Origin of the sequence: Bogoriella caseilytica, from assembly GCF_003752405.1 — a bacterium.
Taxonomy (GTDB): Bacteria; Actinomycetota; Actinomycetes; order Actinomycetales; family Actinomycetaceae; genus Allobogoriella; species Allobogoriella caseilytica.
In genome coordinates this window covers 798648-913990 of the sequence record NZ_RKHK01000001.1, presented here as the reverse complement: position 1 = coordinate 913990, position 115343 = coordinate 798648, and the positions used below count along the sequence as shown (strand labels likewise).

The 115343-nt window shown below is 68.5% G+C and carries 91 protein-coding genes (2 of these 91 cut by a window edge); 47 read left to right on the top strand and 44 right to left on the bottom strand.

All coding sequences use genetic code 11. The annotated features are described in order from the left end of the window. On the top strand, nucleotides 1-608 hold the end of the coding sequence (locus EDD31_RS04090; protein WP_123303027.1) for an FAD-binding and (Fe-S)-binding domain-containing protein. The gene continues 2323 nt to the left of window position 1, outside the view; the window shows 608 of its 2931 coding nt (coding positions 2324-2931); its start codon lies off the left edge, out of view; the stop codon is at nucleotides 606-608. Here the strand turns inward: EDD31_RS04090 and EDD31_RS04085 are convergent. The 3 genes from EDD31_RS04085 to EDD31_RS04075 form a co-directional block, all read right to left on the bottom strand. Further along, complete coding sequence (locus tag EDD31_RS04085) at nucleotides 605-1726, bottom strand: alpha/beta hydrolase (protein WP_123303026.1); 1122 nt, start codon at nucleotides 1724-1726, stop codon at nucleotides 605-607. The genes EDD31_RS04090 and EDD31_RS04085 overlap by 4 nt on opposite strands. A gap of 208 nt (nucleotides 1727-1934) precedes the next feature. After that, nucleotides 1935-3161 (bottom strand): homoserine O-acetyltransferase MetX, encoded by a 1227-nt coding sequence (metX, locus tag EDD31_RS04080; protein WP_425453686.1) that lies wholly within the window; start codon nucleotides 3159-3161, stop codon nucleotides 1935-1937. Nucleotide 3162: 1 nt separating this feature from the next. Then, the gene (locus EDD31_RS04075) at nucleotides 3163-4494 is read right to left on the bottom strand and encodes a bifunctional o-acetylhomoserine/o-acetylserine sulfhydrylase (RefSeq protein WP_123303024.1); all 1332 of its coding nucleotides are present in this window, start codon (nucleotides 4492-4494) and stop codon (nucleotides 3163-3165) included. Between the two features lie 371 nt (nucleotides 4495-4865). Between EDD31_RS04075 and EDD31_RS15065 the strand changes: the two genes are divergently transcribed. Further along, entirely contained in the window at nucleotides 4866-6389 is a 1524-nt protein-coding gene (locus EDD31_RS15065; RefSeq protein WP_123303023.1) for a C40 family peptidase, read from the top strand. A gap of 221 nt (nucleotides 6390-6610) precedes the next feature. Here the strand turns inward: EDD31_RS15065 and EDD31_RS04065 are convergent, their stop codons facing one another. Then, nucleotides 6611-7099 (bottom strand): inorganic diphosphatase, encoded by a 489-nt coding sequence (locus tag EDD31_RS04065; protein WP_123303022.1) that lies wholly within the window; start codon nucleotides 7097-7099, stop codon nucleotides 6611-6613. Between the two features lie 168 nt (nucleotides 7100-7267). On the opposite strand from EDD31_RS04065, the gene dacB reads away from it, so the two are divergent. The 12 genes from dacB (at nucleotide 7268) to EDD31_RS04005 (ending at nucleotide 19937) form a co-directional block, all read left to right on the top strand. Continuing rightward, complete coding sequence (gene dacB, locus EDD31_RS04060) at nucleotides 7268-8758, top strand: D-alanyl-D-alanine carboxypeptidase/D-alanyl-D-alanine endopeptidase (RefSeq protein WP_123303021.1); 1491 nt, start codon at nucleotides 7268-7270, stop codon at nucleotides 8756-8758. Nucleotides 8759-8824: 66 nt separating this feature from the next. Then, entirely contained in the window at nucleotides 8825-9913 is a 1089-nt protein-coding gene (locus EDD31_RS04055; protein WP_123303020.1) for a zinc-dependent metalloprotease, read from the top strand. A 35-nt stretch (nucleotides 9914-9948) separates the two neighbouring features. Then, a complete protein-coding gene (gene tilS / locus EDD31_RS04050; RefSeq protein ID WP_123303019.1) occupies nucleotides 9949-11004 on the top strand; it encodes a tRNA lysidine(34) synthetase TilS in 1056 nt (351 codons plus the stop codon). Nucleotides 11005-11070: 66 nt separating this feature from the next. Next, a complete protein-coding gene (hpt, locus tag EDD31_RS04045; RefSeq protein ID WP_123303018.1) occupies nucleotides 11071-11622 on the top strand; it encodes a hypoxanthine phosphoribosyltransferase in 552 nt (183 codons plus the stop codon). Nucleotides 11623-11657: 35 nt separating this feature from the next. Then, the gene (gene ftsH, locus EDD31_RS04040) at nucleotides 11658-13751 is read left to right on the top strand and encodes an ATP-dependent zinc metalloprotease FtsH (protein WP_123303017.1); all 2094 of its coding nucleotides are present in this window, start codon (nucleotides 11658-11660) and stop codon (nucleotides 13749-13751) included. Next, a complete protein-coding gene (gene folE / locus EDD31_RS04035; RefSeq protein WP_123303016.1) occupies nucleotides 13751-14359 on the top strand; it encodes a GTP cyclohydrolase I FolE in 609 nt (202 codons plus the stop codon). Before ftsH ends, folE begins: the two co-directional genes overlap by 1 nt. A gap of 4 nt (nucleotides 14360-14363) precedes the next feature. After that, complete coding sequence (gene folP, locus EDD31_RS04030; RefSeq protein WP_211336051.1) at nucleotides 14364-15170, top strand: dihydropteroate synthase; 807 nt, start codon at nucleotides 14364-14366, stop codon at nucleotides 15168-15170. After that, entirely contained in the window at nucleotides 15167-16090 is a 924-nt protein-coding gene (gene folK / locus EDD31_RS04025; RefSeq protein ID WP_123303015.1) for a 2-amino-4-hydroxy-6-hydroxymethyldihydropteridine diphosphokinase, read from the top strand. The genes folP and folK overlap by 4 nt, the downstream gene beginning before the upstream one ends. After that, nucleotides 16087-16563: a DUF3180 domain-containing protein gene (locus EDD31_RS04020; RefSeq protein WP_170163175.1), complete on the top strand. Its 477-nt coding sequence runs from the start codon at nucleotides 16087-16089 to the stop codon at nucleotides 16561-16563. The genes folK and EDD31_RS04020 overlap by 4 nt, the downstream gene beginning before the upstream one ends. A gap of 88 nt (nucleotides 16564-16651) precedes the next feature. Further along, on the top strand, nucleotides 16652-17386 hold the full coding sequence (locus tag EDD31_RS15100) for a PH domain-containing protein (protein WP_342768015.1): 735 nt from the start codon (nucleotides 16652-16654) through the stop codon (nucleotides 17384-17386). Further along, the gene (locus EDD31_RS04010; protein WP_123303013.1) at nucleotides 17383-19230 is read left to right on the top strand and encodes a PH domain-containing protein; all 1848 of its coding nucleotides are present in this window, start codon (nucleotides 17383-17385) and stop codon (nucleotides 19228-19230) included. Before EDD31_RS15100 ends, EDD31_RS04010 begins: the two co-directional genes overlap by 4 nt. Further along, a complete protein-coding gene (locus EDD31_RS04005) occupies nucleotides 19227-19937 on the top strand; it encodes a Rossmann-like and DUF2520 domain-containing protein (protein WP_123303012.1) in 711 nt (236 codons plus the stop codon). Before EDD31_RS04010 ends, EDD31_RS04005 begins: the two co-directional genes overlap by 4 nt. A 61-nt stretch (nucleotides 19938-19998) precedes the next feature. Here EDD31_RS04005 and EDD31_RS14960 read toward each other — a convergent pair whose 3' ends face one another. Further along, a complete protein-coding gene (locus EDD31_RS14960; protein ID WP_123303011.1) occupies nucleotides 19999-20406 on the bottom strand; it encodes a TM2 domain-containing protein in 408 nt (135 codons plus the stop codon). Nucleotides 20407-20515: 109 nt separating this feature from the next. Here EDD31_RS14960 and lysS point away from each other — a divergent pair, with 109 nt between their 5' ends. Next, entirely contained in the window at nucleotides 20516-22069 is a 1554-nt protein-coding gene (gene lysS, locus EDD31_RS03995; RefSeq protein WP_211336050.1) for a lysine--tRNA ligase, read from the top strand. A 7-nt stretch (nucleotides 22070-22076) separates the two neighbouring features. On the opposite strand, the gene EDD31_RS03990 is transcribed toward lysS, so the two are convergent. Beyond that, the gene (locus EDD31_RS03990) at nucleotides 22077-23270 is read right to left on the bottom strand and encodes a Fic family protein (RefSeq protein WP_123303009.1); all 1194 of its coding nucleotides are present in this window, start codon (nucleotides 23268-23270) and stop codon (nucleotides 22077-22079) included. 152 nt (nucleotides 23271-23422) lie between these two features. Then, nucleotides 23423-24433 (bottom strand): DUF4349 domain-containing protein, encoded by a 1011-nt coding sequence (locus tag EDD31_RS03985; protein ID WP_123303008.1) that lies wholly within the window; start codon nucleotides 24431-24433, stop codon nucleotides 23423-23425. Between the two features lie 149 nt (nucleotides 24434-24582). Here EDD31_RS03985 and EDD31_RS03980 point away from each other — a divergent pair, with 149 nt between their 5' ends. After that, nucleotides 24583-26319, top strand: a complete 1737-nt coding sequence (locus tag EDD31_RS03980) for an acyltransferase (RefSeq protein WP_123303007.1) — start codon at nucleotides 24583-24585, stop codon at nucleotides 26317-26319. A gap of 43 nt (nucleotides 26320-26362) precedes the next feature. Here EDD31_RS03980 and EDD31_RS03975 read toward each other — a convergent pair whose 3' ends face one another. From EDD31_RS03975 to EDD31_RS03940, 8 genes are all read right to left on the bottom strand, one after another. Beyond that, nucleotides 26363-27142, bottom strand: coding sequence for a class II aldolase/adducin family protein (locus EDD31_RS03975; protein ID WP_123303006.1), 780 nt, complete (start codon nucleotides 27140-27142; stop codon nucleotides 26363-26365). After that, a complete protein-coding gene (locus EDD31_RS03970) occupies nucleotides 27139-28593 on the bottom strand; it encodes a rhamnulokinase (protein WP_123303005.1) in 1455 nt (484 codons plus the stop codon). The genes EDD31_RS03975 and EDD31_RS03970 overlap by 4 nt, the downstream gene beginning before the upstream one ends. A 2-nt stretch (nucleotides 28594-28595) precedes the next feature. Beyond that, nucleotides 28596-29339, bottom strand: a complete 744-nt coding sequence (locus tag EDD31_RS03965; protein ID WP_123303004.1) for a glutamine amidotransferase — start codon at nucleotides 29337-29339, stop codon at nucleotides 28596-28598. After that, complete coding sequence (locus EDD31_RS03960) at nucleotides 29339-29902, bottom strand: RpiB/LacA/LacB family sugar-phosphate isomerase (RefSeq protein WP_123303003.1); 564 nt, start codon at nucleotides 29900-29902, stop codon at nucleotides 29339-29341. The genes EDD31_RS03965 and EDD31_RS03960 overlap by 1 nt, the downstream gene beginning before the upstream one ends. Then, on the bottom strand, nucleotides 29902-30954 hold the full coding sequence (locus EDD31_RS03955) for an ABC transporter permease (RefSeq protein ID WP_123303002.1): 1053 nt from the start codon (nucleotides 30952-30954) through the stop codon (nucleotides 29902-29904). The genes EDD31_RS03960 and EDD31_RS03955 overlap by 1 nt, the downstream gene beginning before the upstream one ends. Nucleotides 30955-30997: 43 nt before the next feature. Next, complete coding sequence (locus EDD31_RS03950) at nucleotides 30998-32008, bottom strand: ABC transporter permease (RefSeq protein WP_123303001.1); 1011 nt, start codon at nucleotides 32006-32008, stop codon at nucleotides 30998-31000. Further along, nucleotides 32008-33504, bottom strand: coding sequence for a sugar ABC transporter ATP-binding protein (locus EDD31_RS03945; protein ID WP_123303000.1), 1497 nt, complete (start codon nucleotides 33502-33504; stop codon nucleotides 32008-32010). The genes EDD31_RS03950 and EDD31_RS03945 overlap by 1 nt, the downstream gene beginning before the upstream one ends. A gap of 94 nt (nucleotides 33505-33598) precedes the next feature. Then, on the bottom strand, nucleotides 33599-34708 hold the full coding sequence (locus tag EDD31_RS03940) for an autoinducer 2 ABC transporter substrate-binding protein (RefSeq protein ID WP_123302999.1): 1110 nt from the start codon (nucleotides 34706-34708) through the stop codon (nucleotides 33599-33601). Nucleotides 34709-34902: 194 nt separating this feature from the next. Between EDD31_RS03940 and EDD31_RS03935 the strand changes: the two genes are divergently transcribed. Together EDD31_RS03935 and EDD31_RS03930 are read left to right on the top strand one after the other, a co-directional pair. Then, nucleotides 34903-35937, top strand: a complete 1035-nt coding sequence (locus EDD31_RS03935) for a LacI family DNA-binding transcriptional regulator (RefSeq protein ID WP_170163174.1) — start codon at nucleotides 34903-34905, stop codon at nucleotides 35935-35937. Nucleotides 35938-36038: 101 nt separating this feature from the next. Continuing rightward, nucleotides 36039-36863: a ribokinase gene (locus EDD31_RS03930; RefSeq protein ID WP_211336049.1), complete on the top strand. Its 825-nt coding sequence runs from the start codon at nucleotides 36039-36041 to the stop codon at nucleotides 36861-36863. Nucleotides 36864-36986: 123 nt separating this feature from the next. On the opposite strand, the gene EDD31_RS03925 is transcribed toward EDD31_RS03930, so the two are convergent. The 3 genes from EDD31_RS03925 to EDD31_RS03915 form a co-directional block, all read right to left on the bottom strand. Further along, a complete protein-coding gene (locus EDD31_RS03925) occupies nucleotides 36987-37841 on the bottom strand; it encodes an SMP-30/gluconolactonase/LRE family protein (protein WP_123302996.1) in 855 nt (284 codons plus the stop codon). A 275-nt stretch (nucleotides 37842-38116) separates the two neighbouring features. Further along, complete coding sequence (locus EDD31_RS03920; RefSeq protein ID WP_123305114.1) at nucleotides 38117-38785, bottom strand: GntR family transcriptional regulator; 669 nt, start codon at nucleotides 38783-38785, stop codon at nucleotides 38117-38119. Between the two features lie 89 nt (nucleotides 38786-38874). After that, a complete protein-coding gene (locus tag EDD31_RS03915; protein ID WP_123302995.1) occupies nucleotides 38875-39690 on the bottom strand; it encodes a hydroxypyruvate isomerase family protein in 816 nt (271 codons plus the stop codon). A 68-nt stretch (nucleotides 39691-39758) separates the two neighbouring features. On the opposite strand from EDD31_RS03915, the gene EDD31_RS03910 reads away from it, so the two are divergent. The 7 genes from EDD31_RS03910 (at nucleotide 39759) to EDD31_RS03880 (ending at nucleotide 49054) form a co-directional block, all read left to right on the top strand. After that, on the top strand, nucleotides 39759-41894 hold the full coding sequence (locus tag EDD31_RS03910) for an alpha-amylase family protein (protein ID WP_211336048.1): 2136 nt from the start codon (nucleotides 39759-39761) through the stop codon (nucleotides 41892-41894). 72 nt (nucleotides 41895-41966) lie between these two features. Next, nucleotides 41967-42833: an NAD(P)-dependent oxidoreductase gene (locus tag EDD31_RS15115; protein ID WP_123302994.1), complete on the top strand. Its 867-nt coding sequence runs from the start codon at nucleotides 41967-41969 to the stop codon at nucleotides 42831-42833. Continuing rightward, nucleotides 42830-44824: an alpha-amylase family protein gene (locus tag EDD31_RS03900; RefSeq protein WP_123302993.1), complete on the top strand. Its 1995-nt coding sequence runs from the start codon at nucleotides 42830-42832 to the stop codon at nucleotides 44822-44824. Before EDD31_RS15115 ends, EDD31_RS03900 begins: the two co-directional genes overlap by 4 nt. A 92-nt stretch (nucleotides 44825-44916) precedes the next feature. Continuing rightward, complete coding sequence (locus tag EDD31_RS03895) at nucleotides 44917-46209, top strand: ABC transporter substrate-binding protein (RefSeq protein ID WP_123302992.1); 1293 nt, start codon at nucleotides 44917-44919, stop codon at nucleotides 46207-46209. Nucleotides 46210-46270: 61 nt separating this feature from the next. Then, on the top strand, nucleotides 46271-47179 hold the full coding sequence (locus EDD31_RS03890; protein ID WP_123305110.1) for a carbohydrate ABC transporter permease: 909 nt from the start codon (nucleotides 46271-46273) through the stop codon (nucleotides 47177-47179). Between the two features lies 1 nt (nucleotide 47180). After that, a complete protein-coding gene (locus tag EDD31_RS03885) occupies nucleotides 47181-48095 on the top strand; it encodes a carbohydrate ABC transporter permease (protein ID WP_123302991.1) in 915 nt (304 codons plus the stop codon). Continuing rightward, nucleotides 48092-49054, top strand: coding sequence for a D-2-hydroxyacid dehydrogenase (locus tag EDD31_RS03880; RefSeq protein ID WP_211336047.1), 963 nt, complete (start codon nucleotides 48092-48094; stop codon nucleotides 49052-49054). Before EDD31_RS03885 ends, EDD31_RS03880 begins: the two co-directional genes overlap by 4 nt. A gap of 115 nt (nucleotides 49055-49169) precedes the next feature. Here EDD31_RS03880 and glpK read toward each other — a convergent pair whose 3' ends face one another. The 3 genes from glpK to EDD31_RS03865 form a co-directional block, all read right to left on the bottom strand. After that, a complete protein-coding gene (glpK, locus tag EDD31_RS03875; RefSeq protein ID WP_123302990.1) occupies nucleotides 49170-50690 on the bottom strand; it encodes a glycerol kinase GlpK in 1521 nt (506 codons plus the stop codon). A gap of 46 nt (nucleotides 50691-50736) precedes the next feature. Next, on the bottom strand, nucleotides 50737-51474 hold the full coding sequence (locus tag EDD31_RS03870; protein ID WP_123305106.1) for an MIP/aquaporin family protein: 738 nt from the start codon (nucleotides 51472-51474) through the stop codon (nucleotides 50737-50739). A 70-nt stretch (nucleotides 51475-51544) separates the two neighbouring features. Next, on the bottom strand, nucleotides 51545-53242 hold the full coding sequence (locus EDD31_RS03865; protein ID WP_123305104.1) for a glycerol-3-phosphate dehydrogenase/oxidase: 1698 nt from the start codon (nucleotides 53240-53242) through the stop codon (nucleotides 51545-51547). A gap of 171 nt (nucleotides 53243-53413) precedes the next feature. On the opposite strand from EDD31_RS03865, the gene EDD31_RS03860 reads away from it, so the two are divergent. Together EDD31_RS03860 and EDD31_RS03855 are read left to right on the top strand one after the other, a co-directional pair. Next, a complete protein-coding gene (locus EDD31_RS03860; RefSeq protein ID WP_123302989.1) occupies nucleotides 53414-54454 on the top strand; it encodes a sugar-binding transcriptional regulator in 1041 nt (346 codons plus the stop codon). Nucleotides 54455-54497: 43 nt separating this feature from the next. Continuing rightward, a complete protein-coding gene (locus tag EDD31_RS03855; protein WP_123302988.1) occupies nucleotides 54498-55016 on the top strand; it encodes an amino-acid N-acetyltransferase in 519 nt (172 codons plus the stop codon). On the opposite strand, the gene EDD31_RS03850 is transcribed toward EDD31_RS03855, so the two are convergent. The 5 genes from EDD31_RS03850 to EDD31_RS03830 all read right to left on the bottom strand — a co-directional run bounded on the left by EDD31_RS03850 (nucleotide 55013) and on the right by EDD31_RS03830 (nucleotide 61977). After that, on the bottom strand, nucleotides 55013-55462 hold the full coding sequence (locus EDD31_RS03850) for a hypothetical protein (RefSeq protein WP_123302987.1): 450 nt from the start codon (nucleotides 55460-55462) through the stop codon (nucleotides 55013-55015). The genes EDD31_RS03855 and EDD31_RS03850 overlap by 4 nt on opposite strands. A 126-nt stretch (nucleotides 55463-55588) precedes the next feature. Next, on the bottom strand, nucleotides 55589-56521 hold the full coding sequence (locus EDD31_RS03845; protein WP_245990879.1) for an HhH-GPD family protein: 933 nt from the start codon (nucleotides 56519-56521) through the stop codon (nucleotides 55589-55591). A gap of 170 nt (nucleotides 56522-56691) precedes the next feature. Continuing rightward, nucleotides 56692-59139, bottom strand: a complete 2448-nt coding sequence (locus tag EDD31_RS03840) for a glycoside hydrolase family 95 protein (protein ID WP_123302985.1) — start codon at nucleotides 59137-59139, stop codon at nucleotides 56692-56694. Further along, nucleotides 59136-61220 carry a beta-galactosidase gene (locus EDD31_RS03835; protein ID WP_123302984.1) on the bottom strand — a complete coding sequence of 695 codons (2085 nt, stop codon included), beginning with the start codon at nucleotides 61218-61220 and terminating at the stop codon, nucleotides 59136-59138. Before EDD31_RS03835 ends, EDD31_RS03840 begins: the two co-directional genes overlap by 4 nt. A gap of 34 nt (nucleotides 61221-61254) precedes the next feature. Continuing rightward, entirely contained in the window at nucleotides 61255-61977 is a 723-nt protein-coding gene (locus EDD31_RS03830) for a FadR/GntR family transcriptional regulator (RefSeq protein ID WP_123302983.1), read from the bottom strand. A gap of 55 nt (nucleotides 61978-62032) precedes the next feature. Here EDD31_RS03830 and EDD31_RS03825 point away from each other — a divergent pair, with 55 nt between their 5' ends. From EDD31_RS03825 to EDD31_RS03815, 3 genes are read left to right on the top strand one after another with little or no spacing between them, the layout of a single operon-like run. After that, nucleotides 62033-62842: a sugar phosphate isomerase/epimerase family protein gene (locus EDD31_RS03825; RefSeq protein ID WP_123302982.1), complete on the top strand. Its 810-nt coding sequence runs from the start codon at nucleotides 62033-62035 to the stop codon at nucleotides 62840-62842. Next, complete coding sequence (locus tag EDD31_RS03820) at nucleotides 62839-63696, top strand: phosphogluconate dehydrogenase C-terminal domain-containing protein (RefSeq protein WP_123302981.1); 858 nt, start codon at nucleotides 62839-62841, stop codon at nucleotides 63694-63696. Before EDD31_RS03825 ends, EDD31_RS03820 begins: the two co-directional genes overlap by 4 nt. Next, nucleotides 63693-65183: an apiosidase-like domain-containing protein gene (locus tag EDD31_RS03815; protein WP_123302980.1), complete on the top strand. Its 1491-nt coding sequence runs from the start codon at nucleotides 63693-63695 to the stop codon at nucleotides 65181-65183. Before EDD31_RS03820 ends, EDD31_RS03815 begins: the two co-directional genes overlap by 4 nt. On the opposite strand, the gene EDD31_RS03810 is transcribed toward EDD31_RS03815, so the two are convergent. From EDD31_RS03810 to EDD31_RS03800, 3 genes are read right to left on the bottom strand one after another with little or no spacing between them, the layout of a single operon-like run. Next, entirely contained in the window at nucleotides 65167-66435 is a 1269-nt protein-coding gene (locus EDD31_RS03810) for a four-carbon acid sugar kinase family protein (protein ID WP_123302979.1), read from the bottom strand. The two genes, EDD31_RS03815 and EDD31_RS03810, sit on opposite strands and share 17 nt — an antisense overlap. After that, nucleotides 66428-67684: a RuBisCO large subunit C-terminal-like domain-containing protein gene (locus tag EDD31_RS03805; RefSeq protein WP_123305102.1), complete on the bottom strand. Its 1257-nt coding sequence runs from the start codon at nucleotides 67682-67684 to the stop codon at nucleotides 66428-66430. The genes EDD31_RS03810 and EDD31_RS03805 overlap by 8 nt, the downstream gene beginning before the upstream one ends. Before the next feature lie 5 nt (nucleotides 67685-67689). Further along, the gene (locus tag EDD31_RS03800) at nucleotides 67690-69675 is read right to left on the bottom strand and encodes a glycoside hydrolase family 127 protein (protein WP_123302978.1); all 1986 of its coding nucleotides are present in this window, start codon (nucleotides 69673-69675) and stop codon (nucleotides 67690-67692) included. Between the two features lie 176 nt (nucleotides 69676-69851). Between EDD31_RS03800 and EDD31_RS03795 the strand changes: the two genes are divergently transcribed. Continuing rightward, nucleotides 69852-70874: a LacI family DNA-binding transcriptional regulator gene (locus EDD31_RS03795; RefSeq protein WP_245990877.1), complete on the top strand. Its 1023-nt coding sequence runs from the start codon at nucleotides 69852-69854 to the stop codon at nucleotides 70872-70874. 25 nt (nucleotides 70875-70899) lie between these two features. Beyond that, nucleotides 70900-71745: an NAD-dependent epimerase/dehydratase family protein gene (locus EDD31_RS03790; protein WP_123302976.1), complete on the top strand. Its 846-nt coding sequence runs from the start codon at nucleotides 70900-70902 to the stop codon at nucleotides 71743-71745. 7 nt (nucleotides 71746-71752) lie between these two features. On the opposite strand, the gene EDD31_RS03785 is transcribed toward EDD31_RS03790, so the two are convergent. Continuing rightward, entirely contained in the window at nucleotides 71753-72634 is an 882-nt protein-coding gene (locus EDD31_RS03785) for an SMP-30/gluconolactonase/LRE family protein (RefSeq protein WP_245990874.1), read from the bottom strand. Between the two features lie 52 nt (nucleotides 72635-72686). On the opposite strand from EDD31_RS03785, the gene EDD31_RS03780 reads away from it, so the two are divergent. Then, a complete protein-coding gene (locus tag EDD31_RS03780; RefSeq protein ID WP_123302975.1) occupies nucleotides 72687-73676 on the top strand; it encodes a sugar-binding transcriptional regulator in 990 nt (329 codons plus the stop codon). On the opposite strand, the gene EDD31_RS03775 is transcribed toward EDD31_RS03780, so the two are convergent. From EDD31_RS03775 to EDD31_RS03750, 6 genes are all read right to left on the bottom strand, one after another. Continuing rightward, entirely contained in the window at nucleotides 73673-74329 is a 657-nt protein-coding gene (locus EDD31_RS03775; RefSeq protein ID WP_123302974.1) for an aspartate/glutamate racemase family protein, read from the bottom strand. The genes EDD31_RS03780 and EDD31_RS03775 overlap by 4 nt on opposite strands. 46 nt (nucleotides 74330-74375) lie before the next feature. Beyond that, the gene (locus EDD31_RS03770; RefSeq protein WP_245990871.1) at nucleotides 74376-77318 is read right to left on the bottom strand and encodes a glycoside hydrolase family 2 TIM barrel-domain containing protein; all 2943 of its coding nucleotides are present in this window, start codon (nucleotides 77316-77318) and stop codon (nucleotides 74376-74378) included. 60 nt (nucleotides 77319-77378) lie between these two features. Then, entirely contained in the window at nucleotides 77379-78335 is a 957-nt protein-coding gene (locus EDD31_RS03765; RefSeq protein ID WP_245990869.1) for an aldo/keto reductase, read from the bottom strand. Beyond that, nucleotides 78335-79243, bottom strand: coding sequence for a carbohydrate ABC transporter permease (locus EDD31_RS03760; protein WP_123302972.1), 909 nt, complete (start codon nucleotides 79241-79243; stop codon nucleotides 78335-78337). Before EDD31_RS03760 ends, EDD31_RS03765 begins: the two co-directional genes overlap by 1 nt. A 2-nt stretch (nucleotides 79244-79245) precedes the next feature. After that, entirely contained in the window at nucleotides 79246-80127 is an 882-nt protein-coding gene (locus EDD31_RS03755; protein ID WP_123302971.1) for a carbohydrate ABC transporter permease, read from the bottom strand. 94 nt (nucleotides 80128-80221) lie between these two features. Further along, complete coding sequence (locus EDD31_RS03750) at nucleotides 80222-81592, bottom strand: ABC transporter substrate-binding protein (RefSeq protein ID WP_170163173.1); 1371 nt, start codon at nucleotides 81590-81592, stop codon at nucleotides 80222-80224. A gap of 552 nt (nucleotides 81593-82144) precedes the next feature. Between EDD31_RS03750 and EDD31_RS03745 the strand changes: the two genes are divergently transcribed. Next, nucleotides 82145-84796 carry a glycoside hydrolase family 78 protein gene (locus tag EDD31_RS03745; protein ID WP_123305096.1) on the top strand — a complete coding sequence of 884 codons (2652 nt, stop codon included), beginning with the start codon at nucleotides 82145-82147 and terminating at the stop codon, nucleotides 84794-84796. 79 nt (nucleotides 84797-84875) lie between these two features. Beyond that, nucleotides 84876-85538 (top strand): hypothetical protein, encoded by a 663-nt coding sequence (locus EDD31_RS03740; RefSeq protein ID WP_123302969.1) that lies wholly within the window; start codon nucleotides 84876-84878, stop codon nucleotides 85536-85538. A 50-nt stretch (nucleotides 85539-85588) separates the two neighbouring features. Here the strand turns inward: EDD31_RS03740 and EDD31_RS03735 are convergent, their stop codons facing one another. After that, entirely contained in the window at nucleotides 85589-86599 is a 1011-nt protein-coding gene (locus EDD31_RS03735) for a zinc-binding alcohol dehydrogenase family protein (protein WP_123302968.1), read from the bottom strand. A gap of 106 nt (nucleotides 86600-86705) precedes the next feature. Here EDD31_RS03735 and EDD31_RS03730 point away from each other — a divergent pair, with 106 nt between their 5' ends. Then, nucleotides 86706-87467, top strand: coding sequence for an aminoglycoside phosphotransferase family protein (locus EDD31_RS03730; RefSeq protein WP_123302967.1), 762 nt, complete (start codon nucleotides 86706-86708; stop codon nucleotides 87465-87467). 34 nt (nucleotides 87468-87501) lie between these two features. On the opposite strand, the gene radA is transcribed toward EDD31_RS03730, so the two are convergent. Continuing rightward, nucleotides 87502-88962: a DNA repair protein RadA gene (radA, locus tag EDD31_RS03725; protein WP_123302966.1), complete on the bottom strand. Its 1461-nt coding sequence runs from the start codon at nucleotides 88960-88962 to the stop codon at nucleotides 87502-87504. Nucleotides 88963-89285: 323 nt separating this feature from the next. Between radA and chvE the strand changes: the two genes are divergently transcribed. The 3 genes from chvE (at nucleotide 89286) to mmsB (ending at nucleotide 93288) form a co-directional block, all read left to right on the top strand. Continuing rightward, nucleotides 89286-90497, top strand: coding sequence for a multiple monosaccharide ABC transporter substrate-binding protein (chvE, locus tag EDD31_RS03720; protein ID WP_123302965.1), 1212 nt, complete (start codon nucleotides 89286-89288; stop codon nucleotides 90495-90497). Nucleotides 90498-90568: 71 nt separating this feature from the next. Further along, entirely contained in the window at nucleotides 90569-92107 is a 1539-nt protein-coding gene (mmsA, locus tag EDD31_RS03715; protein WP_123302964.1) for a multiple monosaccharide ABC transporter ATP-binding protein, read from the top strand. Further along, nucleotides 92107-93288 (top strand): multiple monosaccharide ABC transporter permease, encoded by a 1182-nt coding sequence (gene mmsB, locus EDD31_RS03710; RefSeq protein ID WP_123302963.1) that lies wholly within the window; start codon nucleotides 92107-92109, stop codon nucleotides 93286-93288. Before mmsA ends, mmsB begins: the two co-directional genes overlap by 1 nt. 47 nt (nucleotides 93289-93335) lie before the next feature. Here the strand turns inward: mmsB and EDD31_RS03705 are convergent, their stop codons facing one another. Then, entirely contained in the window at nucleotides 93336-94463 is a 1128-nt protein-coding gene (locus tag EDD31_RS03705; RefSeq protein WP_123302962.1) for an ROK family transcriptional regulator, read from the bottom strand. Nucleotides 94464-94585: 122 nt separating this feature from the next. Here EDD31_RS03705 and xylA point away from each other — a divergent pair, with 122 nt between their 5' ends. Then, complete coding sequence (xylA, locus tag EDD31_RS03700; RefSeq protein WP_123302961.1) at nucleotides 94586-95767, top strand: xylose isomerase; 1182 nt, start codon at nucleotides 94586-94588, stop codon at nucleotides 95765-95767. A 161-nt stretch (nucleotides 95768-95928) separates the two neighbouring features. Next, complete coding sequence (gene xylB, locus EDD31_RS03695; protein WP_123302960.1) at nucleotides 95929-97380, top strand: xylulokinase; 1452 nt, start codon at nucleotides 95929-95931, stop codon at nucleotides 97378-97380. 425 nt (nucleotides 97381-97805) lie between these two features. Here the strand turns inward: xylB and EDD31_RS14955 are convergent, their stop codons facing one another. From EDD31_RS14955 to EDD31_RS03680, 5 genes are all read right to left on the bottom strand, one after another. Continuing rightward, nucleotides 97806-98279, bottom strand: a complete 474-nt coding sequence (locus EDD31_RS14955; protein ID WP_245990866.1) for a hypothetical protein — start codon at nucleotides 98277-98279, stop codon at nucleotides 97806-97808. Next, the gene (locus EDD31_RS14950) at nucleotides 98276-98722 is read right to left on the bottom strand and encodes an HIT family protein (protein WP_245990863.1); all 447 of its coding nucleotides are present in this window, start codon (nucleotides 98720-98722) and stop codon (nucleotides 98276-98278) included. Before EDD31_RS14950 ends, EDD31_RS14955 begins: the two co-directional genes overlap by 4 nt. After that, nucleotides 98713-99198, bottom strand: coding sequence for a TIR domain-containing protein (locus tag EDD31_RS03685; RefSeq protein ID WP_123302959.1), 486 nt, complete (start codon nucleotides 99196-99198; stop codon nucleotides 98713-98715). The genes EDD31_RS14950 and EDD31_RS03685 overlap by 10 nt, the downstream gene beginning before the upstream one ends. Nucleotides 99199-99609: 411 nt before the next feature. Continuing rightward, nucleotides 99610-100272, bottom strand: a complete 663-nt coding sequence (locus EDD31_RS14615; RefSeq protein ID WP_148058858.1) for a DUF6338 family protein — start codon at nucleotides 100270-100272, stop codon at nucleotides 99610-99612. A 397-nt stretch (nucleotides 100273-100669) separates the two neighbouring features. Further along, nucleotides 100670-103783 carry a DEAD/DEAH box helicase gene (locus tag EDD31_RS03680; protein ID WP_123302958.1) on the bottom strand — a complete coding sequence of 1038 codons (3114 nt, stop codon included), beginning with the start codon at nucleotides 103781-103783 and terminating at the stop codon, nucleotides 100670-100672. A gap of 315 nt (nucleotides 103784-104098) precedes the next feature. Here EDD31_RS03680 and EDD31_RS03675 point away from each other — a divergent pair, with 315 nt between their 5' ends. From EDD31_RS03675 to EDD31_RS03650, 6 genes are all read left to right on the top strand, one after another. Further along, a complete protein-coding gene (locus tag EDD31_RS03675) occupies nucleotides 104099-104770 on the top strand; it encodes a DUF6308 family protein (RefSeq protein WP_245990860.1) in 672 nt (223 codons plus the stop codon). Nucleotides 104771-104984: 214 nt separating this feature from the next. Then, entirely contained in the window at nucleotides 104985-106223 is a 1239-nt protein-coding gene (locus EDD31_RS03670) for a DUF6361 family protein (RefSeq protein ID WP_123302956.1), read from the top strand. Then, complete coding sequence (locus EDD31_RS03665; protein ID WP_123302955.1) at nucleotides 106223-108079, top strand: phospholipase D-like domain-containing protein; 1857 nt, start codon at nucleotides 106223-106225, stop codon at nucleotides 108077-108079. The genes EDD31_RS03670 and EDD31_RS03665 overlap by 1 nt, the downstream gene beginning before the upstream one ends. Beyond that, nucleotides 108076-111300, top strand: coding sequence for a helicase-related protein (locus EDD31_RS03660; protein ID WP_123302954.1), 3225 nt, complete (start codon nucleotides 108076-108078; stop codon nucleotides 111298-111300). Before EDD31_RS03665 ends, EDD31_RS03660 begins: the two co-directional genes overlap by 4 nt. Next, complete coding sequence (locus EDD31_RS03655) at nucleotides 111297-112079, top strand: endonuclease/exonuclease/phosphatase family protein (RefSeq protein WP_123302953.1); 783 nt, start codon at nucleotides 111297-111299, stop codon at nucleotides 112077-112079. Before EDD31_RS03660 ends, EDD31_RS03655 begins: the two co-directional genes overlap by 4 nt. 490 nt (nucleotides 112080-112569) lie before the next feature. Further along, nucleotides 112570-115343, top strand: partial view of a DUF4011 domain-containing protein gene (locus EDD31_RS03650; RefSeq protein ID WP_170163172.1) — the 5' end (the start) only. It continues 3808 nt past the right edge of the window; the window shows 2774 of its 6582 coding nt (coding positions 1-2774); its start codon is at nucleotides 112570-112572; the stop codon falls past the right edge of the window.

Genomic DNA, 115343 nt, shown 5'->3' with positions numbered 1-115343 from the left:
ACCAGCCGGTCTGCTGCGGGCTGACCTGGACGACGACCGGCCAACTCGATGGTGCCCGCGCACGGCTGCGGACCCTGCTCGATGTGCTCGGGCCCCTCGCCGCCGAGGGCGTGCCGATCATCGGCGTCGAGCCCTCGTGTACTGCGGCTCTACGCTCCGACCTCGTGGAGCTCCTGCCCGACGATCCGCGTTCGCGTGAGGTGGCGGGATCGGTCCGCACCCTCGCCGAGCTCCTCACCGCGCCGGCGCCGCAGGGGCCCAGGGAGGACTGGCAGCCGCCGTCGCTCGAGGGCGTGGAGGTCGTGGCTCAGCCGCACTGTCATCACCATGCCGTGATGGGCTGGGACGCCGACGAAGCGCTGTTGACCCGTGCGGGTGCGAGCGTGCAGCGACTGGCCGGCTGCTGCGGTCTGGCCGGGAACTTCGGCATGGAGGCCGGCCACTACGAGACCTCGGTGGCCGTGGCCGAGAACAGCCTCCTCCCGGCGCTGGCGGGGGCTGGGCTGGAGTCGGTGTACCTGGCCGACGGCTTCTCCTGCCGCACCCAGGCCGAGCAACTGGCCGGGCGCCGCGGCGTGACCCTGGCCGAACTGCTGCTGCGCGACTAGCGCACGTAGGTGCGCACCCAACGAGCGAGTTCGGCGTGCGCGCGGTCGCGCACCGGTTTGGCGGAGAGCATCACATCGTGCACGGCGCCATCGAGGCGCAGCAGCGTCAGGTGCGGGCCGAGCTGGAGGGCGCGGCGGCGCATCTGCTCGACGTCCAGCACCACATCGCTCTCACGCATCTCGGGCGACCACTTAGGAGTCAGCACGGTACGGCCCGAGGTCATCACCAGCACCGGGCAGGTGATCTCCAGGCCATCGGCAACCTGGGCATGGCCGTCCAAGACGGCGCGGAGCCAGCCGGCCCGCACGATGGCGCGCTCCAGCCGCCAGGCCGGATCGGGGTTCCACCCGACGATGAAGGGATCGTCGTCAGGGCCTTCCGGGCGTGGGCCCTGCTCTTCATCCCAGCCGGTGAGGGTGCGCTGATAATGCGAGCCGCCACCCACCGGAAGCGCCGTCTTGGGCTGGGCCTTGGCCAACCCGCTGGTGACCGGTTGGGCCAGGCCGCGCATGATCGCTGAGCCCTGGAGCTCCAGCCACGGAGAGTTCAGTATCAGCCCGGCCAGGGCCCCGGGGTGGCGGTGCGCCCAGAGCGCGGCCGTGAGCCCACCTGTGGAATGGCCGCCCAGGACCAGGGGGATGTTCCGGCCATGCTCGCTGCGGATGAGGCGCAGTGCGGCGTGGAGATCCTCGTCGTAGGTGTGCAGCGACTCCATGTAGCCGCGCGTCTGGTGGGCGCGCAGGGATCGGCCGTACTTGCGCAGATCGAGCGCGTAGAAGGCCCCGCCGAGCTGGGAGAAGCGCCGGGCGATATCGGCCTGGTAGAAGTAGTCGTTCCAACCGTGCAGGTAGAGCACGGCGAAGGAGCCGGGTGAGCTCGGGGTGTCCCGGAAGGCCTGAGGGTCATCGGCCGGCCGGTGACGGACCACGGTGGCGTCGACGGGGCCCTCATCGTCGGCGAGCAGAGGCAGGGTCTGGGCCTCGAAGCCCGCGCCGAGCACATCGGGCGACCAGCGCCCGGCCGGAACCGGCTCCGGCAGCGGGATGTCGGCAGCCTCGGGGCTGGTGGTGGTTGGTGCCGAGGGCGCAGAAGGAGCCGAGGGTGCCGAAGGCGTCATCTCTCCATGATGCTACGAATGCCCGGCCCTCGCCCCCTCCGCCGGCCGCCAGCCGCACCGCCCTCTCCGCGATTGTGCGCGCCCGCGCTCTCCGCGATTGTGCGCGCCAAACGTCGGAATAGATGCACGCCGGGGCGCCCAGAGCGACATCTAGTGAGCACAATCGCGCCGGGGTGGCGGGCCCCCGGTGCTGGCTCTGCGGGAGCGGCTAGCGCTGAGGGGAGACCGCGCGGAGGAATCGGCCGAGCAGTGCCTCCACCTGCTGGCACTCGATGAGGAACCCGTCATGACCGTAGGGCGAGCGCACGGTCCCCACCGGTCCGGCGCCAGGGATCGCGCGTGCGATGCGCTCAGACTCCTCCGGGTAGAACAGCCGGTCGGAGTCCACCGCGAGCACGAGCGCCTCGGCGGTGATCTGCGCGAGCGCGGCCTCCACCCCGCCGCGATCACGGCCGACGTCGTGAGTGATCATCGCGCGGGTCAGCGCCACGTACGAGCCGGCGTCGAAGCGCTCAGCCAGCTTCGCCGCATGGTGATCGAGGTAGGACTGCACCGCCAGGCGCCCGCCGTGCAGCGGCTCCTCGCCGCCCTGAGGGAAGCGGCCGAAGCGCGCATCCAGCTCCGCGGGGGAGCGGTAGGTGGTGTGCGCGATCGACCGGGCGAGGCCGAGCCCGCGGTGTGGCCCCTCTCCCGGCGCTGCCTGGTAGTAGTCACCACCCCGCCAGCCCGGGTCCAGCTCGATGGCGGCCAGCTGCGTGTGCGCCCAGGCCACCTGTTCCGCGGTGGTCTGGGCGCCGGTGGCGATGGGCGCGATGGCGCGCACGCGCTCCGGGGCGGTCACCGCCCACTCGAGCACGCGGTTGCCGCCCACCGAGGCGCCGATCACCGCCGCCCACTGACCGATGCCGAGCAGGTCGGTGAGCTCCAGCTCAGCAGCCACCTGGTCGCGCACGGTCAGGTGCGGGAACCGTGAGCCCCACGGCGTGCCGTTCGGCGCAGGGGAGGCCGGACCGGTCGTCCCCTGGCATCCACCCAGCACGTTCGGCGCCACCACGAAGTACCGGTTGGTGTCGATAGCCTTGCCCGGGCCGACCAGCTGCTCCCACCATCCCGGCGCATCCTCGGGCCCGTGCGACGCCACATGGGACTCACCGGTCAGGGCATGCAGGATCAGTACCGCATTGTCGCCCGCGGCGTTCAGCCGGCCCCAGGACTCGTAGGCGATCGTCACCGCGGGCAGTCGCCCACCCACCTCCAATGCCAGGGATCCGATCTCGGCGAAGCTGCGGTGGCCGGGGTCATCCCCGGGCCGCCAGGCGCCGGTGGCGGGAAGGGAGTCGACGTCGATCACCCGACGGCGCGGCCGGCCTGGCTGGCTCGGCTGCTGGCCGGGAAGCGCCCCACTGTGCTGGTGGTGGGCGCGGCGGTCGTTCACCTCAGGCCGCCTCGGAGCTTTTGGTCGCACCGCCGGTGGCGGTAGCCGCCGCGTCCAGACCGACCCGCAGGTCATCGAGGATGTCGTCGATGTGCTCGATACCCACCGCCAGGCGCACCAGGCCCGGGCTGACCCCAGCTGCGGCCAGACCCTCGGCGTCGAGCTGGGAGTGCGTGGTGGAAGCGGGGTGGATCACGAGCGATCGCACATCGCCGATGTTGGCGACCAGGGAGTGCAGCTTGAGGGCATCCACGAAGGCGATCCCCGCGTCGTAGCCGCCGGCCAGCTCGAAGGCGAGCACGGCTCCAGCGCCACGGGGCACGTACTTCTGGGCCAGTTGATGCCAGGGGGAGGAGGCGAGCCCGGCGTAGGCCACGGAGGTGACCTGCTCCTGGGCCTCTAGGAACTCGGCCACCTGCTGGGCATTGGACACATGCCGCTCGAGTCGCAGGGAGAGCGTCTCCAAGCCCTGGGCGATCAGGAAGGCGTTGAAGGGGGCGACGGCCGGGCCGAGGTCGCGCAGGAGCTGAACGCGTGCCTTGAGGATGAAGGCCGGAGCGCCGAGATCCTTGAAGACCAGCCCGTGATAGCTCGGGTCCGGGGTGTTGTAGTTGGGGAAGCGCTCCGGGTTTGCGGACCAGTCGAAGCGGCCGCCGTCGACGATCACGCCCGCGATCGCGGTGCCGTGCCCGCCGAGGTACTTGGTGGCCGAGTAGACCACGATGTCCGCGCCGTGCTCGAGCGGTCGCAGCAGGTAGGGGGTGGCCACGGTGTTGTCCACCAGGAGCGGCACCCCGGCCTCATGGGCGACGCCGGAGACTGCGGCGATGTCGAGCACCGAACCGGCGGGGTTGGCGATGGTCTCCGCGAAGAACAGCTTGGTGTTGGGCCGGACGGCGTCGCGCCAGGCCTGCGCGTCGTTCGGGTCCGCGATGAAGGTGGTCTCGATGCCGTACTTGCTCAAGGTGTGCTGCAGCAGGTTGTAGGTGCCGCCGTACAGGTGGGAACTCGCCACGAGGTGATCGCCCGCCTCGGCGATGTTCAGGATCGCCAAGGTCTCTGCGGCTTGGCCGGAGGACACGAGCAGCGCGCCGACGCCGCCGTCGAGGTCCGCGATGCGGTTCTCCACGGATTCCTGGGTGGGGTTGGTGATCCGGGTGTAGATCGGCCCGAGTTCGGCCAGGGCAAAGCGGTCGGCCGCCTGCTTGGTGTTCTCGAAGACGAAGGACGTTGTCTGGTAGATCGGCAGGGCGCGTGCGCCGGTCGCCGCGTCGGGCTCCTGCCCGGCATGAATCTGTCGGGTCTCGAATGCCCAGTTCTGCTGTTCGCTCACGATGTCTGCTCCATAGTCCGGCGGTGGGGTGGAGCGGGGCGCCGATCTCGGCTGCCACGTGTCCGCTCCTGAAGGGGGGTCGAAGAACGCCGGCGCGCTAGCTGCCCGGGCCGCACCGGGTGCGGCGGCAGGGGCGTGCCGGTCAGCTGGGCATTCGACGGCGGAACATGCCTCGGACGGTACGCGGGCAGCATCGGGGGCACCAGAGGCCGGATGGGAAATCTCGAAATGTGGAACTCTGGGGCCGATGGGACGGATGTGAACAACGGGAATAAGGTGACCAGTGTTCCCATAGGGGTAATCGTCCGCTAGTGTGACGACGTCACGAGACTGATTCGTGACTCCGTATCCCTTTCTTCCGGAGGCCCCCGGTGCGAGTCCCCTCCTATCGCGCCCCCCGTACCGCCCCCGCGGTGCGCGGCATCGCTGCCACCTGCGCGCTCGCCATTGCCGGCGCCCTCAGCCTGCTGACCCTGCCTCAGGCCACTGCTGCGCCGAGTGAGGACGAGATCGAGCAGTCACGCGAGGCGGAACAGAGCACGGCCTCGGCCATCGCTGCGCTCGAACTTGAATTGGCCGGCGTGACCTCCCGCGCCGAGCAGGCCGAGAACTCCGCTCAAGCGGCCTATGCGGAGTACGCGGATGCCCAGGTGGCACTCGAGGCGGCCATCGAACATGCCGAGGACCTGCAAGAGCGCGCCGACGCCGCCGGTGCCGAGGTGGAGATCGCGCGCGCCGAACTGGGCCGCGTGGGCGCGGCGATGTACCGCGAGGGTTCAGCGTCGCTGGCCACTCTGGCTCCGTACATGTCGGTGGAGTCCTTCGGCGAAGCGGCGTCGCGGCAGTACGCGCTGGAGCAACTGGGCTCGCGCACCGCCGGCCAACTCCAGCACTTCGAAGCCTTGGAGCAGGTGCACTCGACCTTGCAAGCCCGCGCGGACGTCGCCGTCGCCGAGCAGGAGGAGGCCACGGAGGTCTTGGCCGCAGCGGCCGAAGAGGCCGAGAGTGCCGCGTGGTCAACGGAGAACCAGCTTCAGGAGTCTCTGGCGCAGCGCGAGGAACTGATCACTGAGCTCGCTGCGCACCGGAACACCACGGTGGATCTGGAGCGTGAACGTCAGGACCGCTTGGACGAGGATCGCCGCGAGCGTGAGACGCGTGCGGAACAGGCCGAGGCTGATCGCCAGCCGGACACCCAGGCGCCCGCAGCCGGTGACTCCCAGCCCAGCAACGGGAGCGGATCGAGCCAGCCTTCCGCGCCGAGCCCGGGCACCTCGCCGAGCCCGACGCCGTCCAGCCCGAGCCCGTCGCCATCGAACCCGAGCCCGAGCCCGTCGAACCCGTCACCGAGTCCGAGCCCGTCGCCCAGCCCGAGCCCGTCGAACCCGTCACCGAGCCCGAGCCCGTCGAACCCCTCGCCCAGCCCGAGCCCGTCGCCGACGCCTCCTCCGGCACCCAGCCCGTCGCCGAGCCCGACGCCCACACCGCCCCCCGCGCCGGCTCCGCCGCCCACACCGGCCCCGCCGACCGCGCCGCCGGACCATGGCCGTGGTGCCCAGATCGTGGCGACTGCCTATCAGTACACGGGCATTCCCTACGTGTGGGGCAGCATGAACCCGAACGTCGGCTTCGACTGCTCAAGCTTTGTGAAGTACATGTATGACTCCGTGGGGATCCACGGAGTCCCGCAGTCCTCCGCCGCTCAGCGCTACGCCGGCATCCAGGTTCCCGCACACCAGGCACGCCCCGGCGACATCGTCTGGGCACCCGGCCACACCGCCATCTACATCGGCAACGGTCAGGTCATCGGTGCATGGAACCCGAACAGGCCCTCCGGCACGGGCCCGATCAGCTGGTTCACCAGCACTCCGATCTTCATCCGCCCCGGCGTCTGAGGTCGACCCCAGGGCCTCCCCCGAGTCGGGGCGACCCTGGGGTCTCTAGTCGTGGTGTCACCCGAGTCGGGGCCACCCTCCCTGGGCGATCGTGATCACCTATCGTCGCTTCGGGCGCCGATGATCGGTGCCGAAGCGACGTTTACTGAGCACAATCGCCGCGGCGTCGGTTCGGCCGCGGCGTCGGCATCGGGCCCACACCCGGCCGTAGCCGAGCTAGCTCAGTGGCCGTTGTCCTTCAGGCGCTGATAGGAGCGGCGGATCTCCTCCTCGGCGGCCTCGCGGCCCACCCAGTGCGCTCCCTCGACGGACTTGCCCGGTTCCAGGTCCTTGTACACCTCGAAGAAGTGCTGGATCTCCAGGCGGTGGAACTCCGAGACGTCCTCGATGTCGGTGCGCCACGAAGCGCGCTGGTCGGCTGAGGGTACGCACAGCACCTTGTCGTCGCCACCGGCTTCGTCGCGCATGCGGAACATGCCGAGCGCACGGCACTTGATCAGGCAGCCGGGAAAGGTCGGCTCCTCGAGGAGCACCAGGGCGTCCAGGGGGTCGCCGTCCTCACCGAGTGTCTCCTCGATGAAGCCGTAGTCGTCCGGATAGCGGGTCGAGGTGAAGAGCATCCGGTCCAGTCGGATCCGCCCGGTCTCATGATCGACCTCGTACTTGTTCCGGTTCCCCTTGGGGATTTCGATCGTGACGTCGAACTCCACGTCTTCCCTTCCTTGTCCCGTACCCACCGGGCCCTGCTGGCACGCCCACGAGCTCCGATGCCGTGGGGCTCATCCGGCTAGGGTACGGGTTCAGACGGGTGGACACCCCAGGAGTCGACACGTCACCGACGGTGCGCATGCCCGCAGCCTGATTCCCAGGAGGAGCACGTGAGCGAACCTCAGCGTGAGGACGCGGCACTCCCTGAGCCCGCTACCACCTCCTCGCCACCACCGGCCACGGCTCGTCGTCGCCGCGTTCGGCGGGCCCGGTTCGTCGCCGTGACGGCAGTGCTCGCGCTGGTGGCCGGTTACGGCACGCTCGATGCTCACGACCTCGTGCCGGGCTTCGTGACCCTGGAGCCGGAGCCGCCAGCCGCGCAACCTTTCCCCGGTCTTCGCCCTCCCGCAGATCCGGTCGCCCCGGACATCGCCACCGTGGTGGACGCACAGGTCGACCAGGCGCCGATCCCGGAGCCTGCGGTGTTCGAGGCACTGCTGGCGGACTTCGAGGATGACTGGCGGCGTACCGGCGGCTTCTCAGCGTTGTTCGTCGATGCGCTGAGCGGGGAGGAGGTCGCCGCCTACAACCCCGGCATCGCCCGCACCCCCGCGTCTTCGTTGAAGGTGGTCACGGCAGCCGCCGCACTGGCCACCTTCGAGGCCGGCCGGACGCTGCGGACCGAGACCGTCCTCTCTGGCAGCACGGTCACTCTGGTCGGCGGTGGGGATGCCATGCTCGCCGAGGGCGCGGGCAATCCAGACTCCGTCTCCGGCCGGGCGGGCCTGGCCGATCTCGCCGAGCAGACCGCTACGGCGCTGCAGGAGCGCGACATCTCCGAGGTTGCCCTCTCTGTGGACGACACCCTCTTTACGGGCCCGACCCATCACCCTGACTGGCATCCGCTGGACTACGAGTTCGTGATGGGTGTCCAACCACTGGCGGTGAACTCCGGCCGCACCTCCAATGGCCATCGCGAGGACCCCGCCGCCCACGCCGCAGGCGTCTTCGCAGAGGCGCTCCGCGAGCACGACATTGCCGTCTCTGGGCCCACACGGGCCTCCGCGCCGCCGGAGGCAGAGGTGCTGGCCTCCGTGGAGTCCGCGCCCATCGGCGCGGTGGTACGCCACATGCTGCGCGACTCGGACAACTCGGTGGCCGAGGTGCTGCTGCGTCTGGTAGCCATCGAGCGTGAGCACACCCCCGACTTCGAGGGCGGGGCGACCGCGGCCGCTGAGGCGGTGGCCGGCCTCGGTGTCGACACCGGATCGCTGACCATGGCGGACGGCTCCGGCATGAGCCCGGAATCCGAGGCCCCGCCGCTGCTGCTGGTCGGGCTGCTGGAGCTCTCAGGCGAACAGCCGCAGCTCGCCGGGCTGGTCTCCGCGCTGCCGGTCGCGCATCTGCACGGCACACTCTCCGGCCGATTCCCGGAAGCGGGTGCGGGCGCGATCCGGGCCAAGACCGGCACGCTCATCCGGACCGTCTCCCTCACCGGCCTGGTGACCACGGCCGATGGGCGCCCGCTCTTCTTCTCGGTGATCCTTGGTGATCTCGAACCCGGTACCGCCGGACAGGGGCGTCTCGCGCTGGATGACTTCCTGGCCGGAGTGGCTGCCTGCGGTTGTTCCGGAAACGATGACGCCACGGACGAGAGCTGACCGGGCCGGGAGGAGCACACGCCCGTCGTCGGGCGCAGCCCTGGGGTCTCGGGCTACCGTGGCGGCATGACAGAACTGAATGTGGGAGCGGCGGCCGGCGAGAGTACCCCGGTCGACTGGGACGCTGCCGTCCGGCGAGCCGCCATGCTCGCCCCGCCCGGGCCGTCCGGCACGCCCGCGGATCTGCGTGCCCTGGTGGAAGTGCTGCGCCGCTCCGCTGCGGAGGCGCCTGCCCACATCGCGGAGATCACCGGGCTGCACGAGGCCGCCGCACAAGCCGAGGAGGTGCCGGTCTTCGTCGTCGACCGGCCCCGGTGGTCCGAGGCTAACGCCACCATGTTCGCCTCCCTGATCGGTGATCTGATGCCGGTGCCCTCCATGCCTGCCGGCGCACGCCTGGCCGGGGAGGAGATGGGAGTCATCCTCGCGATCCTGTCCACCAAGGTGCTCGGCCAGTACGACCCCTTCGCCCAACGCCTGCTGCTCGTCGCCCCGAACGTGCGCAAGGTCGAACGCGAACTCGAGCTTGACGTCATGGACTTCCGCCTGTGGGTCTGCCTGCACGAGCAGACCCACGCGGTGCAGTTCGCCGCCGCCCCCTGGTTGGCGGACCACCTGCGTGAGCGCATGCGCTCACTGATCTCAACCATGGCTCAGGCGGGCAGTTCCACTCTGGAGCAGGCGTTCCGCTCCGCGGTCGACCAGGTCACCTCCCTGGTGCGCAGCGCAGAGGCCACGGACGACGCCGACAACCCGGTGCGCGGTGCCGGCGGCGGGCCGTTGATCGAGAGCTTCCTGACCGAGGACCAGCGCGACGATCTCGCCGGCATCGTGGCCGTGATGAGCCTGCTCGAAGGGCACGCCGACGTCGTGATGGACGCCGTCGACCCCGCCCGCCTCCCGTCGGTGCGGCACATCCGCAAGGCTTTCGACCGGCGTCGCGACACCCCCACGGGCCTGGACCACATCCTGCGCAGAGTGCTCGGAATGGACGCCAAGCTCGCCCAGTACCGTGACGGCGCTGCCTTTGTGCGTGCCGTGGTGGACCAGGTGGGCCATGACGGCCTCGCCGCAGTGTGGAGCGGCCCCGAGCAGTTGCCCACCGCCGGTGAGATCGCCGACCCGGCGAGCTGGGTGCAACGTGTGCATGGCTGACCCGGCCCTGGCCCACTGACCCGGGAGCGCTGATCGTGGCTGGCCCGGCACCTGCCGTGGCGCGCGCTCGCCGCGAGCTCCGCGGAGCGCTCACGGATCTCGCCCCGGGAGCCCTCGTGCTGGTGGCCTGTTCCGGTGGAGCCGATTCCCTCGCGCTCGCCGCGACAGCGTCCTTCGTGGCGCGGCGCGATGGTTGGCAGGCCGGTGCCGTCATCGTCGACCACGGCCTGCGACCGGGCTCAGCGCAGGTGGCCGAACGCGCTGCGCAGCAGTGCCGGGAACTCGGCCTGGATCCGGTCATGGTGCGCCGCGCGAGCCCGGGCGAACCTCGGCTCGACGCCGGTTCAGGCCCGGAAGGCGCGGCGCGGCAGCTGCGCTATGCGCTGTTGTCGGCCGCTGCCGCCGAGCATGGCGCCGAGTCCGTGCTGCTGGGACATACCCTCGACGACCAGGCCGAGACGGTGCTGCTGCGCCTGGCCCGGGGCTCCGGCGCGCGCTCCCTGGCCGGGATTCCCCTCAGACGTGGGCACTACCGCCGCCCCTTCCTGGAACTCCGGCGCGGCGAAACCGAGGACATCTGCCGGGCGCTGGGCCTCACTCCCGACCGGGATGAGACCAATGAGCCCGACGGCCCCTGGCGAGCCGCCGATGGCAGCCCGCTGCGACGCGCAGCCGTGCGGGCCACGGCACTGCCGGCCCTGACCCAGGCGCTGGGCCCCGGGGTTCCCGAGGCACTGGCCCGCACCGCCAGGCAGCTCGCCCGCGACGCGGACCTCCTGGACCACCTCGCCGCCGAGTTGTTCGATGCGGCGCAGCGCCCCGACGAGCGTGGCATCGGTCTCGACGTCGAGACCCTGACCGCCGCGCACCCGGCCCTGCGCACGCGTGCCCTGCACGCGGCCGCGCTGCAGGCCGGCGCCAGCTCCAGTGCCCTCGCCGCGGTGCACGTGGACGAACTCGAGGGCCTCCTCATGCGTTATCACGGGCAGGGGCCGATTCCGCTTCCGGGCGGGATCACCGCACGACGGATCCGCACCGACCGCGGCTGTGGCAGGCTGATCCTCTGCCGTTCCGAGCACGAGACCACCTAGCGCCGCGCTCCGGGGCCGCAGCACCCGGAACCCGCACCGACCGCCATGACAACGAGCTGGAGAGACGTGGACGCACAGGACATGGGCACCGACCTCGAGAAGGTGCTGATCAGCGAGAGCGAGATCCAGGACAAGCTGGCCGAACTCGCTGCCGAGATCGACCGCGACTACGCCGGCAAGGAGTTGCTCCTGATCGGCGTGCTCAAGGGCGCGGTCATGGTCATGGCTGATCTCTCCCGCAAGCTGCACACCGATGCCTCCATGGACTGGATGGCGGTCTCCTCCTACGGCTCGGGCACCAAGTCCTCCGGTGTGGTCCGCATCCTGAAGGACCTCGATGCCGATCTGACCGGCAAGCACGTCCTGATCGTCGAGGACATCATCGACTCCGGCCTCACCCTGTCCTGGCTGGTGGACAACCTGCGCTCGCGCGGCCCTGCCTCGGTGAACGTAGCCACTCTGCTGCGCAAGCCGGAGGCCGCGAAGGTCCAGGTGGACGTGCGTTACGTGGGCTTCGACATCCCCAAGGCCTTCGTGGTGGGCTACGGACTGGATTACGCCGAGCGCTACCGCCACCTGCCCTTCGTGGCCACTCTCGCCCCGCACGTGTACGCGTAAACCCGGGAACTGCGGAAACACATAGGCTAACGGCGATGAACGCGATGAAGAAGCTGCTGCGCGGCCCCCTGATCTGGATCCTCGTGGTCCTCCTGCTGGTCACGGTGGGTTGGTCCCTGCTCGGGCGCGCCGGGACGGAACGCATCGACACCTCCGAGGGTCTGGAGCTGCTCGAGTCCGGCACGGTGGAGCAGGTCGTGATCACCAACGGCCAGCAGCGGGTGCGCATGAAGCTCTCCGAGCCGTATGTGATCACCGAGGACGACGTCGAGATCGACCGCGGCACCGACGTCGAGTTCTACTACGTCTACCACCAGGGCGATGAGGTGGTCAGCGCCATCGTCGCGGCCGAGCCCGAGGAGGGTTACGACTCGGAGGTGCCGACCCAGTCCTTCCTGGCGTCCTTCCTCCCGATGATCATCATCTTCATCATCTTCATCGCGCTGTTCTGGTTCCTGCTCTCGCGGATGCAGGGCGGTGGCGGGATGGCCCGCTTCGCCAAGTCCAAGGCGAAGATGGTCTCCAAGGAGACGCCGCAGGTCTCCTTCGCCGACGTCGCCGGGGAGGACGAGGCCGTCGAGGAGCTCTACGAGATCAAGGAGTTCCTGGCCGAACCGGAGAAGTTCCAGGCTCTCGGCGCGAAGATCCCCAAGGGTGTGCTGCTCTTCGGCCCGCCCGGAACCGGCAAGACCCTGCTGGCCCGCGCCGTGGCCGGTGAGGCCGGCGCCCCCTTCTTCTCCATCTCCGGTTCGGAGTTCGTGGAGATGTTCGTGGGTGTGGGTGCCTCGCGGGTGCGCGACCTGTTCGAGCAGGCGAAGAACAACGCCCCGGCCATCATCTTCGTCGACGAGATCGACGCCGTCGGCCGCCACCGCGGCACCGGTATGGGCGGTGGCCATGACGAGCGCGAGCAGACCCTGAACCAGCTCCTGGTGGAGATGGATGGCTTCGACGCCACCGCGAACGTCATCCTCATCGCGGCGACGAACCGGCCCGACGTCCTCGATCCCGCGCTCCTGCGCCCGGGCCGTTTCGACCGCCAGGTGGCCGTCGAAGCACCGGACCAGCGCGGGCGCGCCGCGATCCTGCAGGTGCACGCCAAGGGCAAGCCCATGGCCCCGAACGTGGACCTGAACCTGGTGGCCAAGCGCACCCCGGGCTTCACCGGAGCCGACCTCGCCAACGTGCTCAATGAGGCCGCGATCCTCACCGCGCGCTCCAACGCCCAGCTCATCGATGACCGCGCCCTGGACGAGGCCATCGACCGCTCCATGGCGGGGCCCCAGAAGCGCACCCGGGTGATGAACGAGAAGGAACTGAAGGTCACCGCTTACCACGAGGGCGGCCACGCGCTCGCCGCCGCGGCCCTGCGCTACACCGACCCGGTCACCAAGGTCACGATCCTGCCGCGTGGGCGCGCCCTGGGCTACACGATGGTGATGCCGGCCGAGGACCGCTACTCCACCTCGCGGAACCAGCTGCTCGATCAGCTCGCCTACGCCATGGGCGGGCGCGTGGCCGAGGAGATGGTCTTCCACGACCCCACCACCGGCGCCTCGAACGACATCGAGAAGGCCACCGCGATCGCCCGCAAGATGGTCACCGAGTACGGCATGACCGCCACCGTCGGCTCGGTCAAGCTCGGCCAGTCCAGTGACCAGCCCTTCCTGGGCCGCGACATGGGTCACCAGCGCGACTACTCCGAGTCCATGGCCGCCGCCGTGGACAGTGAGGTGCGCGCGTTGTTGGAGGCCGCCCACCAGGAGGCCTGGGAGATCCTGAACCAGTACCGCGATGTGCTCGATCACCTGGTGCTGGAGCTCCTGGAGCACGAGACACTGAACGAGAAGGAGATCGCGCGGATCTTCGAGCCGGTGGTCAAGCGTGATCCGCGCCCGGTCTGGCTCTCCGCGCCCGAGCGCCCGGTCTCGGATCGTCCCCCGGTGATCGGCCCGGCCGAGCGGGAGCGCGGCGACACGGAGCAGGCACCCCCGGAGGATCAGATCGCGGTCGCGGGGGAGACCTCAGTGGGCCCCGGCGCGGGCCATGGCGCTTCCGCGGTCGGTGACGGCGACGGGGGCGCTGGGGACGACGAGCGTTTCCGGCCCACGGAGCCCGGAGCCTCCTGATGAGTGGCACACCGGGAACCGTTGATGCCGGAGCGCCGCAGCCGGGACGCTATGACGCGGAGGGGGTGCGCCGTGCCGTGCGAGATCTGCTCACTGCGATCGGGGAGGATCCCGACCGTCAGGGGCTGTCCGGCACGCCGGACCGGGTGGCTCGCTCCTACGCGGAGATGTTCGCCGGCATGGCGGAGGATCCGGCCGACCATCTGGAGGCGGTCTTCGACCTCGGCCACGAGGAGATGATCCTCGCCCGGGACATCCCGCTCTATTCGATGTGCGAGCATCACCTGCTGCCCTTCCACGGAGTGGCGCACGTGGGCTACCTCCCCGATGCCACGGGGCGGGTGACCGGGTTGAGCAAACTCGCCCGCCTGGTGGAGGGCTATGCCCGCCGCCCGCAGGTGCAGGAGCGACTGACCACCCAGGTGGCAGACGCGCTGGTGGATCGCCTCGGCGCCCGCGGTGTCATCGTCATCATCGAGGCCGAGCACCTGTGCATGTCGATGCGGGGTGTGCGCAAGCCCGGGGCGGCCACCGTCACCTCGGCCGTGCGGGGGCAGCTGCGCAACGCCGCCACCCGCGCCGAGGCCATGAGCCTGCTCAAGGGATAGCGCGATGCCCCGCACGCTGGTGATGGGGGTACTGAATGTGACCCCCGACTCCTTCTCCGACGGCGGTCGTTGGGCGGACACCGCATCGGCCGTGGCCCGGGGCCAGGAGATGCTCGCTCAGGGCGCCGACATCATCGACGTCGGGGGTGAATCCACCCGCCCGGGCGCGGCGACCGTCCCGGTCGCCGAGGAAATCCAGCGTGTCGTGCCCGTGGTCGAGGCGCTGTCCAATGCCGCACCGTCGGCGGAGATCTCGGTGGACACCACGCGCGCCGCGGTGGCCCAGGCCGCCCTCGACGCCGGCGCGCGGATCGTCAACGACGTCTCCGGGGGGCAGGCGGATCCGCAGATCTTCGGTGTGATCGCCCGCAGCGGCGCCCGGTATGTGCTGCAGCACCGCCGCGGCACCCCGGAGACCATGAACGACCTGGCGGTCTACCAGGATGTCGTCGCCGAGGTGCGCGCTGAGCTGGCCGGAATGCTGCAGGCCGCGCTCGCGGCCGGAGTGTCACCTGAGGTGATCATCGTCGATCCGGGGCTGGGGTTCGCCAAGCAGGCGGAGCACAACTGGCGCATCCTGGCCCACCTCGAGGAGTTCACGAGCCTCGGGTACCCGCTCCTGATCGGTGCCTCCCGGAAGCGATTCCTCGACGACGTCAGCTCCGGCGCCCAGCCGGGTGACCGCGACAACTCCACGGCGGCGGTCACCGCGCTGGCCGCTGCCGCCGGCGTCTGGGGGGTGCGGGTGCACAGTGTTCCTGCCAGCCTCGATGCCGTCCGCGTAGCAGCCACCTGGAGGGAGCACCGATGAGCCACCGCATCACCCTGACCGGACTGCGCGCGGAAGGTCACCACGGGGTGCTGGCGAGCGAACGGGAGAGCGGCCAGATCTTCATCGCCGACGTCGTGCTCGACCTCGTTCCCGGGGCCGCCGCCACCGACGAGCTGTCCAGCACGGTCAACTACGCCGAGGTCGCCGAGGCGGTGGTCGGCATCTTGGCCGGCGAGCCCGTGGATCTCATCGAAACCGTGGCCGAACGTGTGGCCACAGCCGTGTTGCAGTGGCCGGTGGTCCAGGCCACCGAGGTGGTGGTGCACAAGCCCCGTGCGCCGATCGCGGTGGAGTTCACGGACGTCTCGGTGGCTATCCGGCGCGAGCGGGCCTCCCAAGAGCTCGGCCGGGCCGAGCGGCCTCGCTCGGGGTACTCCCCGGCGCCGGAGCCGGTACCGATCGTGCTCTCCCTCGGAGCGAATCTCGGCGACGCCCGAGCGACGCTCCGTGACGTGGTGCGCGAACTGCGCCATGAACTGGGTGTGCACCTCAGCGGCGTCTCTCCGCTGGCCCGCACCAAGGCGGTGCTGAGCGAGGACCAGGAAGCTCAGCCGGACTACCTCAACGCCGTGGTGACCGGTACCACCACGCTCGGTCCGCGTACGCTCCTGGCGTGCCTGCAGCAGATCGAGCACGCCCACGGACGCCGCCGTGCCGAGCACTGGGGCGCGCGCACGCTCGACATCGACGTCGTCGCGATGGGGGACATCGAGCAGGGCGATCCGACGTTGACACTGCCGCATCCGCGGGCCCACGCGCGGGCCTTCGTCCTGGCCCCGTGGGCGCGGCTGGATCCGGAGGCTGTGCTGCCAGGGCCGCACGGTGGCCCGGTGGCGGAGCTGGCCGCATCCGCGCCCGACCACGCCGATCTGGAATGGCTTGCCGAGGAGTGGGCGTGAGCCGCACCCGGTGGCAGACCCTGGTCCTGATCGCGGTGCTCGCGGGCGTGATCACCTTCTTCGTCCTGGCGAACCTGCAGGCCCGGGGCGGCCACGGCGTGCCGGTCTCGCCGGTCTCGGCGGCGCCCTTCATCGTGCTCGGCATCGTCTTGCTGTGGCTGGGCCGGGCCGTGCGACGGCTCATTGCCCGCGAGGAGAGCTTCCTGACCCCGATCGGCGCGTCGAGAGTGGTGGTCCTGGCCAAGTCCGCGGCGCTGGTGGGCTCGGGCTGCGTGGGCTATTACGCCGGCCAGGCGCTGCTCACGCTGGACAACCTGAGTGCACCGGCACCCCGTCAGCAGTTGATCGCCGCAGCGGCAGCCCTGGTGGGTGCGGCGGTCATGTCCGGCGTGGCGATGCTCGTGGAGCGCTGGTGTGAGGTCAGCCCCGAGGACGACGAGCCCGGCCCCGGGGCGTCCGCGCCCACCTCCTGACGGACCTGGCACTCCCGCGACGATCGGGAAGGCGCGCGCACCGTAGGCCGAGAGGTGTGGTGTCCGGTCCGTCTGTCACAATGCGCAGGTGAGCGAATCAGGACAGCCTCCGAGCGGCCCGGCCTTTCCCGCGGGCCCCCACGGGCCCGCGCAGCAGCCCGCACCCGCGCAGCAGGGCCAGCACCTAGCCGGGCCCCCGCAGGGTGGTCCGCCACAGGGTGGGCCGCCGCAGGGACCGCCGCCGTTGCCGAGTGCGCCACACCAGCAGCCGCCGACCGGGCCGCTGCAGCGGCCGGGTGGCACCCCGCCGTCGCCGCACGCCAGCGAATCCGACCAGGGCCACAGTTCGGCCTTCGCGCCGCCTGGCGTTGCTTTCGCCCCCGTGTCGACGTCGCTGACCTCGGTGCGCCTGATCTCCACCGCCGTCTGGCTCGGCATCCCCTTCCTCGGTGCCCTCATCCCTGCCATCATCTTCGGCGGCTGGGTGTGGATCGCGCCGGCTGTGCTGCTGATCTTCATCGTTTGGGCGTTCCTCCTCATCCCGAGGCAGGTGCGTGCGATCGGCTATGCCGAGTCCGACGAGGATCTGTTGGTGCGCAAGGGCATCCTGTTCAAGTCGCTCTCGATCGTCCCGTATGGCCGGATGCAGTTCGTCGATGTGAACGCTGGCCCGCTGGATCGCGCCTTCGGAGTCGCCCAGGTCAAGTTGCACACCGCTTCTGCCGCCACCGACGCCACCATTCCGGGACTGCCCCCGGAGGAGGCCGCCCGACTACGTGACCGGCTCACCGAACGTGGCGAGGCACGGTTGGCGGGCCTGTGAGCACCCCCCACCCGGAGCCCCAGTGGCGCCGCGTCCACAAGATCACCCCCGTGGTCGAGGCCTGGAAGGGTCTCGCCGTCTTCGCGGTCCTCGTGCTCTGGCAGCTGGGCCAGGGCGGCATCCAGCTGATCCGGGAGTTCGCTGACGGCTCGCTCGTGTGGGTCATCCTCGTGCCCATCGTCGTGCTCTTCGTCATCGTCGCGCTCTCGCTGGGGCTTTCCTACCTGGCGTGGACCAAGCGCCGGTTTGCCGTGACGGCAGAATCCGTCGACCTGCACCAGGGCATCCTCTTCAAGCAGCAGCGTCACGCACGGCTCGTGCGCATCCAGGCCGTGGACATCGTCCAGCCGCTGATCGGCCGGATCTTCGGTATGGCCCAGGTCAAGGTCGAGTCCGCGGGTGGCCAGGAGTCGAACGTCGTCATCAGCTACCTGAAGGAGTCCGAAGCGCAGGAGCTGCGCAACGAGATCCTGGCGCGCGCTGCCGGCGTGGTCGACGACGAACCCGCCGCGGGTGCGAGTGACGCGCCAGATGGTTCCGGTCCGGAGGGCGGCGGCGGCGCTCCCGCGGGGGCACCGCAGGGCCAAGCCAAGCCGGCCGCTGGACGGTTCGCGCAGGCCGCCCCCGAACGCGAACTGCTACGGGTCCCGCCAGGGCGTCTCGTGGGTTCGCTGCTGCTTTCGCCCTCGCTGATCGTGGTCAGCATCGTCATCGTCGCCTTCGTCATCTTCTTCGTCATCCTCTCCGTCAAGGGCTCCGACTTCGGCGGAGTGGGCGCCATGTTCAGCTGGGGCTGGGCGGTTATCGGCTGGGCGATCTACCTGTGGGGCCGCTTCGCCGGGGAGTTCGGATTCCGGGCCGCGATCTCGCCCGATGGCATCCGGATCCATTCCGGCCTGCTGGAGACCCGCTCGCAGACCATCCCACCCGGTCGCGTGCAGGCTGTGGAACTCAGCCAGGGGCTGCTTTGGCGGCTCAAGGGATGGTGGCGGGTCAAGGTCAATATCGCCGGGTACGGCCTGGGCGAGGCGGGCCAGCAGAACTCGGCCCGCGAGACGATTCTGCTCTCGGTGGGCTCACGCGGAGAGGCTCTGACCGCCCTGTGGCTCGTGCTCCCCGATCTCGGGGAGGAGGAGATCGAGGCCCTGCTCGATGCCTCGCTCGAAGGCGACGGCGATGCCGGGGGTTACTGGCACACGCCGCGGCGCGCGATCTGGCTCGATCCCTTCACCTGGCGGCGCAATGGACTGCGCATCACCGGCACCGCGATGCTGATCCGCTCGGGGCGCTTCGTGCGCTCGCTGGTGGTGGTGCCGCACGAGCGCACCCAGTCCCTGCAGCTCACCCAGGGTCCGCTCGAGCGACGGTTCCGTATCGCCAACATCGTGCCGCAGTCCGTCCAGGGCCCCGTGACGCCGATGGCGCGCCACCTCGACGAGATCCTCGCCCGCGAGGTGATCATGGAGCAGGCCGAGCGCGCGCGCACGGCCCGTCACGCCGAGGGCCCGGAGGAGTGGATGAAGCGCGTGGGCGTGCCCGGCGCCGATGAGTTCTCCTCCGACAAGGCGGCAGAGCAGCTGGGACTACCGGCTGAGGCGGATGAGGTCCCGCGGCCCGGTGGAGAGATCCCGGTGCCGGCCGCCGGGAGCCCAGAGGCGGTGCATGCTGCGGCGGAGCCGAGCGCTGCCTCAGGTCCGCCGGCTGCCTCCGGCCCGCTGGCTTCAGGTCCGCCGGCTGCTTCAGGTCCGCCGGCTGCTTCAGGTCCGCCGCCGGGCTCGGCGCCCGACCGGCCCGTTGACCGGGCGGGGGATCAGCGCTTCCGCCCGCCTGCTCCGCCCCAATGACGCTCGGCCCAGACCCGTTCGTGCCCGAGCAACGGGCAGGCCGTCTCGGCATCGGTGTGGTGGGCGCCGGGCGCGTTGGTGCCGTGCTGGGCAGTGCCCTGCGTGCGGTGGGGCATGCCGTCGTAGGAGTCTCGGCCGTCTCGGAGGAGAGCCGGGAGCGCGCCGAGCTGATGCTGCCCGGCGTGCCCGTGCTGGACGTCGAGGAGGTCGTTGAACGTGCCGAGCTCGTCCTGCTCGCCGTGCCTGAGGACGAACTCCCCGGCTTGGTCAACGGCTTGGCCGGTCTCGGCCGCTGGCAGGCCGGCCAGCTCGTGGTGCACACCGCCGGTCCGCAGGGCGTGGCGGTCCTGGCGCCGGCTGCGGCCGCAGGCGCCATCCCCCTGGCCATCCATCCGGCCATGACGTTCACCGGAACCTCGATGGACCTCACGAGGCTGACCGGCGCTCCGTTCGCCGTCACCGCGGCGAGTCCGGTGCTCCCCATCGCTCAGGCGCTGGTGGTGGAGCTCGGAGGCGAACCAGTCGTGGTCGCCGAGGCCGACCGGCCCTCCTACGCCGAAGCAGTGCAGCGGGCGACCGACGCCGTGGCGGCAGCCGCCAGCCAGGCCATGGACGCGCTGGAGTCCCTGGGTATCGCCGACCCTGGGCCGCATCTGACCCCGCTGCTGACCACCGCCTTGGACCGCACGCTCCGCCGCAGTCAGTAGCTGACGGCAGGACGCCGTGAAGGGGCCTCAGGGCTCAGACCTGAGCCCTGAGGCTGTGGGACTACTGTTCCCAGTTGATCTGCTTGAGACCCTCGGTGGCCTTGGCTGCGATCAGGATGACGTCGATCAGCCACCACACCCCGAAGGTGAGCCAGCTGAGCAGTAGCTTGGCCACCCCCAGGCCGACGTGGCCCAGATAGAAACGGTCGACGCCGAACCCGCCCAGCAGGATGGAGAGCACGACGGCCACGATGTGGTTCTTCGGCGGCCCGTACCCCGGATGGAACCCGTATCCCGGGGAGCTATAGGCACCCTGGGCCGAGTAGCCGGGGTACTGGTTGTACGCGGGCTGCGGCCCGTAGCCAGGTGCAGGGCTGTACCCGGGCTGCTGGCCGTAGCCGGGCTGCGGCCCGCTCGCCTGGACGCCTGGCTGGTCGGGACCGGGCTGCCCCGGGGTGGGGATGGTCATCGTGGTGGCCCTTCGGCTGAGAGCGTCGAGATCGCGAACATCATCAGATTACTCGCCCCGCATCGAACTCAGATCCTCGGCATCAGAGGTGTCCGAGTACCCTGGGCCGGTGACCGAGCAGACTTCCGCCGCCGCGCCAGCCCCCGAGCACGAGGACGTTCCCGAGCAGGTTCGAGTCCGCGCGGAGAAGCGCGCGCGGCTGCTGGCGGCGGGCATCGACCCCTACCCGGTCACCCTTCCGCTGACCACCACCATCGCGGCGGTCCGCGCCGACTTCGCGCACCTGGAAGCCGGTGAGGAGACCGAGACGGTCGTCGGCGTCAGCGGCCGGGTGATGTACCTGCGCAATACTGGCAAGCTCTGCTTCGTCACCCTCCAGGACGGCGACGGCCAACGCTTGCAGGCCATGCTCTCCAAGGCCGAGGTGGGGGAGGAGGCGCTCGGTGCCTTCAAGACCGACGTCGACCTCGGGGACCATCTCTTCGTCCACGGCCGAGTGATCTCCTCGCGCCGCGGTGAGCTCTCCGTCTTCGCCGGTCCGGACGCCGAGGGGCGCTCCTACCGTCTCGCGGCCAAGGCGCTGCGCCCGTTGCCCAAGACCTACGAGAACGCAGCAGGCGAGCAGGTGGCGCTCTCCGAGGAGGGGCAGGTGCGCCGCCGCCACCTGGACCTCATCATGCGGCCGGCCGCGCGCGAGATGATCCGCACCCGGGCCGCCGTGGTGAAGTCGCTGCGTGCCAACCTCGATGCCCGCGACTTCCTCGAGCTCGAGACCCCGATGCTGCAGATCCAACCCGGCGGCGCCTCGGCACGCCCGTTCACCACGCACATGAACGCCTACGACGTCGAGCTCTACCTCCGCATCGCGCCGGAGCTCTTCCTCAAGCGCGCCGTGGTGGGGGGAGTGGAGCGGGTCTTCGAGATCAACCGGAACTTCCGCAACGAGGGCGCCGACTCCTCGCACAGCCCGGAGTTCGCCATGCTCGAGGCCTACGAGGCCTACGGCAACTACGACACCATGGCGGAGCTGACCCGCAACCTGGTGCAGCAGGCCGCGCAGGATGCTTTCGGCTCCACGACGGTGACGCTGGCCGACGGCAGCGAGTACGACCTCGGCGGGCAGTGGCGCTCCATCAGCCTCTACCCGGCTGTGTCCGAGGCCCTCGGAGAAGAGGTCACCCCGGCCACCTCCCGTGGGGACCTGGTGCGCCACGCCGAGCGTCTCGAGCTGGACGTCGCCCCGCACTACACGCCGGGGAAGCTCGTGGAGGAACTCTTCGAGCACCTGGTGGGCGATGACCTCTACGAACCCACCTTCGTGCGGGACTTCCCGGTGGACACCTCACCGCTGACCCGCGCGCACCGCACGCAGGAGGGCGTGGTGGAGAAGTGGGACCTCTACGTGCGCGGCTTCGAACTGGCCACCGCGTACTCGGAGCTGGTGGACCCGGTGGTCCAGCGCGAGCGCTTCGAGGCGCAGGCGCTGGTCGCGGCGGCGGGGGACCCCGAGGCCATGGTGCTCGATGAGGACTTCCTCGAGGCCATGGAACAGGGCATGCCCCCCTCGGGCGGTATGGGTATGGGCATCGACCGCCTGCTCATGGCCGTGACCGGCCGCGGCATCCGCGAGACCATCCCCTTCCCGCTGGTCAAGCAGCGCTGAGGCGGGTTCACCGCCGTTCACGGCGCCCGGCCCGTTCGGCGAAGCGATCGATGGCTTCGAGGATCTCGTCGCTGCGCCAGAACGGCCCGAGCCGATGCTCCTCCTTCGAGCGCAGGATGCCGGCCTCCACGAGAGCCCTCAAGGGCGGATAGGCATTGGTGCGTTCGATACCGAGGGTGTCCGCGATCGACGCCGCGGTGATGACGGGCTGGGAGACCAGCTCATCGAGGATTCGCCATGCGTTGCTGTTCCGCCGGGCGCTGAGCCTGTCGTTCCAGGACTCGCGGATCGCGTCGATGTCCTCGATGAGCATTCGCGCGTTGGCGACGGCGCGGAGGGACCCACGCGCGAAGGCCAGCACGATCTGCTCGGGCGCGCCGTCACGGTATGCGGTCAGAGCGCGGTGATATCCCTCGATGTCAGCGAGTAGCCCAGCGGAGACCGGAACAGCCACCGAACGCGTGACGCCGAGGTGGCGAAGCAGCGACTGCGCCAGGGCACGGCCGGTCCGCCCGTTGCCATCGGTGAAGGGGTGGATCGTCTCGAACTGGGCATGCGCGATCGCCACCAGTGGCAAGGGTGAGACGTCGGTGCGCTGGGCGAAGGCGACGAGGTCATCGATCAGCGCGGGGACCCTCTCATGCCAGGGCGCCACGAACTCCGCCCCTGCCGGGGAGTCGCTCCGCGTGCCGATCCACACTGCTTCGTCGCGCCACTGCCCGGGAGCGTGACGCGGCTGTTGGCTCATCAGGACCTCGTGCATAGCGAGAATCGACGAGGCGTCCACCGCCTCGGAGAGGTCGATCGCCGCCTGCATTGCTCGGGTGTTGGCGGCGATCAGTTCGGCGTTCCGGCTCCGCTTGAGGCCGAGCTCGGCGCTGAAGATCGCCCGGGCAGAAGCGGTGAGGTTCTCGATCTGGGACGACGAGGCCGCTTCTGATCGCAGCAGTACCGGAGCAAAGGACCGGATGTGCGAGCCGTTCTCGGCGTCAAATCTCGTGAGCTCCTGTGTGGCCTCCTCCGCCGCCCGGACGACGCTTGCGGGCAGCGTGACTCGCTCCTTGGCGATCAGTGGTGGGACGGCGGAGTCGTAGTCGATCGGGGCCCGGCCAAGCCCAGCGCGCACGCCCCACGCGGTGCTCGCAGACGGCACGAAAGCACGGCGCTCATAGGTGGTCTCGGGCCACTGGCTTTGCTCCATAGCTCATCACCACCGCCTCGATTTGTATGAGTTATGAGAGTTTCTCATACAAGCGAGCGTGGAGGTGTATGACCTCCGGGTGATCATGGGTGCGCCACGGCCAAGGTCATCGCCGCTGGGGTCGCTGGTGATTGGGATGTGCGTGTCCTGGTTCAGTCTGGGGTGTGGTGCTGTTCGGCGGGGCCTGGCGCGGCGCCATCCCTGGTGGGCCCTTCGTCGGGGGCGCCGCCGGGCGGCACTGGTCCTGTGGGTGCGGCAACCGGCGCTGCAGGTGCCCCACCCGGCGCCGCGTACCCCGCCGGCCCGACCGCAAGCTCGGCCCGCCGCCTACGAGAACGCCGGCGCAGCAGTGCGACGAGCAGCAGCACCGGCACACCGAGGGCCACCACGAAGGGCAGCAGCGCTCCGACGGCCACAAGCGCGCCATTGACGAAGCCGATCAGCGCGGCCCAACCGCTCTGCAAGCCACCGAGGAAGCCGTCGGCCTGGACCTCGGCGGAGGGCTCGCTGGTCACGTGGACCGACAGGGTCGACAGGGAGACCTGATCCCCGAGCCGGTTCCGCTCGGCCTGCAGACGTTCGAGCTGTGCCTGGCGCTCGGAGAGCGTGGTCTCGATGGTGATCAGGTCCGAGGTGTTGTCTGCCTCGGTCATGATGTCCAGCAACCGGTCCACCGAGGTCTGCGCGGCGGTGATTCGCGCATCGAGATCGCGGGCGGTGCCGGTGACATCCACGGCGCTCTGCGTGAAGTAGACGAGTTCGCCCAGGTCGTCCAGGCCGTCGGTGAGGTCGCCGAAGTCCTCGGCGGGAGCTCGCACGGTGATGCTGGCGCTATCCACCCTGCCATCGTCGTCGGCCCACTGGTCGCGTGCCTCGACGTGGCCACCGAGCGCTTCGGCCTGGCGGGCGATGTCGTCGATCGTGATCGCCGGGTCGTCGGCGATGAGTTCGGCTTCCGCGGTCGTGATGACCATCCGGTCCTCACTCGGTGACTCGCCGGGCCCTCCGCCGGCGTCATCGCCGCTGTCGGCCTCGGCCTCGTCGAGCTCAGGAGCAGGGGCGGCATCATCAGCGATGCCACCGCTGTAGTCGGATCCCGAGGAACAGGAAGCGAGCGCGAAAACCGCGAGGACGGCAATGAGAACACGCATGGTCAGTTTCATAACCCACCTATGTTCGCCGGGGGCAGGGTGTTGCGGCGCTCCACAATCTCCCGCAATTTCCCTGGCCGGGCGCTGGGAGAGGCCTGGGAGTGCTCGGTCGCCCGTGCAAGAATTGCCCGTCGATGCAGCGCAGTTCGGAAGGGGCGGGGATGCCGTCAGAAGACTCAGGCAACTCACCCTTCGATCGGCACCACTTCGACTATTCGCCCTGGAACTTCTGGTCGGAGGCCTCGGACGAGGAACAGCGCGGTCAGCTGGTCATGCAGCAGGAGCTGATGGCGCAGCGACCCACGGTGGACATCGCGCAGAAGTGCTTCATCTCGCCCCTGGCGGCCATGCAGGCCGACGAGCTCTCGCTCGGCTCCCACTCCTACATTGCCGCACATGCCTACGTCACCGGCTCGGTGGTGACCGGCGAGCACTGCACCGTCAACGTGTTCACGGTGGTGCGCGGGGACGTCGTCCTCGGTGATGGCGTGCGGATCGGCGCGCACACCTCGATCCTGGCCTTCAATCACACAATGACCGACCCGGACGTACCGGTCTACCGCCAGCCACTCACCTCACGAGGAATCCGGATCGGCAGCGACGTCTGGATCGGTTCACAGGTCACGATTCTTGACGGCGTCACGATCGGGGACCGGGCGATGGTGGCTGCCGGCTCGATCGTGACCAAGAACGTGCCGGCGGGCGCCGTCGTCGCCGGGAACCCCGCTGTGATCAAGAAGTGGCGTGTGCCGGGCGCGGCCGCCGCGGCGGCTCACGCGGCGCCCTCGGCTCCACCGGGACAGTCGGCGGGAACCCCTCTCGCGGACCGGCTGGCCGCTTTCGACCGCCGAGCCCGCTCGGAGGCAGCGGGCCTCCTCCACCGCAGCTGGGACGGCGACATCGCCGACGGGCGGTACGTCGATGCTCCCGGAGTCGCGCCTACGGTGCGCGCGCACTGCGATGCGGTGGAGATCGCGGCCTATCTGCTTGACGAGGCGCCTCCGCAGCTCACCTGGGAGGCGCACCGCGATCGACTGCGCGCACTGCAAGACCCGGAATCGGGGATGATCGCCCCCCTCGATGACCGTGGTGAGCAGCGCGGGCCCGTGGGCTTCGACGGCGACGCCGCCTATCACGTGCTGTGCGTCGGATACGCGCTTGATCTGCTCGGTAGCGCACTGGTGCACCCCGTCTCGGCCGTGGACGCACTCAGCGGCGAGGAGCTCCACCGCCTGCTTGCGAGCCAACCCTGGAACGGTCGGCCCTGGCAGAGCGGCCACGTGGTGGACATGCTGGGGACCGCGGCGATGTGGAACCGGCGGCACGGCACGGCGCACCATGAGACCACCGCCCTCACCCTCGTCGGCTGGCTCCACCTGAATGCCGACCCGCACACAGGCATGTGGGGCAGCCCGGGGAGCGAGGACGGCTTGCTGCAGCTGGTCAACGGCTTCTATCGCACCACTCGCGGCACCTACGCCCAGTTCGGACTGCCCCTGCCGTACCCGCGGGCGGCGATCGATACCGTGCTCCGGCATGCGGAGGATCCGCGCATCGTCGCTCAGGAACGGCAGAATGCCTGCAACATCCTCGACGTGGCCCACCCGCTGTGGCTGCTGGGCCGTCAGCAGGACTACCGCTGGGGCGAGATTCAGGCCTTGGCGCGCCGCTTGCTGAGCGAGGCGCTGGACTTCTGGCAGCCGGGGGAGGGCTTCAGCTTCGCCGCGCCCACGGGAGGTGGCCGCAGGTCCGCCGCGCAGACCCCGGGCCTGCAGGGGACTGAGATGTGGCTGGCGATCATCTGGTACCTCGCCGACCTCCTCGGACTCTCCGCCCACCTCAGCTACCGCCCCCGCGGCATCCACCGCCCGGAGCCGGCAGTCACCCTCATCAGCTGAACACGCGCCGGGCCCCGCACAGCCCTCGGTGCGCCCGGGGGAGCTACGCCTCGTGGCGCCTCCCTGCGAGCTGGGCTCGGCGAGCCGCGAAGTCGGGCCGATCGAAGTAGTTCGCCACCGCGGCCTCGCTCAGCGTCGTGACACCGCCCGTCCGGCTCGCACCGATGCGCACTCGTGCGCTCTTGACGGCCATGAGCGAGATGGCTTCTGCGCCCGCCACGGTGTCCGAGAGCGCGACGATTCCGTGATTCCCCAAGAGAACGAGCGAGGGCAGCTCGCCGAACTCGTCGAGATGGTCCTCGAGTCTGGCCAGGACAAGCCGGCCAAGCTCGATGCCGGGCTGCGCGTAGGGAACGAAGAGCGGCCGGCCGAGAGTCATCAGCTCGTCGGTGTAGACGGGCGCGGCGAAGGCAGTCTCGGCGCCCGCGCCGGACAGAAGTGCGACGACATCGGTGGGGTGGGTATGGGCGACGTACCTGACAGGTGCGAGTGCGCGCACGGCGACATGCACGAGAGACTCGATCGAGGCACGCACCTGGCGGTTGCCGTCGACGCCGGCGGTGAGGGCCTCGGTCAGGGTCTCCTGTGTCGCCCCGTGATCCCGCAGCAATGCGAGCAGTGGCTCGACTCCCACGCACACGAAGTCCGAGGCAGTGGCCTCGCGCATCGAGGAGCCGGAGGCTTTGATGACGATCTCCTCGCCGACGAGCTCGCTGGTGTTCCCCTCGGCGAGGATCACGAGGTCGAGCTCCGGCTCACCGAGACGACGAGTCAGCCGGAGGAGATCGTCGCTGACGAGATCGGAGGCGATGCGGGCGGTCATGGGGTTCTCCTCGGCTCGAAGCGGCGGGGCTGGAATGTGCGGGTGATGACGGCTCGGAGGTCCTCGATCGTCCCGTGGAGCACGCCAGCGGTGCGGGCCTGCACGAGCAGGTTGCCCAGAGCCGTTGCCTCGACCGGGCCGGCGTAGACGGGCAGGCCCGAGCGGTCGGCGAGGCGCTGGCAGAGGAGCCAGTTGCGGGATCCTCCGCCGACGAGATTGATCTGGCTGACCGGCTCACCGGTCATGCGTGCGGTCGTCGCGATCGCCTCGGCGAAGGCCTGGGCGAGTGACTCCAGGATCAAGCGGACGAGTGCTGCGCGGGTCTGCGGCATGCGTGCTCCATGCTCGGCGTGCCAGGCGGCGATCATGGCGGGCATGTCGCCCGGCTTCTGAAACCGTGGATCCTCGACGTCGAAGACGTCCGCGTCCATACGGGTGTGGGCGGCCTCCTCGATCAGCTGACCGAGGTCGACCCGCTCGCCAGCGCGCTCCCAGCTGCGAATCGTCTCATTCAGGATCCACAGACCCATCCCGTTGCGCATGAACAGGAACCGATCGTCGACACCGCGCTCGTTGGTGAAGGCCGCCTGCCGAGCTTGCTCGTGGAGCAAGGGTTGCTCGCGCTCCACACCCACCAGGCCCCAGGTGCCGCAGGAGACGAAGGCACCACCGCGCTCAGGAAGTGGGGCCGCCAGCACTGCCGAAGCTGTGTCGTGGGCGCCGACGGCGATGACGTCGAGGTGATGTGAGGCCCCGACAGCATCGGCGACCGCCGGTAGCACGGGGCCGATCCGTTCCCCGGGCGAGACCAGTGGCGCCAGGACGCCGCGAGGAAGGCCCACGCGGCTCAGGATGTCCTCGTCCCACTCGCCAGTGATGGCTGACAGGATCGCCGTGGTCGAGGCGATCGTCCGTTCGGCGATACGCCGCCCGGTGAGCCAGTACGAGAACAGGTCGGGCATCAGCAACGCCGTGTCTGCGACGTCGAGCAGACCCTGGCTGGCCTCGGCGGCAAGCTGGTAGAGGGTGTTGATCGCCAGCGGCTGGATGCCTGTGCGCGCATACAGATCGGCAGGGGGGATCGCCGCATGCACCCTGTCGCAAGCCTCGGCGGTGCGCTCATCGCGGTAGTGCATCGGGCTGCCGAGCAGACGGCCGTTGCGCAGCAGGCCGTAGTCGACACCCCAGCTGTCGGTGGCGACGGAGATCAGATCGGGTGCCTCCCGCACGGCGCGGCCCAGGCCGGCGAGCGCCCCCTGCCAGAGGGCGGGCATATCCCAGTGCAGGTGGGTGCCCCAGCCGCGGGCGTCCGATGCCGGCATGGAGACCGGCTGGTTCGTGAATCGCGACATCTCGCTGGTGGAAATGTGAGTTGGGCTGACCTCACCCAGGATCACTCGGCCGCTGGTGGCACCGAAGTCGATCGCGGCGAAGCGCCCGGTGCCCGGCACGCCTACCGTCCGCTGAGCCAGTCGATGAGCTGCCCCCACATCGGCGCATAACCCGGCCACTCGATCGCTTCACGGGGCATCCAGTGCGGACCCATGTCGCTGGCGAAGGCGGCGGTTCGCCCCGCCCCGGCCTCGCCGATCACCAGCAGCGGATGCGGGCCGATGTCGACCAGTCGCACCGCCCCGTCACGTGGGGTGAACCGCTGGTAACCGAGCAGCGCAGGCCACTGCGTGTCGAGGCCCTCGACCACAGCGTGTGACGCGACCACGCGGGGCTGGACGCCCTCGGGGGTCTCCTCACGGTCGTCACCGAGTTCCATCTCGACCGGCAGGATGTCGGCCACCGCGGTGTTCCGGTAGTTCGCCTTCGCTTCGATCCCCTGAAAGCTGAGGTAGCCGCCGACCATGAGCAGAGCGCCCCCGTCACGGACCCAGCCGGCGAGTTCCGTCAGGGGGTTGGCCGTCCTGTGCCCGTCGGCGAAAACCGATGGCGGCAGCAGCAGCGTGTTCGCCCCGATATCACTGAGCACGATGACGTCGTAGGCATCGAACCCCTCTCGGCTGCGCGGGAAACGGGTGGGAGCCTCGTGGTTCGGGAGGAAATCGACCTCGACTCCACGGGACTCGAGAGCAGCGATGAAGTGGGAGCCACCCTCCTCGTACACCGAGGTCTCGAAGGAGTCGAAGCCCTTGGTGTGGATGGTCGTCGACGACCAGGACTCCCCGGCCAGCAGCACTTTCGTCATCAGAAAGCCAATCCCTTCGGTTCCGTTTCGAGGTGGGCCTCGCGCGGATCAACGACCCGGAAGTCATTGGCGCGGTACGCCGCATAGTCGAAGTTCTCGCATTCGTCGTAGCCGATCTCGTGGTACTCGTAGAACCCGCCCCAGTGCTCATATCCCTCGCCGAGCGAGTGCTCCAGGAAAGCGTCGGCCATGGCGCAACCGAGTCGCGGAGCGGTGAAGAACGCGCCCATCGCCAGCAGGTTGCTGTTGTTCGCCGTTGCGGCACGCAGTGCCGAGGGAACGGTTTCGCACACCGCGGCATGCACGTGCGGGCACTTGCTCGCCGCGATGTGGATACCCATGCCGGATCCGCAGAACGCGAGTGCCTTCTCGTACTTGTGCTCCGCAATTTGGGCGCCGAGTGAGAATCCCACGCGATGGTACATATCCGACTGATCTGTTGTCGGCGTGAGGTCTTCGACCTGCCAGCCCTTCTCGATCAGGTGCGCCTTGACCGCGTCCTTCAGCGCCATCCCGGCGAAATCTGCCCCGACGACGACGTGGCGATCCTTGGTCAGCTTCATCACTGACGTCCTTTCCATTTCAGCATTTTCATGAGATTGCCGTTCCGATCCCACTGATTGACGATGACGACCAGCAGGAGCACCGTTCCCCAGATCAGCGGGCGGTAGAAGTTGTTGATGGTGTGGAAGGTGTTCAGCAGGGAGGACAGCACCTGCAGGATCACCACAGCGAGTACCACCCCGCCGAGCCGCCCGGAGCCGCCATTCGGGTTGATCCCGCCGAGCACGACGATGAGGATCGCCAGCAGGGTGTAGGAGCTGCCGTAGTCGGCGCGTGCCGAGCTGTAGTTCGCGAGCATGACCAGGCCTGCGGCTCCGGCGAAGATGCCGGAGACCATGTAGGTGCGCACGATGAGGCTCGTCGTCTTCAAGCCGCTGAACGTCGCTGCGGTCTCGTTCGAGCCGAGCATGTAGAGCTTGGTCCCGAAGGCGGTGCGGTTCATCAGGTACCAGATCACCACTGCGCCCACCACGAAGATGATCAGCACCATCGGGGTGCGCCCGGCCACCGTGCTGCCCATGACGTTGGTGTACTCGGAGGGCAGACCGGAGATCGAGCGGCCGCCACTGATGACGATCCCGATCCCGGTGAAGAGCTCAAGCGTGCCCAGGGTGACGAGGATGGCCGGGATTTTGATCTTCGCCACGAGGAAGCCGTTGATGGCGCCGGCGATCGCCCCGACGATCAGCGAGAAGGCGATCGCCACGATGACGGCCAGCGAGCCGTTCGACGCATCGGAGTCGAGCGGTGCGATCCAGAGCATCAGCATGGCGCTGCCGATGGCGGTCATGTTGGCGGTGCCGACCACCGAGAGGTCGATGCCGCCGATCACCATGGTCAGCATCACGCCCAGGGCGAGCAAGCCGAACTCGGGGAACTGCACCGCCATCGCTTGCCAGGTGTTGACGGAGCTGAAGTTGTTCCACCGCACGATGGCGAAGAATCCCAGCAGCAGCACGAGGACGCCGGCCAGGCGCGTGACGTGAGGATCGCGGAAGAACTCGAAGGTCCGCGGAGCCTTGGAAGAGACGGGTGTCCCGGCGAGCGTCACGATGCGTCCTCCTGGTAAGTGGGGCGGTTGAGGAGTCGGAGGTTCATACCATCGCCCCCTGGCGCCGGCGGGATCTGGTGATCTGCACCGCCGAGATACCCGTTCCGATCAGGATCAGCAGCCCCAGGGCGACCCGCTGCCAGACGGTGGGGATGCCCACCAGGATCATGCTGTTCTGCACGATCACGATCAGCAGTGTCCCGAGCATGGCGCCCGTGAGCGTGCCCCGGCCGCCGGTGACGGCCACACCGCCGACGACCACAGCGGCGATGACCATGATTTCCATGCCGAGCAGGTTGGTGGGATGCATCTGTCCCATCCCTGTCGTGCGCACCAGGCCGGCAAGCCCGGCGAGCACGCCGATCAGCACGTAGAGGAAGAACTTGGTGCGCCGGACGTTGACGCCCGCCCGCGATGCTGCGGACTCGTCTCCGCCGATGGCGTAGACCGAGCGCCCGAAGGTCGTGTACCGCATGACGACGAAGGCGATGGCCACCACCGCCACGAGGAGGAGGAAGGAGACCGGCAGGCCGGCCGTGCGACCACTCTGCGGGTGTGTGGCGGTGTAGAGGTAGGTTCGGCCGAATGTGGCCATCGCCGGCGGAATGTTGGGGATCTGCACCGAGGAGAGCGCGCCCTGCATGAAGCCGGAGAACACGTTCAGCGTGCCGAGGGTGATGATGAGCACGGGTATGGATATGGAGGCGACCAGCACTCCGTTGAAGGCTCCGAGAATGGCCGAGATGGTCGCGACGAGGAGGAAGGGCAACCACAGTCCGCCTTCCCACCCAGCGTCGACCAGGAGCCGTGTGGTGGCGTAGACCGCCAGCGAGGCCAGCGCCGGGAAGGAGACGTCGATACCGCCGGAGACCAGCGCCATGTAGGCGCCGACGGCGAAGATGCCCGGTACGACCATGGCGCTGGCGAGGACGACGAGGTTGTTTCCGGTGAAGAAGTGTCCGCTGCGGAGGTGAATCGCCACGGCCATCGCCAGGATGACGAGCAGGATGTAGAACTCGTTCTGGCGGAGCAGCTTCTGGATCAGCTTTCGCATCAGCGCACAGCTCCCTTCACCTCGTCGGCCGACATCAGTGCGGCGAGTTCGACCTCTCCGGTCGTCTTCGGGTCGACGACGTGCACGACCCGGCCCGCATTCATGACGAGCACGCGGTTGCAGTTGTGGAGAACCTCGGGAATGTCGTCCGAGATGATCACCACCGCCAGGCCGGTGGCGGCCAGCTCTCGCAGTGCCTCGTGGATGTCGTGTTTGGACCCGATGTCGACGCCGACGGTCGGCCCGTTGAGGATCAGCACTTCAGGTTCGGTGGCGAGCCACTTGGCCAGGACGACCCGCTGCTGATTTCCACCCGAGAGCGTACTGGCAGCATTCCCGGGATCGGGCGTGGCGATCTTGAGTCGGTCGACCCACCGCTGGGCTTCAGCGGCGGAGGCCTTCCGCTTGAGCGTGCCGAAGCGGGACACGAAGCGGTCGATCTCGGAGATGAGGATGTTCATTCCGATCGGACGCTCCAGGGCCAGGCCCTCGGTGAGGCGATCCTCTGGCACGTAGCCGATGCCGTGCCTGATGGCGTCACGCACGCCCCTGAGCCGAACGGGCCGGCCATGGATCCTCATCTCGCCCGTATCCCCCTGGAGCAGGCCGAACATGGCCAGGGCGAGCTCGGTGCGGCCGGAACCGAGCAGGCCCGTGATCCCGAGGATCTCGCCGGGGCGGATGGAGAGGTTCACGTCGGCGAAGAAGCCATCGACGCCGAAGTTCTCCAGTTCGAGGACCGGAGTGGTGCCGACCCCCTGGGGTTCGAAGACGGTCTCTTCGAAGTCGCGGCCGGTCATGTGGGCGGAGAAGCTCTTGCGGTCCAGTTCTGCGGGAAGGCAGGTGATGACGTGCTTCCCGTTGCGAATGATGGTGAACCGGTCGCTGATCTCGAAGACCTCTTCGAGCTTGTGGCTGACGAAGAGGATGGCCACGCCCTGTGCCTTGAGGTCGGTGACGAGGGAGAAGAGCCGCTCGACCTCGCGCTTCGTCAGCGCCGTCGTCGGCTCATCCATGATCAGCAGCTTCGCGTTGTTCATGAGGGCGCGGGCGATCGCGATCAGTTGTTTCTGTGCGACCGAGAGCGAGTCGAGTGTGGTGTCGAGATCGATGTCGACGCCGACCTTGGCCAGCGCCTTCTCGGCGACGCGCCGCATGCGCCGCCAGCTGACGAAGAGCCGCTTCTCCGAGAGCTCCGAGGTAAAGGCGAGGTTCTCCATCACGGTCAGGTTCGGGAACACCGAGAAGTCCTGGTAGATCACCTGCACCCCGTGGGCAATGGACTCATTGGGCGTGATGCGGGAGACGCTGGCGCCACCCAGGACGATCTCGCCGCTGTCGGGCGCGTGTACCCCGGAGAGCACTTTGATCAGCGTCGACTTGCCACTGCCGTTCTCACCAGCGAGGCAGTGAATCTCTCCCGGGGCGATCTCCAGCGTGACGTTGTCGAGCGCCTGGACGCCCTTGAACGCTTTGCTAATGCCCCGGACAGCCATGACGTTCTCCAACGGAGGCTCCGTTCTGTTCAGACGGTCGGCTGGACGGAGTGGGGGTGGCCGGCGAGCGTCGCCGGCCACCCGTCACCGATGATCAGAAGCCGAGGTCGTCCACGTTGTCGGCGGTGATCTCGATCCACCCGTCGCCCTCGAGGAGCTTGTCGCTGCCTTCGGCGAACTGCATGTTCCGGTATCCGTCGACACCGAGATCGAGGCCGTCGGTGATCTCCTCGCCATCGAGGATCTTGGTGGCCAGCGAGGCCAGTGCGTAGCCTGCGCCGGCCGGATCCCACAGGGTCAGTGATTCGACGATGCCGCGTTCGAGGATGTCCCTGTTGTCGGCGGGCATGCCGGTTCCACTGGTGAACACCTCACCGATGAGACCGTTCTCCTCGATGGCGCGGGCTGCGCCCGGAGCGTCGAAGGAGGAGGTCCCGACGATGCCCCGGAGCTCGGGGTAGGCGGTCAGGAGCTGGTTGGCCGCCTGGTAGGCGACCTCCGCGTTGTCCTCAGACTCCACGCGAGGCTGCGCCTCCAGCAGTTGCATGTTGGGGTAGGCCTCGAGCTGGCGTTCGACCGCGCCGTCGGCCCACTCGTTGTGCGAGGCGTTCGTGACGTGGCCGACCATCGTGGTGTACACGCCCTCCTCGCCCATGGCGGCAGCGAGGTTGTCCATGATGAACCCGCCGTAGGCGTTGTTGTCGAAGGCCTCGATGTTGTACATCGTGTTCTCCTGACTGGCGCCCTCGTGGGTGACGACGACGATGTCAGCGTCCAGCGCCTGCTGCAGCACGTTCTCGATCGCGGCCGGGTCGACCGGCACCACGGCGATGGCGTCGACGTCCTGGGCGATCAGGTCCTGAATCACCTGCGCCTGCAGCGTGGCGTCGGTGTCGGAGGGGCCACGCTGGAAGACGTTGTGCTCGCTCTCTTCGTTGAACTGCTCGACGCCTTCCTCCATGCGGACGAACCACGGGTTGGTCGAGTCCTTCGGGACGATCGCGATGGTGTAAGCGCCATCGCCGCCCCCCGAGTCGGCGTTGCCACCGCCGCTGTCAGCGTTGTCGGTGGCGTCGCCGCCGTTACCGTCGCCGCCGTTGTCGGTCGCATCGCCGCCGTTGCCCGACCCGCAGGCCGCTAGGCCCAGGGTGAGCACTGCCAGGGTGCTGATCGCGTACTTCGCAAAACCACGCTGTCTTGCCATGGGGGTCTCCAATTGTCTGTGCGGATCGGAGTGAGCACATCGCCCGGACCATCACCGCTGCGTCATTGCATGTGGGGGAGCGTATTGAAGCGCTACAATTTTTCGAACGCTTCAAAAGCTACCGGGTGCCGGTCGAGTGCACAAGTGTTACGCAGGTAACATCCTGGTTGCGATATCCGGGAGGGATGCAGTCGATGACGTCTCATACGACCTCACACAACGGCCAGGTGCGGCTCCGCGATGTCGCTGAGCGGGCGGGAGTCTCGGCCGGCACAGTGTCGAACACCCTCAACCACCCCGACCGCGTGCACGCCCGGACGCAGGCCCTCGTCAAGGAGGCGATCGAGGCGCTCGGCTACGTTCCGAACCAGCAGGCGCGGATGCTGACCGGTGCGGCGAGCAAGGTGATGGGGCTCGTGGTCCTGGACGTGGAGAGTCCGTTCTACATGGAGACGGCGCAGGCCATCGAACGCAGCTTCCGCGAATCCGGCCACTTCCTGATGTTGTGCAACTCCGAGAGCGACCTGGATCGCGAGGCCGAACTGCTGCGGATGCTCGCCGCCCAGCGCGTGCGCGGCGTGCTGCTCGCACCCGCCACCGCGGACGCTGACCCGCACCAGTACCTCGACATCGCGCGTGACCTGCCCGTGGTGCTCCTCGACTTCGACGGTGGAGACACCCACTGCTCGGTGGCTGTCGACAACGTTGACGGGGGGCGCCTGGCCGCGCGCCACCTGCTCCGGGCCGGCCATCGGAAGCTCGCTTTCATCGGAGGGCCGGCGCAGATCCGCCAGTTCACCGAGCGTGCTGCGGGAGCTCGAGCGGAGTTGATCGACGCCGGCCTGGACCCTGAGGTCCACCTGGTGGAGATCGCTGCTTCGGGCATCGGGATCCAGGACGGGCACGCGGCCGCTGAGGAGCTCTTGGCTGTGGACCCGCCAGAAGGCGTGCTGTGCGGCAATGACATGCTGGCCTTCGGTGCCTACCGGGCCATGACGGCTGCCGGACTGCGCATCCCCCAGGACGTCTCGATCGTGGGTTACGACGACATCAACGTCGCCAAGGACTGGATCGTGCCGATGACCACGGTGCGCCAGCCGATCGACGAACTCGGGCGAATCGCTGCGCGGCTGATCCTGGAGGACTCCTCAGATGATGCCGGCCACGTGCACCGCCACGTGAGGTTGCGGCCAGAGCTGGTCATCCGACGCTCCACGGCAGCGCGATGAATCCCGCCAGGATGCCGGGCCGGCCCGCTGCCGGCATCACATCAGATGCTCTGTCCGGAGCGAGGCTCCGGAAGGGGCGCGACGAAGCGAGAGGGTTGACCATGGGCAAGGTCGTCGTGTTCGGATCGCTCAGCCAGGATCTGCACCTTCCACTGGAACGGCACCCCAGTGCCGGCGAGACCGTGATGTCTGGGGACATTGAGTACCGCTTCGGCGGTAAGGGTGCCAACCAGGCGGTCGCTGCGGCGCGCGCGGGTGCGGAGTCGATCCTCGTGGGCAAGGTCGGTGAGGATGCGCAGGGCCGGGAGTATCTGGATCGATTGGCCCGCCACGGCGTGGACGTCTCCCGCGTGCAGTCGGTGCCCGGAGTCCCCACTGGCACGGCGATCATCTACGTGGATGCCGCGGGCGAGAACATGATTGTGGTCGCCCCGGGGGCGAACTACCGGATGGGGGAGGAGGACCTCTCCTCCTTGGACGATCTCGGTGCCGGCGACGTCTTGCTCATGCCCGCGGAGCTGAAGCACGACGTCGTCATCGCCGCGGCCGAGACGGCTCACTCCCACGGTGCCCGGGTCATCCTGAACCTCGCCCCTTTTGCCGCTCTGCCCCAGGCCGTGCTGGAGCTCTGCGACCCGGTCATCGTGAACGAGCACGAGGCTGCCGACCTCGCCGACGCCGGGCTCGAGGCGCCTTCTGTACTCGTGACCCTCGGCCCGGAAGGCGCCCGCTGGGGTGAGGTGGCGGTGCCTGCTCGCCCGGTGACGCCGGTCGACACCACCGGAGCCGGTGACGTCTTCTGCGGCACACTGGCCGCCGCGCTGGCTGCCGGGGAGGGCCGGGAGAGCGCGATGCGCAGAGCCGTCGAGGCGGCTGCCGCCTGCGTGCTCCACCATGGGGCCCAGCCTGCGCTGCCCGGAGACTGAGGGCGCGCGGCTGATCGAGGCCCCTCCGCGCCGACGGCGGTCAGGCTGAGACAGTCGCCGGGGTCGTCGTGACCGCCGGTGCTGAGCACCCGGGACGAATGACCCCCGGGTGCCGCCGAAGCCCTAGCCTCCGAAGGGCAGCACCGGCTTGCCGGGAGTGTCGACCCGCAGCCGGAAGACCGCTCCGGCCTCCGGCTCGGGGTCCTCAAGCTTCTCGCGCGAGGTGGTGATGAAGAGGTCGCGCCCGTCGGCACCGCCGAGCGTGCACGCCGTCACCAGGCGCACCGGGAGATCGATGTCAGCCAGGATCGTGGCCTCGGGGGAGTACAGGCGCACCCGGCCTACCTTGTTCAGCGCCACCCACACGTTGCCGGCTGAATCCACCGTCAGGCCATCCGCCCGGCCGTCATCAGCGGAGTGGAAGACCTGACGGTTCAGCAGCTCCCCGTTCTCGCCGACCTCGAACACATCGGTGCCGCCGGTGTGGGTGTCGTTGTAGTAGGCGCGCGTGCCGTCAGGGGAGAAATCGATGCCATTGGAGGTGGTGACCTGGTCCAGCACCTCGGTGACTTCGCCGGTGGCGGTCAGCCGCCAGAGGTGGCCGATCTCAGGGGTGCGGTCATAGGCCATGTTGCCGCCGTAGACGTTGCCGAAGGGGTCGCAGCCGCCTTCGTTCATCCGCAGGTTGGGGTCCTCGAAGAGCTCGACCCACGGCGTCGGGGCGTCGAAGGGTCCGTCCGCCAGCCCGATGCCCCGCTCAAGGCCCACCACGTAGCCGCCGGTGGACCGGGGCCGTACGAAGGCGGCGACCTTGCTGCCGGTGGAGAGGCGGTCCACGGAACCGTCGGCCTTGAGGGTGAGGAGGTCGCCGGCCAGCATGTCCACCCAGCGCAGGCCCCCCCACTCTTCGGCCCAGACCGGGCCTTCGCCGTGGTAGCAGAGGGGGTCGGTCAGTTGCTCGGGAGTATCGATGCTCATGCGCTCACCCTCTCAGGCGTGAGGATCCGCTGCAGCCGCAAGCCCGGCCCCACGGCGCACACCACCCGCACACCACCCGCGCGCCACTCACTCCCCGCCCGCACACCACCCACTCCCCGCCCGTGCACCACCCGCGCGTTTGTGGTCAGTTGGAGCCGCTTTGAGGGCCGAAAAGCGGTGTAAAGCGGCGCGAAGTGACCACAAACGCAGGGGGCGGCGCCCACCCGGGCGGCGCCCACTCGCGCGCCACCCACCCGGCGCGCCACCCGCGCAGGTCAGTGCGCTTCTGCCGCCTCGTGCACCTGGGCGAGCACTCGGTCACGCGCGCGGTCGAGGTGCTCAGCCAGAGCCTCGCAAGCCGCGGGTTCATCGCCGTCGAGGATGGCCGCCATGATCGTGTCGTGCTCGGCCACCACCGTGGTGGGAGTGGTCCGGCGGTGCGCGGCATACTGCCCCATGGTGAGGTGAATCTCGCCCGAGATCATCTCGTACATGCGGCGCAATCGTTCGCTCCGCAGACCGTGCACCAGTGCCCAGTGGAAGGCGATGTCGGACTGCACCTGCTCGGCGAAGTCCTGCCGTTCGGCCGCCAGGCGCATGGTGGTCTGGGCGCGTTCCATCTCCTGGGAGACCAGCCGGGCCCGGGCCAGATGCGCGGTGGCCGCGAGTTCGAAGGTGGTGCGGCTGAAGAACAGGTCGTTCAACTCCGACTCATCGAGCTGGGGGACGATGGCGGACTTGTGCGCCGCTCGGCGCAGCAACCCCATGTTGGTCAGCCGCTCGAGGCATGACTTCGCGGTGGGGCGAGCGACCCCGTACTCACTCGCGACCCGCTGCTCGGTGACCTTCTCGCCCGGCGCGATCTCACCATTGATGATGCGCGCCCGGAGGGACTCGAAGAGTGCTTCGGTCAACGAGGCTGGGCCGAGCTTGAATTGGCTCACGGTCGGCGGCACCTCTCTGGCTTCCTTTCCGGCGCTGAGGCTGTCAATCGCCGGAGATTGTCTGTTTCGCAGTTTCGATAGACATCATGTCAGTTTCGCGGCGCAGTGGGGGTGAGCCACGAGAGTGTCCGCGCGGTCTCCTGCGTGGGCTTGTATTCCGCGGCCACCGAGCCGGCATAGCCGCTCTCGCCCAGAGCACTGCCGATGGCGCGCCAGTCCAGGGTGCCGGAGCCCGGCTCCCCGCGGTCCGGGATGTCGGCGAGTTGGACGTGCCCGATGCGGCCTTGGGCCTCGTGAATGGCCTGGACGACGTCGACGTCGTTGCGCCCGAGGTGGAAGGTGTCCAGCAACAGCGTGAGATGGGGTGAGTCCACCTCGCCGATCAGGTCGAAGACGTCGTGGTGGGAGTGCAGCGGGTAGGTGCCATTGAGTCCGCGCGCGAGCGGTTCGACCAGCACGGCGCCACCCAGCTCGGCCACGGCCTCAGCGGCGCGGCGGTAGGCGGCCACGGCGGTGGCGCGCCAACTCTCCAGTTCGGCGCCCTCATCGGGCTGGCCGTAGAGCAGGTTGAACCCCCGGCAGCCCGTGGCGCGCGCGAGATGCACGAGCGCCTCGGTGCCGGCGTCCAGCTCGTGCGCACGTTCCGGGCGGCAGGCGACGCCGCGCTCGCCCGCGGCCATGTTGCCGGCGAAGAAGTTCAGCCCGGTCAGCCGCACGCCCGCGGCGGCGATCGTGGCGCTGAGTTCGTCCAGCTGGTCCACCCCGGGGTGGGCCTCGGCAAAGGGCCACCAGCTCTCCACGACGGTGAAGCCGGCGTCGGCGGCGGCCTGGAAGCGCTGCTCGTAGGGCAGCTCGGAGAAGAGAAGGGACACGTTCGCGCTGACCTCGTAGTCATTCCATCGCATGGCACCAGCTTGCCACGACTGTGATGTACATGTCAGCATGTCTAACAATCAACGACGATAGGAGCCCCGTGACTTCCACGGATGCCCGTCCCGAGGTGCCAGGAGCCCTCCGGACCCAGGACTGGTTTCGCAGCGCGACGCGGTGGACGCAGCTGACCTTCACGGATGATGATCCGGCCACCTTCGACGTCGACTTCTGGATCGATGTCATGCAGCGCTCGCAGTCCAACGCCCTGTGCCTCAGTGCCGGCGGCTACATGGCCTTCTACCCCACCGCGATCCCGCACCACCGCCGCAGCGTGCACCTGGGCGATACCGATCCCTTCGGCGCGCTGGTGGACGGTGCACGCGCACTCGGCATGCACGTCATGGCGCGGGTCGACCCGCACGCCATCCACGATGACGTGGCCCAGCAGCGGCCGGAATGGCTGGCGCGCGACGTCGAGGGCAACCCCGTACCGCACGCTTCCATGCCGGGGCTTTGGCTGACCGACCCCTTCACCAGCTACCACCGCGAGTTCGTCACGGACATCGCCGTGGAGATCGTGGAGAAGTACGACGTCGATGCGATCTTCGCCAACCGCTGGGAAGGGCACGGAGCAATCTCCTACTCCCCGGCCGCCGATCAGCGTTTCCACGCCGACACCGGCCTGCACCTGCCCCGTCAGGACGATCCCGAGGACCCGGCCTGGGAGCGCTACCCGGCCTGGCGCAGCCGCCAGCTCAGCGAACTCGTGGTGCTGTGGGACGACGCCGTGCGTGCGGTCAAGCCGCACGTGCGTTTCATTCCCAACCGCGGGGCCCAGCTCACCCGGGACCTCGTGCGCGAACTCGTCGATGACCGCTACCCGATGTTCTTCGTGGACAAACAGGGTCGCTCCGGCCTGGAGGCCTCCTGGGTACCGGGGCAGATCGCCAAGCGAGCCCGTGGCCTCTACCCCGATCGCCCCGTTGCTCTCATCACCTCGGTCGGGCCGGAGGACAATGCCCTGCGGTGGAAGGACTCGGTGGCCGACCCGCACGAGACCGTGAGCCTGATCGTCGACGGCTTCGCGCACGGCGCCCGCCCCTGGTTCACCAAGTTCAAGGCGGATTCCTTCGACACCCGCTGGGTCGAGCCCATCGTGGAGGCCTTCGGCCTGCACGAACGCTGCGAACCCGTGCTGGAGAATCTGCAGCACACCGCTGAGGTGGTGCTCCTCGACGTGCGCGGATTGGCGGTCAGCGCCCACCCGGCGGCGCCCTCCTCCTACGGCCCGGACGCCGCCGCGCATGAGAACGGCTTCTATCAGGCACTGATCGAAGCGCGCATTCCTTTCGAGTACCTCGCTGCAGAGGCGCTGAGCCTGGACCGCCTCGAGGGCGTGCGGGCGCTGATCCTGCCCTCGGGCGCTGGTCTGCCCGCAGCGCAGATCGCCGTCATCGAGGAGTTCGTGGCACACGGGGGCAGCGTGGTCGCGGCCTTCGACGCCGGCCTGGACACCTCGGGCGCTGAGCCCGAGCTGGCGCTGGGTGGCCTGCTCGGGGTCCGGCTCGCCGGCGAGGTACGCGGCCCGCTGAAGAACAAGTACATGACTCTCGAGTCCAAGCACGAGATCACCCGCGGCTACGAGGGAGCGCAACGCATCGTGGCGGGAAGCAAGGTCGTGGACGTGGCCGCGGACGAAGGCGCCGACGTCGTCCTGCGCTTCGTTCCCGACTACCCCGACTTGCCCATGGAGGAGGTCTACCCCCGGCCCGGCGAGACGCTGCCCGCAGTGGTCACCCGCGAGCACCTCTCGGGCGGACGCACGGTCTACCTGGCCGGCAACATCGGGGAGATCTACTGGGACGCACTGCAGTCCGACCACGGCCGGCTCATCGCCAACGTCGTGCGCTGGGCAGCCGGTCATCGGGCGCGGGTCGAGGTGAGCGGTCGCGGACTGATCGACCTCGCGGTGCATGAGGGCAGGAACGAGCTCGCCGTGACGGTGGTGAACCTGACCAATCCGATGGCCATGCGCGGTCAGCAGCACGAACTCATCCCGCTGACCGCACAGGAGGTCAGCATCGAGCTCCCACTCGGGGTCAGCGACGTGCGCGCAACCCGGGTGGTGGCCGACCACGAGGTGCCGGTTCGCGTCGAGGGAAGCCGGGCGCGGGTGACTATCGACGACATTGAGCGCCTGGAGGTCATCCACTTCACCTGGACCGCCGCGAACTGAAGGCCGCCCCCGCGCCGGGAGGCGCCGACGAACACACGCTGCCACGACCGGCGGCACGAACGAGGAGGACATATGCGCATCGGATTCATCGGACTGGGCGTCATGGGCACGCCCATGGCCCTCAACCTCATCCGCGCCGGCCACACCCTGGTGGTGCACCGCGTCAAGGAACGCTCCCAGATCCTGATCGACGAAGGAGCCACCGCGGCGGCCTCACCCCAGGAGGTGGCCGAGGGCGCCGAGGTCGTCATCCTGATGCTGCCGGATACGCCCGACGTCGAGCAGGTGCTCCGTGGCGAGTCCGGAGTGCTCGCCGGCCTGCAGCCCGGCTCCCTGGTCATCGACATGAGTTCGATCTCGCCGGTGGCGACCGCGGAACTGGCAGCCGAGGTGGCCGAGCGCGGCGGCGGCTACGTGGATGCACCGGTCTCCGGCGGTGAGGTCGGTGCCCGCGACGGCGCGCTGACCGTGTTCGTGGGCGGCAGCGAGGAGGCGGTCTCCCGCGCCATGCCGCTGCTGGAGGTCATGGGCAAGACCATCACCCACATGGGTGAGGCCGGCGCCGGGCAGGCCACCAAGGTGGTCAATCAGGTGATCGTCGGCTTGACCATCGAGGCCGTGGCCGAGGGGCTCGCGCTCGCCGAGGCCTCCGGCATTGACGCCGCCCGGGTGCGCGAGGCGCTCTCCGGGGGGTTCGCCTCCTCACGGATCCTGGACCTGCACGGCCAGCGGATGGTCGAGCGCCACTTCGAACCCGGCTTCCGGATGCGCCTGCACCGCAAAGACCTCGGGCTCGCGCTCGCGGCGGCCGAGCACCACGGGGTGACGCTGCCGGGCACCGAGGCGGTCACCGGGCAGATGGATACCGCGCTGGCCCACGACCTGGCCGAACAGGACCACTCCGCCCTCTTCCGCCTCATCGGCGGCGAGTTCACATGAACCAGGCGTGGTGGTACAACCCTTTCCGCACCTTCCAGACCAACCTGCGTGAGATCGATGCCGGTCTGGACGTCGAGGCCGTGCTGGACGCCATCGAGGCCTACGGCGCGGACACCTGGCTGCTCAGCGTGGGCGGCATCGTCGCGAACTACCCCAGCCGGCTCTCGAGCCAGACCGTGAACCCCGCCCTGGCCGAACGCGGCTCCGGGGACCTGATCGGCGACGCGGTCACCGCCGCCGCGCGGCGCGGCATCCGGGTGCTGGGGCGCATGGACTTCTCCAAGATCGACGCCCGGCGCGCCGAGGAACACCCGGAGTGGTGCTTCGTCTCACCCGAGGGCTCACCGCAGATCTACAACGGCTACCGCAGCGTGTGTCCCAGTGGGGACTACTACCAGCACCGCATGTTCGACGTGGTCGCCGAGGTGCTGCAGCGGTACGACCTCGGCGGCTTCTTCTTCAACTGGATGTCCTTCAACGAGTTCGACTACTCCCGCACCTACTGGGGTGTGTGCCACTGTGAGTCCTGCCTGGTGGGCTTCCGGGCCTTCGCGCCCGGCGTGCCGCATCCCAGCGGTCCGGATTCGCCCGGCTACCGCACGTGGCAGGCCTTCACCGACCAGGTGCTCGGTGAGCTGCAACAGCGCATGCGCGAGCACATCCGCGCGCTGAACAGCGGGGCCGCCTACATCCAGGGCGATCGGGGCGATATCACCTTTCACGAGGCGAACAACGCCGTCGGGCGCCCGCTGTGGCACCACCACACCGCAGAGATGGTCAGTGCCGCGCGCTCCGGTGAGGCGGACCGGCCGGTGTTCGTGAATGCGGTGGGCTTCGTGGACATGCCCTATCGCTGGGCGGGGGAGGACCCGAACCACTTCGCCCAGTTCCTGCTGCAGGCGATCGCCCACGGTGCCCAGCCCTCGACGTACATCATGGGCACTCCGGCCGACAGCCCTTTCCGGGCGCTGGAGGCCGGTGGCGAGGTCACCCGCTTTCATCGCGACCACGAGGACCTCTATGCCGGGCTGGTCTCCGCGGCGCGTGTGGCTCTGGTGCGCGGTTCCCGGCCTGAACCGGCTACTGCCGCGGCGCGCCAGTCCGAGTTCCGCGGCAGCTACCTCAGCCTCCTTGAGCGTCACGTGCCTTTCGACGTCCTGCGTCAGGACCAGCTCGGCTCCCTCGAGGCCGATCGCTACGCCTTAGTGATCCTGCCCGACCTGGGCGCACTGGCGGCAGAGGAGGTGGCGGCCCTGGAGCGCGTGCTGGCCGCGGGGGGTGCCGTGGTGGCCTCCGGGGATTCCGCCTGGCAGGACGGCGTCCTCCAGCTCGGGGGGGGCACGGCTCTGGCCGAACACCGGGCCACCTACCGCACCGAGGAAGCCGTGCGCTCGCTGCACCTGGCCGTCGGTGAGCCGGAGGGTGACTTCACCCCCGTGGTCGGTGGCTTCGAGGTGCTCGAGCCTGCTGAGGGCGTCGAGACGGATTGGCACGTGCTCGGTCGCGCGCTCTACGGCCCGCCGGAGAAGTGCCATGGGCACGAGGCCACCAGCCACCCGGGGTGGATCAGTCGCGACGTCGGGCCCGGGCAACTCGCCGTGCTCCCGTGGCGGCCCGGCCTCGTCTACCGCGAGCTGGGCTTGTCGCGGGTGCGCGACGCCTGGGTGGACAAGATCCTCGGCCTGGCGCGGGTGCCGCTGCAGGTCGAGACCGACCTGCCCGAGCAGGTGCAGTTCGTGCTGGGCCGCACCCCGCACGCGGACGTGCTGCACCTGCTGAACCGCTCCGGGGATGCACCGCAGCGTTTCCTCCGCCCGGTGCCCCTCGCGGCGGGCCGGGTGCGGATCCCGGCGGAGCAGGAGCCTGCCTCCGTCCGGGCTCGCGTGAGCGACGCCGAGCTGGCCTGGTCCTGGCAGGACGGCGTGCTGGAGATCCAGACCCCGCCCCTCGGCCTCTTCGAGGTGCTGGAGACACAGTGGCATAACAAGTAGACGTGCATTCTTGACAGACAATCTGGGTACGGCCAAGCTAGAACCGCACTGGTCGAGGATGACCAGTACCTTCCAACGACGGGAGCATCACGATGCGTGACCTAAGCCGACGGAACCTGTTCACCATTGCCGGCGCGATGGCGGGCGCCGGCGTCCTGGCCAGCTGCGGCGGCCTCGGGGGTGGCCGGAACACCGCCGCCGGATCCCTGCGCTACGCCTTCTGGGGCAACGACGAGCGGCGGGCGGACTACGACAACGCCTTCGCGCTCATGGAAGAGCAGTACGAGGACATCAACATCAACGTGGAGTTCGCCGACTACGGCGCCTTCCAGGAACGGATGACCACGCAGATGGCGGCCGGCAACGTGGCCGACATCTTCTGGGTCCCGGCCCCGCAGGTGATGACGTACTACGCGAACGATCTCTACCGACCGCTGGACGATATCTCCTCCCTGGACCTCTCGGACTACTCCGACCAGGACATCGAGGACTTCCAGCTCGACGGCGAGCACAACACCATGCCCTTCGGCATCTTCGTGCCGGTGGTGCGTTACAACCACACCTTCGCGCAGGAGGACGGCGTCGAGATCCCGGACGACTGGGACTGGAACTGGCTGTCGGAGTTCGCGATTGACTACACGAACAACAACGCCGAGGGCCGCCGCGCCCTGCCGTACAACGCGCACGTCGACCTGGGCTTCGAAGGCTGGCTGCGCCAGCACGGTGAGCAGCTGTGGACCGAGGACGGCCGGATGGGCTTCAGCCAGGAAGGCCTCGAGGCGTGGATCGAGTGGTGGGAGAACCTGCGCGAGGCCGGGGCCACCACCTCGATCAGCGAGCAGGACGGCGTCCAGCCCAGCTGGACCGACGTCGGGAGTCAGACCCTGATGTGGTTCGGCAACTCGAACCACATCGTCAACGACGCCGCGATGTACCCGGATTACGAGTTCCGGCTCAAGAACCTCCCGATCGCCTCCGATGCCACCGAGGGACACCAGTACCTCTACTTCCCGCGCATGGCCATCTACCAGGGCGTCAGCGATGAGCAGGCCGAACTCGCCGGCCATGTGCTGCACTTCTGCACCTCCAATGCCGAGATGCAGCAGACCGTGGGCCTGACCATGGGCGTCCCGCCGAACCCCCGCGTGGCCGAGGAGTACGCGGAGTTCGCCACAGCGGAGGAGCAGGAGATGCTCCGCGTGGTCAACCACGACCGCGAGCTGGACCGCATGCCGCGCTACGAGGCACCTCCGGGCACGGGGACCTGGCGAGACGCCATGGAACGCGCGCTGGAGGAGATCACGCTGAGCAATGTGGGCATCTCCGATGCGGCGTCTTCGATGATCACCGACATCAACCGCGGTATCGACCGAGCCTCGGCCTGATCCGGATGGATGTACCGAGATGACACAGACCGACACCGACCTCGCGGCGCCGCAGCCGGCGATGACCCTGTCTGCGCAGCCGACCCGGAAGAAGGGGTTCGGGCGGCAGGAGGGCGCTGCGCACGTCTTCCTGACCCCCTGGCTGATCGGCTTGGTGGCCATCACCTCGATCCCGATGGTGGCTTCGCTGGCCCTGTCCTTCACCGACTACAACATCCTCGGCCGCCCCACCTTCGTGGGGTGGGAGAACTACGAGCGCCTGCTCGGTGATGCGCGGTTCTGGAACGCCGCGGAGGTCACCGTCACCTACGTGCTGATCTCCGTGCCGCTGCAGCTCGCCTTCGCCCTGGCCCTGGCGCTCGTGCTCGACAAGGGGGTGCGCGGTCTGACCATCTACCGCAGCGCCTATTACCTGCCCTCACTGCTGGGTGCGAGTGTGGCTGTGGCCGTGCTCTGGCGGCAGATCTTCGGCCACCAGGGCATGATCAATCAGATCCTCGGATACTTCGGTGTTCAGGGGGAGAACTGGCTGCAGAACCCCTCGACCGCGCTGAGCACCCTGATCGTGCTCAATGTGTGGACCTTCGGCGCACCCATGGTGATCTTCCTGGCCGGGCTTCGGCAGATTCCCGAAGAGCTCTACGAGGCCGCGCGGGTGGATGGTGCCTCCACCATGAGGCAGTTCCGCAGCATCACCTTGCCGCTGCTCACCCCGATCGTGTTCTTCAACCTCATCCTGCAGACGATCGGGTCGTTCCAGGCCTTCACCCCCGCGCACGTGGTCAGTGGCGGAACCGGTGGGCCGGTGGATTCGACCTTGTTCTACACGCTCTACATCTACCAGCAGGCATTCGTGAACTTCGACATGGGCTACGCCTCGGCTCTGGCATGGGTGCTGCTCGTCGTCATCGCGGCGATCACCGCGGTTCACTTCCTCCTGTCCAAGCGCTGGGTGTTCTACGGAGACTGATATGGCTGAACAGACCCTCGAACGCCCCCGCGCGGCCGCGAAAGAGCCGCGCATCCCCGACCAGATCGAATCGGTATCCGCGCGGAAGGTCCGGCGCCGCAACAGCATCCTGCGCCATACCGGGCTGATCATCTTCGGGCTCTTCATGCTCTACCCGCTGATCTGGATGGCGGTGAGCGCCTTCAAGCCCTCCCACCTGGTGCTGACCGACCCCGGGATCATCCCCACCGAGACCACGCTCGACAACTTCCGGCGCGGCTGGAACGTGGCGGGCTATCCCTTCGCCGTCTTCTTCGGTAACTCGCTCATCATCGCGATCAGCTGCATCATGGGAAACCTCTTCGCCTGCTCGCTCACGGCTTACGCGCTGGCGCGGCTCAACTTCCGGGCGAAGAAGGTCTACTTCGCGATCGTGCTGGTCTCGGTCATGCTGCCGATGCACGCCACGATCATCCCGCAGTACATCGTCTTCTCGAACCTCGGGTTGGTCGACACCTTCATTCCGCTGATCCTGCCGAAGTTCCTCGCCACGGACGCATTCTTCATCTTCTTGATGGTGCAGTTCATCCGAGGCATTCCGCGAGAACTCGATCAGGCGGCCTGGATCGACGGCGCAGGACCGTTCCGAGTGTTCTGGCACGTCATCCTGCCGCTGATGAAACCCGCACTGGTGACCACCACGATCTTCACCTTCATCTGGACGTGGAACGACTTCTTCGGCCAGCTCATCTACCTGACCAGCCCGGGTGCCTTCACCGTGCCGGTGGCGTTGAACGCCTTGGTGGACTCCGAGTCCAACCAGGGCACGGGGGTGCTGATGGCGATGTCGGTGCTGTCGCTGGTGCCGATCCTGTGTTTCTTCGCCTTCGCGCAGAAGCACCTGATCCGAGGGATCTCCACCACGGGCCTGAAGTGAGCGGCGTTCTCCTGGTCACGGCTGCGGCCGGCCTGCCGAGAGAGGAGCTGCAGCGACTCGCGCCACCGCACCGGGTCATCGAGATCCCCACCCTGGGGGAGGGAGATGTCGCGGCCACGCTGGGAGAGGACCGCCGGCACGTGCAAGCCATCCTCGGTGCCTCGCCTGCGGATGCGTTGGCGGGCTTTCCGGGCCTGGAGTGGGTGCACAGTTCGGCTGCCGGGGTCGATGGGTGGCTGCGCGGCGGCGCGGTTCCACCCGGCGTGACACTGACCTCGGCGGCCGGGAACGGGGCCATTCCGCTCGCCGAGCACGCGCTGATGCTGATGTTGCTGCTCAGCCGGGAGGCGGGCCGGTGGTTCGAAGCCCAGCGCCGGCACGAGTGGCAGCGTTTCGTGCACGGCGAGCTCGCCGGGGCGCGGCTCGGCATCATCGGGTACGGCAACAGTGGTCAGGATCTGGCGCGCAAGGCACTGGCCTGTCACATGAGCGTGCAGGCCCTGCGCCGCACGCCGTCCGGTGACCAGGACGGCGAGGTGCGGCTGCGCTACGGCGACGACGGGCTGCGCACGCTGTTGCGCACCAGCGACGTCGTGGTGGTCACCGCCCCGAAGACCGCCGAGACCGCAGGGATGCTCGGCGCCGAGATGCTCGCTCTGATGCCGAGCCGCGCCTTCCTGATCACGGTTTCGCGGGGCGGGATCGTGGACGAGGAGGCGCTGGTGGCGGCCTTGCGCGAGGGGCGGCTCGCCGGGGCCGGTCTGGATGCGCACGCGGTGGAGCCCCTGCCTGCGGACAGCCCGCTGTGGGATCTGCCCAACGTGATCGTCACCCCGCACAACGGTGCCACCACCGAGGGCACCGCGGCGCGCGGGCGGGCCATCGCGCTGGACAACGTGGCCCGCTGGGCCGTGGGCGAGCCGCTGCGCAACGTGGTGGATCCCGCTCGCGGCTACTGACCCCCGCGGCCCCCCCGAACGAAAGTGGTCAGTTCGGGCCGCTTCCCGAGCCGTTTGGCCGGTGAGAGCGGCGCGAACTGACCACGATCGCGCAGAAGGGGAGGGGAACCGGGCGCTAGTTCACGTCCTCGTCCACCCAGTCGAGCGTGCGGGTGACGGCCTTCTGCCACAGGCGGTAGGTGCGCTCGCGCTCCTTCTCGTCCATCTGCGGCTCCCAGCGCTTGTCCTCGGCCCAGTTGTCGATGACGTCCTGCTCGCCCTTCCAGAAGCCCACCGCGATGCCGGCCGCGTACGCCGATCCCATCGCCGTCGTCTCCGCGACCTTGGGGCGGACCACCGGCACGCCCAGGATGTCGGCCTGGAACTGCATGAGCAGCTCGTTGACCACCATGCCGCCGTCGACCTTGAGTTCCTTGAGATCCACGCCGGAGTCGGCGTTCATCGCGTCGTTGACCTCACGGGTCTGGAAGGCGGTGGCCTCCAGGACGGCGCGGGCGATGTGACCCTTGTTCACATAGCGGGTCAGTCCCACGAGCGCACCGCGGGCGTCGGGGCGCCAGTGCGGGGCGAAGAGCCCGGAGAAGGCAGGCACGAAGTACGCGCCGCCGTTGTCCTCCACCGAGGCGGCCATCGCCTCGATCTGCGAGGCGTCGGAGATGAGGCCGAGGTTGTCGCGGATCCACTGCACCAGGGAACCGGTGACCGCGATCGAGCCTTCCAGCGCATAGATGGGGTCGGCATCGCCGATCTTGTACGCCACCGTGGTGAGGAGCCCGTTCTCGGACTTCACTGCCTCGGTGCCGGTGTTGATCAGCATGAAGTTGCCGGTGCCGTAGGTGTTCTTGGCCATGCCCACCTCGAAGCAGGCCTGACCGAAGGTCGCGGCCTGCTGGTCGCCGAGCATGCCCGCGATGGGGGTGCCGATGAGCAGGGACTGCGCGGTGCCCTCGCCGTAGACCTCGGCGGAGGAGCGGATCTCCGGCAGCATCGACATCGGGATGCCGAGGTCGGCGGCGATGTCCTCCTGCCAGCTCAGCGTCTCCAGGTCCATCATCAGCGTGCGCGAGGCGTTGGTGACGTCGGTGACGTGCACGCCCCCGCTGGTGCCACCGGTGAGGTTCCAGGTCAGCCAGGTGTCGATGGTGCCCATCAGGAGGTCCCCGGCCTCGGCGCGCTCGCGGGCGCCCTCGACGTTCTCCAGGATCCAGGTGACCTTCGGTCCGGCGAAGTAGGTGGCCAGCGGCAGACCCACGCGGTCCTTGTACCGTTCGGTCCCGCCGTTCTCGGCGAGGCGGTCCACGATGGCCTGGGTGCGGGTGTCCTGCCAGACGATGGCGTTGTAGACCGGCTCGCCGGTGTTCTTGTCCCAGACCACGGCGGTCTCGCGCTGGTTGGTGATGCCGACGGCGGCCAGGGAGTGCCGGTTGATGTCGGCGTCGGCCAGGGCGCGGCCGACGACGTCGCGGGTGTTGCGCCAGATCTCGACGGCGTCGTGTTCCACCCAGCCGGCCTTCGGCATGATCTGTTCATGTTCGCGCTGTCCGGAGCCGATGACGTTGCCGCCGTGATCGACGATGATCGCGCGGGTCGAGGTGGTGCCCTGGTCAATGGCGAGGACGTACTGCTTGTCAGTCATGGTCTGCCCTTCTGTGGGAGTGGTCTGTCAAGGAGGGGTGGTCGGCTCAGATGTAAGCGAGAGCCGCGAGGCCGGCGAGCACACCACCGATGAGGGGGCCGACGATCGGCACCCAGGAGTAGCTCCAGTCGGAGCTGCCCTTGCCCTTGATCGGCAGCAGAGCGTGGGCCAGGCGAGGTCCGAGGTCACGGGCCGGGTTGATGGCATAGCCGGTGGGCCCGCCGAGCGACATACCGATACCGACCACCAGCAGGGCCACGGCCAGCGGGCCGAGCTCGGTGGGCGTGGAGCCGAAGAGGATCACCACGAAGACGAGCACGAAGGTGCCGATGATCTCGGTGACGAGGTTCCACCCGTAGGAACGAACCGCGGGGCCGGTGGCGAAGATGCCGAGCTTCGCGGCCGCTGGCGCTTCGTCGTCGAAGAGCCGCTTGTAGGCCAGGAACATCAGCACGGCACCGAGGAAGGCGCCGGTGAGCTGCCCGCCGAAGTACACGGAGGCATTGGCGATCGTGGCGGGAACCTCGGCGATCTCGTCGGTGCCACCGAAGAAGGGCTGGCCGTTGGCCCACAGGCCCACGGTGACGGCGGGGTTGATGTGCGCACCGGTCTTGAAGGCGGCGAAGACGCCGGCGAAGACCGCGAAGCCCCAGCCGAAGGTGATGAGCACCCAGCCGCCGTCGAAGCCCTTGCTCTTGGGGAGCAATGCGGCGGCGACCACGCCGGTACCCAGCAGGGTGAGCAGCGCGGTGCCGACTAGCTCCGAGGTGAAGATCTCGAGCATGGAGAGTTCCACTGTGAACTCGCTTTCTGGGTCACGTCAGTGTGATCCGTAGGGGAGAGGAGGTCAGTACTTACCCATCGCTGGCCAGCGGCCGGATGGCGATGAGGTCCTTGGCGGCCAGGCGTGCCTTCTCCGCCTCGGCGTCGCTGCGTGCGCTTTCCGCGGACATCTCCGCTTCGGCGCGCTCGGTTGCTGCTGCGATTTCTTTGTCGATGCGCTCGCGATCCCAGCCCAGCAGCGGGGCCACGATCTCGGCGATGGCGGGCAGGACGGGAATGCCGCGGTCGCGCCGTTCGGTCACGATGCGCACGCGGTGGTCGATGATGTCTTGGAGGTGCAGAGCGCCCTCGTGGGTGACGGCGAAGGCGACCTCCGCCTGGAGGTAGTCCTCGGCCTCGGGCAGTGGCTCCCCGAGCGAAGGGTCGGCGTCGATCGACTCGAGCAGCAGGGACACCTCGGTGCCGTACCGGAACATCAGGTGCTCCATGCGCTCCCGGGTCCAGCCCCGCTCTGCGGCCAGGCGGCTGGCGCGCGCCTGTAGGGCGGTGAAGCCTTCGGCGCCCACGAGGGGCAGGTCGGCGGTGATCGAGGGCATGGACTTCGCCCGGGAGCCGAGCGCCATGTCCACGGCGTCGACGGCCATCTCGCGATAGGTGGTGAGTTTGCCGCCGGCGATGACGGTCAGGCCGGGCACGGGCTGGACCACGGTGTGCTCGCGGGAAACCTTGGTGGAGGCGACCTCGCCGTCGCCCTTCACGCCGGGCTGGAGGAGGGGGCGCAGGCCGGCCCAGACGCCGATGATGTCGTCGCGGGTCAGGGCCGGGGTGAGCACCTCGTTGGCGTGGTCGAGGATGTAGTCGATGTCCTCGGCGGTGGCCACGGGGTGCAGCCGCCCGGAGGTCCAGGGCGTGTCGGTGGTGCCGATGATCCAGTAGCGGTCCCACGGGATGACGAAGAGCACGGATTTCTCGGTGCGCAGGAAGAGCCCGGTCTCGCCCCGGATCCGGTCCTTCGGCACCACGATGTGCGCGCCCTTGGAGGCGAGCACCTCCAGGCCGGCCGCGCTGTCCGAGAGGGTCTCGGTCTCTTCGGTCCATACGCCGGTGGCATTGATGACGTGTCGGGCGCGGACCGTCCGCTCCTCACCGGTCTCCAGATCGGCCAGCACGGCTCCGGTGATCTCTCCGGCCGGGCCCTTGGTCAGCGAGGTGACCTGGGTGCGGGAGGCGGCCAGGGCGCCGTGGGCGACGGCGGTGCGGATCAATCCGATGACCAGCCGAGAGTCGTCCACACGGGCGTCGTAGAAGCGGATGGCGCCGGTGAGGGAGTCGGGGCGCATCTGCGGGAAGAGCCGCAGCGCCCCCTTCTTGGAGTAGTGCTTCTGCATGGGCACCTTGCGACGGCCGCGCGAGCCGAGGCGGGCGAGCAGGTCGTACATGCCCACGCCGACGGCGGAGTAGGCGCGCTCGATCACGGGGGTGCGCAGCGGCCACAGGAAGGGCTGGGCGCGCACCAGGTGGGGGGCGATCGTGGTCAGTAGCCGGCTGCGCTCTCGCAGTGCCTCGGCCACCAGGGGGAAGTCGAGCTGGTAGAGGTACCGCAGCCCGCCGTGCACGAGCTTGGAGGAGCGCGAGGAGGTTCCCGAGGACCAGTCCTGCATCTCCACCACGGCCGTGCGCAGTCCGCGGGTGGTGGCGTCCAGGGCGATCCCTGCTCCGGTCACGCCCCCTCCGATGACGAGCACGTCCACGCCCTCGTGGTCGGACATGGCGTCCAGGGCGGCGCCACGGCGCTCGGCATTCAACTGTCCATCCACTGCGTGGCCTCCTCATTGATTGGCGCAGTCACACGGCAGCACTGCCCATAGGCGTCTATGGTCAACACCACGCGCACATGCGCGCAACCCCATTGAACAGATGTGCACGGAGAGCGGGGAGCGATGAACACTGGGAGCAGACGGCGCGGAAGCGACCCCCGCGCAGGCGCGGGATCCCGGGCTGAATCCCCGGCCCTGATTGCTGACGGCGCGGCACGGCGGGAGGATCTGGCCTACCTGGCAGCGCAGTTGTATTACCTCCAGGACGAGACCATGGAGGCGATCGCACGGCACCTGGACGTCTCCCGCTCCACGGTCTCGCGCTTGCTGAAGCACGCCCGCGCCACGGGTCTGGTGAACATCTCCCTTCAGCCGCGCGGCGCCGGTGCCGACGCCCTCTCGCGCCGGTTCCACCAGCTCTTCGGTGTGCGGGCTCACGTGGTGGCGGTGCGCGAAGGCGCGACCGACGTGCAGCGGCTGGAGAATGTCGCGCAGGTGGCCGGGGCGCTGGTGTCGAACTGGATGGCGCCCGGCCAGGTACTGGGCGTGGCCTGGGGCACCACGACCTCGGCCGTGGTGCATCACCTGGTTCCCAAGCGGGCGCCGGGGAGCGCCGTGGTCCAGCTCAATGGTGCCGCGAATCCACTCACCTCCGGCATCCCCTATGCGGGATCGATCATGGCGGCCGCAGCCGAGGCCTTTGACGCCCGGGTGCACCACTTCCCGGTGCCGGCGTTCTTCGACTACCCGGAGTCCAAGGCGGTGATGTGGCGGGAGAGTTCGGTGCGGCGGGTGCTCGAGGAGCAACGGCGCGTCAACGTCGCTCTCTTCGGAGTAGGGGCGCTGAGTGGGCCCCTGGTGTCGCATGTGTACGCGGGCGGCTACTTGGCCCCGGGGGAGGTCGAGCAGCTCCGCCGCGAGCGGGTGGTCGGCGACGTCTGCACAGTCCTGCTGCGCGAGGACGGCACCTTCGCGGACATCGCGATGAACGCCCGGGCCACCGGGCCCACACCGCCGGAGCTCCGCCGGCTGGAACGCCGCATCTGCGTGGTGGCGGGCACCGCCAAGGTCAGCCCGCTGCTGGGGGCGCTGCGGGCGGGTGTGGCCACCGACCTGGTGGTGGATGAGACCACCGCCCGCGCCGTCATCGAGCGAGCGGGGTGAGTACGTGGAGCCACGAGCGGAGTTCGGTCCTTACGCTGGGCGGATGAACTCCACAGACGTCACGATTCGCCGGGCCCTCCCTCGGGATGCGCGCGGCATCTACGACCTGGTGCTGCCCTACGCGGAGCGACGCATCCTGGTGGCCAAGGAGCTGATCAGCTACTTCGAGTCCGTCCAGGAGTTCGTGGTTGCCGTTGACCAGTCCGGCGAGAGCGAACGCGTGGTGGCCTGCGGCGCTCTGCACGTCATGTGGGACGACATCGCCGAGGTGCGCACCCTCGCGGTGGCCGAGGACTATCGCGGCACCGGCCTGGGGCATCAGTTGCTCGAGCAGCTCATCGAGCGCGCTCGTGACCTCGAACTGAAGCGGGTGTTCTGCCTGACCTTCGAGGTGGAGTTCTTCCAGCGCCACGGTTTCGATGTCATCGAGGGCACCCCGGTCGGTATGGATGTGTACCAGGAGATGCTGCGCTCCCACGACGACGGCGTGGCCGAGTTCCTCGACCTCGCCCGGGTCAAGCCGAACACCCTCGGGAACGCGCGCCTGCTGCTTGAGCTCTAGGTGTATGAGGCGCTCGCAGCCGGTCCGCGCAGGAAGCGCAGCACGGCGAGGAGCTGAGCGGCCACGGCCGCGCAGGCGAGGATCGCGAGCCAGGCGTCCGGGCGGGCGATCATCCACACCGTGACGCCGAGGATGAGCAGCGCCCCGTGGATGCGCAGCAGCAGGCTGAGCAGGCCGCGCACCCCGGCGGCGATGCCGGGCAGGTGCTCCGGGGTCTCCAGCGACTGCAGTGCACGCCGCCAGGCCAGGCCCGCTCCCACGGCGCCGGCGAGCGCGACCGCCTGGGCCACGAGAAGCAGGGAGACGCCTGGCCACGGATTGGTCTCGCCCGACATCACGGTCAGGGCGACGCCGAGGACTCCGTAGGCCACGGCGGCTCCGGCGGTGGTGAGCAGGGTGATGCGCAGCGGGCGCACCGCACGGGGTTCGGAAGAGGGCGCGGACACGCCTGGCAGTCTCCCATCCGCAGCGCTCGCGGTGCACGGTCACGTGTACGCGCGCAGTGGCCCACGCCCGCGCGTCGATCGCCGATGCGCCGTGCACCGCCCCAACCCGCAGTCAGCGGTCGACCCTCACGGAAGCCGGTAACCGCCCTCCACCTCGACCGCCAATCCGTCAGTCACCAGCGACGTCAGCGCTCGGGCCGGGCGGGCCGGATCGTCCAGGGCCTCGGGCGCCGCCCCGCCGGCCGCCGCGGTGAGCAGCTCCTCCTGGGTGAGCGCCCCCTCGGTGTCGCGCAGCGCCGCCATGATCCGGCCGCGGGCCTGCCGGTCCGTGCCGTGCCACCCCTGGGTGCGGCGCCGCCCGGCGTGCGCATCCTCGGGGTGCCCGGCCGCGAGCCAGGCGCAGCGGCCCTGCACCGGGCATTCGGGGCAGCGGGGGGAGCGGGCCGTGCACACCAGGGCGCCGAGTTCCATCACGGCCACGTTCCACCGCGCGGAGGTCTCGGCGTCCTCGGGTACCAGGGCCGCGGCGCGCTCGCGTTCGGCCCGGCCCAGGGACGGCGGGGGCAGGGCCACGCCGTCGGCCACGCGGCCGAGTACCCGGCGTACGTTGGTGTCCAGTACGACGGCGCGGCGGCGGTAGGCGAAGGCGCGTACCGCGGCGGCGGTGTACTCACCCACGCCCGGTAGCGCGAGCAGCTCGGCCTCGTCCTCAGGGACCACCCCGCCGTGCCGGGCGGCAATCGTTGCGGCGCACTCGCGCAGCCGCAGCGCGCGGCGCGGGTAGCCGAGCCGGTCCCAGGCGCGCAACACCTCGGCCGGCTCGGCCGCGGCGAGAGCGGCGGGAGTTGGCCAGCGTTCCATCCACGCGCGCCACGCGGGTTCGACGCGGACCACCGGGGTCTGCTGCAGCATCACCTCGCTGACCAGCACCGCCCACGCGCTGGCGTCGGGGCGCCGCCAGGGCAGGTCACGGGCATGCTCGCGGTACCAGGCCAGGACTCCGTGGTGCAGGGGCGTGAGGTCGCCGCGCTCGACGTCCTGACAGTGTGGAAATGGCACCCCGGTATTGTGCCGTGCCGCAGCAAGGGACAGCGTGCCGTGATCGGTTCTTCCGTGCTCTTGTGCGGTGTTGGACCTCATCGTGAGGGCAAGCAGCGGAACGGGATCACCAGCGCGGTGGTCTTCTCGAAGGTCGTCTCACCAGCACTCTCGAGCCACTCCCGCAGGGCTCAGCCGAGGTCGTCGGTACGCAGAACCCGCTGCTCACCCGGCGTCATTGTGAGCTCTTGGGTGCGATCGCCGTGGCGGACCCGAGTAGTTGTGCCGCTGATCGACCGGATCGTGGCCGTATCCAGGTCACCGCCGCTCCAACGCAGGTCCACCTCGAATCCGCCGCGTCCGCGCAGGCCGGTGACCGCCCCCTCGGACCACTGCGCCGGGAGAGCAGGGAGCAGATCGAGTTCGTAGACGCCGTTCTCGAGTACGTGACTCTGCAGCAGCATCTCGTTGACGGCGCTGGTCTGACCGAGGTTGCCGTCGATCTGAAACATCGGGTTGTTCGGGGCGTGCCCGATGAACTTCGACCCGAGATTGGCTTGCACCGCCTTCTGCAGGTGCAGGTCGAAGATGTGTAACGCGGTATCCCCATCTCCGAGACGGGCGTAGGCCATCGCTTGGAATGCTCCCTCCCAGCTTCCCAGACATGGCCCGGCCAGTGGATCGTCCTTCTCCTCCCACCAGCGTTCGGTGTCGAAAATCAGGCGTAGCGCCGCCGCAAGCTCGGGTGTGCGGCGGGGATGGATCTGGGCACTGGCCACCGCGCCCCAGCTGGAAAGCACCTCGGCTTTCATGGTGCGGCCCCAGTCCTCCAGGTACTCCTGCAGCTGGCCAGTGGTGGGGCTGATCTGCATCGGAGCCAGCCGCTGCACCGCCACTTCCAGCTCTTCGCGCAGCTCGGGCGACTCGCCCAACGCCCGGGCGGCGGTGATGACGTTGGTGAACAGTTCGCGCACCATCTGGGTGGTGGGCGTGGTGCCCATCGCCAGCGAGCCGGTCGAACCGTCCGGTTTGACCCAGATGTTCTCGAAGTTGATGTCCGGCGCCGTGACCAGCCAACCGTGGAGCGGCTCCTCGACGAGCATGTCGAGATGGAAAGCGGCGGCGCCGCTCAGGATCGGCCAGATGCGTCGTAGCTCTGCTGGGTCACCCGAGAATGCGTAGTGCTCCCACAGGTGCTGGGACAGCCACGCGTTGCTGGCGACGAAGTTCGACCACTGGGGGTTGTTGCCCACCGGCTGGGCGTAGCGCCACACGTCGGTACCTTGGTGGGAAACCCAGCCACGGGCACCGTAGTGGTCGCGTGCCACCCGCGCGCCGTTCTCGCTGAGCTCACGGATCAGCTCCAGCAGCGGCTCATGGCACTCGGCCAGGTTCGCCGCCTCCGCCGGCCAGTAATTGATCTGGGCGTTGCAGTTGATCGTCCAACCCGAGCCCCACGCCGGGTTGATCGAGGGGTTCCACAGCCCCTGCAGCGTCGCCGGTTGGCTACCGGGCCGGGAGGTGGTGATCAGGATGTAGCGGCCGAATTGGTAGTAGAGCGCTGCGAGGCCCGGGTCACTGCCGCTGTCGGCGACGTAGGCTTCGAGGCGCTCGTTGGTGGGCAGGCTTTCTGCCTGTGGTGAGCGCCCGAGGTCCAGGCTGACCCGGTTGAACAACTGCTGGTGATCGGCCACGTGCGCAGCGCGTAGCCTGTCGTAACTCTGCCCGAGGGCTGCGTGCAGGTCGCGACGGACCAATGCGGTCTCGTCCCGGCCCTCGCGGCTGGGGCTCGCGGTCGGACCGTTATAGCTAGTGCGCGCGGCCACCACGAGCGTGACGGCGTCGCAGCCCTCGGCGGTCACGACCTGCGCGTCGTCCCGTACGCCATGGCTCACCGTTCCGCCTTCAGCGACCGCGGCGAGCCGGACCGCCCACCGCATCCCCCTCGGGTCGGGGCCCTCGTCGTACTCAGGCTCTCGATCTCGTCCCGAGTAGGTATAGGCGCGCATCGGCGCGCGGCCAGACATGTGCAGTTGCGACTCGTCGATCCGGGTCTCGTGGCGCAAGGGGCTCGTCAAGGCCGCGGTGAAGGTGAGCGCGCCGGGTCGGTCGCCGCTCAGCCGTACCACCATGGTGTCGGCGGGGTGAGACACGAAGACCTCCCGGCGATAGGTCACGCCGTGGTGGGAGAAGGTGACCTGGGCCATCGCGGTGCCCAGGTCGAGCTCGCGGCGGTAGTCACTGACCTGGTCCGCCGGCACAGGCATATCGATGCTCAGTTCCCCCAGCGGCATGTACACACCCGTGTCTCCGATGCCGCCGAGTGAGTCACCGGCCAGCACCTGCGCCCCGGCGTGATCACCGGCCAACAGCAACCGGCGTACCTCAGGCAGCGCCTCCGGTGCCTTCGGGTTGGCCTCGTACCCGGGCTCGCCGGTCCACAGCGTGTCATCGTTCAGACTGATCAGCTCGCGCTCGATGCCGCCCCACACGCTCGCGCCGAGGCGGCCGTTTCCCAGCAGCAGAGATTCCTGCCAGCGGTGGGCGGGACGGGTGTACCAGAGCGTCAGCGGGGCATCCAGATGAGGCTCGTGGTAGCGGATGGTGTGTCGTTGGACGACGGCGTGGCGATCGATCACTGACGGCGCTCCTGGGCGGTATCAGCGCTGATGCTGAGGTCTTCCACCAGGATCTTGGTGTCCCAGGCGCCGAAGCTGAGGACGGTCGCAGCCTCGCCCTCGGGACTGAGTCGGCCGTCCGGCCAGGCGATCTCTGCCGGTGCCCAGGACCAGTTGAAGTAGAAGTGCACCCGCCGTGCGGGCGAGCTGGTCGAGGCGTGGGTGACCGAGGGTGCTGAGGGCACCTCAGGCGTCAGGCCTGATTGCTGCGCTACCCACGAGAAGAGCGTTCGTGCCGACTCGTCGTCGGGGACGAAACCGACCAGGGTGGTCCGCCCGGCACCGGTGACGCGCGTGGTGGCGGCAGCGAAAGCGCCGTGGTGGGGATGGCGGTAGCGAGCGAGCACCTCGGCCTCAGTGGCCTCGAGCAGCTCGATCCAGCCCGTGGCCCGGCCGCGCCCGCCGAACTCGAAGCCGACCTCGATGGGTGACGGCGGTGTGCTGAACTCCTGGTAGGAGGCGCCGGCGAGCTCGGCGAGACCGCCGGGCTGCGGCTCCACGCGCACTCGCGCCACCTCGTCGGTGTAGCCGGTGCGCGGTCCGATCACCAGGTGACCGCCGAGCTCGGCGTAGCGTCGCAGGGTCGCCAGGGTCTCCTCCTGCGCCACGTAGAGCCCGGGGACGACCACGACCGGGTAGCGCTCGAGGAGCTCCTCCGCCGTCGGCAGTTCACGGTCGTGGACGATGTGGCTCTGCAGCCCGGCGGTGAAGGCTCCCTGGTAGAAGGGCTCAAGGAGGCGCTGGTAGCTGCGCGAGGCCGGTCCGCGCGCTTCGTCGGCGAAAGCGGGCTCGAAGGCCAGGGCGTACTTGGAATCGGTCGAGAAGACGAAGGCCACCTCGGCGTCCGGCACGGTGTCCTCGACCAGAGCGCCGTGCCGGCGCAGCTCGGCTCCGAGTTCCGCGATGTTCCGGTAGACCCGCCCCGGGCGCTGGTCGTGGGGGAGGATGCCGACCCAGTGGGTCTCGGTGCCCACATGGTTGGTATGCCAGTGCCAGTACTCGATCAGCCGTGCTCCGCGAGCGATCATGGCCCATGCGGCCTGGCGCCATTGGCCGTCCCAGCCGGGTTCTTCCACGTTCGAGTGCGCGATCGCGCCGGCGTTGGTCTCGGTGACCAGGAAGGGTTCGTGACGCGTCCCGTAGAGGCGGTCGGCCGAGAGGAAGACGCTCCAGGTGCCGGCGGTCATCCAGCCCTGAGGACGGTCGGCTGGCGTGGGGTGGGCCAGGTTGTCCTGCATGCGGAAGTAGAGGTTGCCTGCGGCGACGTCGAGTTCGCGCGCCACCGAGACGTCGTCCATGGCCACGCGGTCGATCGCCATGCAGGTGGTGACGAACTGGTCCTTGCGCCCCAGGGAGCGGACCAGATCGGCCTGCCACCGGATGTAGTCGGTCACGAGCTCGGCCTGGAAGCGGCGCCACGCCAGGTCGTACTCGGGCTGGGCGTTGCCGTCCGGGCGCCACAGCTCGTCGTAGGTGGTCAGTTCGTGGGACCAGTACGCCAGGCCCCAGCGGGCATTGAGTTCCTCGACATCGCCATGCTGCTTCGCGAGCCACTCCCGGAAGGCGATGAAGACCTTCTCGTTGTGCAGCAGCATCACACCGGACTCGTTGTCCACCTGATAGCCGATCACGGCCGGATGCTCGGCAAGGTCCTCGAGGATCCGGCGGATCACGCGCTCGGCATAGCGCCGGAAGACCGTGCTGGTGATGTCGATTTCCTGCCGGGATCCCCAGTGCTTCGGCCGGCCGGTGGCGGCGTCCGCCGCAATGCCGGGCTCGGCGACGGCGAGCCACATCGGAGCTGCGTAGGTGGGCGTACCGAGGATGACCTCGATGCCGTGCTCGTGCGCCGCATCGAGGATCTCGCGCATCCAGGCGGTGCGGAACTCCCCGGGGCGCGGCTCCCAGCGGCTCCAGGTGGATTCCCCGACCCGGATGACCGAGAAGCCCGCCTCCTGCATCAGGCGCATGTCGGCTGCGAGGCGCGGGGTGGGCTGGTACTCGAGGTAGTAGGCGGCGCCGAAGCCGACGGGGACCTTCACGGAATGACCTCCACGGTGGGATCGTGCACTCGGTTCACGTCAGCGAGCTGACGCGCGCGGCGGCGGTGGCCATGTGCCTGGCCATCGCGGCTGCGGCAGCTTCGGGGTCGCCGTGGACCATCGCGGTGTAGATGCTCTCGTGTTCCTCCAGCGCGATCCGGGCTTCCTGCTCGCCCTGGACCTGCCGGTCCTCGTAGACCCGTAGTAGCGAGCGGGTCACGGTCAGCTGGTCCAGGAGCATGGAGTTCTCCGCCCCCTCGCTCAGGAGTCGGTGGAACTCCTGGTCGGACTGGGCGAAACCGTCGAGGTCCGGCAGGGACTCACGCATCTCCTCGAGGGTGCGCCCCAGTGCTTCGAGGCCGGTGGAGTCCAGGCGGTGGGCCGCGAGCCGCGCCACGTAGATCTCCAGGCCGCTGCGCAACTCCACCAGTTCGGTGGTGCTGTGCTCGCCGATGAGCAGCCCCCAGCGCAGGGTCTGGGGGAGCAGTTCGCTTGTGGTCCCGCGTAGGTAGGTGCCCGAGCCGGGACGCACCGTCACGATGCCGAGGATCTCCAGGGCCGCGAGGGCTTCGCGTACCGCGGAGCGGCCCACGCCCAGGCTCTCGGCGAGCTTGCGTTCCGGCGGCAGGCGGGTGCCGGGGGTCAGCGCCCCGGAGGTGAAGAGGTCGAGCATCCGGGTGGCCACATCGGAGACGGCAGTGCCACTGCGGACGGGCCCGAATGCCTCGGAGATGCCGGCGCCGGCCTGTTCTGCCATGGGGAAAGCATAGGCCGGTCTTGAAATTGGTCAACCGGTTGGCCAGTATGGGGAGGTGATCGGTCTCGGTACCTACGCCTTCTTCTGGGAGATGTCCTCTCGCGCCCCGGAGCCGCTCGACCTGGCCGGCGCCTTCTGCGCCACCCGCGAGCACGGACTCGGGCTGTTCCAGATCTGCGACTATGACCCGCTGACCGAGCTGCCGGGGGGCGAACTGGCTGAGGCCGCAGCGACCGCGCGCGATCTGGGGCTGGCCGTCGAGCTCGGCACGAAGGGCATCGAGGCCGGCCGGCTACGCGAGTTCCTCCGCCTGGCCGGCGTCTTCGACGCCACGCTCGTGCGCAGCATGCTCTACGCCCCCGGCTCGCGCCCGTCCTTGACCGAAGCCGAAGCGATGCTGCGCGAGGTGCTACCGGCCTACGCGGACGCAGGGGTCACGCTCGCGCTGGAGACCTACGAGCAGGTGGCCACCACAGAGCTCGCCGGCCTCATCGAGTCGATCGCCTCGCCGCACCTCGGCATCTGTCTCGACCCCGGAAATGTGGTCGCCCGCCTCGAGTCGCCCCGGGACGCCGTCGAGCGGGCCGCCCCGCTCACGGTCAACGTCCACGTCAAGGACTTCGCCTTCACGCGCACCGCGGGCTGGGTGGGCTTCAACTACGCCGGCGCCCCGATGGGCTCCGGCCTGCACGACTACCCCCACCTCCTGCACACCGTGCGCCCCGCCGAACGGGGCATCAACGAGGTGGTCGAGCATTGGCTGCCGTGGCAGGGGGATCCGGCGACCACCATCGCAACCGAACGCGAATGGACCCGCACCACTGTCGAGTATCTCCGCGAGATCCACCGAAGGAGCACAAGATGACTGAGCAGAACCACACCATCGCCGTGATCGGAGCTGGCGGGAAGATGGGGACGAGGATCTCCGACAACCTCGCCCGCACCGATCACCGAGTCCACTACGTCGAGAACTCCCCCGCGGGTCAACAGCGGATCTCCGCCGCCGGGCGTCCCCTCACCGAGGCCCCGGAGGCCGTGGCCGACGCCGACATCGTCGTCCTCGCCGTCCCGGACCTGGCACTTGCCGCAGTCAGCGCCGAACTGGTCCCCCAGATGCGCTCCGGTGCCATCGTGCTGACTCTCGATCCGGCCGCGGCCTACGCGGGCTTGCTCGCCACGCGCCCCGACGTCGTCCAGGCCGTCGCGCACCCGTGCCACCCCTCGGTCTTCTTGGAACGCACCACAGCGGAGGAGTACGCCGACACCTTCGGGGGCATCGCGGCCGCGCAGGACGTCGTGGCCGCGGTCGAGTCCGAGGACCCGGCTGTGCGCGAGACCGTCGAGGCCACCGTGCGGGCGATGTACGCCCCCGTGATCGACGTGCACTGGGTGAGCGTGAAGCAGCTCGCGCAGCTTGAGCCCACCCTGGTGGAGACCATCGCCTGCATGATCGGCGCACTCCTGAAGGAGAGCCTGCACGAGGCCGTGCACACCATGGGCGTACCGGAACCGGCGGCGCGCGCCATGCTGCTCGGTCACGTCCAGGTCGCGCTGGCGAACACCCTGCGTGGGGACAACCCCTTCAGCGATGCCTGTCTGATCGCCATGGACTATGGCCGCCAGTCGATCATCAAGGAGGACTGGAAGAAGGTCTTCCGTGACGACGAACTCGACAAGAACCTCGCCACCATGCTTCACCTGGAGCAGGTGGAACGATGACGGCCCTGCCGGCCGGAGTTCACGAACTCTCCTTCACCGGCCCGCCGCAACCGGCAGATCCCGCCCCTTTGACGGTGACCTTCACCCAGGACGGCACGGGACGCGAGATCCTCGGTTTCTGGGACGGCGGGCGGAACTACCTGGCACGCTTCAGCCCGAGCAGTGCTGGTACCTGGCGGTGGCGCACCCGCAGCGAGGAACCGGCCCTCGATGGGCTCTCGGGGGAGATTGAAGCAGCAGAGCCGGCCGGCCCCGGCCCGGTGCAGGTAGTGGACACGTACCACTTCGCCCATGCTGACGGTACGCCTTTCCGCCCGGTGGGGACCACGGTCTACAACTGGATCCACCAGGAGCCGGAGCTGCGCTCCCGGACCCTGGAGGCGGTCTCCGACGCCGGTTTCAACAAGCTGCGTTTCATGGTCTTTCCCCAGGGTGGTGGATACGTCGAGCACGTGCCGGAACTGATGCCCTTCGAGCGGGACTCCGCCGGCCGGTGGGACACCAGCCGGCCGGTGTCCGCGTACTTCCGGCAGCTCGACGATGCCGTGATGTCGCTCGCCGGCCGCGGCGTGGTGGCCGACGTGCTGCTGCTGTCCGCCTACTCCGCCGACTTTGGCCTGGACGCACTCACCGAGGAGGAGGACGCCACCTACCTGCGCTACGTCGTCGCCCGTCTCGGGGCGTACCCGAACGTGTGGTGGTCGCTGTGCAACGAGTTCGACATCCTCGGCCGGCCCGTGCAGCGCTGGGACCGACTCGGGGAGTTGCTGGCCCGCATCGACGGCCACCAGCGGTTGCGTTCGATCCACAACTGGGTCGAGTTCTTCGACCACAATCGCCCCTGGGTCACCCACGCCTCGATCCAGGATGGAGCATCCGTGGCCGAACCGGGCCGCGCCAGCGCCTACCGGGACGCCTATCTCAAGCCGATCGTTCTGGACGAGATCAAGTACGAGGGTGATGTGCCGCTGCGTTGGGGGCACCTCAGCGCACGCGAACTCGTCCACCGCTTCTGGGTGGCCACGGTCTCGGGGTGCTACGCCAGCCACGGCGAGAGCTTCGTCAAGGCCAACGGTTCCCTGCACATGGTCGACGGCGGGCCATTCCGGGGAATGAGCCCGGCCCGGCTCGACTTCCTGCGCCGGATCCTCGACGCTCTCCACATCGCTGGCCTGGACCCGATCGACAAATGGGACGACCCCGAGTACGTGGCCGGACAGGCCCGTCGGCAGTATGTGCGCTACTTCGGCCGTTCTGCCCCCGCCACCTGGACCTTCCGGCTGCCGCAGGGCCACCACGGGGAACGGCTCGAGGTGGGCGACCAGTTCCAGGTCGACATCATCGACACCTGGAACATGACGGTGCTCCCGGTCGAGCGGACCTTCACGCTCACTGAGGTCCACCGCAACGATGCCTTCGCGGACGGTCCGCCGCTGCTGCTGCCGGAGGGCGAGGCGATCGCCCTGCGGATCACGCGCCGTCAATGAGTGCGAAGAGCTCCGCCGGGCCCATCTGACCGCCTTTGAGGGTGAACTCGACGCCGTCGAGTTCTGCGCGATGGGCACGGGCGGCGCAGGTGACCACATTGGCCACCACCGTGTCCACGATCTCCACTGAGGTGATCGCCAGGGCCCGCAGCACCCGCCCAGAGGTGTCACCGCCGCAGATGATCACGCGCCGGGTCATTCCGGCGGTGGTGGCGTGCTCGACGGCCATCGCGGCCGCGCGCGCGATCGCGGCCAGGGCCGCCTCGGGCCCGCCGGGAAGAGTCTGCTCACCCACCGTGAGCACCACGGAACGGCCCTGGCCGAGCAGCGCGTTCATCTCAGCGAGCCGGTCCGGCGCCCCACGCAGCGGCAGCGGCAGCACGGTCCAGCCGCTCGCCCGGGCGTGCTCGATCTGCGCGGCCGTGCGCGCCGATCGGCTCCCGGAGACCGCCAGCACCGCTCCGCCGGCACGTTCCGGGCCGGGCGCCTCGTGTCGCGTGGGCGGCGCGATCATGGTGCGCGCCAAGGCTGCGCTCAGTCCGCCGGATCCCATGGTGAACAGGGGACGGCGGGCTTCTGCGAGGTGCCAGAAGGCTTCGCCGAGCAGCCTCAGATCGTCTTCCCTGAGGGCGTCGAGCACCACGGCCGCCGCCGTCGTCCGGTCGACCTCACTTCGCACCGCCACAGGATCGGTGTAGTGGGTCAGCGGGAGCGAGGCGAGTGGGAGCTCGGTCTGGCGCGCCAGATGCCGGGCGATGTCCGATTCGTCCATGGGCGTGACCGGATGGGCGGACATCGTCGGTTGCCGGTCCAGCCGGTGCACCACACCGTCCTCGGCGGCGAAGTGATGGCCGAAGACGGTGTAGCGGCCGAAGTCCGGCTGGGCGAAGAGCATCGGCACGGCACCCTCGCCCAGGAGGGACCGGCCGATCTCCAGCACGCGGCCGAGACTGCCGATCCGTGGTGAGGAATCGATCGTCGAGCACGCCTTGTACTGCAGCACGGCGGGCTGGACCGCGGCCAGCGCCCGCAGCGCCGGGGCAACCTCCGATTCGAGGTCGGCCGTGGCCAGCGACCGCGCGATCCCCGCGATGCCGACTACGCCGACCTGACCGGCGGTCGCGCGGAGTTCGGCCGGTTCGGGAAGCCCGAGAAAGAGCCGGCCGGCGTGTCCGGCGCGCGAGAACTGCAGGAGCACGTCGATGCTGCCGGTCAGATCGTCGCCGTAGTAGGCGACCAACTGCTCAGCCACGAGCCGGCCCGAAGGTCTCCACGGCTGCGCGAAGGGCAGCGGAGCGCTCGATGGCCGTCTCCATCGGGACCCCGTCCGCCGCCGCCTCCCAGGCGTCCCGCATGGCCCGCACCCCGGCACCGGCGCCGGCGGGATGTCCGTGGATCCCACCACCGGCCAAGACCAGCAGGTCGGTGGTGCCGGTGGCCTCGGCCGTGGCGTGGGCCAGGCCGGCCCATTGGCCCGATGACAGCACGGGCAGCGTGGGCTGGTAGTCGAGGAAGGGCTCACGGACCGCGCTGATCGAGTCGAGGACCTCGGCGTCGCTCTCGTAGAACTTGTTGGCGATGCCGTTGGTGTGCAGCTGGTCCGCGCCGGCCAGGCGGGCCAGTTTCTGCCACACCCGGTAGGAGAAGCCGAGCTGCTCGGAGCGGATCAACGCCCCGATCATGGTGCGGTGGCCGTGGATCGGGACGGCGGCGAGTTCTCGTAGATGCGCGAGGCCGGCGAATCCCAGGAGGTTCACGCAGGCCATCACGCAGGTCCCTCCGGCTTCGACCACGAGGTCATGGTTGCGTTCCAGGAGACTGATGTCGTCGGTGATGTTGAAGGCGTACATCGGCTTGACGCCGGTTCGGTCCGCGTGACGTTCGAGCACCGGCATGACGGCGCGCACCCGTTCGGCCAGCGGCGCTGAGGGTCCGTTGCCCTGGAGCTCGTCGTCCTTGATGAAGTCGATCCCGGCCGTCACGAGCTCATCGACCACCTCGGCGAGCTCGGCAGGGCTGAGGCCGATGCTCGGTTTGACGATGGTGCCGATCATGGCTCCGGTGGGCCGGGAGAGGAGCTCGCGGGTGCCCGGTACGCCGAAGGCCGGCCCGGGGTAGCGGTCGGCGAAGGCTGCGGGGAGGTCCAGGTCGGTGAGCTTGACCGCGGCCAGTGGCCGCATCTCGAAGAGGTTGCCGGCGACGGCGGCCAGCAGATTGGGCAGTGACGGACCGAAGTTGTCCAGCGGAAAGCGCAGCCGGATCCGGGCCCGGCGCCGAACCTGGGTGCCTTCCGCGCCAGGTAGGGGTGCGCCGCCGAGCCCAGGCAGCGGCTCGATCGTCTCGACCTGCGCCGCGAAGCGGGCGCGCAGGTCGTCGGACTCGCGCTGGACGCGGATGAAGGTGCCCGTCGACTGCTCACCGGCGAGCGCCTCCGCCGCCTGCTGGAGAGGTTGTGAGGTCTCGATCTCGTAGGTGGCGACCACCGAGCGCTCCGGGGCCACGGCCCTCACCACGCCACCGGCATCCACACCGACATCTCCCCGGGCCCTCGGTTGCCCCAGGCGAAGTAGGGCACCAGCCGAAGCGCCACCGGCTCCAGCGCCTCATCGGTGATGTCGTTGTACAGGCCGGGGCCCGGGGGCGGGAGCAGCACGCCTTCACCCCGGAGCTCGGTCACCCGGTGGCCGTCGATCTGACCCTCATGCGCCGCGAAGTACGCGTCGCGGCGCACACCGATCTGTTCCAGCATGACGCCGTCGGGAAGGTCGTGGCTCTCCACGGCGTAGACCAGCGGGCCGCGCACGAAGGCCACTTGGTTCGTGATCTCCTCGGCGAGCCGGTTCCCGCGGAGCATCCGCACCGGCATGGGGAGGTCGAGCACCACCTGGTCACCCGGAGACCAGACACGCTCGAGGCGCAGGTAGCTGCCGGATTCCACCGCGACCGCCTCACCCGCGACCGTTGCGGTCGCACCGGTAGCCCAGCCCGGTATGCGCAGGTGGAGAGCCATGGGTGTCTCGCCGGCCTCGGTCACCGTGAGCTGGATGCGCCCGTCCCAGGGGTAGTCGCTGACCTCCTCGATACCAAGACGGCGCCCCTCCCCGAGGTTCACGGCGGACGCCGAGCCACCGTAGAGGTGGATCCACAGTCCGTCAGGGCCGGCCGAGGCGGCCCGTTCGTGGAAGCGGGCCAGCGTACGAGCGACGTTGGGCGGGCAACAGAAGCAGGCCATGTACCGCTGCCGCAGCCGGGCGTCCGAGGGCGGAGGGTCGGGGATGGGGCGCAGCGCGGTGTCGCCGGGCATCCGCAGCGGGAAGGGGAGATCCCGCACCTGCCGGAGTGGGTTCGTGTAGCAGAACTCGGAGCCGTCGAGACTCACCCCGGAGAGCAGGCTGTTGTACGCCACGCGTTCGATCACGTCGGCGTAGCGGGCCTGACCGGTCAGGGCGAGCATGCGCTCGCTCCACAGGATCATGCCGATATTGGCGCAGGTCTCGTTGTGTGCGGTGGTGTTGGGGAGCTGGTAGGCGCGGCCGTAGGACTGGTGAACCCGGGAGATCTCGCCCTGCCAGGGGTAGCCGTCCGGGGAGGCGCCGTCGTAGAGGGCACCGCAGCCGCCGGTGACGTACATCTTGCGGTCGACGACATCACTCCAGATCGTCTCCAGCACCTGCTGCAGTTCGGCGTCGCCGGTCTCGGCGATCAAGTCGGCCAGGCCCGCGTAGAGATAGTTGGCCCGTACCGCGTGGCCTGCGGCAACGCACTGCTCGCGCACCGGCAGGCGGTCCTGGTTGTCGTCGCCGCCGCGGAACTCGTCGCGCACCTGCACGAAGGCTTCGGCCAGCTCGCGGTACTGCTCGTCACCGGTGGCGCGGTACAAGTCGACCACTGCCATGTAGTGCGAGGGGCAGATCGCACTACGGGCGAGCTCGAGGGGTTTGTCCGTGGCCAGGTGCACGAGGAACTGTGCGGCGCGCCGGGCGATGTCGAGAAAGCTGGTCTCGCCGGTGACCTGGTGGTGGCGCACGGCCGCGGAGATCAGGTGCCCGTGGTTGTAGGTCTCGAAGTGGAACCGGTCCGCCAGCTCGGCCGCCTCGGGGTCTCGTCGCCGCGCGATGAGGGTGGCCGTGTGGATGTAACCGTCTTCGCGCTGGGCGGAGGCGATCAGTGCGATGCACGAGTCGATGGCCTCGCGAAGCCAGGCTTCGGGGGCGACCTCGAGCTGGCTGATCGCTGCCTCGAGCCACTTGTAGAGGTCGCCGTCGAGGAAGGGAGGGCCTTCGTGCTCTCCGTCCCGCTCCCCGACCGCGATCAGGAAGTTGCGCCACGCTGGGCTGACGCCCTCATTGCGGAAGTCCTCCCACATGTTCGGCACCGTGGTGCGGTAGGTCCGGTCGGCGACGTCGTGCCAGAAGCCTGAGGACCAGCGCGACTCCTTGGCGGTCAGTGGCCTGAGCGTGGGGCTCCGGTCGGACGAAGCGGTGGCGGTCATGGCAGTCCTTTCTGCGTGGTGCCCCATCGTTGCGGCATGACGAGCCTATCCGGGTGTGAATGAATGTGTAAGCTCTGCATAAACTTGCTGGTCCGAGGCAGAACGAAGGTCACCAGTTCGGGCGCAGGCGTGCTCACCACATCGATATGGTGAAGTGTTCCGAGGAGGAGGTCCGTGTGGCGAACGTCAGTATGCGCGATGTCGCGGCGCTCGCCGAGGTGTCCCACGGCACCGTTTCGCACTTCCTGAACCATCCCGACCGCGTCTCGGCCAAGACCGCACAGAGGATTCAGCGAGCCATCGAGACACTCGGCTTCGTGCCCAACCAAGCCGGCCGTCAGCTGCGGATGGGCAAGAGTGCGACGATCGCCTACATCGCGCCCGATGTGTCCAACCCCTTCTTCGCCACGATCGCCGAAGGCGCCGAGGAGCGGGCGGCGGAGCATGGACTGTCGGTGTTCGTCGCGAACTCCCGCCGTCAGCGTGCCCGGGAGGACGCCTACCTCGACCTCTTCGAGCAGCACCGGGTGCGCGGCATGCTCGTTGCCTCGCACGAGCCCATCGAGGACCGGCTCGCCCTGGTGCGCAAGCGAGGGACACCGTCTGTGCTGATGGGGCAGGTCGCCGTCTCCGAGGACCAGCCCTCGGTCTCGATCGACGACGTCCTCGGCGGGCGCCTCGCCGCCGAGCACCTTCTTCAGCTCGGTAGACGTCGGATCGCTTTCGTCGGCGGTCCACTGGGGGTGCGTCAGGTCGCCGACCGCCTCCAGGGCGCCAGCGATGCCATCAGGGAGTCCGGCTCCGCGACCTTGGAAGTGGTCAATGTCGTCGAGCGGACGGTCGCCGGGGGGCGTGCCGTCGCCCGCGAACTGCTCGCTCGTGCTGCCGCTGTGCGCCCCGATGGCGTGTTCGCGGTCAACGACCTCCTCGGGCTCGGGATGATGCAGGTGCTGTCCTCCGAGGGGGTGCGGGTTCCGGATGACCTTGCCCTGATCGGCTATGACGACATCGAGTTCGCCGAGTCCTCGATCGTGCCGCTGAGCTCGATCCGGCCCCCGCACGAGGCCTTCGGATACGCGGCGATCGAGCTGCTGGTCACGGAACTCTCCGGCCGCACGGAGGACCCCCACCAGGTGTTTCCACCCGCCCTGGTGCCCCGGACGAGTACCACCGGTGAGCCGATCCACACAGATGTGTGACAAGGGCTCCGTCGAAAGGAATGGCATGAAGGTCGCAATCACCGGAAGCTCGGGCACACTCGGCAGAACTGTCGTGGATCACCTGCGCGCACAGGGAGAGGAGGTGATCGGGCTCGACCGCACCGGTCCATCCGGGCCGGGCTTCACCACCGTCGACCTCGGGGACTACGGCCAGACCTTGGACGCCCTGCACGGCATCACGGCGCGGCACACCGGTGTCGATGCCCTCGTCCACCTCGCGGCCATCCCGGTCAACGGCCTGGTGCCCGACGCGACGACCTTCCACCGCAATATGGTCGCGACCTTCAACGTGTTCTTCGCCGCACTACGCGTGGGTATCCGCAGGATCGTCTACGCCTCGAGCATCACGGCGATGGGCTTCCCCTTCACCGAGCCGCCGCCCTACCTGCCGCTCGACGAGAACCACACGGCCTCCTTCAACACCTACGGCCTGGTCAAGGTTCTCGAAGAGACCATGGCGCGCGAGCTCGTCTCCTGGGATCCGACGCTCTCGGTGACGGCTCTGCGGTTCACGAATGTCGTGGCTCCTGGCGAGTACGCGACCTTCGCGCGCGCCGCCGAGCCTGGCTACCGGCGTGATCTGCTCGGCACGTACATCGACGCGCGTGACGGCGCACAGGCGGTCACGCTCGCTCTCGCCGAAACTCGGCCGGGCTTCGAGGTCTACGCAATCGCCGCTCCCGAGTCCGGCAACGACCGGCCGAGCGCTGAGCTGGCCGAAAGCTGGTTCCCCGGTGTACCGCTGCGCCGTGAGCTGGGGGAGTACGAGGCGCTCATCGACACCACGAAAGCCCGCGAGCAGCTCGGCTTCCGGGCCGAGTTCTCCTGGCGCGAGGAGTACCGAGGATGAGAGACCCTCAGCGATGAGCGGCCGCGTCACGCACCGTGGTGCGGATCCGGTACAGGCTCGTGCTGGCGGTGATGAAGAGTTCGGTGCCGTCCGCGCCGCCGAAGCAGAGATTGGCGACCGGCTCCGGCACGTTCACCTTGTGCAGCAGCACACCCTCCGGGGAGTAGATCTGCACGGAGTCGCCGCTGGAGGTCCAGACCCGGCCTGCGGTATCGACGCGGAAGCCGTCGGCGGCGCCCGGGGTGACGGCCGCGAACTCCCGTCCCGGCCCGCTCACCCGGCCACCGGCCACCGGGTAGACGCGAATACCCCGCGGGGCGCCCTCGATCTGCAAGTGGCCGGTGTCCGAGACGTAGAGCAAGGACTCGTCCGGGGAGAAGGCCAGGCCGTTGGGATGGACCATGTCGGTGATGACCGGCTCGACCTCACCGCTGCTCTCGTCGAAGCGGAAGACGTAGGAGCCGCCGTACTCGGGCTCGGCGGGGTATCCCTCCCGGCCGCTGGGATCGATGCCGTAGGGCGGATCGGTGAACCAGATCGCGCCATCGGAGCCCACCACGATGTCGTTCGGGGAGTTGAAGCGGCCCCCGCGCCACCGCTCGCACAGGCTCTCGACAGTGCCGCCGGTGTCCCGTTCGATGCGCCGCCGGCCATGGGAGCACTGCACCACCGCTCCCGCGTGGTCCAGGGTTCGGCCGTTGGTGTACCCCGCCGGCTCGGCGTACACGCTGACGTCGCCGGTGCCCGCGCTCCACTCGAGGATCCGATCGTTGGGGATGTCGCTCCAGCGCACCGCGCTGCGCTCGCGGACCCAGACAGGACCCTCGCTCCAGATGGCACCGGTCCACAGCTTTTCCAGCTCCGCCCTTGGAGCGATCGCGTCAGTCACGCTCCCATTGTGCCCGCAGGCCGGGCGCTGGTGGCGAGATACGGGGACGGAGATGACTGAGGATGCCCCGGCGCGGCTCTCGACCTCGCAGCTGCGCCAACTGACCAGGGTGGCCCGGCTCTACCATGAGCGCGGCGTACGGCAGGCGGAGATCGCCGCGAGCCTCGGGGTCTCCCAGGCGAAGGTCTCGCGGATGTTGCGCCGCGCCGCGCAGATGGGGGTCGTACGCACCACGGTGATGATCGCGCCCGGGCTGCACACTGACGTGGAGGAGCATCTCGAACAGGCCTACGGTCTGTCCGAGGCAGTGGTGGTCGACGTGGAGCCCGGTGCGGGTGCGAAGGAGACGATCGAAGCGATCGGTGCCGGTGCGGCTGCCTACCTGGAGACCGCACTGAACGGTGCGGAGCATCGGATCGGGATCTCCTCGTGGAGCCGGACCTTGCTGGCCACGGTCGAGCGGATGCGCCCGGTCGGCATGCGCCCTTCCAGTGAGGTGATCCAACTGCTCGGCGGCGTCGGTGCTCCTCGGGCTCAGAGCCAGGCGCACCGCCTGCTCGAGGACTTCGCCCGTGTGCTCGGCGCGGAACCGGTACACCTCCATGCGCCCGGAATGGTGCAGGACGCCCAGGTACGTCGGCGCCTCATGGGCGATCCTGCGCTGTCCGAGGTAGCCGAGCGTTGGCGGCGACTCACGGTGGCAGTAGTGGGGATCGGGACCATTGAGCCCTCGGCGCTCCTGGCCGAGAGTGGCAACGCCTTCGCCTCCGAGGATCGCGAGGCCCTCCTGGCTGAGGGGGCGGCGGGCGACATCTGCCACCGGGTCTTCCGTGCCGACGGCTCGCCGATCAGCGGCAGCGTGGACCAGCGGACGATCTCCATTCCGAGCACAGAGTTCCGGGCCATCCCGCAGCGCATCGGCATCGCCGGCGGAGAGGACAAGGTCGCCCCGGTGCACGGCGCCCTGGCCGGCGGCTGGGTGAACACGCTCATCACCGACCTGCACACCGCCGAGCGGCTGATTGACGAGGCCAGTACCTAGCGGTTGAGGAAACCCGCGAGGCGCTGCACACCGGAGCCCAGGCTGGTCAAAACCGGCGTGCCTGTGTCGGCCTGGTCAGCTGCGCTGGCCATCGATGCCTGTGCCAGGACGATCACGTCGCTGTCTGGTGCGGCGTCCTGGATGGCTTGAGCAACGAGCCGGTCGTGCTCCGCCCGGTCACCGGTGGAGACGGCCTTGAAAGCGCCGCCGATGATCACGCGGCGGATCTCGGGACTGCGGCCGATGCGGTCGGCCCGCTCGGCGATGAGGCGGCTCGTGGGGGCGCAGGTGGTCTCGAGGGTGGCAAGGACAGTGACCCGCTTGCCACGCTCGACCGCTTCGTCAGCCATGGCCTCGTCGATGCGCAGTACGGGGATCCCTGCCGCAGCGCTCGCCGCCGCGGCCATCTCCGAGATGGAGGAGCAGGTCAGCATCATCACCTCGGCGCCAGCTGTGCGGGCGGCCTTCGCCATGAGGGTCACCCGCTCAGGGACGGAGGCCGCCCGCTCCGAGTGGCCGAGGTCGGCGACCATGCGGTCGTCGAGGTAGTTCACCGCATCCACGCCCGGAAGGGCGCTCTGAAGTTTCTCCGTGATCGGGGCGATCACGACTGCCCCGGTGTGCAACAGCGCCACTCGTGGGGTTGTGGACATCGGTCATCCTCTCCGCTTCATTCGGCTGGGTGTCAGACATGGGGTCTCAGACGGTGAAGACGACCCGCCAGGTGGTGGGTGATCGGTCGAGACGGTACTGCTCGGGGAGGGCGGGACCGCAAGATGCCGAGCCGAGCCCCTGCTGGGCGTGGTCCAGGGTGAGCCACACCTTCCCGGAGTCCCGGAGGTCGTGCGGGTGTCGCGCGCGCTCGAGATCCTGTGCGGTCCAGCGCCGCGCGGCGAAGGAGAACCGGGAGCCAGTCACGCCCAGGCTCCGGTCGCTTCCGGTGAGCCGCAGCCACCGCACCTCCTGACGATTGCCGTTCTCCTGAGGGACGGGATAGTTCGTCTGCAGGGCATCGACCGGTGCGCCGAACCTCCCCACGTACGCGCCGTGGCGGGAGTCCGCGTAGGACTCTCCTGGTCCCAGTCCGAACCACTCCACATGGTCGAGCTCCCGAGGGAGGGCCATGCGGAGGCCGATGCGCGGCACCAGGATGTCCCGCTGGCGAAACGGGGTGTCGGTCCATGGGCCGGTGAAGTCCAGCGTGACCTCCAGCTCGAGGCTGCGCTCATCGGGAGCGGACCACTCGAAGTGGTAGGCGACGCCATGCCCGTGAGCCGCGGGGGCACTCCGGCCCAGGACCTGAAGGGAATGCGAGGTGATCTCGACGGCGTCGGTTCGGTGTTGCATGCGATCCAACCCGACTGCCGACCAGACCGAGGCGAGGTCGTTGTGACCGCCCTGACCTCGGTCGTTCTCAGTGGGGGCGCGGTAGAGATCAACCTCCGGTCCCACGGTGGGCAGCTCGCCGAGCTCGACCAATGCTCCGGTGAGCGGATCGAAGCGTCCCGGCCCCAGTGTGAGGTGCCCCCCGCCCGGGCGGGGGGCCAGCAGCGTGACCTCGATGCCGGCGCTGGCAGGCTCGGGTGGTGCCCCGGCCGGCTCGAGCAGTCCCTGCCCCCGGGCGATCACGTGGCCGCGCGGGGCCCATGACTCCTCACGGCGGAGGCGAGCCTCTGCGGTGATCCACGTTTCGCCCTCCAGCGGCGCTGCAGGAACCGGCAGGTCGAGAGAGACCGTCTCGCCGGCCGCGCAGGCAGGGATGTCGAGCACGCCGCTGGCAGACTCCTCGCCCTCGGTCTCCACCCGCCAGGCGAGCTCGAGGTGTTCCAGACCGAGGGTGTCGTGCTCGTTGTGCAGGGTCGCCGTGGCTCGCCCCACGTCGATCACCACCGGCGAGAGCACTGCGGCAAGTTCGCGCAGACCGGGGGAGGGGGTCCGGTCCGCGAAGAGCAGGCCGTCCAGGCAGAAGCGCCCGCCGTTGGGCCGATGGGCGACGTCGCTGCCATGCATGACGAAGGCCTGTCCCTCGCCGTCACGGTGGTGGAAGCCGTGGTCGATCCACTCCCACACGAAGCCGCCGCAGAACCGCTCCGACGAGCGCATGATCCGGTGGTAGTCCGCGAGCGACCCGGGTCCGTTTCCCATGGCGTGGGCGTACTCGCACAGGAGAAAGGGCAGCGTGCGCCGGCGGTCGTCCTCGGCGTCACTCACCCCTGCCGGGCGTTCTTCCTCACGTCGGCCGATAGCTTCGAGAGTCTCGAGTGAGGGGTACATGATCGAGTAGAAATCGGAGTTGCGGTAGCTCGGATCGCGCTCGTACATCAAGGGCCGTGAGGGGTCGCGCTCCCGGATCCACTGCTCCAGCTCGTCGAAGTTCTCACCGGTCCAGCTCTCGTTCGCCATCGACCAGACGATGACGCTCGGCCGGTTCTTGTCTCGCTCCACCATCCGCTGGATACGGTCCAGGAGCGCGTCGCGCCACATGGGCTGGGCGGGTGGGTTGCCCGCCCAGCCGGTGTAGATGAAGCCGTGCGTCTCGATGTCGCACTCCTCGACGACCCAGAGCCCGAACTCGTCGCAGAGGCGGAGGAACTCGGGATGGGGCGGGTAGTGGCTGGTGCGAACGGCGTTGATGTTGTGCTGCTTCATCAGCAGCACGTCGCGGAGCATCGTCTCGTGGCTCAGCGCTCGGCCGGTCTCCGGGTCGTGCTCATGCCGGTTCACACCGCGCAGGAAGACTCGCCTTCCGTTGACGAGAAGCGCTCCGTTCTCGACCGTCACCGTGCGGAACCCGACGGCGAGATCGACGATCTCGCTCTCGCCGACCAATGTCCCCCGGTACAGACGCGGGTGTTCGGCGCTCCACGGCTCGACGGGCAGGGTGATCTCCTGGCCTGCGGGCACCACGATACCGAGTTCGGGGATCTCCACCCGGGCGGGAACGTCGGTATCCACCCGCAAGGTGCCGGTGCCGGAGCGATGGTCGTAGGAGGCGTGAATCTGATGATCCTCGATACCGTTCGGCGGGCGCTCAAGGAGCTCGACATCGCGGAAGATTCCCGGCAGCCACCACATGTCCTGGTCCTCCAGGTAAGTGCCCGCAGACCAGCGGTGGACCCGTACGGCCAGGACATTGCGACCCGGGCGGAGCTCGACGTCGTACTCGGCCGGCAGCCTGCTGCCTGTTGACCAGCCGAGCTCAACTCCGTTGAACCAGACCTTGGCGCATGAGTCGACCCCTTGAAAGCGCAGCACGGCCTTGCCGTGCCAGTCCTGCGGCGCCGTGAACACCAGCCGATGGTCACCGGTGGGGTTCTCGGCCGGGACGCGGGGCGGGTCGATCGGGATGGGCAGCGCGGTGTTGGTGTAGAGCGGGCCGTCGGCGGTGCCGCGGAGCGAGCGAGGCGCCAGCTGCCCCGGGGGCGTCACCTCTTGCAGCACCCAGTGGCCGGGCACGTGAATCTCGTCCCAATCCGCATCGTCGAAGCTCGGGTCGGTGAAGTCCGCGCCGGTCCCCATGGCCGTGGGGCAGAGCCGGAAGCGCCAGGTGCCGTTCAGGCTCATCCGCCGGGCGTTGGAGAGCGCATCCGCGCGGGGAGCGCGCCGGCCGGCGCCAGGCTCCATGGACTGCCAGTAGGACACAGCTGGGGTCTCTCTTCTCTCTTGTTCGGCCCATCGCGGCATCGCGGCGCAATGAAAGGCTCAGTCGGTCAGGGGTGAGGGTGCCGGCCCCAGCCGGTCCAGTGCCCCCCAGAAGTCGTCCGGGACGTAGCTGCGGCGCAGCTCCTCCAGAGCCGCCATCCGGATGGTCGAGGAAACGCCCACCACGGTCGAGTGGATGAACTCGGAGCGCAAGGAGAACTGCAGGGCCACTCGTGGCAGCGTGACGTCATGCTCCACGCAGAGGAGCTCGACCCGGCGCACCCAGGAGAGGAGCTCCGGTGAGCTCGTCTGATAGGCGTAATGACGCTTGGAGGCCACTCCGGAGGCGAGCAGCCCGCCGCCGAAGGGCGCGGCGTTGAACACGGCCATCCCGCGCTGGTGTGCTTCGCGGATCAAGGGCTCGGCGCTCTGGTCCACGATCGTGTAGCGGTTGTGCGTCAGTAGCGCGTCGAAGACGCCGGTGCGCACATAGTCCTGGACCACGGAGATCCGGCCGGCGGCGATGCCGATGGCGTCCACCAGGCCCCGTTCCTTGAGCTCGACCATGCCGGCGATCGCGCCGCGGGGGCCGGAGGCCTCCTCGAAGGTCACGGTGTAGGGGTCGTGCAGGTGCACCAGCGGCACCCGATCGACGCCGAGGCGACGGCAACTCTCCTCGAAGGAGCGCAGTACCCGGTCGCGGTCGAAGATCCCGGTGGCCAGGTCGCGGTCGGTCTTGGTCACGATGCTGCGGTCCGGGGCCAGTTCCGCTCTCGGCACCGCTCGCCGGGCCAGGCCCAGTACCTCCTCGCTGCGTCCCTCGGCGTAGGCGTTCGAGGTGTCGACCAGGGAGAACGGACCGGTCAGCAGCGCGCGCGCGAGCTCCACGGCCGCGCGCTCCGCCTCGTCTCCCCGGCGGGTTCCGCGGCCCAGGGAGGAGGTGCCGAAGGTCAAGGGACTGCACATGAGCCCGGTGGATCCGAGTGGACGGAGCGCGACGGGGTTCTGCATCGTCATCAGCCCTTCACGGCCCCGCCGGCCAGCCCCTTCATAATCCGTTGATTCAGCAGGACGAACAGGATCAGCAGGGTGAAGACGTTCATGAACACCCCTGCGAAGAGCGGGCCGTAGTTCACCTGACCGTACTCGCCACTGAAGTTGAGCAGTCCTGCCTGGATGGGGCGAAGGTCGGGGTTCGTGGTGAAGGTCAGCGCGATGAGCAGATCGTTCCAGATCGAGAGGAACTGAACGAGCCCGACCGTGAACAACGCATTGCGCACCAGCGGAATGCCGATGGAGAAGAAGGAGCGCAGCATGCTCGCGCCGTCGATGGTCGCGGCCTCGAAGATCTCGCGAGGGACAGAACGGAAGTAGGCCGTCATGAGGAACACCGTCAGTGGCATCCCCAGCCCGGCGTAGGTCAGGATCATCGGAAGGTAGGTGCCGGAGATGCCCATGTTGAAGTAGGCGATGAACAGGGGCACCAGAATCATCTGACCGGGGATCATGATCCCGGAGAGGAAGAGAAGCAGTGTGAGGTTGCGCCCCTTCCAGACCATGACCTCGATGGCGAAGGCGGCACCGAGTCCGAAGACCAGGATGGCGGCCAGTGAGGGCGCGGTGACGATCACCGAGTTCAAGAAGTTCCTGGCCAGGTCGCCGGTGGTCAGAGCTTCGACGTAGTTGTCGAAGTTCCAGGATTCGGGCATCGCGAAGGTCGACTCCTGGACGAATTCACGTTGTGTCTTGAACGAGCTGACGAAGAGCCAGAAGACCGGGTAGATACCGATCGCGAGGACCACCACGATGCCGATCCACGCGGGGATGGCACGCTTGAGCCGGCTGCGGGTCCAGCGCCGCGCGCGCTGTGGCGGCTTGCGGCCTGGTTTGATGAAGACGTCCTGCGGCGCTGTGATAGTTGCCATCGCTATGCCTTTGTCCGGTCCTTGCGAGCTGATCCGAAGATCAGCAGGCTCACGCACAGGCAGATCAGGGTGAGAACCAGCGCGATCGTGGCACCGTACCCGTAGTCCTGGAACGTGAAGGTGGTCTTGAACATGTAGAGCGTGAGCGGTTGGGTGGAGGTCCCTGGCCCGCCGCCGGTGAGCGCGTAGATCGTGTCGAAGACCTTCAGAGTGACGTTGAAGCTGAAGATGGTTGCCGAGAGCAGTACTGGCAATGACAGTGGCAGCACGATGCGCCGGATCAGCTGTAGCCCGTTCGCGCCGTCGATGCGGGCCGATTCCAGGAGCTCTTCCGGGATGTCAACCAGGCCGGCGTACATCAGCAGCGCGAAGAATCCGACCGAGCTCCATAGTGCGACGACGACCAGCACGACGAAGGACGTATTCGGGGCTCCGAACCAGTCGATCGAGGGGAGGCCAATGGCGTTGAAGATCGAGTTGACCGGTCCGGTCTGTGGGGCGACCTCGAAGAAGCGTTGGAAGAGAAGGGCCACCGCTACCGAGGGCAAGACGGTGGGGAAGAAGACGAGTGCACGCACGAAGGCCGAGGAGCGGCGCAGCACGAAGACATAGAACAGGGCGAAGAGATAACCCAGCAGGATCTGACCTGCGGTAACGACCAAGGAGTACTGCAGGGTGAAGAGAATGGCCTGGTGGAGTTCGGCGTCCTCCAGAGCTTTACTGAAGTTCGCCAGACCGACGAAGGTGAATCCGCGCAGGTCGCCTTGGAAGAAGGAAAGGCCGAGGGACCACAGCACCGGAACGAGCTTGACCAGCGTGTACAAGAGCATTGCTGGGAGTAGCAGGATGAGGATGGTCTTCTTATCCCCGAGAACAGATTTCATCGCAGCGTTAAGCCTCCATGTATCGGTCCAGCAGCGACCTCACGGGGAGGTCGGCGGTCGATCGCGCCGCCGACCCCCCCCGCGGCAAGTACGGCTAGCTGCCGGACCCGTCTGCGTCGACGGCGGCCTGGACGGTCCGGGCGAAGTCCTCGGCACTCATCGAACCGGTGAGGAGTGGCACGGCGTTCTCACCGGCTGCCTGGGCACCGCGTTCACCCATCTCGGCCTCGAACCACAGCACGGTCTCGGTGACCGATTCGAGGATCTCGTTGATCTCGGCCGTCAAAGGCGGGACGTCCTCGACCGGGTCGTTGAGCTGGAAACCGGAGATGGCACCGCTGTCGTTCATCAGCGTGGAGCCGTAGTTCTGCACGATGCACTTCAGCCAGTCGCCGAGCTCCTCGTTCTCCGCGTAGTGCGAGGCGGAGATGGCGGTGGCTGCCCCGGCGTTGGCCGGGTACTGGTCGATGGAGCCGGCCCCGCCTTCGACCTCGGGGAAGGGGAAGAATCCGAAGTTCTCGGATCCGACGACGTTCAGCTCCTCGTCGTGGATGGCGCTGAGGATCCAGCTGCCGTTGTACATCATCCCGGCCTCGCCGGTGAGGAGCATGCTTTGGGCCGTGTCCATGTCCATGGTCGAGACGCCCGGACCGACGAATCGGCTCAGGTCTGAGATCGCTTCGATCCCGCGTAGGTACTCGGGGTCGGTCAGTTGCGCCTCGCCGTTGACCACGCGCGTCAGCGCGTCCGGACCGAGGTCACGGAAGAGATAGGCGCCCACGTAGCGCAGGATGCTCCAGGACTGGTCGCCCGAGACGGTGAAGGGCGTCTTGCCTGCGGCCTCGAGGGCCTCAGCTGCCTCGAGCCATTCGTCCCAGGTCTGCGGGACGTCGATGTCGAGTTCGTCGAAGAGTTCGGCGTTGTACCAGAATCCTTCGATGTTGAGTTGGTAGGGCAGCGAGACGAAACCGCCGTAGACGTTCTCCACCGTGGAGACTGCCGCTGGTAGAACATCGTCATAGACGCCCAGCTCGGTCAGCGCCTCGCCCAGGTCGAGCACGTCCTCGGCCATCGAGCCGTCCGGCCGGATGGCCGAGGTCGGGGCGATGAACATGTCCGGAAGAGCGTCCTGGCTGGCCAGGAGCCGAACCCGTTGATTCACGTCAGCCTGGGGGAGGGTCTCTACCTCTAGCGGCATAGCCCCTTCCTCGGCCGAGCACTGGTTCTCGCCGAGGAGGCTGAGCGTGTTGCGGATCTGCTGATTCTCGTTCGGTGCGAGGTAGTCGAAGGTCTGGTCGCCTCCGCTGGTCTCTTCGCCACTGGTCTCTTCGCCGCCGGTCTGGTCGCCTCCATCGGCAGTGTTGGATTCCCCATCGCTGTTCCCGCAGGCTGTGAGGATGAGGGCCAGGCTGGCAACGGCGGATGCACCGATGCCGACCTTCGAGCGTGACTTCTGAATTGCCATGGACACGTTTCCTCCTTGAAAGGTCCCATTGACACGTATCAATCGAGCAAACGCTATGTCCCGCTCCCGGGTCGTGTCAAGGTTCGGGCTCGATCCAGCCCAGCCGTTGCGGTCACAGTTCCGTAACGGTGGCGCCCGGGCGCCGGGGTGGGGTGTCAGCGAGGTCGGCCATAGCTTGATACGTGTCAGTATCTGACACGGTCCCGTCCGGCCCGGGCTTCGGGTGAGGTCAGGCTTGCGGGGTGCGATGAACCCGTGCTGCGGACGGGTTGCCGTCGCAGACGGGCGCCCGGAGTCGAAGCCGAACTTCCGCGCCGCGGTGGGCATGCCGTCGACCATGGCGAGGTGCTGGTGGCGCCAGCCCTGGGGGCGGCCGGCACGCAGGGCGTGGTGCCGCTCGCGCACGTGGCCTGTGAGGTCGTTCCGGGGGTTCTGAGTGGGGGTGAAGGCGTTATCGGGTGTCCGCTTGTTGCGATTGAAACGTATCAAGTGAATGATACGCTCCGTTCCAGCAGATGTTGATACGTGTCATACTCGAAGGAGCGTATGTTCATGACGGCCATCCCGGCTGCGCCGGTCATTGAGCACCACCGGGTGCCTCTCGGTATCGGTGAGAGCGCCCCCCGTCTCTCGTGGAAGATCACCGGTGCGCAACCCGGCTGGGTGCAATCCGCCTACGAGATCGAGGTCTCACGCACCTGTGGCGTCGAGAACTATCACGTGGCTTCGGACGAACAGGTTCTCGTGCCGTGGCCCGGGCAGGCACTGAGCTCACGGGAGCGCGCCACCCTGCGCGTGCGGGTGTTCGATGCTGAGCAGACTCCCTCGGCATGGAGCGAAGCGACGGTGCTGGAGGCAGGGCTGCTGGAGGCCGCAGAGTGGATCGCGCAGCCGGTGGGCGGTACCTGGGAAGAGGATCCAGCGTCCGATGACCGCCGCGGCGCGCTCGTGCGCCGCGAGTTCGAGGTCGGTGACGGGCTGGTGATGGCCCGGCTCTACGCTTCGGCCCACGGGCTCTACGAGGCGGAGATCAATGGCCGCCGTGTGGGCGATGATGCGATGTCGCCGGGGTGGACCGTCTACCCCAAGCACCTGCGCTACTACACCTATGACGTCACAGAACACCTGCGGGCCGGGGTCAACGCAGTGGGCGCTTGGCTGGGCGAGGGATGGTACCGGGGCCGGCTGGGCTGGCGCGGCGGTTTCCGCAATCTCTACGGCTCTGACCTGTCCTTCCTCGGTCAGCTCGAGCTCACATACGACGACGGGCGCCGGGACGTCATTGCCACCGACCACTCCTGGCAAGCGGCGCCGAGCCCGATCCTGCGCTCCAACATCTATGACGGTGAGGACTACGACGCCCGCGAGGAGCTGACCGGCTGGTCCGAGCCCGGCTGTCGCGGTTCCGGGTGGACGCCCGTCTCGGTCCGCGAGAGGGATCCGGCGACGCTGCGCGCGCCTCTGGGTCCGCCGGTGCGCTGTACCCAGGAGCTCACCCCGATCGAGGTCGTAGAAACGCCATCGGGCCATCAAGTCCTCGACTTCGGTCAGAACTTCACCGGGCGAGTGCGGATCCGCGTGCAGGGCCCGGCCGGGGCCGTGGTGACCCTGCGTACCGCCGAGGTACTGCAGGACGGGGAGATCTATACCCGCCCGCTTCGTGACGCGCGATCGACCGACCGCTACATCCTGGCCGGGCGGTCCACGGGTGAGGAGTGGGAGCCGCGATTCACGTTCCACGGCTTCCGGTACGTCGAGGTCGATGGTTGGCCCGGGGATCTTCACGCCGCGATCGCTGCAGGGGACATCGTCGGCCGGGTCTACCACACCGATCTGCAGCGGATCGGCTGGTTCGAGTGCTCGGACCCGCTCGTCAACCAGCTGCACGACAACATCGTCTGGGGAATGCGCGGCAACTTCCTCGACATTCCGACTGACTGCCCCCAGCGCGATGAGCGGGTGGGGTGGACCGGCGACATCCAGGTCTTCGCCCCGACGGCGAGTTTCCTCTACGACGTCTGCGGCATGCTCGCGGGCTGGCTCCAGGATGTCGAGCGGGAGCAGCTCCCGGACGGCACGGTGCCCTGGTACGTCCCAGTGATCCCCGCCCGGCAGCGCTGGACGCCGCTCCGGCCCGGCGCCGCCTGGGGCGACGTGGCAACCTTCACCCCGCTCACCCTCCATGAGCGCTTCGGCGACTCCGGCATCCTGGACCGGCAGTTCGAGTCCGCTCGTCGGTGGGTCGACCTTCTCGACCGATTGGCCGGCGAGGACCATCTGTGGGATACGGGATTCCAACTGGGTGACTGGCTGGACCCGGCCGCACCACCGCAGGATCCAGCCGATGCCCAGACCGACCGCTACCTGGTGGCCACTGCCTACTTCGCGGCATCGGCGCGCAATGTGGCCGTGATGGCGCGCATCCTCGGCCGGGAGGAGGCTGCGCACTACAGCGCCCTGGCCGAGGCGGTCCGGCTCGCCTTCGTGGGCAAGTACGTCCGGCCGGACGGGCGGATGGCCAGCGACGCCCAGACTGCCTACGCCCTGGCACTGCGCTTCAATCTGTTGCCCCAGGAACAGCGCGCTGCTGCGGGCCGGCGTCTTGCCGAGCTGGTGCGTGAGTCCGGGAACCGGATCGCCACCGGGTTCGTCGGTACCCCGTTGGTCTCGGACGCGCTGACCGATACGGGTGAGATTGAGGTCGCCTACGACCTGCTCCTGGAACGCGAGTGCCCCTCGTGGCTCTACCAGGTGCTGCAGGGAGCCACTACCGTGTGGGAACGGTGGGACTCGATGCTGCCGGACGGCACGGTCAACCCGGGATCGATGACCTCCTTCAACCACTACGCTCTCGGTGCAGTGGCCGATTGGATGCACCGGGTGGTCGCCGGGTTGGCGTCGGCAGAGCCGGGCTATCGGCGCGTACGGTTCGCCCCGCGGCCCGGCGGGGGCCTCACCTCGGCGCGTGCTGAGCACGAGTCGCCGTACGGCCGCGTGGCCATCGACTGGCGGATCGAGGGCGAGGAGCTGGTGGTCTGCACTGAAGTGCCGGTGGGGGTGACTGCTGTACTCGAACTGCCGGGAGCGCCAGGCATCGAACTGAGGCATGGCAGAGCGGAGCACCGGGTCGCGTGGACCAGCGGCGGCGTGCCTGCGGCGACTCGTGCCGGCTCACTTCCGTCTGCGGACCCAGCGGCGCACTGAGCTGGCCGGAGTGGGGATAGGCGGCCCCCTTCCGGCGTGTAGCCGCGGATCGCTGGGGCCGGCGGCGTAGCGTCAACCCGTGAACACCTCGGCAGGTAAGCGGACCACGCCCGCTGGCGGACCGCGCCGGAAGCGGCCCTCCAAGGCGGTCATCCGCCGTCGTCGTCTGGTGGCCCTGGTGGTGCTGTTGATCGTGCTCGGCCTGCTCGTGTGGGGTGTGTGGGCACTCGGCAGCTGGGCGGTGGGGCAGGTCGGTGGGTTGTTCGACGACGGCGAGGTCACCGAGGACTCCGGCGAGCAGAATCCGGATCCAGGTGACGGTGAGGACGACGCCGACGATGCGGATGAGGGGGCCTCCGATCCCGAGGCCTGCGATCCGGCGGATCTGAGCGTCAGCATGGACACCGATGGCAGCGAGGGGCGCACCTTCCTCCTCAGCGCGGCGAACGACGGCGAGGCCGCCTGCCTGCTCGATGCCGGAACGCTGGGCGTCGTCGTCCACTCGGGTGAGGACCGGATCTGGTCCACCCACGACTGTTCCCCGCCGTCGGAGCGGATGCTGCTGCTTCCCTCCGGCGACCAGACCGAGGTGAGCCGCACCTGGGACGGGCGGCGCTCGGCACCGGGATGCGAGGGCGAGCAGGGCTACGCCCAGTCGGGCACCTACCGCGCCCGCGCCACCATGGCCGGCAGGGACGAGGATGCCCTGGAGGCGAATGCGGTCTTCGAGGTGGCGGGCTGATCGAGCGCCGGGATCAGATCTCGGCGACTCGCTGCGTGCGGTCTGCTCGGTCAGAACTCGATGAGCACCTTGATGTTCCGGTCCGGGTGCTCACGCAGATCGCGCATGGCGTCGACCGTGTCGGTGAACGGGCGGACCGACGTGCGGATCGGTGCGATGTCCACGGTCTGATTGTGCAGGAGCTGGATCAACGGCTCGAAGGCGTTCAGGCTGTTGCGTGAGCCCACGACGTCGAGCTCCTTCTTGATGAGCGTCGACTGGTTGAAGGTGACCTCACGCGTCCCGTTCCCGATGAGCGCGATCCTTCCGCCGAAGGAAGCCGCCTCGATCGCGTTGAGGAAGCTGACCGGGAGCCCGGTCGCCTCGGCAACGACGTCGAAGCCGTCGCCTCCCGTGGCGGCGGACGCCACGTCGGCCATCTCCGTGCCCCGGAGGTCGAAGGCGTCCTTGGCGCCCATTGCCCGCGCGATCTCCAGCCGTTCCGGGAGCACGTCTGCGATCCACACGTCGGCCCCCTTCGCCTGCGCGGAGACCATGGCGAGCATGCCGATCGCGCCGGCTCCGATCACCAAGACCTTGTCGCCGCGAGTCACTCGCGCCCGATTCATCGCGTGATAGCCGATGGAGAAGGGCTCGACCATCGCAGCGATCTGCGGATCGACCCCCGCAGCCGGGTGTACCCGATCGACGGGCATCACGATGTACTCCTGGAAGGACCCGTCCCGGTGGACGCCCATCGTCTCGTTGTTCTGGCAGCAGTTCACGAGCCCTCGCCGACACGAGTAGCAGGCACCGCAATTGAAGTACGGGTTGCCGGTCACGAGCAGACCGGGGGTCAAGTCCCGGGCGTCCCCGTTGACCTCGACCACCTCGGCGGAGAACTCGTGGCCCGGCACGCGCGGGTAGGTCGCGAACGGTTGAGTGCCGGCGAAGGTCTGCAGGTCGGATCCACAGATGCCCGCGTACCGCACACGCAGGAGCGCCTCGTCGGCCTGGGGTACCGGGAGCGCGGCATCCACCACCGCGATCTTGCCCGGTTCGACAACGTGAACAGCCTTCATCTGAGCTCCAATCCATCGATAGGCACAAGGTGGTTGACCGCACCGCCTGACGCCCCGCACGTCCACCCCATGGGACAAGAACTGATGCGCTGCCTACAGTCCCCCCATGGAGGATGAGGTCGAAACGCCCCTGACCGGCGGCAACATGGATCCGGTGGTGCGCGTGGGCGAGACGGTGCGGCGCGTGACAGGCCCCTGGACGCCCGCCGTGCACACCCTGCTGCGGGCCTATGCCGAGCACGGCATCGCGGAGTGCCCTCGGCCCCTGGGTGTCGATGAGCGCGGCCGGGAAATCCTCACCTTCCTGCCCGGTGGGGTCATGGCCGGCCTGCCGCCCGCGCAGCTGTGGAGCGAGGACTTGCTGCGCCAGGCAGCCGCGTTGCTGCGGCGCATGCACGAGGCCAGCACGGATCTGGTGGCCGCCGATCTGCTCTGGCGGCAGGACCGGCACGAACCGGCTGAGGTGATCTGCCACAACGACGTCGCGCCCTACAACCTGCTGGTCAGCGCCGGCCGGCTGACCGGGGTGATCGACCATGACATGGCCTCACCCGGGCCGCGCGTGTGGGATCTGGCCTACCTCGCCTACCGGATGGTGCCCTACGCCGAGGACGCTCCCGGGCTCGCTGAGGCCCCGGGCTTCGCCGATGCTCCCCGGGCGCGGGCCCACCGGCTGGAGCTGCTGCTGGCGGCCTACGGGCTCGACGTCGAACCGGCCGAGCTGCACGAGGTCGCCGCGGAACGACTGGAGGCGCTGGCTGCCTTCACCGACGCCCGGGCCGCCGAGACCGGCCGCGCGGACTTCTGGGAGCACGCCGCCATGTACCGGCGCGACGCCGCCCGGCTGCGCGCCGGCGCCTTCGAGTGATTCGGCGCCTTCGAGTGAGCGCATCCGCGCGGGCCTAGCTCATCCGACCCAGGGCCGAGAGCGCCTCGCGCAACGAATCCACCTCGATCAGCTCGGCGCTGTGCCGGCCCGAACCGCCAGCACCGCCCCGACCCCCGCCCGAGCCCCCGGGCAGCGAGTCCTTCGTGCCGGCCGGGACGATGATGCGGCGATACCCCAGCCGCGCGGCCTCGGCCACGCGCTGACCGAGCATGGTCACCCGCCGGATGTCGCCCGACAACGAGACCTCCCCGATGGCCGCAGCGTCCAGCGGCAGGGGGCGTTCGGAGGCCGCGGAGGCGATCGCCAGGCAGACGGCGAGGTCCGCGCCGGGGTCATTCGAGCGCATCCCGCCGACGGTGGCGGCGTAGACGTCCCTGTCGTGCAGGCGCACCCCGGCCAGGCGCTCGGTGACCGCGATCAGCATGGACACGCGAGAGGAGTCCAGGCCGGAGACGCCGCGGCGCGGGTTGGGCGCCGGAGTAGGGGTCACCAGGGCCTGGACCTCGGCCAGCAGCGGGCGCCGCCCCTCCACGGTGACGGTGATGCAGGTGCCGGCCGCGGGCTCACTGCGCACCCCGCGGAACAGGGAGGACGGGTCGGCCACCTCGGCCAGGCCGGTCTCGGTCTGCTCGAAGCAGGCCACCTCATCGGCCGGTCCGAAGCGGTTCTTCACCGCGCGCAGCAGCCGCAGTGTGGTCTGCCGATCGCCCTCCATCGCCAGGGTCGTGTCGGCCACGTGCTCGAGGGCCCGCGGCCCCGCCACCGTGGACTCCTTGGTCACCTGGCCCACCAGGCAGACCGGGATGCCACTGGCCTTGGCCAGGCGCGTCCAGGCGGTGGCCACGGCCATCACCTGAGCGACCCCGCCCGGGCGGCCCTCGATCTCGGCGGAGGCCAGGGTCTGCACCGAGTCCACGATCACCAGCGCCACGCCGGCACCCCGCCCGGTGGTCAGGGCCTCCAGGTGGCCCATGGCCTCACCGAGATCCGTGGTGTCGGCGACGTAGAGGTGTTCGCTGCGCGCCCCGATGCGCGCGGCCCGGGTGCCGATCTGCTGGACCGACTCCTCGCCGGAGAGGTAGAGCACCGGCTGGCCGGTGGAGCGTGCGACCGCGTCGGCGGCATTGAGCAGCAGCGTGGATTTGCCCGCCCCGGGCTCCCCGGAGAGCAGCAGCACCTGCCCGGGCACCAGGCCGCCGCCGAGCACCCGGTCCAGTTCTCCCAGCCCGGTGCGCAGACGGACCCCGGTCTCGTCCTCACCGATCTCACTGATCCGCCGTGCGGGGCGGCCAGGTGCCGTGGCGGCCGCAGCTGCGATGCCGCCGGTCTTTCCCGCCGCGCCGCCGACCCCTCCGGCAGCTTCTTCCACGGTGCCCCAGGCCTGGCATTCGCCGCAGCGCCCCACCCACTTGGCCGCCGTCCAGCCGCATTCGGTGCAGCGGTAGGCCGGCCGGGCCCGCGTCTTGGAACTCATGAGGTCACGCTACGACGCCGCACCGACATGCTCCGAACGAGTGCTCGTCGATCGGCCGACCGGGACCGTCCCGCACCGATCGGGACTTTCGGTCCGTTCTCGAAAAACCCCCGCCAGGGCATTGACGAAGGGGGTCTCGTGATTGTTAACATCACCCCAGTGCCCCGCCCGGGGCGCAGCCCTCAGGGGGCACGCTGAGGCGAAGGAGCCACAGGCCACACAGCACGGGACTCCCCGGCTGCACGACCACTCCGCCAGCCACCGGGTGCGCACCACACGGCATACCACCGCCCTCAGGGCGGGAACTTCAAGGAGGAAGAACCATGCGAAGCAGCAGGATGACAGCGCTCGGCGCTGGCGCAGCCCTGATCCTCGCTCTCGGCGCGTGCGCCGGAGAAGGCGCGGGATCCGGCGGCGGCGACACCGACGTGGACACCGACGTCGATACCGACACCGACACCGACACGGACACGGACACCGACGCTGACGCCGAGGACCCGGGCGATCTCACCGCCGGCGTCGCGATGCCCACCCAGACCTACGAGCGGTGGATCAACGACGCCAACAACGTCCAGGAAGGTCTGGAGGAGGCGGGATACAACGTCGACCTGCAGTTCGCCAACGACGACATCCCCACCCAGCAGCAGCAGCTGGACACCATGATCGGCAACGAGGTCGACGTCCTCATCGTCGCCTCGATCGACGGCACCGCCCTGACCGGTCAGCTCCAGGCCGCGGCCGACGCGGGCATCCCCGTGATCGCCTACGACCGGCTGCTGACCGAGAGCCCGAACGTGGACTTCTACGTCACCTTCGACAACTACTCCGTGGGCGTGGCCCAGGCCAACTCCATCCTGCACGGCCTCGGCCTGGTGGACGACGACCTCGAGCCGGTCGACGACGCACCCGAGGGGCCGTTCAACATCGAGCTCTTCGCGGGCTCGCCCGATGACAACAACGCGCACTTCTTCTTCGACGGCGCGATGGACACCCTGGAGCCCTACTTCGACGACGGCACCCTCGAGGTGCCCTCGGGCCAGACCGACTTCGGTCAGGTCGCCATCCAGCGCTGGGAGCAGGAGACCGCGCAGGAACGCATGGAGAACCTGCTGACCACCCACTACAGCGGGGACGACGAACTCCACGCCGTGCTGGCGCCGGCCGACCCGCTCTCGCGCGGCATCATCACCGCGCTGCGCAACGACGGCTGGGGCCCGACCATCGACGAGGGCATGCCCGTGGTCTCCGGCCAGGACGCCGAGATCGCCTCGGTCAGCCTGATCGACCAGGGCATTCAGTACTCCACCATCTTCAAGGACACCCGCCTGCTGGCCGACCAGGCCGTGGCTGCCGCCCAGGCCTTCCTGGAGGGCAGTGAGCCCGAGGCGAATGACACCGAGACCTACGACAACGGTCAGATCGTCGTGCCGTCCTACCTCCTCGACATCGAGATGGTGCTGCAGGACAACATCACCGAGGCCCTGGTGGACACCGGCTACTACACCCAGGAGCAGGTCGACAGCGGCCAGGCCTGATCCCCGTTGCGGGCCGGCGGCCCCGCGCCGCCGGCCCGCACTCCCCTCTCCGCCAACCGGAGGAAGGACACATGAGCACCATCCTCGAGATGCGCTCGATCACCAAGAGATTCCCCGGCGTCGTCGCGCTGTCCGACGTCAACCTGACCGTGGCGCGCGGCGAGATCCACGCCATCTGCGGCGAGAACGGCGCGGGCAAGTCCACCCTGATGAAAGTGCTCTCCGGGGTGCACCCGGCGGGCACGTACGAGGGCGAGATCCACTTCGACGGCGAGCCCGTCAGCTTCGGGTCGATCAACGATTCCGAGGACAAGGGCATCGTCATCATCCACCAGGAACTCGCCCTGATCCCGCACCTGTCGATCGCCGAGAACATCTTCCTCGGCAACGAGCAGTCCACCGCCGGGATCATCAACTGGCACAAGACCAACGCTGAGGCTGCGAAGCTCCTGGCCAAGGTCGGGCTGAACGAGAACCCGGTCAGCAAGGTCAGCACCCTTGGGGTGGGCAAGCAGCAGCTCGTCGAGATCGCCAAGGCGCTCTCGAAGCGGGTCAAGCTCCTCATCCTGGACGAGCCGACCGCGGCCTTGAACGACGACGACTCCGAGCACCTGCTGGACCTGCTGCGCGCCCTGCGCGGCCAGGGCATCACGAGCATCATGATCTCCCACAAGCTCGGTGAGATCGCTTCGATCGCCGATGCCACCACCGTGATCCGCGACGGCTCCACGGTCGAGCGGATCACCATGCACGGCGCCAGCGCCCCCGAGGGTGACCTCACCGCCCGCATCATCCGCGGGATGGTGGGCCGCGACATGACGGACATGTACCCCCAGCGCACGCCGCGCCTGGGGGAGGAGGTCTTCCGGGTGGAGGACTGGACCGTCATGCATCCCACCCAGGCCGGCCGCGTGGTGGTCGAGAACGCCTCGCTGCACGTGCGGGCGGGCGAGATCGTGGGCATCGCCGGGCTGATGGGCGCCGGCCGCACCGAGCTCGCCATGAGCCTCTTCGGGCAGTCCTACGGCCGGTACACCGGCGGCCGGGCCTACCTCCGGGGTAAGGAGATCCAGTCCCGTTCGGTGGCCGAGGCGATCTCGCACGGCCTGGCCTACGTGAGCGAGGACCGGAAGAAGTACGGGCTGAACCTCATCCAGGACATTCGCAAGAACATCAGTTCGGCGAACCTGAAGAAGGTCGCGCCCTTCGGCTGGATCAACGCGAACGAGGAGATCTCGGTCGCGGAGAACTACCGGCGCGACATGAACATCAAGGCGCCCTCGGTGATGGCGCTCGCCGGCAAGCTCTCCGGCGGGAACCAGCAGAAGGTGGTGCTCAGCAAGTGGCTGTACACCGAGCCGGACGTCCTCATCCTCGACGAACCGACCCGCGGCATCGACGTCGGGGCGAAGTTCGAGATCTACCAGCTGATCACCAAGCTCGCCGAGTCCGGTAAGGCGGTGCTCGTCATCTCCTCCGAGCTGCCCGAGCTGATCGGCATCTGTGACCGCATCTACGCCCTCTCCGCTGGCCGGATCACCGGGGAGCTCGCTGTTCAGGACGCCAACCAGGAGCGCCTGATGGAACTCATGACGAAGGAGAACGACTGATGGGCGCGATCGCGAAGCCGCTCGAACTGCTCACCCGCAACCTGCGGCAGAGCGGCATTTACATCGCGTTCGTCTTCATCGTCGCGTTGTTCACCTTCCTGACCGACGGCCGCCTGCTGAGCCCGGGCAACCTCACCAACCTGGTGCTGCAGTACTCCTACATCCTGATCCTGGCCATCGGCATGGTGATGATCATCGTGGCCGGCCATATCGACCTCTCGGTCGGATCGGTGGTGGCGCTGACCGGCGCGGTCGCGGCGGTGGTGACCATCCGTGAGGGCATGCCCTGGTGGGTGGGCGTGCTGGCGGCCTTGCTCACCGGGGCGCTAGTGGGAGTGTGGCAAGGGTTCTGGGTGGCGGTGGTCGGCATCCCGGCCTTCATCGTGACCCTGGCGGGCATGTTGATCTTCCGCGGCCTGACCCTTCAGGTGCTGGAGTCCCGTTCGCTCTCGCCCTTCCCCGAGCAGTATCAGCAGATCGCCGGCGGGTTCCTGAACGGGTTGCTCGGCGGGCCGGGGTATGACGTCTTCACACTGGTGATCGGCGGCGTGGCGGCGGTGGGCTTCACGGTGAATCAGTGGCGCACCCGGGCCCGCAAGCTGGAGTACTTCCAGCCGGTGGAGTCCATCCCGCTCTTCCTGCTCAAGGTCCTGGCGGTCTCCGCGATCATCATGGCCTTCGCCTGGCGGCTGGCGAACGCTCGCGGCCTGCCGATCGTGCTGATCCTGCTGGCGGCGCTGGTGCTGATCTACGGCTTCGTCACGCAGAAGACGGTCTTCGGGCGCAACATCTACGCCATGGGCGGCAACCTCGCCGCCGCGAAGCTCTCCGGCGTGAAGACGGTGCGCGTGAACTTCCTGCTCTTCGTGAACATGGGCATGCTGGCCGCCGTGGCCGGGATCGTGTACTCCTCGCGCTCGAACTCCGCCCAGCCCGCGGCGGGCAACATGTTCGAGCTCGATGCGATCGCCGCGGCCTTCATCGGTGGCGCCGCGGTCACCGGTGGTATCGGTACGGTCCACGGGGCCATCGTCGGTGGTCTGATCATGGCGGTGATGAGCAACGGCATGTCCATCCTGGGCATCGACCAGTCCACGCAGAACGTGGTGCGCGGTGTGGTGCTGGTGCTGGCCGTGGCCTTCGACGTCTGGAACAAGAAGCGCGCGCAGGGCGAGCGCTGATCTGGCAGCAGCACCTGACGGCCTGAGCGGAGGATCCGCTCAGGCCGTCATGCTGTCTCGGTGCTGAGGCCGATGCGAGCGGCCGGGTGGGTGATCACGGCCTCCAGGGCGCGGTAGGCCCCGCCGGTGGCCGCGGGCAGCGCATCATCGGGGGCCGGGTGCAGGGCGACCTCCGCCCAGGGCCCGCCGAGCACACGGGTGAACAGTTCCGCCTCCACCCCGGGGCGGAGCTGGTCGAAGACCGGCACGAAACCGGTGCCGAGCACCACTGCTGCGGCGTCGACCACGTTCAGGGCCGAGGAGAGCGCGATGCCGAGGGCCCGGGCGACTTCGGCGGCCGGGCGGGTCTCCAGTTCGCGTCGTCCGGCGTAGGCCTCCAGGCAGCCGCGTGCCCCGCAGTGGCAGGGCGGGCCGGCCGGGTCCACGCACACGTGCCCGATCTCCCCGGACCAGCCGTGCCGGCCCAGCGCCACGCGCCCGTCCTCCACCAGGGCGGAGCCGACGCCGACGTCGCCGGCGAGGTAGATGAAGGAAGCCCAGCCCTCGCGCATGCGGCCGGGGGCTTCCCGGGCGATGCCGTAGGCGGCCAGGTGCGCGTCGTTGGCGACGGTGACGGAGACGCCGAGTTCCTCGGCAAGCAGCGGGGCGGGGCGGACCTCGTGCCAGCCGAGGTTGGGGGCCACCAGCAGCCGGCCGGCCGGGTCCACCAGGCCGGGGAGTCCGAGCACCGCCTGGGCCACGGTGGCTCCGGCCTGTTCGGCGCGGTCGCGCACCGCCTTCCCCAGCTCCGCCAGGCGCGCGAGCACCTCGGGCGGGTGGGAGTCCGCGGAGTCGGTGTCCAGGCGCTCCTCGGCCAGCACGGCGCCGGTGAGGTCCACCGCGCGGGCGGCGAGGTAGTCCACGTTCGCGTGCAGGCCGAGTCCGGCCACCGTGCCGGCTGCGGGGGTGAGCGGCACGGCCGGGCGGCCGGGGCGGCCGAGTGCTGCGGGCTGCTCGGCCACCAGGCGGGCCTGGATGAGTTCGTCGGCCAGCCGCGAGACGGTGGATCGGGTCAATCCGGTGGCGGCGGCGACGCCCGCGCGGGAGGGGGCGTCCCCGGCGAAGATCGCCCCGCACACCAGCGCGAGGTTGTGCTCGCGCAGGGTGGACTGCCGGGCCGAATCCGCTGCGATCATCTGTTGACTGTAGCGGCTCGAGGGTTATAGTTGTACCGAACAACAAACCCCGCCGCGCTGCGAGCGGGACCCGGTGCGCCGGCTTGGTGCGCCGACGTAGACGACACGATCGGAGTCGCGCAATGGTGCGTCAGTCAGCCCCCACCGAGAAGCTTTCCTTCGGCCTGTGGACCGTGGGATGGCCGGCTCAGGACCAGTTCGGCTCGGCCTCGCGCCCGGCCCTGGACCCCTGGGACTACCTGCCCAAGCTCAAGGAAGCCGGCGCCACCGGCGTGACCTTCCACGACGACGACGTCGCGCCGTTTGGCACCGACGAGTCCGAGCGTCAGCCCTACTTCGACCGCTTCAAGCAGGTGGCCGACGAGGTGGGCCTGACCATCGAGATGATCACCACCAACACCTTCTCCCACCCGGTGTTCAAGGACGGCGGCCTGACCTCCAACGACCGCGCCATCCGCCGCTTCGGCCTGCGCAAGCTGCTGCGCAACGTGGACCGCGCCGCCGAGCTGGGCGCGGAGACCTTCGTGATGTGGGGCGGGCGCGAGGGCGCGGAGTACGACGGCGCCAAGGACCTCTACGCCGCGCACGCGCGCTACGCCGAGGGCATCGACACCGTGGCCGCCTATATCAAGGAGAAGGGCTACGGCCTGCGCATCGCGCTGGAGCCCAAGCCGAACGAGCCCCGCGGCGACATCCTGCTGCCCACCATCGGTCACGCGCTGGGCCTGATCGCCCAGCTCGACAACGGCGACATCGTGGGCCTGAACCCCGAGGTGGGCCACGAGCAGATGGCCGGGCTGAACTTCACCCAGGGCATCGCGCAGGCGTTGTGGGCGGGCAAGCTCTTCCACATCGACCTCAACGGCCAGCGCTCCATCAAGTACGACCAGGACCTCGTCTTCGGTCACGGTGACCTGGGCTCGGCCTTCTTCACCATCGACCTGCTGGTCAACGGCTTCCCCGGCGGCGGGCCCGACTACGAGGGCTGGTTCCACTTCGACTACAAGCCCTCGCGCACCGAGCACTTCGAGGGCGTGTGGGACTCCGCGCGCGCGAACGTGGAGATGGTGGAGCTGCTGGCCGCCAAGGCCAAGGCCTACCGCGAAGACCCCGAGGTGCAGGAGGCCATGCGCTACTCCGGCATCTTCGAGCTCGGCGAGCCCACCCTGGGCGGCGGCGAGTCGCTGGCCGACTTCCTCGCGGACCGCTCCACCTACGAGGAGTTCGACGTGGAGAAGGCCGCGGAGCGGAACTTCGGCTTCGTGAAGCTCAACCAGCTGGCCATCAAGCACCTCGTCGGCTGAGACTGGGCGCAGAGCCGGCCGCTCCAGCGCGCCGGCTGTTCCTGGGCACCAGCTGCTCCGGGGCATCAGCTGCTCCAGGGCACCAGCCGGCGCTGAGAGTGAGGGATGGGCTGCTGTTCGCCGCCCATCCCTCACTCTCGGCATAAGAAGAAAGAGAGCCAATGACGACTCTGGTCGCGGGGATCGATTCCTCGACGCAGTCCTGCAAGGTGGTCATCCGCAACGCCGAGACCGGGGCGCTGGTGCGCTTCGGCCAGGCCCCGCACCCCGAGGGCACCGAGGTCCATCCCGATGCCTGGTGGGATGCGCTGCAGGCGGCGATCGCCGCAGCCGGCGGGCTGGACGACGTCGCGGCCGCCTCGGTGGGCGGGCAGCAGCACGGCATGGTGGTGCTCGACGCCGCGGGGGAGGTGATCCGCCCGGCGCTGCTGTGGAACGACACCCGCTCCGCCGGTGCCGCCACGGACCTGATCGCCGAGCTCGGCGAGCAGCTGCACGGCGACGCCGCGGCCGGGCCGGGTGCGTGGTCCGGGGCGATCGGCTCGGTGCTGGTGGCCTCGCTCACCGTGACCAAGCTGCGCTGGCTGGCCGACCACGAGCCGGAGAACGCCGCGAAGGTGGCGGCGGTGGCGCTGCCGCACGACTGGCTCACCTGGAAGCTGGCCGGAGCCACCTCCCTGGATCAGCTCACCACCGACCGTTCCGATGCTTCCGGCACCGGTTACTTCGATGCCGTGGCGAACGAGTACCGGCGCGATCTGCTGGGGATGGCGCTGCGCCGCGACGCCGAGCACATCGTGCTGCCGCGGGTGCTGGGCCCGGCTGAGGAGGCCGGGCGCGGTGACGAGGCGGCGGGCCTGGGCCACCTGGTGCTCGGTCCGGGCGCCGGCGACAACGCCGCCGCGGCGTTGGGTCTGGGGATGGCCGACGGCGACGTCGCGCTCTCGCTGGGTACCTCCGGGGTGGTCTCGGCGGTGTCAGAGCAGCAGATCGATGATCCTTCTGGCACGGTGAACGGTTTCGCCGACGCCACGGGGCGCTTCCTGGCACTGGCGGTGACGCTCAACGGCTCCCGGGTGCTGGACGCCGCGGCACGGCTGCTGGCTGTGGACCACGCCGGCCTGGCCGAGCTCGCGCTGGCCGCGGAGCCGGGCGCCGGCGGGCTGACGCACATCCCGTACCTGGAGGGCGAGCGCACCCCCAACCTGCCGAAGGCGACGGGGTCTTTGCTGGGCATGTCGCTGTCCTCGATGACGCGGGAGAACCTGGCGCGCGCTGCGGTCGAGGGGCTGTTGTGCGGTCAGGCCGATGGTTTGGCGGCGGTGACCGGGCTGGGGGTGCCAGTGGAGAGCATCCAGCTCATCGGCGGCGCGGCGCGCTCGCGGGCCGTCCAGCAGATCGCCCCGGCGATCCTCGGACGGGCGGTGCAGGTGCCCGAGCCAGGGGAGTACGTGGCCGACGGCGCAGCGCGGCAAGCCGCCTGGGTGCTGGCCGGGGGAGACGCCCCGCCGCAGTGGAGCGCTTCCAAGGCGAAGACCGTGGAGGCCGAGGCTACGCCCGAGGTGCACCAGCGGTACGCCGAGCGGCGAGGGTTGGTGGCGGAGCGGGGGTGACGGGCGCGTTACGTCATTGTGCGCTGAGCGTCGGTAGGCGGCGCTGCCCGCCATTACTCGTTTAGCATCACGCCCGTGCGCGGCCGTTCATTCACCGCTTAGGTCGGCGTGGTCGAGCGTGGCGGTAGTGCATGTGGGTTTTCAGTCCCACCTTTGCATGCGCGTCGATCTCGTCGCCCAGCCCGTCCAGTGCGAGCCGCTCGGTAGCCCTTGTGCAATTTGCAACTGGTGGTGATGACCCGCAGTCGTCCGCCGCGCTCGGTGAACGTCCGCAGGGGCTCCCCTTGGTTTGGGAAGCTCTACGGCCCGCGCTCGTCGCCGTAACTGAACCATACATAAAGGCCTAATAGCCGCGCTCTCTACCAAACCGGTTTTGTGATTGAGGTGCGCTCGATAGTAAGTAGGCAGGGGCGCAAACGTCCGGTTTAGGAGAAAATCCCGATGCCGACGAGAGCCATTGGAAGGTAGAAGGGCATGATCGACCATGAGAGCCACACGCTTGGTCCGGGCAGCAGGCGATTGATCCACTTTGGTGTCTTACCTGGCCAGTCGCCCTTGTCCTTCTTGGAGAAGTCCGAGGGTATATCTTCGGGACGAAGGGAAAAGGGGGCGATGTCGTGCTTTCCTTCAGCGACGGCTCTGTATAGGCTGCGGAAGCGCTTCTCCTGCCTTAAATAATTGGCATCCAAGTAGGCGAACAATAGCGTCGCCCCGAGGGCGAGGAGGGCTATTGAGTCATCCTTTTGTGTCAGGGCATAGCCATAGGCGGCCGTGACCACGGGTAAAAGCCACGCCTTCGCCGTGGACGAGGCTGCGGACATCCGAGTGACGACAGCCTGGATGAAGTCGAGGTGTTTTCGCGTGTCCTCAGGGTCACGCTCGTGCTTGGGTTCGCTCAATGTGCACCGATTCTCCTGCATGCCTCTTGAACGGCACGCAAAGTCCGGTCCTTCTGGTCCTCGCTGTAGGACGTCCCCTCCGGCCAGATTCGGCCCATGGCGTCACCCTCCCAGCGTGGGACGAGGTGCACGTGAAGGTGGAGTACGGTCTGGGTTGCTGCTTTCCGGTTCGACTGGATGACATTCAAGCCTTCGGGGTGAACGGCTTCTCGGATCGCTCCTGCGAGGCGCACTGTGGCACGTGCCATGTGTGCTGCGGTCTCTTCGTCCAGTTCCCAGATATCCGCCATATGCTTTCGAGGAACCACCATGGTATGGCCGAGGACGGCAGGCTCGGTGGGGAAGAACGCAACAACGTGCTTATCCGTGTAGACCTCACGGGCATCGGGATCGTCCCGCAGGACGATCTCACAGAAGGGGCAGTCCGCGACCGTTAAGGCCATCTGACGACGCCCTGCTCAGCCCAGTAGGGCAATTGCCGGCGCAGTTCGTTGAAGGTCGCCTTCGTGTCGATTCTCCCGTAACAGTCCTTCTGCGTGGGATCGAAAACAGGGACGCCGGTCATACCCAGTGCCGTGAACGGGTCATCGCCGGCTGAGTCAGGCCCATCACTGAGTGAGGCCAGTCCGTGGATGCGCACTCCCAGCAGCGGCTTCTTCATCGACCAGGCGCGCTCGACCTCGTACTGCACGTACTGTCGCTTAGCGGTCCGCCGACCGATGAGGACGATTACGGCCTTCTTGTAGTTCATCTCCTTGTCGATCCAATTCTGGATGGCTGCTTCAGTCTTGAAGCGCACCTCCTCCCAGTTTTGCCCGGTGATCTCCGGCGCCCCTGTCAGCGCGTCGATCTGGCGAACCAACTGCACTCTGTACACATCGTTGTCGTAATGGAACGAGTAGAAGACTGACTTGGCCATAGCGGCTCCTTCCCAAGGTTCCCGGGTTCGCCGGGCTAGCACCTTGTCTAGCAGGCAGGTCCGACACTCGTGGTCACCGGAGTGCGGCGGTGGGGTGCGGCAGCCTCATCCGATCTCGTCCGGAGCACCCTCGGTTGAACGTGATACCCACGATTACGCTCGCCAGCTGGTTGTTGCCCGCGAGCGCCGCTGGGCATGCGGCTTGCGATCCATGTAGTGATAGCGCGCTATGGGCGCCGATAGCGGCCGGCCTACTTCTTGGTGTTCACAATTCCAGTCCCGCCAGGAGGTGACTGGCTCGGTTCTGAGGTCTGAGTGGCTGTTTGGGCTCCCTTCGTTCCTTTCGGTTGTTGTTGTGTTAGTCGTGCGCCGAAGGTGTCGGTTGGACTTGCGCCTTCCGCAATCCTTTGGCTATACCGCTTGGGGTCTTCCATTGTTAGGCTCCTCAGTCGTGGTGGTCTTCGTGAAGGTAATGATCGCTCCATCGGGGACTGATGTCCAGACGCCGCCAGTGTTTGGCATCTTGTCCTTGAACTCGCCAGAAGGGCTCAACTCCCACTGACTTTCGAGGTAGATGTCGCGCGAATGTGGATAGGTGCTCACAAAGGAGTTACTGCCGCACCAGCCCCCAATCAAGGATCCGTCGGGTAGGTGAATCCGGACGAAGGCGCCCCCGGCATGCGGCAATTTGAAATCCCAGGCGGACGGCGTCCGACTGTAACGGGAGGTCGCGATTGGTACGATGTAGAATTTCCAGTGAAAGGGGCGCCCGAAGAGGAGGTAGGCTACTGCTGCGGGTGTGATAACGCCTAGCACGGCGACGATAAGTGCAACTTCTCGCGGGTTCTGAAAGTCGGGCGTTCCGACGCGGTTCACGAGCTGAGGGCCGAGTGCAATTACGTAGAATAGGTCGAAGACGACTCCTGCGAGTAGCGCCTGTGCGACGCGTGTTCCGGGAGTGACGTCGTCAAGGAGATAGCCGCGAAGTCCTGAGCGGACCGCGGCAAAAACAAGGCCAGGCAGCAGTATTGCGACCAGCACGACTACCTGGCTGACAGTCGTAGGAATCTCCACACGGACAGAATATCGCCTGGCGGTGGGCTAGTTGGTAGGAGCGGGCGGCGGTTCGCTCAATGGTAGGGCGCGACTACGGGTCGTTAGGCAAGCACGAGCTTATGCCGGCTGATCAAAAGTCGTCTCGTCCGCCGCCACAGGCGCCGCAGGGGTTGCGACCGCGGCTGGATTGCCAGGCATCAAGTGGGCGATCTGGCACGATGACAGCCACTCGGCTGGGCGTCGTCAGCGGAGATGGCAACGACATCCCCGGCTCGAGGGCGCTCAGGGTGTTTCAGATGATCGTCGAGGAGCAGGCCCTCTGGTGTGTTCGTAGACCGCGTCCCCGTTCGTGACCTGGGGAGCGACGGCCAAGGGACTCCAGGGACCGCACACATACCGGATTCGGTGCCACCTCCTACGCCGTCGCGACTGCCGCGGTCCGGAAGGCGTCGGTCGGCAGCTGTCGGTGTAGCCGCCAGGTGATGGCGATGGGGCGCTCACCGGTGTGGTTGACGTAGTCCGCGGGGCCCAGGAAAAGGTAAGGCGCCGCGCCAAGCGTGTCCTGCTTGTGCTCACGGGTGAACAGCAGCACGTGGGTGCCGCGCTCGCGGTGGTGGAGGTATCGCTGGCCGGTCGGCGAGGCGATCGAGGTGCGCGACTGGGACTCCCAGTGAAAGAGCTCGGGGCTGATCGCGTAGTCGTTGTACATGGTGGTGGGAGAGTAATCGCGCTCAGACTTTCGCAGAGTTACAAAGAACACGTCGGCCTGCCACGGCTCGGAGAACAGCACGCCCTCCCGGAAGCTGTCGGCTCGTCGCTCCGGCCCGGCGTGGTCGAGTGCGGCCACGATCTCATCGCGGCTGTAGCGCGCGTGGGTCTTGAGTCCCAGCACGGCAAGAGGGCCAGCCAGCTCCCCGGGCAGATGCCGGATGCCGGCTCGACCGATCCCGATGATCTCGCTGAGCTCGGCTTTTGCCGCCGGTTCGGCATGAAATGCTTCGAGTCCGTCGGTGTAGAGGTCGTCCGGCGCGGCGGGGTCCGCCGGGAAGTCGCCGCGGTCGGGCCAGATGCTGAAGAACAGCATCCGGGCGTACCGCCGATCGCGCTCGCTCAAGTCGGTATACGAGGGCGCGCCATCGCTGAGGAGGCGGAGGTAGGCGTCGGCCCGCTCGGGATCGTCAACGTGAGCAATCGCGGCCGCGCGGCGCACCACTTCCTCGTGCCGAGGGCCGCGTGCTGGCACGGGGAGGCCGGCGTCCCGGCGGAGTTGGGTCCAGCCCTTGCCGGGCTTGAGCACGTCGGCGAGTTCGATGTCGCCCTCGTGGAGGAACGTGGCCAGCGAAACATCGGCGCCCCTCATTGCTGCCAGGGCCTTGAGCTCGCTGACCAGCGTGCGCCAGCGGTGCTGAGTCTGGGACTTGATGTTGCCCAGGATGGTCTGCCGGCTCTGACGGTCCAGCACGATCTGGCAGCCGGAGGGCAGGAAAGGAAAGCCGTGCTCGATCTGGTCGCGCAGACCGCGACGGGTAGCTCCAGTCAGAGCGCGAAAGCGGCGATCGAAGCGGAACTCCTTGCGCTGATGGCCCACGAAGTCGAGCGCGGTGAGCACAGCCTTGTCCGGCGAAGACCGCAGTCCGCGACCGAGCTGCTGCAGGAAGATGGTGGCGCTCTCAGTGGGTCGCAAGAACAGCACGGTGTCTACCTCAGGGAGGTCGATGCCCTCGTTGTAGAGGTCCGCGGTGAACAGAATGTTGACCCGACGTTTCCGCAGGTCGCTCAGTGCCTGACCGCGGTCCTCATTAGAGCTCTCACCCGAGACGGCGCGCGCAGGGATCCCGGCAGCGGTGAACTTCTCCGCCATGTACTGAGCGTGACGAACCCCCACACAGAAGCCCAAGGCGCGCATGGTCGAAGGGTCGGTGATCTTGTCCTTCAGCTCCTTGAGGATGATCAGGGTGCGGGCGTCATTGCCGGTGTAAACGTTCTCCAGTTCGGTGTGGTCGTACCCGCCGCGCCGCCAGCTGACCGAACTGAGGTCGACGTTGTCTGCGATCCCGAAGTAGTGGAACGGGCTGAGTAGCTCGGCCTCGAGTGCGTCCCACAGGCGAATCTCTGCCGCGGTTTGCCCGTCGAAGAACTCCTCGGCAACGTCGATCCCGTCGGTGCGCTCTGGGGTGGCGGTGAGACCGAGCAACTCGCAGGGCGTGAAGTACGACAGGAGCCGGCGGTAGGTGGCGGAGTGGGCGTGGTGGAACTCGTCGACGACGACTACCTCGAAGGACTCAGGCGCTAGTTCAGCGGTGGAACGAGTGAAGGACTGAATGGTCGCGAAGACGTGCTGCCAGTGCTCAGGGCGGTAACCCTGCCCCCACAGCTCACCGAACGAGCCGTCTCCGAGTACTTCGCGGTAAGTACGCAATGCCTGCTGCAGGATCTCGATCCGGTGGGCAATGAACAGCAACCGTGGGCGGTGGCCGTCGGCTGTGAGGTTCTTGTAGTCCAGGGCCGCTACCACGGTCTTGCCGGTGCCCGTCGCCGCGACGACGAGGTTGCGGTGGCGGTCATGGACGGTGCGCTCCACCTCGAGCTGTTCGAGGATCTGCTGTTGGTGCGGGTAAGGCCGGACCTGCAGGCCTGAGAGGTTGAGCGCGGTTCCGCGAGTAGTGCGCCCGGAGGCCTCGGCGAGAGCGGCATCGAGCCGTTCGGAGTCCTGCGCTGGGTGGTAGTCAACGTAGGACGCATCGTTCCAGTACGTCTCGAAGGTCGCATCGAACTTGTGCAGCAGCGAGGGCGTGGCGACGGCGGACAGCCGCACGTTCCATTCCACGCCGTCGAGTAGGGCCGCCGTCGAGAGGTTCGACGAGCCCACGTAGGCGGTGTCGAAACCGGTGGCACGGCGAAACAGCCACGACTTCGCGTGGAGGCGGGTGCGGTTGAGCTCGTACTGCACCTTGACGTGTGCCCCGATCTCGTCGACCAGCCAGTCCAGTGCGCGCCGCTCAGTGGCGCCGACATAGGTAGTGGTGATGACGCGCAACTGGCCACCGCGCTCAGTGAACGCTCGCAGCGGCTCTTCGAGCAGCCTCAGGCCCGTCCATCGGACGAACGCGCAGAGCAGGTCAACCTGTTCTGCCGACCCGAACTCCGAGCGGAGCTCGGCGCCGAGGTTAGGGTCGCCCTTGGCGTTCGTCAGCAGTGCGGCATCCGATAGTGGAGTGCGCGGGCGGTCAATGATTGAAGTGGGGGCCTGCGCCTCGTGGACGGCGTAGAGCTGTCGCGCTGGTGTGGCCACGGGGGCATCGACGGCTTCGATCTGGGCAAGGAGACGGTTGACCAGTGCCAGCCTCCGCTCAGGGTCCTTGGTCGCTGACAGTGTTCGCTGGAGCTCGCCTGCGAGGTAGCGGGACAACACTTCTGGTGCGTCGGCGGAGTCAAGGTGCTGCTCCAGTGTTCGCCGCTTCGGCGGGAGCGTGGTCAGTTGCTGGGCGAGGGCCTGAGTGACCAGCGTTTCGTAGAGACCTTCGTGCACCGTGTTCCTGCATCCTTGGAGGTGGGCGGAGGAGTCACGCCCTGGGGTCAGCTTACGGACCGTGGAGTGCGAAAGTAGCTAAGCGGCGGACTCGAGATGGGACGAAGGATGAGGTATCGAACGGCCTTAATCGCTACATCGCCTCACTCGTCTCCGATGACGGGTCTTCGGCTCATGGCCGAGCGTAGGTGGAGAGTGCCACGTCGAGTAGGCGCAAGTCGCTAGTCACGAGGGCGACCGTGCGAGCAGCACTGGCACTGGAGATGGCCCTTTAGGGTGAGGTCGACAACTGTCCCCAACGATGAGGACCCCTGGATGCCATCGGTTCCTGTCATTCTGCTTCCCGACCACCGAGAGCGCGCTGTCGGCTTGCTACGGCGCTATTTCGGGCTTGACGGCTCTGCTGCTTTCACCGGTTCTCGGTTCGAGCGGCTCGGGGGTGGCGGCGACAGTCCAGCCAACGCCGACAGAGTCACCGCTGAGGATATCGTTTCCTTGTCGATGCTTTCGATCAGATTGCCGGGGTGGGCGTCCCAAAGGCTACTCGAAGACGACGAGTTCTCCGAGGTGGCCAGTGCGCACTTGGCTAAGCTCCCCACGGATCTTGACCTTGTGGACGCCGATCCAGAGACCTTGGCTGCCGGAGGGGTGGCAGCTCAGCTCTGGAGCCACCTCTACCAGCTTCGCGGGGTCGGGCCCACTACCGTCAGCAAGCTGATGGCACGCAAGCGTCCACCGCTGATTCCCGTGTGGGACTCGGTGATTCAGCGTGCCTTCGGACTCAAGAACTCCGGCGCTCAGTGGCGCATCTGGCGCGACAACCTTGCGGCAGACAACCAGCGTCTCCACCGCGACATGCTGGTGCTACGCGAGAAGGCCGGGCTCACCGACGAGATCTCCGCCCTGCGCATCCTGGACGTCGTGGTGTGGATGGCGCACCGCAGCCCGTCCGAGCAAGGTGACGAAGTCGCAGCCCTTGTCGGATGACACCTGCTCGTTTCGAGACGTCCGCCGCCCGGTGGCAGGTCGATCGCGCTATGCCGGCCGACTTGGCGCTCGCCACGTCCCTGGTAGATCTGGTCGCCGGCGCTCGGGTGTCCGTCTTGTGCTCAAAGTACAACTCCCAGGATTGAGGACGAACGAGCTGCTTTGAGCCCTGGGCAACCTGGAATCTCGTAGCAGCGTGCCAGAATCGCCTAGCGTGACCTCCTCCTTCGGCTGGCTCGCTATCGACGCCGAGCAGCGACGCCGGATGATGGAGGCGGTCGACCAGTTCCGCGACGAGGGGACTATCGACGACCTCGGCCTCGGCGGCATCCGGGACGCGTTCTCGGGCACGCTCTTTCCCGGCACCTCCACCCTGCACACGCGGTTGCGCTACGCCCTCTTCATCCCGTGGCTGCTGCAGACCGCATCCCATCGGCAGTCCGTCCCGGAGATGATGGCCACGTTCCGCGAGTCCGAGTACCGGCTCATCGAAGCCTTGAAGCGAGGCGGCGAGAGCACAGGCGTCATCGGCCGCGAGGCCGGCAGGAACCTCCAACGCCGGCCCAGCGCCGTCTACTGGGGGATGATCGCCCGCTGGGGGATCTTCGAACCCGGCTTCACCGTGCGGCGCTACTTCGAGCGAGAGCTGCTGCGTCGCGAAGAGCTGCGCGCCTCCCCACGCGCCGACGATCCCGAGCTGAACCCGCCAGTCACCCCCACCGGACTCGACCCCCGCCTGCCCGACCCGCCCGAGAGGCTGCTGCACAAGGCCCAGTTCGCTCTCCGTGCTGAGGACGCGCAGTACCTGACCGAGGCGATCACCCGCACCACCGCGGGCACGCTCCTCTCCCACTTGGCCACCCACCGCCCCACCACGTGGACCGACGCGACAATGGCACCAAAGGCAGCCTGGGACCCGGCCATCCGATCGGAGCTTCCGCCGTTACTGGACGGGATCGTTGGTCGAGCCGAGCGCTTCGCGATCACCGCCCACGGCGTCAACCTGCTCTACAACCTCATGCTCGCGGAAGCCACCAGCAAACACGCCCGGCAGGGCGGCAGCTTGATCGACGTCTACACCGAACGGCTGCACGAGTGGTTCGACGAAGCGCAACGGGCCCCACTCAACGCCCAGGAGCGCACTCACATCTGGCGCATGGTCGCCGACCGGGGAGGCCAGGTCTCCCGCACCACCCAGGAGTTCCTCGGCATCTGGGCCGACGCCGTCGCCAACGCCACGTCAGCGACCGAGCTGACAGTCAGCCGTGAGCTTCGGGACCGCATCCGGGCCCGCGAACGCGAGAAGAAGGGCAGCCGGGCCAGGCTGGCACCCGGCAACCAGCGCGCGCTCGATGCGTGGTCCGGGGCGAGTGGCACCGACCGCTACGACTTTCGCTGGCCAGTCGCGCGCAGCCACCTCCAAGACCTCTACGACGCGCAGGAGGCCGGCTGATGCTCGCTCCGGACACCACCGTCCTGCTCACCGACGCCCTGCAACCGCCCCCGGAGTACCGGGTCGAGCAGGCCGTGGCCACCACCTACTCCCTGAACCTCACGGCGATGCTGCTCGCGCCCATGACCTTCACCCTGGGTGGCGTCGAGGACGCCGGCACACTCGCCTCGGCGGACCCCGTGAGCTTGCTCGACGCCGTGGAACGGCACGTCCAGCACACCACCGTGTTCGTCCAGGCCGGCGGCATCCACGTGCCGGCTAGCCACAGTCGGATCCACGCCTTCCTCGAAGACAGCATCTGCGAGGTGCTGCCGCCGCGCGAGGGCCACCTGTTCCACCCCAAGATCTGGGCGGTGCGGTACATCCACGAGCACTCCGGCGCCCTGCACCACCGCCTGCTCATCTCCAGCCGCAACCTCACCCTTGACAACTCCTGGGACACCATCCTCGTCCTCGACGAGGACCCCCACGGCGCTATCCCCGCCACCCCGGCAGCCGACCTCATCGCCACGCTCCCGGGCCTCGCGACCGCGCCGCTTCGCGAGGCCCGGCGGACCGCCATCACCGACCTGGCGGAGACCCTGCGAACCGTGTCACTGGCTGCCCCGGAGCCGTTTACCGGCGGCTCACTGCTCCCGCTCGGACTCGACGACGCCCGGACATGGCCCTTCCCCGCAAACCCTGACCGCATCCTCGCGATCAGCCCATTCCTCTCGAGAGAGACGCTGCGCAACCTGCGCGGCGCCGCCGACGACGCCACTCTCGTCTCGCGCGCTGAATCCCTGAACCTGCTCGGGCGGCATGGCCTGGCCGGATGGTCCGCCCACGTGCTGCATCGCGGCGTGGAACAGACGGACGACGACGCCGAGCCCACGCACGCGCTCGACGGGTTCACCGCCGTCGTCGGCGAGGACGGCGACACCTTCTCCACCGGTCTCGATGGGCTGCACGCCAAGACGGTGGTGCTGGACCTGCCCGGCGGCCAGTCCATGACCGTCACCGGCAGCGCCAACCTCACCACACAGGCCTGGGGTGGTGGCATGGAGATGGGCGCCGTGCTCACCGGCCCCACCACCACCTGTGGCGTGCGCGCCGTCCTCGGCGACGACGACCACCCCGGGCTCGCCCGCGTGCTGCAGCCCTTCACGCCACAGACGGAGAACGGCGAGAGCGACCCGGCCATCGCGACCAACCGCCAGCTCGAGGAGTTCCACCGAGCCCTGGCGCGGCAGCGCCCACGCCTTGAGGTCACTCCGCTCGACGAACACCGCGTGCGCGCCCACCTCACCTGGGCCCTGCCCGACGAGCTGCCGGGTCACACCCGGGTGTGGCTCATGACCGTGCACGCACAGAAGCGCCCCCTGGCGGCGAGCCAGAGCTGGGAGATCGACCCGGTGAACATCACCCCCTACCTCGCGGTGGAGACCACCGCCGGGGAGGGGGCGGCGAGGGTGACCCGCCGGTGCGTGCTCATGATGCGCATCGACGGCGATCCGCTCGATCGGCGCCGGGCCGCACTCGCGGAGATCCTCTCCAGTTCTCGCAGCGTGCTGCGCTACCTGGCGTTGCTGCTCGGCCTGGACCCCCAGCAGCTCAGCGAGGGTGCCGAGCATGCGGCCCACCGGAATGCCACGGGCGCGCCCGCACCGGAAGGCGGCGCTGCCGCGCTGTCGCCCCTGATGCTCTTCGAACCCCTGGTGAGGGCCGCCGCGCGCGGGCCGCAACAACTCGCCAGCGTGGCCCGTCAGATCCAGGAACTGCGCGACATGCCGCAGGCCGCTGAGGTCATCCCGGCGGAGTTTCTGCAGATGTGGGACGTGGTGCTGCAGACCGTGCAGGCCAGGAGAGCGCCATGACCGAGACGCGGCCGGACGTGGACGCGATCCTCGCAGGGCTCAAACCCTTCCAACGTGCCACCGTCAACCATGGATTCGACCGGCTCTGGGGTGAGGACGATCCGGTGCAGCGGTTCCTCGTCGCCGACGAGGTCGGGCTGGGGAAAACCATGGTGGCCAAGGGCATTGCTGCCCGAGCGATCGGCCACCTGTGGGACTCTGGCCGCCCGATCACCGTGCTCTACATCTGCTCCAACGCCCAGATCGCCCGGCAGAACCTGCGCCGGCTCCGCGATCTCACCGGGGGAGAACTCCAGGACAACGCCGACCGGCTCACCATGCTGCCGGCCACCCTGGGGCGGGAGGCGGACCAACGTTTGCAACTCGTCGCCTTCACCCCGGGCACGTCCCTGAACCTCGGCAATTCCACCGGCATGGTTGCTGAGCGGGCGCTATTGCACTGGATGCTGCGCCACGTCCTCGGATCCGAGGAGGTGCGCAAGCAGTCCTGGACCAGTTACCTCGCCGTTGGCGTTGAGCTCGATCGTTTCCGGCGACGCCTCCGATGGAAGCAGAGCCGGCCGGAGCTGGACCCGGAACTGGTGGCGAGCTTCGCCGAGCATGTGGACACGGAGCGCGGGCCCTTCGGGGGAAGCCTCCGGGAAGATCTCCTGGCGGACCAGGCGCGCTGGGCGCGCACCCCGCACCGCTCCAGCAAGCACAGGCGCTCCCGGCGCCCCGTGATCGGCGCGCTGCGCATGGCGATGGCCCACGTGGCCGTCGAGCGGCTTGCACCCGATCTGGTGATCCTGGACGAGTTCCAGCGTTTCAAAGAGCTGTTCCCCAGCGCGGACCGCGCCGCCCACGCTGAGACCACCGACGCGCAGCGCCTCGCGCAAAGGCTCATTGCGACCGAGCGAGCCAAGGTGCTGGTGCTCTCCGCCACCCCGTACAAGATGTTCACCCTGCCGGACGAGCCCAGCGGGGACGACCACTACCGCGACTTCACGCACACCATCGAGTTCCTGGCCGGCCCCGAGACAGCGCGAGACATCACTCGGGAGTTGACGCGCCTGCGTGAAGGGATCCTGCTCCGTACCCCCGCAGGGCACCAGGCAGCGGCAGAGGCGCAGCGCCGCGTGCAAGCAGCACTACGTCGAGTCATGTCGCGCACCGAACGGCTCGCCGCCACGCCGCACCGGGACGGCATGCTCACGGAGCGGTCGCTGGGCGCGATGACCGTGGAGCCGCAAGACGTGGAGGGGTGGCTCGCCGCCGACGCGCTCGCCCGCCAGGTGGGCACGCAGGACGCTTTCGAGTTCTGGCGCTCCGCCCCGTACACCGCGAATCTCATGGACCGCACCGGCTATCAGATGCAGGAGCGGTTCCTCGCGGCAGCCCGGCAGCAGGACCCTGGTCTCACTCAGGTACTGCGGGAGCACTCGAACGCCTTCCTCGACTGGGAGGAGATTCGCCAGTACCGACCGATCGAGCCCAGTAACGCCAAGATGCGGGCGCTGGTCCATGACCTGACCGCCCGTGAGGCGTGGCGCCTGGCCTGGATGGCGCCATCGCTGCCGTACCTGGAACCGGCAGGGGTCTTCGCGAGCCCGGCGATCCGCGGGTTCACCAAGCGCCTCATTTTCTCCGCCTGGAACGTGGTGCCCAAGGCAATCGCCGCCATGGTGAGCTACGAGGCGGAACGACGGCTGCGGGAGGAGTCGGGCGCCGTCGTCGACGCCCACCACCGTTACGGCAACCACCGCACCGCCGTCCCCCTGACCTTCGGCTGGGACACGGACGCCGATGTGCCACGAAACCTCCCCAACCTGACCGTGCTCTATCCGTGCGTCACGCTCGCGCAGCTCGGCGACCCCCTGGCGCTGGCCCGCGATCATGGCTGGAGGTTGCCGCTGGACCGCGACGCGGCACTGGGGGCCGTGACCGAGCGGGTCCGGCATCTGCTCGCGCAGCTGGGCATCGTGCCCCAGCCGGGCTCGGAGGGGCAGCGGCGCCGGTGGTACGGCGTCGCTCCCTATCTGCTCGATGCGGCCCTGGACGATGACGGTAGTGCTCGCCAGCGGATCAAACGCTGGCTCCAGGGCGAACGACGTGAGGGCTCTCGGCTCGTTGACCACATGCGGTGGGCCATGGAGGCCGACCGCGGCGAGCTGGGCGCCCCGCCGGAGGACCTGGCCCACGTGCTGGCACAGATGGCGCTCGCCGGGCCCGGCGTGTGTGCGCTGCGGGCTCTGGCGCGAGCGGAGGACGGCGCACGCTCGCTCACCGATCCGCAATTGCGCGTCGCTGCCGTCACGGCATCTAGGGGACTGCGCTCGCTGTTCAACAAGGCGGAGATCGTCTCGGCGGTCCGGGGCGGCGCCGGGCAGAGCGCAGCGGATGCGGACTCCTACTGGCGACAAGTGTTGCGCTACAGCCTGGACGGGAACCTGCAGTCGGTGCTGGACGAGTTCGTTCACATGCTCACCGAGTCTGAGGGACTGGGCGCGTTGTCGAGGCTCGAGAGGTCGGAAGCCCTCGCTGACCGCATTGCGGCCACGGCCTCGATCCGCCCCGCGCAGAACACCATGCAGGACGTGCGAGTCGACGGAGAGCACATCTCGGTGACCGAGCAAAGGTTGAACTCCCACCTGGCCGCCCGCTTCGGCCGAGTGCAATCCAGCGAAGCCGCCGCCGAACGTGAGGCCACGGTGCGGGAGGGCTACACCTCGCCGTTCTGGCCCTTCGTGATGGCCAGTACCTCGGTGGGGCAGGAGGGCCTGGACTTCCACACCTACAGCCACGCAGTGGTGCACTGGAACCTGCCGGGCAACCCCGTGGACATGGAGCAGCGCGAAGGGCGGGTGCACCGCTACAAGGGCCACGCGGTGCGCAAGAACGTCGCCGCGATCCATGGCGAGAGTGCGGTGACGGCGGACGGGACGGACCCCTGGCGCGCCGTCTTCGCCGCTGCCGAGGCCACCCGGCCTGCCGGCGACTCACTGATCAATCCGTACTGGGTGTTTCCGCTGGAGGGAGGCGCGACCATCGAGCGCTACGTGCCGGCGATGCCACTGAGCCAGGAGACGCAACGGTACGCGCGACTGCGCGCCACCTTGGGGGCCTACCGCTTTGTGATGGGTCAGCCCCGGCAGGAGGACCTCATCCGTTACCTCGGGGCAGATGCCGAGAAGCTGCGGATCGACCTGACGCCGCCGACTGATGCGGAGGCTGGGGCATGAGCTTCACGGTGGTCGACTGGAACGTCAATGGCTTCGTGCGCCGGGAGCAGGCCGCCCTGCTGGGCCGGCTCGACTGGGATATTGCCTGCCTGCAGGAGGTCACCCGCGAATCGTGGGCGGACTTCCGAGCGCTCGCCGATCAGGGCGAGGTCGCGTTTGAATACTTGCCGCCCTTGGCTGATGGCGGGCCCAGATACGGGTGCGCGGTGTTGGTTCGAGCACCGGCCAGGATCGAAGACTTCGGGCTCATGGCTGACATGCCATCGCCGGAGCGGGCGGCCGTGGCGAAGGTGACGATCGAGGAACGGGGCCTCTGGGCGTGCTCCTGGGCCGCGCCGCCCGGAGTGACCTGGGGCCGGGCCGGCAAGGGGCGTCAGGTGAACCGCTTCGCCGCGTGGCTGCGCGACCGGCCGGGACCCGCCGTGATCGGGATCGACCGCAACGCTCCGAAGTGGGAGCGACACGACCTGCCTGCTGACGAATGGTGGAACAAGCACGAGCCGCTGCTCTATGGCCCGGATCGGGTGCACGACCTACGGGACGCGTATCGCGACTACCTCGACGCTAACCCGGCCGTGGCGGAAGGGGTTCGTTCCGAACGCCCAGACGGACCGCTCACGGTCACCCACCTGCGTGGCGGTGTCGAGTGCCGATACGACGCGATCTACGCCTCGCCAGAACTCGTCGTCGATCACGTCGACCACCTCTGGGACGAAGCCCGCGGCGCTGGGAGTGACCATGCGCTGGTCAGCGCGACGCTTGGGTGGGGCGGCTCCTGAGCGACTCTCACGAGAGACCCGCCCAAGGGCCGCTTCAGCCGCGATTGTTTTCGAGCGCCGTGGGGCAAGCTGGAGTCATGCCACTGGAGATGGATATTTGGCGAGTCGATGGTGAAGTTCCCCGGCGCCTTCCGGCGTCGTTGCTGCCGTCGGACTCAACCTTGGAGAACTATCTGGAGCAGGACTGATCTCTCCTGTGCGGGGCGGCTACTCGTCACCTGTAATCGGGGTTGATCAACTGAATCCGTCGAGGAGCAGGGGGAGTAACTGGCAAATGCTGACCTTAACGATGGCAGAATGAGCATCCTCGACGGTGCTGCGTGGACCTCGGTTGGGCCTTGCCGCCGAGCGTGGCTGGAGCCGTCGGATTCGCACAGCGAAAGGTCTTATGTCAGTGCCCGATGCGATGCTCTCCAGTGTCCGACCCCGATGTTCACTGTCCGCGGGCGTATACGCGTCACGAGAACGGTAGGCCAACATGCTGACTGGGATGCTCACTGACAAGGAGCGTCAGACCCGCGGGCTGGACAGCCTTGGTGGCGGGTTGCGCCCACTAGTCGACGACCGCATGGCGGCAGCCGCGCACGGTAAGCCCTGGCTACCACTCTACGAGGCGAAAGAGACGGCACGCCTGCGCCGTCCCTACCGCGCCGACGTAGGCGATCCGCGCCTCATGCTGCGAATCCTCCGATACGAGCGCGGAGTGTTCACCGAAGTAGACGCCTCGCAACGAGCGTGGATCGATGAGTTGATCCAGGCCTCTAACAAGGCAGCGCACGCCTCCACGGTGACCCGCGCCGAAGCGGACCGCGCGCTCGAGACCATGGCATTACTCGCGGACTCCCTTGATCTGCCCGACGTGGTTGCGGACTTAACAGCGCTCCAAGCGCTCGGGACCTCTCCCACTCCTGCTCCGGTACCGACAACGCCCTCAGGCATCACCCCCATATCGCCAGCCGTGCCGTCACCGACGGAGCCGCTTGTCGATCCAGTCAGGCCCTCACCGTCGGAAAGTTCTCCGCGTGAACGAACCGTGCCGATCCCAGCGGAGCGCGTGCCGGGAGAGGACTTTCCCCGCGAGGGTATTCGAGTGCTCTCCGCGCGCACGGGGGCACTCGACGTTGTCGTCCTGTACCGGGAGGCAGTGAACTTCGCTCTTGTCCACAACCGCGTGTCGCCGATCGCTGGGATCCGGGTGCAGAACAATGGTCCTCATGCGATCATGGACGTCTCCCTGACCATCGACCTTGACACCCCACCGGATCTGGTCGAGTCCCCGGTTGCACCACCACTCATCGTTCCGATCGGAACTGTCGAGCCTGGTGACCACCTCGAAATTCCCGTCCACCAGCTTGCGTGGCGGCTCAACCCAGTCCCATTCGTCGCGCTCGACGAAGCGCTCTTGACTGGCATCCACCTCACGGTCACAACCGGCGAGGGCGCTGAGAAGGCCGCTGTCCGGGACACCGCTGATGCCCGACTTCTCACCGCTGAGGAGTGGTGGGCGCTCAGCATCCCCGAAAGCCTCGCGGCTTTCGTGCGTCCTAATGACCCCACTGTCATCGCGCTCCTCACGGAAGCGAGCGAGCTTCTCGCAGCGCGCACCGGATCGCCTTCGCTTGAGGGCTACCAGTCCGGGCCCGAACGGGTTCACAAGATCGCTGAGGCGGTCTACGACGCAATGGCCACCCGCGGCATCACCTACGTTGAGGCCCCCTCGTCGTTCGAAGGCACTGGTCAACGCGTCCGCACTCATGCTCAAGTCCTTGAGGAGCGACGAGGCACGTGCCTAGACCTCGCCTGCACCTACGCCGCTGCCCTTGAGCAGGCTGGGATCCACCCGGTCATCGCCGTGGTCAAGGGCCACGCGTTCACCGGCTACCTCACCGAGGAGACAGAGCTGCCGGCCGTCGCCCTCACGGACGAGAGTGCGATCGTCACGGTCGCCGACTCCGACGTCTTCGACGCCGTCGAGACCACCGCGCTGTGCGTCCATGAGGAACCTATTGCCTTCGACCAGGCGCGCGGCCTCGTGCGCCGCTGGTGGCGCGCGCAGCTCAGTGAGGTCGCCTATCTCCTCGACGTCAACGCCGCTCATCGCCGCGTCAAACCACTGCCCTCGATCCGCCTCGAGGCTGGAATTCGCGTTGTCGAAGTCGTCCGAGAGGCCGTCCAAGCACCGTTGCGCCGCGTCCCCGCTACCTCAGAGAGGCGCGACGCCCAGCAGGCGAGCGCACCGCCGCGCGTCCAGCGGTGGCAACGAGCTCTGCTCGACATGACCTATAGAAACCCACTGCTCAAGCTGAAGGCAGCGTCCAGCACTCCGGTCCATGTTCCTTCGGCCAGTCTTCCGCGCCTCGAAGACAAGATCGCTGACGGCCAGCAGATCGAGCTCATTGCCCATGACGAACTCGCAGCGATTCACAGGGCTCAGGGTGCCCGCACCGCCGCCGACGTCGACGCCGACTCGCTCCGGCGAATCATGGACGAGGAAAACACGCTCTTCGTCTCCCTGAGCCAACGTGAGTACGCCACGCGCCTGCGCAACCTCCAGCGCAAGGCTCGAACGACGCTCGAGGAGACCGGCACCGACAGCCTCTACCTCGCGCTCGGGACCCTGGAGTGGTTCGAGGGTGCCCGGCAGGGGAGGGCGCCTCTCTTCCTCGCTCCGGTACGCCTGACCGGCGGGCGCGGCGGAACACGCTTCGCGGTCGAGTTCGACGACACACGTGCTATGGAGCCGAACTACTGCCTCGTGGAGAAGCTCCTCGTCACTTGGGGTTTGGAGATCCCCGAGCTCAGTGACCCGGGTGAGGACGAGTCTGGTATCGACGTGTCCAACGCTTTGGCCGCCGTTCGATCCGCTCTGCTGCGCGCCAAGCTCGTGGAGTTCCGTGTGGAAGAGACGGCGCACCTGGCGCTGCTGCAGTTCTCCACCATCGAGATGTGGCGCGATCTGCGCGAGAACTGGTCGCACTTCATGAATCGGCCGGTGGTCAAGCACCTGGTGGAGACGCAAGGACAGCCCTTCATCGACGGCATAGAGCCACCGGCGGCCGACTCTGCCGCGGAGGCGACGACCTATCTTCCCATCCCCGCCGACGGCTCCCAGATCGAGGCCGTTCGCTGGGCTGCCGCGGGAAAATCGTTCATCCTTGAAGGGCCTCCCGGTACCGGCAAGTCCCAAACCATTACGAACCTCATCGCCCACTGCCTGGCCGAGGGGAAGAAGGTCCTGTTCGTCGCCGAAAAGCAGGCCGCGCT

Excerpts from the sequence above, each read along its gene's own strand:
- EDD31_RS04085 (WP_123303026.1), bottom strand. The coding sequence starts at position 1,726 with ATGACGCCTTCGGCACCCTCGGCTCCTTCTGCGCCCTCGGCACCAACC.
- EDD31_RS04055 (WP_123303020.1), top strand. The coding sequence starts at position 8,825 with ATGACAGAACTGAATGTGGGAGCGGCGGCCGGCGAGAGTACCCCGGTC.
- ftsH (WP_123303017.1), top strand. The coding sequence starts at position 11,658 with ATGAACGCGATGAAGAAGCTGCTGCGCGGCCCCCTGATCTGGATCCTC.
- folE (WP_123303016.1), top strand. The coding sequence starts at position 13,751 with ATGAGTGGCACACCGGGAACCGTTGATGCCGGAGCGCCGCAGCCGGGA.
- folP (WP_211336051.1), top strand. The coding sequence starts at position 14,364 with ATGCCCCGCACGCTGGTGATGGGGGTACTGAATGTGACCCCCGACTCC.
- folK (WP_123303015.1), top strand. The coding sequence starts at position 15,167 with ATGAGCCACCGCATCACCCTGACCGGACTGCGCGCGGAAGGTCACCAC.
- EDD31_RS04005 (WP_123303012.1), top strand. The coding sequence starts at position 19,227 with ATGACGCTCGGCCCAGACCCGTTCGTGCCCGAGCAACGGGCAGGCCGT.
- EDD31_RS14960 (WP_123303011.1), bottom strand. The coding sequence starts at position 20,406 with ATGACCATCCCCACCCCGGGGCAGCCCGGTCCCGACCAGCCAGGCGTC.
- EDD31_RS03990 (WP_123303009.1), bottom strand. The coding sequence starts at position 23,270 with ATGGAGCAAAGCCAGTGGCCCGAGACCACCTATGAGCGCCGTGCTTTC.
- EDD31_RS03985 (WP_123303008.1), bottom strand. The coding sequence starts at position 24,433 with ATGAAACTGACCATGCGTGTTCTCATTGCCGTCCTCGCGGTTTTCGCG.
- EDD31_RS03980 (WP_123303007.1), top strand. The coding sequence starts at position 24,583 with ATGCCGTCAGAAGACTCAGGCAACTCACCCTTCGATCGGCACCACTTC.
- EDD31_RS03975 (WP_123303006.1), bottom strand. The coding sequence starts at position 27,142 with ATGACCGCCCGCATCGCCTCCGATCTCGTCAGCGACGATCTCCTCCGG.
- EDD31_RS03965 (WP_123303004.1), bottom strand. The coding sequence starts at position 29,339 with ATGACGAAAGTGCTGCTGGCCGGGGAGTCCTGGTCGTCGACGACCATC.
- EDD31_RS03960 (WP_123303003.1), bottom strand. The coding sequence starts at position 29,902 with ATGAAGCTGACCAAGGATCGCCACGTCGTCGTCGGGGCAGATTTCGCC.
- EDD31_RS03950 (WP_123303001.1), bottom strand. The coding sequence starts at position 32,008 with ATGCGAAAGCTGATCCAGAAGCTGCTCCGCCAGAACGAGTTCTACATC.
- EDD31_RS03945 (WP_123303000.1), bottom strand. The coding sequence starts at position 33,504 with ATGGCTGTCCGGGGCATTAGCAAAGCGTTCAAGGGCGTCCAGGCGCTC.
- EDD31_RS03940 (WP_123302999.1), bottom strand. The coding sequence starts at position 34,708 with ATGGCAAGACAGCGTGGTTTTGCGAAGTACGCGATCAGCACCCTGGCA.
- EDD31_RS03935 (WP_170163174.1), top strand. The coding sequence starts at position 34,903 with ATGACGTCTCATACGACCTCACACAACGGCCAGGTGCGGCTCCGCGAT.
- EDD31_RS03930 (WP_211336049.1), top strand. The coding sequence starts at position 36,039 with ATGGGCAAGGTCGTCGTGTTCGGATCGCTCAGCCAGGATCTGCACCTT.
- EDD31_RS03925 (WP_123302996.1), bottom strand. The coding sequence starts at position 37,841 with ATGAGCATCGATACTCCCGAGCAACTGACCGACCCCCTCTGCTACCAC.
- EDD31_RS03915 (WP_123302995.1), bottom strand. The coding sequence starts at position 39,690 with ATGCGATGGAATGACTACGAGGTCAGCGCGAACGTGTCCCTTCTCTTC.
- EDD31_RS15115 (WP_123302994.1), top strand. The coding sequence starts at position 41,967 with ATGCGCATCGGATTCATCGGACTGGGCGTCATGGGCACGCCCATGGCC.
- EDD31_RS03900 (WP_123302993.1), top strand. The coding sequence starts at position 42,830 with ATGAACCAGGCGTGGTGGTACAACCCTTTCCGCACCTTCCAGACCAAC.
- EDD31_RS03895 (WP_123302992.1), top strand. The coding sequence starts at position 44,917 with ATGCGTGACCTAAGCCGACGGAACCTGTTCACCATTGCCGGCGCGATG.
- EDD31_RS03890 (WP_123305110.1), top strand. The coding sequence starts at position 46,271 with ATGACCCTGTCTGCGCAGCCGACCCGGAAGAAGGGGTTCGGGCGGCAG.
- EDD31_RS03885 (WP_123302991.1), top strand. The coding sequence starts at position 47,181 with ATGGCTGAACAGACCCTCGAACGCCCCCGCGCGGCCGCGAAAGAGCCG.
- glpK (WP_123302990.1), bottom strand. The coding sequence starts at position 50,690 with ATGACTGACAAGCAGTACGTCCTCGCCATTGACCAGGGCACCACCTCG.
- EDD31_RS03870 (WP_123305106.1), bottom strand. The coding sequence starts at position 51,474 with ATGCTCGAGATCTTCACCTCGGAGCTAGTCGGCACCGCGCTGCTCACC.
- EDD31_RS03865 (WP_123305104.1), bottom strand. The coding sequence starts at position 53,242 with ATGTCCGACCACGAGGGCGTGGACGTGCTCGTCATCGGAGGGGGCGTG.
- EDD31_RS03860 (WP_123302989.1), top strand. The coding sequence starts at position 53,414 with ATGAACACTGGGAGCAGACGGCGCGGAAGCGACCCCCGCGCAGGCGCG.
- EDD31_RS03855 (WP_123302988.1), top strand. The coding sequence starts at position 54,498 with ATGAACTCCACAGACGTCACGATTCGCCGGGCCCTCCCTCGGGATGCG.
- EDD31_RS03830 (WP_123302983.1), bottom strand. The coding sequence starts at position 61,977 with ATGGCAGAACAGGCCGGCGCCGGCATCTCCGAGGCATTCGGGCCCGTC.
- EDD31_RS03820 (WP_123302981.1), top strand. The coding sequence starts at position 62,839 with ATGACTGAGCAGAACCACACCATCGCCGTGATCGGAGCTGGCGGGAAG.
- EDD31_RS03815 (WP_123302980.1), top strand. The coding sequence starts at position 63,693 with ATGACGGCCCTGCCGGCCGGAGTTCACGAACTCTCCTTCACCGGCCCG.
- EDD31_RS03800 (WP_123302978.1), bottom strand. The coding sequence starts at position 69,675 with ATGACCGCCACCGCTTCGTCCGACCGGAGCCCCACGCTCAGGCCACTG.
- EDD31_RS03790 (WP_123302976.1), top strand. The coding sequence starts at position 70,900 with ATGAAGGTCGCAATCACCGGAAGCTCGGGCACACTCGGCAGAACTGTC.
- EDD31_RS03780 (WP_123302975.1), top strand. The coding sequence starts at position 72,687 with ATGACTGAGGATGCCCCGGCGCGGCTCTCGACCTCGCAGCTGCGCCAA.
- EDD31_RS03775 (WP_123302974.1), bottom strand. The coding sequence starts at position 74,329 with ATGTCCACAACCCCACGAGTGGCGCTGTTGCACACCGGGGCAGTCGTG.
- EDD31_RS03765 (WP_245990869.1), bottom strand. The coding sequence starts at position 78,335 with ATGACGATGCAGAACCCCGTCGCGCTCCGTCCACTCGGATCCACCGGG.
- EDD31_RS03760 (WP_123302972.1), bottom strand. The coding sequence starts at position 79,243 with ATGGCAACTATCACAGCGCCGCAGGACGTCTTCATCAAACCAGGCCGC.
- EDD31_RS03755 (WP_123302971.1), bottom strand. The coding sequence starts at position 80,127 with ATGAAATCTGTTCTCGGGGATAAGAAGACCATCCTCATCCTGCTACTC.
- EDD31_RS03750 (WP_170163173.1), bottom strand. The coding sequence starts at position 81,592 with ATGGCAATTCAGAAGTCACGCTCGAAGGTCGGCATCGGTGCATCCGCC.
- EDD31_RS03745 (WP_123305096.1), top strand. The coding sequence starts at position 82,145 with ATGACGGCCATCCCGGCTGCGCCGGTCATTGAGCACCACCGGGTGCCT.
- EDD31_RS03735 (WP_123302968.1), bottom strand. The coding sequence starts at position 86,599 with ATGAAGGCTGTTCACGTTGTCGAACCGGGCAAGATCGCGGTGGTGGAT.
- EDD31_RS03730 (WP_123302967.1), top strand. The coding sequence starts at position 86,706 with ATGGAGGATGAGGTCGAAACGCCCCTGACCGGCGGCAACATGGATCCG.
- radA (WP_123302966.1), bottom strand. The coding sequence starts at position 88,962 with ATGAGTTCCAAGACGCGGGCCCGGCCGGCCTACCGCTGCACCGAATGC.
- chvE (WP_123302965.1), top strand. The coding sequence starts at position 89,286 with ATGCGAAGCAGCAGGATGACAGCGCTCGGCGCTGGCGCAGCCCTGATC.
- mmsA (WP_123302964.1), top strand. The coding sequence starts at position 90,569 with ATGAGCACCATCCTCGAGATGCGCTCGATCACCAAGAGATTCCCCGGC.
- mmsB (WP_123302963.1), top strand. The coding sequence starts at position 92,107 with ATGGGCGCGATCGCGAAGCCGCTCGAACTGCTCACCCGCAACCTGCGG.
- EDD31_RS03705 (WP_123302962.1), bottom strand. The coding sequence starts at position 94,463 with ATGATCGCAGCGGATTCGGCCCGGCAGTCCACCCTGCGCGAGCACAAC.
- xylA (WP_123302961.1), top strand. The coding sequence starts at position 94,586 with ATGGTGCGTCAGTCAGCCCCCACCGAGAAGCTTTCCTTCGGCCTGTGG.
- xylB (WP_123302960.1), top strand. The coding sequence starts at position 95,929 with ATGACGACTCTGGTCGCGGGGATCGATTCCTCGACGCAGTCCTGCAAG.
- EDD31_RS14950 (WP_245990863.1), bottom strand. The coding sequence starts at position 98,722 with ATGGCCTTAACGGTCGCGGACTGCCCCTTCTGTGAGATCGTCCTGCGG.
- EDD31_RS03685 (WP_123302959.1), bottom strand. The coding sequence starts at position 99,198 with ATGGCCAAGTCAGTCTTCTACTCGTTCCATTACGACAACGATGTGTAC.
- EDD31_RS03675 (WP_245990860.1), top strand. The coding sequence starts at position 104,099 with ATGCCATCGGTTCCTGTCATTCTGCTTCCCGACCACCGAGAGCGCGCT.
- EDD31_RS03665 (WP_123302955.1), top strand. The coding sequence starts at position 106,223 with ATGCTCGCTCCGGACACCACCGTCCTGCTCACCGACGCCCTGCAACCG.
- EDD31_RS03660 (WP_123302954.1), top strand. The coding sequence starts at position 108,076 with ATGACCGAGACGCGGCCGGACGTGGACGCGATCCTCGCAGGGCTCAAA.
- EDD31_RS03655 (WP_123302953.1), top strand. The coding sequence starts at position 111,297 with ATGAGCTTCACGGTGGTCGACTGGAACGTCAATGGCTTCGTGCGCCGG.